Consider the following 82569-nt stretch of genomic DNA (forward strand, 5'->3'; position numbering starts at 1 on the left):
GCCAAGGCGCCCGCCAGACCCCAGCCGTTGGGGATTATTCCACCGGTTCACTGACCCATTTTGCTCCGGGATTGACAGCTATTCCTGCGCCCCCGTGAAAAAGGCCATCGCCGAACAGCTTGAACGCCTGCCCTATTACTCGATCTTCCGCGGCACCACGAATGACGCGGTGATCGAACTCAGCCTCATGCTGCGAGACTTCTTCGCGCCCGACGGGCTGACGCGCGCTTTCTTTACCTCGGGAGGATCGGACAGCGTGGAAATCGCGCTGCGGCTGGCGCGGCAATATCACAAGGTGCGCGGTCAGGCCGGGCGGGTGAAGTACCTCTCGTTGAAAAAGGGCTATCACGGCACGCACACCCTGGGCGCCAGCGTCAACGGCAACGCCAATTTCCGCACCCAGTACGAACCGATGATGCCGGGCTGCTATCATATCCCGGCGCCCTATCCCTATCGCAACCCGTTCAATGAAACCGACCCCGAGAAGCTGGCGCAGCTCTGCCTGGCCGCGCTGGAAGACGAGATCGCCTTTCAGGGCGCCGAGACCATCGCCGCCATGATCATGGAGCCGGTGCTGGGCGCGGGCGGGGTGATCCCGCCGCATGAAAGTTTCATGCCCGGCGTGCGCGAGATCTGCTCGAAACACGGCATCCTACTGATCGCGGACGAGGTCATCACCGCTTTCGGCCGCACCGGCGACTGGTCGGGCTCGCGCCACTGGGGGGTGCAACCGGACATGATGTGCACCGCCAAGGCGATCACCAACGGCTATTTTCCCTTCGGCGCGGTGATGATCTCGGACGCCGTGGCCGAGGTTTTCGAAGGCGACACCACAGGCAAGGCGGCCATCGGATCGGGCTATACCTATTCCGGCCACCCGGTCGGGGCGGCGGCGGCCATCGCCTGCCTGAAGGAAACCGAACGCCTGCAGGTCAAGGACAACGCCGCCGCCCGCGGTGCGCAGCTCTGGGAGGGTCTGAAGGCGCTGAAGGAGAAACACACTCTGGTGGGTGATGTGCGCGGCGGCCACGGGCTGATGTGCGCGGTGGAGCTGGTGTCGGACCGGGCCACCAAGGCGCCCATCGACAAGAAGACCATCGGCGCGGTGCATCGCGTGGCCTATGAAAACGGCGCCATGTTGCGCGTCTCTGGCCCGAACATAATCCTGTCGCCCCCGCTGGTCCTGACCGAGGCACATGTGGACACGATCCTGACCGCGATGGATGCGGGCCTCACGGCGCAGGGATGATCGGCAACGGGTGCGCGCCTTGCGCGCCCTATTACGCCACGCGATCCGGATGGGCGGTGGCAAAGGCCGGGTGGTCGGCCAGCGCCGCCTCCACCCGCCGGATCTTTGGCAGGTCGTTCAGGGCCACACCCCAGCGGTGGGCGTTGTAAAGCTGCGGGATCAGGCAGACGTCGGCCAGCGTGATGCCTTGGCCGAGGCAGGTCTCGCCGCCATCCAGCATCTCTTCCACCGCTGCCAGCCCCGGGCCGATAAAGGCCTGCATCCAGCTTTCCATCGTGATCCCGCCATCGGAATGGGCCACAGCATGTTTCACCACACGCAGGTTGCAGACCGCGTGAATTTCCATCGCGATGGCCTGGGCCAGCCCCCGAACCCGGGCGCGCCCTGCCGCGTCCTCGGGCAAGAGGCCAATGCCCCGCGTCTCGTCGAGGTATTCCACGATGGCCAGCGATTGCGTCAGCCGCAGCCCGTCGATCTCCAGCACCGGGACCAATCCTTGCGGGTTCCGGTCCAGGTGGTCTTTGGCACGCTGCGCCCCGTCGACAAGGTTGACCGGAACGCTCTCCCACTCCAGCCCGGCAAGGCCCAGCGCGATTCGCACCCGGTAGCTGGCGGTCGAGCGCCAGTAGTCGAACAGTCGGATCATGGGAAAACCTCCCTCATGGGTTCAGGGACCACGGCAAGGCTCTGCCGGATTGGTATCATTCGCAACGATTACCTTGACATCATTGCAGTTGCAACAAATATTGGCGGCAAGACCGAATCCGGCTCTCACCGCACCAGGGAGGTACGACATGACCCGTCACGAATTGCCGCAAGGCATGATCCGCGCCACCGGAACGACCGGCACGCACGAAGGTTACATGCCCGGCTGGGCCAACGACTTTGAGACAGAGGCGCTGCCCGACGCGCTGCCGCAGGGCATGAACAGCCCGCAGAAATGCAACTATGGCCTCTACGGCGAACAGCTCTCCGGCACCGCCTTTACCGCCAACCCGCCGGAACGCACCTGGACCTATCGCATCCGCCCCTCGGTCAAGCATTCGGCGCGATATACGAAAATCGACCTGCCCTACTGGAAGAGCGCGCCGAACGTCGATCCCGACGTCATCAGCCTGGGCCAGTACCGTTGGGACCCGGTGCCGACGCAGGAGGGGCTGACCTGGCTCACCGGCATGCGCACCATGACCACCGCCGGCGACGTGAACACCCAGGTGGGTATGGCCAGCCACATCTATCTGGTCACCGAGTCCATGCAGGACGCCTATTTCTTCTCCGCCGACAGCGAGTTGCTGGTGGTGCCGCAGGAAGGCAAGCTGCGCTTTGCGACCGAACTGGGCATCATCGACATCGAGCCCAAGGAAATCGCCATCATCCCGCGCGGGCTGGTCTATCGCGTCGAGGTGCTCGAAGGCCCCTGCCGCGGCTTTGTCTGCGAGAATTACGGCCAGAAATTCGAACTGCCGGGCCGCGGGCCCATCGGCGCCAACTGCATGGCCAACCCGCGCGACTTCAAGGCGCCGGTGGCGGCATTCGAGGACCGCGAGGTGCCTTCGACCCTGACGATCAAATGGTGCGGTCAGTTCCATGAGACGCAGATCGCGCAAAGCCCACTCGACGTGGTCGCCTGGCATGGCAACTATGCCCCTTACAAGTACGACCTGCGCACCTATTGCCCGGTCGGCGCCATCCTCTTCGACCACCCGGATCCGTCGATCTTTACGGTTCTGACAGCGCCTTCGGGCGTGCCGGGCACGGCCAACATCGACTTCGTGCTGTTCCGTGAACGCTGGATGGTGGCGGAAAACACCTTCCGCCCGCCCTGGTATCACAAGAACATCATGTCCGAGCTTATGGGCAACATCTATGGCCAGTACGACGCCAAGCCGCAGGGCTTTGTCCCCGGCGGCATGAGCCTGCACAACATGATGATCCCGCACGGGCCGGACCGGAACGCCTTCGAAGGCGCGTCGAATTCCAATCTCGGGCCGGAAAAGCTGGACAACACCATGTCCTTCATGTTCGAGACCCGCTTTCCGCAGCATCTGACAGAATTCGCCGGGAAAGAGGCGCCGCTGCAGGACGATTACATCGACTGCTGGGACAGCCTGGAAAAGAAATTCGACGGCACGCCGGGCAAGAAGTAAGGGTCGAAGGGGGCATCCACCCCCTGCTCTGCTGCGCACGCCACGACACCGGCGTAGGGCGGGGCTTGCACCGCCACACCTCGAACGAACAGGACGACACATGCCCCTGAAACGCTCCTGGGTGGAGTCAGCCAACTCCCCCGACACGGATTTTCCCCTGAACAACCTGCCCTGCGGCAGTTTCCGCGCCGAGGACGGCGAGGCGCATTGCGGCATCGCCATCGGCGACATGATCCTCGACATCACGGCGCTGGAGGCCGACGGTCTGCTGTCTCTGGATGCCGAGGAAGAGGTGTTCTTCTTCGGCGACTGGACCGAATTCATGGCCCTCGGTCCCGCCGCTTGGGCCGCCTTTCGCGAAGCTCTGACGGGGATGCTGGCCGAGGGCACCCCGGATGCCGAAGGGCTGGCGCGCTACCTGGTTCCGCAGGCCAGCGCAGAAATGCTGATGCCCTTCGCGGTGAGCGAATACACCGATTTCTATGCCTCCAAGAACCACGCCACCAACGTCGGCACCATGTTCCGAGGCGCGGAAAATGCTTTGCCGCCGAACTGGCTGTCGATCCCCATCGGCTATAACGGACGCGCCTCCTCGGTCGTCGTGTCGGGCACCGATGTGCGCCGCCCCTGGGGTCAGCTCAAAGCGCCCGACGCCGATCTGCCGGTCTTTGCCCCGTGCAAACGGTTTGACCTCGAGCTTGAGATGGGCGCCATCGTGGGGCAGGACTCCGACGGGCCTGTGACAGTAGGCGAAGCCGACGAGATGATCTTTGGCTATGTCCTGCTGAACGACTGGTCGGCGCGGGACATCCAAGCCTGGGAATACCAGCCGCTGGGCCCCTTCCAGGCCAAGGCGACGGCGACCACGATCAGCCCCTGGATCGTGCCCAAGGCGGCGCTGGACCCCTTCCGCACCACGACGCCGGATCGGGAACGCGACCTGCTGCCCTACCTGCGCGAACCTGGCCCCATGCTCTATGACATCCAACTGGAGGTGGGGCTTGCGCCCGAGGGCAAACCCGAGACGGTCATCGCCCGGACCAACTATCGCGAGATGTACTATTCCTCGGCGCAGCAACTGGCCCATCACACGACAAGCGGTTGCCCCATGTCGGTGGGTGACCTGTTGGGCTCCGGCACGATCTCAGGCCCGGACAAGGGCGCGCGCGGCGCGCTGCTGGAACTGGCCTGGGGCGGCAAGGAGCCGGTCACGCTGGACACCGGCGAAACGCGCAGTTTCCTCGAGGACGGCGATACGCTGACCCTGCGCGGCGCGGCGGTGGGTGACGGCTATCGGGTGGGTTTCGGGGAATGCACCGGCAAGGTGCTGCCCGCGCTCGACAATCCTTACGGGGGCCGGGGCTGATGTCAGCCGCCCTGCTGCCACTGGAGCACTGCCTCGGTGGGCCAGAACAGCATGATGATGTTCAAGGCAAGGCCATCGCGGATCAGCGCGATGGTCAGCGCCTCGAACCCCAGCGCCACGGCGACGCTGGCCCAGATCGGCAGGCGCCGCGCCATGTAGAAGCCCACAACCATCGCGATCACGTCGAAGACGGAGTTGATGATGCTGTCGCCGTTGTAGTCAAAGGACACCGTCACCGCGCGATAGCGTTCGATCACCATCGGGGTGTTTTCAAGGATCTCCCACCCCGCCTCGACCACCAGCGCGATGGCCAGCCGCAGGTTCAGGCTGAGGCGGCGGGCGACCAGCGCCAGGACACCGTAGAAGATCAATCCGTGGATCAGGTGGCTGGGCGAATACAGATCGAAAAGATGCTGGCTGCCCTCGCGCGGCGGGGCGCCCGGCCCGGTCCAGAGGGACACGTAACCACAGGGGCAGATCGGATCACGCCCCAAAAGGTACAGGGTGATCGCCATCAGGGCGGTCACCACCAGGAAGATAAGGACGGGTCGCTGGGCGTTGCTCATGACCCGCGATGGAATCACAAAGACGCAAGTGCGTCCAGAGACATAAGAGGGAACCAATGACCAAGGCCTTTGCATCCGCCGGTGACATGGAAGAGAAGAAGACGTCCTTTACCCAGGTCGGCGAGGGGCTGTACGCCTTCACCGCCGAGGGCGACCCCAACACCGGAGTCATCATCGGCGACGACAGCGTCATGATCGTCGAGGCTCAGGCGACACCGCGCCTGGCCCGCAAGGTGATCGAACATGTCCGCGAAGTCACCGACAAGCCGATTTCCCACCTTGTGCTGACCCACTACCACGCGGTGCGCGTGCTGGGTGCCTCGGCCTATGGTGCCGAACAGATCATCATGTCCGACGTGGCCCGCTCGATGGTGGCCGAACGCGGGCAAGAGGACTGGGACAGCGAGTTCGAACGCTTCCCCCGCCTCTTCCAGGGGCACGAGGAAATCCCCGGCCTGACATGGCCGACGACGACCTTCAGCGACTCGATGACGGTCTACCTGGGCAACCGCCGCGTGGACATCATGCACCTGGGCCGCGCCCATACCGCCGGTGACGCGGTGATCTGGGTGCCGGACCAGGAGGTCATGTTCACCGGCGACATCGTCGAGTACCACTCGGCCTGCTACTGCGGCGACGGCCACTTCAACGACTGGGGCGAGACGCTGGCCAATATCGCCGCGTTTGAGCCGCAGGCGATTGCACCGGGCCGGGGCGACGCGCTGGTCGGGCCGGACATGGTCGCCAAGGCCATCGCCGCGACCGAGGATTTCGTCCGCTCCACCTACAAGCCGGTGGAAAAGGTCGTGGGCCGGGGCGGTTCGCTGAAAGAAGCCTGGGACGCGGTGCGCGCCGAATGCGACCCCAAGTTCAAGGACTACGCGATCTACGAGCACTGCCTGCCGTTCAACGTCGCCCGCGCCTATGACGAAGCCCGCGGCATCGACACGCCCCGCGTCTGGACGGCGCAGCGGGACAAGGAAATGTGGGCGAGCTTGCAGGGGTAAACCCTGTCGGGGTGCGCACGAAATGCGCACCCTACGCGGGGTCGTAGGGTGCGCGCTCTGCGCCCAACTTCGCCCAGGACTGACGATGGGTCATTGACCCATCTCCCGTCGGACAAGGAGGAACCGACATGATCCACGACCGCTATCAACTCGCCTTCAAGCTTTACCCCTACGAACGCTCCGCGGACCAGGATGCGGAAACGCCGGTCCGGCACCCGGTCGTCATCATGGGCGGCGGGCCGATCGGTGTCGCCACGGCGCTGGACCTTGGCCTGCAAGGTATCCCGGTCGTCGTGCTGGACGATCACGAGGGCATCGGCATGGGCAGCCGCGCGATCTGTTTCGCCAAGCGCTGCCTTGAAATCGCAGACCGCTACGGCTGTGGCCAGCCGATGCTGGACAAGGGCGTGGTCTGGAACCTGGGCAAGGTCTTTCACGACGACCGCAAGGTGTTCGAGTTCAACCTTCTGCCGGAGCAGGGCCACAAGTTCCCGGCCTTCATCAACCTGCAACAGCCCTATTTCGAACGCTTCCTCGTCGAACGCGTCCGCGAAGCGCAGGCAGCGGGTGCCCCGATCGAGCTGCGCGGCAAGAACCGGGTCGACAGTGTCATCACGCATGACGACCACGTCACGCTGGAGATCACCACGCCCGACGGCCCCTATACCATCGAGGCCGACTGGCTGATCGGCTGCGACGGCGCCTCCTCACCGCTGCGCGGCATGATGGGGCTGGATTTCGAGGGCCGCGTCTTCGAGGACAGCTTTCTGATCGCCGACATCAAGATGATGAACGACGATTTCCCGACCGAACGCTGGTTCTGGTTCGAACCCTACTTCAAGTCCGGCGCCTCGACCCTGTTGCACAAGCAGCCCGATGGCGTCTGGCGGGTCGACTTCCAGATCGGCTGGGACGTGGACCGCAAGAAAGAGTTGCAAGAGGAAAACGTGCGCGCCCGGCTGGACGCCATGCTGGGGGATGTCGAATACGAGATCGTCTGGACCTCGATCTACACTTTCCAGTGCCGCCGGATGAAGCAATTCCGCCACGGGCGGGTGCTGTTCGCGGGTGACGCGGCGCACCAGGTTTCTCCCTTCGGGGCACGCGGTGCGAACTCCGGCATGCAGGACGTGGACAACCTCGGCTGGAAGCTGGGGCTGGTGATCGAGGGCCGCGCCCCCGAAAGCCTGCTGGACAGCTACAACGCCGAGCGTGTGCATGGCGCGGACGAAAACATCCTGAACTCGACCCGGTCGACCGATTTCATCACGCCCAAATCCAAGGTCAGCCATATGTTCCGCAACGCGGTACTGGACTTGGCAGAGCAGTATGAATTCGCCCGCCCGCTGGTAAACTCGGGCCGCCTGTCGGTGCCCTGCGTCTACGATGGCGGGCCGCTGAACGGCCCCGACGCGCTGCGCGGCGGACCAACCCGCACGCGCGTCGGCAGCCCCTGCCCCGATGCGCCGCTTGGCGAGGGGTTCCTGCTGGACCATCTCGGCGGTGCCTTCACCCTGCTGACCATCGACGCCGAGGCGCCGGATGCGCTGGAAGAATCCGGTGTGCCGATCACGCGCCTGGCCCTTTCTGCCAGCGACGACGCCAGCGGCGGCCTGGCAGAGCGCTATTTGGGCATGGCCACCTCGGGCGTCTACCTTGTCCGCCCCGACCAGCATGTCGCCGCGCGCTGGGACAGCTTTGACGAAACCGCCACCCGCGCCGCCCTGCGCCGCGCCATCGGACTGGAGTGAGACATGGCCGAGCTGACACTGACCCCCAACCTCGACCGCCCCGACGATTTCTATGCCGCGCTGATCGCCACGCATGACGGATTGTCGGATGATGAAAGCGCGGCGTTGAACGCGCGGCTGATCCTGATCCTGGCCAACCAGATCGGGGATACCGAGGTCCTGGCCGCAGCCCTGCAGACGGCGGCAAAGGCCCCGGAGGAGGTCACCGCATGACAGGCGCGGCGGCAGACCGGCAGAGCGTGGCAGAGAATGCCGCGCCCGAGCCGGGCACCGAGCTGGAGGGCTTTTTCCCCTATCGCCTCGCGGTCGCCGCCGAAGGGTTCTCTCGCAACCTGGTCGAGGTCTACGGACGCCGGTTTGGCCTCAGCCGCGAGGAATGGCGGCTCTTGTACCTGCTGGCCGGCGAAGTCGAGGTGACCTCGCTGGAGCTGGGCCGCCGGTCGACGCTGGACAAGGTCCAGGTCAGCCGTGCCTCGCAGCGGTTGGAGGAGAAGGGGCTGATTACCCGCGAAATTGCCCCGGACGACCGACGCCTGCGCCTTTATGCCTGCACCGAGCAGGGCCGCGCCCTGTTCGACGAGGTTCTGCCCCAGGTCGAGGCGCGGTCCGACGAGATCCTGCGCGCCATGTCCGCCGAGGACCGCGCCGCGCTGGAACGGGGCCTTGCGGCACTGACAGAAGCGATGGCGGACCGCATCCTTCCCACGTCCTGAGTCCGGTCAGGCTCTCGGCCGGCCGCACTACTCGCGGCTGAAAAGCTCCGGCGGTGGAATACGGGTCCAAAAGCATGTCTTTTCCCACGCAACGATAGCGGCTTGCCGCAAAGAGACATTTGCGCCAAGCGTCGAAAGCCGGTTTCCTGATCAAGACGGGCAGTTAATGGCCCGAAACGCCCGGCTTGCAAGGGGAGGCGCAGCCGTACGACGCGCGGTTCATAGTCAACGGACGACCACCTGCCGACCCTGCTGGACGAGGTCGAGGCCATCGCCGCCAGCGGTGCCTTTGTTCGTTCCGAGGAAGATATCGAAACCCTGCGCCAGCTGGCAGAGGCCGACGCTCAGCCGGCCCGGATCGCGGCCGAGAACAGGCAATCCAAGGCCGCGATTCCGCTGTAGATCGAACGTATCCGGCTGGCCCGACTGCCCGCGATGCAGAAGATCGGCGACCGGATCGGTGTCAACCTGGAGAGCGCCCTGCCGGAGGACAAGCAGGGCTGACCCGTTCAGTACGGGTTCTTCGCCCCGCGATCCCCGGACAGCGATTGCTGCCGCCGCTCGACCAGCAGTTCGATGGCATCGGCCAGATGCTCGCGGTCGATGTGGTGGTCGCCGCGCGCAACCCGGATGCGGTGCGCCTCGATCATCACGTCAGCATGGCGGCAGCCCTCGGGCGGCTCGAACCGGTAGCTGGCCAGTTCGATCAAAAGGCCCATCGGGTCGGTGAAATAGATCGAGTCCATGAAGCCGCGATCCTTGGGGCCGGAATGCTTGATCCCCCGCGCTTCCAGCCGCTTGGCCGCCTGCCAAAAGCTTGCCTGGCTGACGTTGAAAGCAATGTGATGCACGCATCCCGGATCGGTCGGCGTCCGCGCCGGATCGGGGCTGCGGGTCTCATTGGTGAAGATCGTGATGAGCCGCCCGTCGCCGGGATCGAAATACAGGTGCCCCTCGTCCGGATTGTCGAGGTTGGGCTGATCGAAGATAAAAGGCATGCCCAGCACGCCCTCCCAGAAATCGATCGAGGTTTGACGGTCGGCCCCGGTCAACGTGATGTGATGGACGCCCTGCGTCTGGATCTTGCGGATCTCGTCTGGCTGGCTCATGTTCCCTCCCCGCCGTGGAATGCCGGGGCCACGACTGCCGCCCCGCTCGACCCAAGGATGGGGCAAGAAGCGCCGGTTTCAAACCCTCCACCGGCGCACCAGATCTGTGCAGGATGTCAGCCCTTGCCCGCCTTCAGCGCCGCCTCGCGCATCTGCGACAGGCTGACCCGCGGGGTCAGCGCCTCGGGCGAGATGTTCAGATCCAGCACCGCCCCGGTCTTCGAGGCCAGCGCCCGCTCAAAAGCGGCGGCAAAATCCTCGGTCCGCTCCACCCGTTCGCCGTGGAACCCATAGGCCTGCGCCAGCGCGCTGAAATCCGGGTTCACCACCATATCCGTGCCCGAGACCCGGGTGGGATAGTGACGTTCCTGGTGGGCGCGGATCGTGCCGTAGATCCCGTTGTTCAGGATCAGGATGATCGGCTGGGCGCCGTATTGGGCGGCGGTGGCCAGTTCCTGGCAGGTCATCTGGAAATCGCCGTCTCCCGCGAAACAGACAACCGTGCGCGCGGGATCGTTCAGCTTGGCGGCGATGGCCGCAGGCACGCCGTACCCCATCGCGCCCGATTGCGGCGCCAGTAGCCGTGCATCGGGGCCAAACTTGTAGAACTTGTTGGGCCAGACCGCGAAATTCCCGGCGCCATTGGTCAGGATCGCGTCCCCGGGCAACAGATCGCGCAAATGCGCGCTGACCTTACCCATGTCCACCGGGCTGGGCAGGTCGCCCAGCTCGAACCCGGCCTCCCATGTGGCGCGGGCGTCGGCCCGCCACGCGGCCCAACCGCCGCTGACCGGCGCCTCTGCCATCGCCTCGACAAAGGCGTTGGGGCCGCATTGAATGCCCAACTCGGGTTGATAGATCTTGCCCAGCTCCAGATCCGAGCCATGCACATGGATCAGCCGCTGATGCGGCACCGGCACCTCCAGCAGGGTCCAGGCATCGGTGGAATTCTCGCCGAACCGGTTGTTCACCGCCAGGATCACATCCGCCTCGGAGATCAGCTTGCGCACGCCCGGCATCATGCCCACCCCGGCCTCGCCGCAGAAACAAGGTGAGAAATTGTCGAACATGTCCTGGTAGCGGAAGACGGACACCACCGGGATGTCCGAGTCTTCGGCAAAGCGCTGCAGGGCCTCTGCCCCCGCACGGGTCCAGTTGCAGCCGCCATAAAGGATCAGCGGCCGCTTTGCCTCGCCCAGGATCGCACGGACCTTCTGCACCGTCTGCGGCGCGGGCATCGGTTCGGGGTACTCGGCCGGTCCGGCCAGCGGCGCGGCCTTTGTCCGGCTGGTCAGCATGTCCTCTGGCAGAGCGATGACAACCGGGCCGGGGCGCCCGGTGGTGGCGGTTTTCCACGCGCGGGCGAGGATTTCGGGGATACGGTCGACGTTGTCGATCTCGACCGCCCATTTGACCATCGTGCCATAGACGGCGCGGTAATCGACCTCCTGAAAGGCCTCGCGCCCGCGCATGTCGGTGCCGATCTGGCCCACGAACATGATCATCGGCGAACTGTCCTGCATCGCGGTATGCACCCCGATCGAGGCATTGGTGGCGCCGGGTCCGCGCGTGACCATGCAGATGCCGGGCTGGCCTGTCAGCTTGCCCCAGGCCGCGGCCATGAAGGCGGCACCGCCTTCCTGGCGGCAGTTGACGAAATCCAGCCTGCCCGCGGTGTCATGCAACCCGTCCAGCACCGCCAAATAGCTTTCGCCCGGCACACCGAAGGCCCGCGTCGCACCCAGCGCCACCAGACTGTCCACCAGCAATTGTCCGCCATGTCGTGTCATCGTCCATCCCTCTTTCCCGGTGCCTTCACCCCGCCAAGGCGACACCCGTCTGGGTGCAAACACCTCTAGAACCGACCCCGGATGTCAATGCCCTGCGACTTTGGTCGGGGGTCCGGCGCGCCGCGCGGCGGGGAAAACGGGTGATCCAAGACCCGCGCATTGCTAGACTGCCCGGCAATCCTGGGGAGGAGAGACATGAGCGATCTGGAGCATGTGACAGAAATCGACAGGGTGTTGCGCGGCCAGGAGACGGGCCGTGACACGCTGGTGGCCGACAGCTGGCGCCGCTGCATCGAAACCTATGGTATGGACCCGACCCGGCCCGATCCGGCCCATATCGTGCCCGCCTCGCAGCTGCGCGAACACCGCGAACAGGCGGAACGGCTGGTGGCCACGGCCCGGTCGGGGCTGCGGGCACTGTTCCGGCAGGTGGCCGGGCAGAACTATGTCCTGCTGCTGGCGGACGCCAAGGGCGTCTGCGTCGACTTCTTCGGCGACCCCCGGTTCGAGGACGACCTGCGGCAGGCCGGGCTGACGCTGGGGTCGGACTGGTCCGAGGATCTGGCCGGCACCTGTGGCGTGGGCTCCTGCATCGTGACAGGTGAGGCGGTGACCATCCATCAGGGCGATCACTTTGGCCTGGCGCATACGCCACTGTCCTGCACCTCCGCGCCAATCTACGACACCTGCGGGCAGCTGACGGCGGTGCTGGACATTTCCCTGCTGCGCTCGCCCAGCCCGAAGACCAGCCAGAACCTTGCTATGAACCTGGTCCGCGCCTCGGCCCGGCGGATCGAGATGGCCAACCTGATGGCGATGACGCGCAGCGACTGGGTGCTGCGGTTCTCCACCTCGCCCGAATTCCTGGAGGTCGACCCGGAGGCCGCCGTGGCGCTGGACGGATCGGGGCGGATCGTGGGCATGACGCATGGCGCACAGGCCTGCCTGGCGCCCGAGGGCACGGACAGCCTGATCGGTCAACGCATCGACAGCTTGCTGCACCTTGGCGTCGACGACCTGCCGGACCTGATGCGCGGTCGCCCGACAGAGGACCGCGTGCTGCATCTGCGCGACGGGCGCGGGTTGTTCGGCCATGCCATCGCGCCGCAGACCGTGCGCCGCCCGATGCGCAGCGCCCCGCCGCAAACGCCGGAATGTTTTGCCGGACTGGCGGGACCGGACCCGGCGATGCAGGCGCTCTTGCAAAAATCCGCCCGGCTGGCGCCCAGCAAGGTGCCGGTGCTGCTGTTGGGCGAAACCGGCACCGGCAAGGAAACGCTGGCGCGCGCCATCCATGTCGCCGGTGGGCCGCCGCGCGGGTTCCACGCCCTGCGCTGCGCCGGGCTGCGCCCCGACACCGTCGCCGGGCTGGAAGAAGCCAAACCCGGGACGCTGTTCCTGAAAGGCGTCGAGGATCTGGACGAGGCGGCGCAGGGCGCGCTGCTGACGCTGCTGGATCGGCGCGAGGACCTGCGCGTGATCGCCTCGGCCCGCGACCGGCAGGTCACGGTGCCGGGCGCGACCGGGCTGCGCGAGGATCTGCATTTCCGCGCCGTCGGCGCGGTGCTGGACCTGCCGCCCCTGCGCCTGCGCAGCGATGTGGACTGGCTGATCGAACGCCTGTTGCGGCGGCGCACGGCGGGAGAGCTGCAGCTGTCCCCGGCGGCCCGCGCCGAACTGGCCGGGCGCGACTGGCCCGGCAACATCCGAGAGCTGCAATCGGCGCTGGATACGGCGGTCTCGCTTTGCGACGGGCGCGTTGTGGACCTGCCGGATCTGCCCGCCCGGATCACGGCAAAACCGCCCGAAGATGACCTCGAGGCGATTCTGGATGCCTGCGGCTGGAACATGGCACGTGCGGCGCGCCGGCTGGGCGTGAACCGTTCGACCGTGCTGCGCCGGGTGCGAAAGTCGGGATTGACCCCGCCGTCGTGACGGCCCGTTGCAACCCCGTCGTTGCGCGGCGTTGCGCGCGCAACGGACCGGGCCGAAATTTCGCCCCCAGACCCCGAAACCCCGTCCCCGCGCTGGATCGGCGGGGCCTCTCTCGCCCAGACTGCCGCCATCCAAGTTTGGGCAATGGGAGGAAATCATGCTCGACACGACAATCACGGACCAGACGCAGGCGTTTCTGGACGAATTCGGCGCAGCACTGGAAAAGGGCGACATCGAGGCGGCCACGGCCTTGTTCCAGGATGACTGTTACTGGCGGGACCTCGTCAGCTTTACCTGGAACCTGAAGACGGTCGAAGGCAAGGACGGGGTGGCCGACATGCTGCGTCACCAGCTGGCCACGACCAAACCTTCGGGCTGGAAACTGGCAGAGGGGGAGCTGCCGACCGAAGAGGGTGGCGTCACCACCGCCTGGATCGAGTTCGAGACCGAGGTGGCGCGGGGCTACGGCCTGCTGCGACTCAAGGACGGCAAGATCTGGACCCTGCTGACCACGATTGCCGAACTGAAGGGCCACGAGGAACCGAAGGGCTTTCAGCGTCCGATGGGGGCCAAACACGGCGCCGGCAAGAACCGCACGACCTGGAAGGAAGAGCGCGAGAAGGAAGAGGCGGAACTGGGTTACACGACCCAGCCCTATTGCCTGATCATCGGCGGCGGGCAGGGCGGCATCGCAATGGGCGCACGCCTGCGCCAACTGGGCGTGCCGACGATCATCGTAGAGCGCAACGACCGCCCCGGCGACAGCTGGCGCAAGCGGTACAAGTCGCTCTGCCTGCATGACCCGGTCTGGTACGACCACCTGCCCTACATCAAGTTCCCGGACAACTGGCCCGTCTTCAGCCCCAAGGACAAGATCGGCGACTGGCTGGAATTCTACACCAAGGTGATGGAGCTGAACTACTGGACCCGCACCACCGCCAAATCCGCGACCTGGGACGACGACGCCAAGGAATGGACCGTCACCGTGGACCGCGACGGCGAGGAAGTGGTGCTGAAGCCCAAACAGCTGATCATGGCCACCGGCATGTCGGGCAAGAAGCGGATGCCCGAGTTTCCCGGCATGGACAAGTTCAAGGGTGTGCAGCAGCACTCCTCGGAACATGCAGGCCCGGACCAGTGGACCGGAAAGAAAGTCGTCGTGGTGGGGTCGAACAACTCTGCCCATGACATCTGTGCCGCTCTCTGGGAGCATGACGCCGACGTGACGATGGTCCAGCGCTCTTCGACCCATATCGTGAAATCCGACACGCTGATGGATGTGGGGCTTGGCGCGCTCTACTCCGAAGAGGCGGTCGCCAACGGAGTCACCACCGAAAAGGCGGACCTGATCTTTGCCTCACTGCCCTACCGGATCATGCATGAATTCCAGATCCCGGCTTACGAGGAGATGAAGAAACGCGATGCCGAGTTCTACGAAGGGCTGGAAAAGGCGGGGTTCTGGCTGGACTGGGGAGACGACGGGTCTGGCCTGTTCATGAAGTACCTGCGCCGCGGATCGGGCTACTACATCGACATCGGCGCCAGCCAGCTGATCATCGACGGAGAGATCAAGCTGAAGCGCGGGCAGGTCGTGGAACTGGACGAGACCGGCGTGGTCCTTGACGACGGCACGCACCTGGACGCGGACCTGGTGGTCTATGCCACCGGCTACAACTCGATGAACGGCTGGGTGGCCGACCTGATGGGCCAGGAAAAGGCCGATCAACTGGGCAAGTGCTGGGGCCTTGGGTCGGACACGACCAAGGACCCGGGCCCCTGGGAGGGTGAGCAGCGCAACATGTGGAAGCCGACGCAGGTCGAGGGGCTGTGGATGCACGGCGGCAACCTGCACCAGTCGCGCCACTACTCGCAGTACCTTGCGCTGCAGATCAAGGCCCGGATGGAAGGCGTTCCGACACCGGTCTACGGCTTGCAGGAGGTCCATCACCTCAGCTGACGCGATGGCGGACCGGGCCTGCCCGGTCCGCCTTTTCCTTGTCTGACCGGTTCAGCCCACCAGCGGCGGCACCACGTCGTCCGGGATCGGGCAGACATAGGGCGTGCGTGCCAGTTGCTCGCGGTGCCGCGCCTTGGCCTGTTCGACGAGCTCGGGGTTTTCCACCAGACGACAGGCGGTTGCCGCCATGATCTTGGCCGCATGGATCATACCCTTGTGCGCCGCCGGGGTCTTGCCCTGGGCCACGGTCTGCCAGGTGTGGAACGGTGTGCCGATGGCGCAGGTGGCGACACGCGCCTGCACCGTCGGCACCGCCCAGCTGACATCGCCGACGTCGGTCGACCCCTCTCCGCCCTCGCGCTGCCGGTCAAGTGGCGCCACGAAGTCGCACAGCGCAAGGTCGGGATCCGGTGTGCGCCCGATCCGGCGGAAGGTCGCGGCGATATCGGCCTCTGTCAGGGTCTTCTGGATCTCGCGCGCGAACACCTCGTCCTCGGCATCGAAGGGCACCGGCCCCAGCCGGTCCAGTTCCGCCTGCATGGCCTCCTCCAGCGGGCGGTTGCCCAAGAGGTTCGACACGCCCGAGAACACCTTGGACTCGACCCGCGTTTCCGTCATCAGCGCCGCGCCGTCGGCGATCTTGCGCACCCGGGCCACCAGCTCGCGAAGGTCCGGCAGGCTGCTGGCGCGGATCAGCTGGCGCACCGTGGCGCGGGCCTGCACCACGTTGGGGGCCACGCCACCGGCATCGAGATAGGCATAGTGCACCCGCGCGCTGTCGGGCATGTGTTCGCGCATGTAGTTGACGCCGATGTTCATCAGCTCAACCGCGTCCAGCGCCGAACGGCCCAGCTCCGGCGCCCCCGCCGCATGGGCGGCCTTGCCGTGAAAGGTGAAGTCGATCCGCGTATTGGCCAGCGAAACCGCCTCGTTCACCGACGTGAAGGTCGCCGGGTGCCAGGAGATCGCCGCGTCCACGTCGTCGAACAGCCCTTCGCGCACCATGTAGGTCTTGGCCGCGCCGCCCTCTTCGGCCGGACAGCCATAGTAGCGGACGCGTGCCTTGATGTCCTGCGCCGCCAGCCAGTCCTTGACCGCCGTCGCCGCCAGAAGCGCCGCCGCCCCCAGCAGGTTGTGACCGCACCCATGCCCGTTGCCGCCCTGTTCCAGCGGCTGATGCTCGGCGACGCCAGGGGCCTGGCTGAGCGCGGGCAGCGCGTCGAACTCGCCCAGGATGGCGATCACCGGCCCCTCGTCCCCCGCCTCGCCGATCACGGCGGTGGGAATGCCCGCCGCATTCTCGGTCACGCGAAAACCCTGTTCCTCCAGCATCTTCTTGTGTTCGGCAACCGACCGGAACTCGGCATAGAGCGTTTCGGGCATGTCGAAGACGCGGTCGGACAGCCCGACAAAGGCCTCTCTGTGCTGGTCGACGTGATCCCAGATCGGGTTTGTGTTCTGCATTCTGTCTTCCCTTTCTCAAACTGCGTCAGCGCTGCCGGCATAGGCCGGGTCGGCGGCGGCCATGACCGTTCCATCCGCCCGCCGTCCGACGGCCTGTACGATTCCCAGGTGATCGACCGGCCCGCGCCCGGTAAAGCTGACCTCGGCCCCAGCCTCGGCCAGCCGCGTTTCCAGCCCCTCCGGCACGTCCAGGTGCAGGCGCGCGGTGGCGCCCACCCAGTTGGCCCGAGGCGCGGCCAGCGCATTGGCCAGAGAGGTCCCGTTCAGCAGGTGCCGGATCACGCCCGCCACCGCGCCGGGGATACGTTCGCTGCCCGCGCCGCCCAGCGCGTAGCAGGCGCCCGCGATATCCAGCAGGCAGGGGCATTGTTCGGTCACGTCCCGCGCGCCGGGCACCGGATCCTCTGCCATGCGGTAGGAATGCGCCAGCAGGATACCGGTTTCCGGATCGGCGACACGGGCGCCGAAATGCGGGCCGATGGACTGGGTCAGGGCCACGCGCATCCCATTCGCATCGACCACCGACAGATGCGTGGTATCCCGGTCGTCCGGCGGCGCGGGCATGCGGGCGCGGTCCAGCGCAGCGGCCAGCACCGCGCCATCGGCCCAGCCCTCTGGCAGGCCCTCGGCCAGCCGCGCACTCAATGCGTCCCAGGGCAGCGCATCGGTCTTTGGCTTGAGCGAACGCAACTCCTCGGGGCGTTCCTCGAAGGCGCGCAGGATCGCCAGCAGATGTGCAATTTCGATGTCCAGGACCGGCCCCGGCACAACCGAATTCACCAGCCCCACGATCCGCAACAACGTATGGCCCCAGCCCTGCCGCCCGATGCTTGTCAGGCGCCAGCCCTTTTCGCGCAACTCCACCGTTTCCCCCTCAAGCGGCACCGCGGCGCGCAGGTCCTCGGCCGTCCAGAAACCGCCCTTGGCGGCCAGTCTTTCGCAGAAAGCTCCGGCAAAGACAGGATCGGCAAACGGGTCCTGCCCCGTCGAGATCATTCGATCCAGGAAACCCGCCAGCCCGGGATTGCGAAACACCGCGCCCTCGGGCACGGGCTGTCCATCTGGCAGATAGTGCGCGCGCGCATCCGGATCGACAAGGTCCGGCGCCCGCCAGGCCCAGACGGCGGCCAGTTCACCCGGCACCGTGAAACCGTCCCGGGCCAGGTCGCGCGCCGGCGCTACAACCCGCGCCAGCGGCAGGCAGCCGCCCTCGGCGTGCAACCGCAGCAGTGCACGGACAATCCCCGGCAAGGGCAAGGCCTGCTGATCGGGCAACCGCCGTGCCCCTTCGGGCAGATGAGTCGGGGCACGGGTCGCCCCGTCGATGGCCCGCGGCGTCTCTCCGGCCGGGGCCCAAAGGATATGTCCACGCCCGGCGGGCGAGGCGTTGGGCGGATCGGCCACCATCATCGCCAGAGCCGCGGCGACGGCGGCATCCGCCGCCGTGCCGCCCTGCCGCAGGATGCCCATGCCGACGCGGGTCGCATGGGGTGAGCCGCTGGCCACGGCCCCCAGCGCGCCGACCGCCTCGGCGCTGCGGCCCTGCATCAACGCCTCCCGTTCCGCCCCCGCCGATCCGTCGCGCAGCCAGCGCGCCCGGCCCTCCGGCCCCGCGACCGCATCCGTCAGAAGGTCGGGCATCGTCATGCCAGGACCTCCTGTTCCAGGATGCAGGCGGTGCGGCGGCCGTCCCGGCCCTCGCGCAGCTCCGGCATGCCGGTCTTGCAGGCGGCGGTGGCCAGCGGACAACGCGGGTGAAAGGCACAGCCGGGCGGCGGGTTCAACGGTGAGGGGATTTCGCCCTTGATCGGGGTAAAGCTGTGTGCACGCCGGTCGAGACGCGGCGCCTCGGCCAGAAGCGCGCGGGTATAGGGATGGCGCGGATTCTCGAAAACCTCGTCGGCGGTTCCGGTTTCCACCAGCCGGCCCAGGTACATGATCGCCACGCGGTCTGCGATATGTTCGACCGCGCCCAGATCATGACTGATAAAGAGATAGGCAAAGCCGAACTCCTGCCGCAGGTCCTCGAAGAGGTTCAGAACCTGTGCCTGGATCGAGACATCCAACGCCGAGATCGCCTCGTCGCAGACGATCAGCCGGGGTTTCAGCGCCAGCGCCCGCGCGATCCCCACCCGCTGCCGCTGGCCGCCGGAAAACTGGTGCGGGTAACGCGTCATCACATCGGTATTCAGCCCGACGCGGGTCAGCAGATTGGCCACATAGTCGCGTCGTTCGGCGCGGCGGATCAAGCCGTGGATCACCGCTGCCTCTCCCACGATCTGTTCGACCCGCATGCGCGGGTTGAGCGATGCGAAGGGATCCTGAAAGATCATCTGGACCTCGAGCGCCCAGGCGCGGCGCTGCTGTGCGGTCATCTGCTCCAGCGCGACGCCGCGCCAGGACAGTGCCCCCCCAGAAGGGCTTTCGACCCCGACCACCATGCGCCCCAGCGTGGACTTGCCGCAACCGGATTCCCCGACGAGGCCCAGCACCTCGCCCTCGGCCACCTCAAGGCTGACTCCGTTGACCGCGCGCACGCGGGTCTCGTGGTAGCTGGCGCCGGCCAGGTTGGCGATGCGTTCGGCCAGGTCCGGCGAGGACACATAGGTCTGCGAGATGTCTTGCAACGACAGGAGCGCGGTCATCATGCCTCCTCCAGCGGGTGGAAACAGCGCAGGCCGCGGCCCGAGGCCAGGTCCTGTCGATCGGGGCGGGCCTTGCGGCAGATCTCGCTGGCCTGCGGGCAGCGCGGGGCAAAGGCACAGCCTTCGGGCAGGTTCATCAGGCTGGGCGTCATGCCCTTGATCGGCACCAGCCGCTCTCCGCGCGGCACCGACGAGGGGATCGAGGAGATCAGCCCGCGGGTGTAGGGATGCATCGGGTGATCCAGAAGGTCGTCCACCGACCCGGTTTCGACGATGCGGCCCGCGTACATGACCGCGACCCGATGGGCGAGGCCCGCGACCACGGTCAGGTCATGGGTGATCCAGATCAGCGCGGTGTTCCGCTCGGCCATCAGCTTCTGCATTTCCGACAGGATCTGCGACTGGATGGTGACGTCCAGCGCCGTGGTCGGTTCGTCGGCGATGATCAGGTCCGGTTCCAGCATCAGCGCGATGGCGATCACCACGCGCTGGCGCATCCCGCCCGACATCTCGTGCGGGTAGGTCCGCAGCCGTTCCACCGGCGAGGGGATACCCACCAGCGCCAGCGCCTCGGCCGCCATGTCGCGCGCGCGGGATCTGGACACGTCGCGATGCGCACGGATGGTCTCGATCATCTGCGTGTCGATGCGCAGGACCGGGTTCAGGGTCATCATCGGGTCCTGAAAGATCATCGCGATCCGGTCGCCGCGCAACCGCGCCATCGCCCGGTCGGATAGCTTGCGCAGGTCCTGCCCGTTCAGCAGGACCTCGCCACCGGCGATGCGGCCCGGCTTGTCGATCAGGCCAAGGATGGAAAACCCGGTGATCGTCTTGCCGGAGCCGCTTTCGCCGACAATCCCCAGCACCTCGCCCGGTCCCACCTCCAGAGAGACACCGTCGACGGCGGTGATCGTCCCGGCGCGGGTGTCGAACTGGGTGACAAGATTGCGGACGGAGAGAACAGGCGCGCTCATCGTTGCATCCTCGGGTTCAGGATGTCGCGGACGTGGTCGCCGACGACATTGATGCAGACCAGCGTGACCAGCAGCGCCACCCCCGGATAGAAACTGATCCAGTAACGCCCTGACAGCAGGTAGTCGAAACCGTTGGCGATCAGCAGGCCCAGCGACGGTTCGGTGATCGGTACGCCGACCCCGAGAAAGGACAGCGAGGCCTCGATGGCGATGGCATTGGCGATCTGCACCGTGGCGATAACCAGCACCGGCGGCATGACATTGGGCAGGACATGACCGAACAGGATGCGCCATTGCGGCAGGGCTGCGGCGCGGGCGGCGGTGACGTAATCCTTGCGGATCTCGACAAGGGCGGCGGCGCGGACCGTGCGCGCGAAATAGGCCCATTGCACCAGGATCAACGCGATGATGACCTTGTCCACCCCCTTGCCTAGCGAGGCCAGCAGCAGGAGCGCCACGAGCAGCGCGGGAAAGCTGAGCTGGATGTCCACGATGCGCATGATCAGCGTCTCGACCCAGCCACCCCGCGCGGCGGCCAGAAGACCCAGAACCATGCCGACGGTCACCGCAGAACTGACGGCGACGAAGCTGACCATCAGCGAAATCCGAAGCCCGTAGATCATGGCCGAGAGCATGTCGCGGCCCTGTTCGTCGCTGCCCAGCCAGTAGGTGAAGCCGCCGAACCCCTCGGTTCCCGGTGTCAGCGACCCGTCCATGATGTCGATCTGGGCCAGATCATAGGGGTTCTGCGGCGCGATGATCCCGGCAAAGAGCGCGGTCAGCGCGATGGCCAGCAGGCCCAGACCCGCGATCACAGCCAGAGGGCTGGCAAGGAAATCCACAACGAAGCGGCGCAGGGGCGTATCGGCGGTCATGACCGGCCTCCTTTCACCCGAACGCGCGGATCCAGCAGCGAATAACCGATGTCCACCACGAGGTTGATCATCACGAAGAGAAAGACGGTCAGCATCAGGTAGGCAACGACCACGGGCCGGTCCAGCAGACCGATGCTGTCGATCAGCAGCTTGCCGATGCCCGGCCAGGAAAAGACCGTTTCCGTTACCACGGCAAAGGCGATCACGTTGCCGGTTTCCAGGCCCAAAACAGTGACGACGGGGATCAGGATATTCTTGAGGACATGCACCCCAACCACCCGAAACGGCGACAGGCCGCGCGCGCGGGCGTATTTGACATAGTCCTGCAAGGCCACTTCGGCGGTCCCCGCGCGGGTCAGGCGGATCACCAGCGACATCTTGTAGATGGCCACGTTCAGCGCGGGCAGGATCAGGTGGCTCAGCCCGTCCCAGGTCAGGAAACTGACGGGAATGCCCAGCACGTCCACGGTATCCCCGCGCCCGCCTGCGGGCAGCCAGCCCAGGAAAACGGCAAAGAGCATGATCAGCATCAGCCCTTGCCAGAAATTCGGTGTCGAGAACCCCACGACCGACCCGGCCATGATGACCTTGCTGTAGGGGGCCTCTGGTTTCAGTCCTGCGATCATGCCCAGCGGGATACCCAGCACCACGGCGATCAGGATGCCCAGGAAAGCCAGCTCCAGCGTCGCGGGCAGCCGCGACAGGATCAACTCCAGTGCCGGGCGGTTGTGGACAAAGGAGGTGCCCAGGTCGCCCTGCGCCAGCCCTGCCAGGAAAAAGCCGAACTGCACATGCACCGGCTTGTCGAGCCCAAGACGGCGGATCGTTTCTTCCTGTTCGGCCAGATCGGCCTCGGGGTTGATCAGCAGATCGATCGGGTTGCCGACCGCGAAGAGGCCGAAAAAGACGATGGTCGCCATGACGGCCATGACCAGAAAGGCCTGACCCAGGCGACGGATGAGATAGGCAAGCATGCGGGTGGATTTCCGGACATCGGGGGGTGGCGCCGGTCCGCGGCGCCACCCCGGTTTTCAGATCACTCGGGGCGGACGGTGGTCAGGACCGTGTGCTGGTCCGCACGCGGATCCATCGTCAGCCCGGCGCGAAGTGCCCAGGGGGTCACCTCGAAGTGCAGCGGCAGGATGGCGACGTCGTCGACCACGATCCGCGAGGCCTGGCGCAGCAGGGCGTCATGCTTGGCCGGTTCCACCGTCGACAGCGCCTCTTCGATGATCGCGTCCAGGTCGGGGTTCGAATAACGGCCCCGGTTGGTGCCGCCCAGGCCCTTGTCCTTGTCCTGCGAGGCGACCAGCGCGCGCAGCGGCGAAGCCATGCCCGCGCCCGAGGCGCCCCAGCCCGCCAGGTAAAGCGAGAACTCGTAATTGTTGCGGCGCGAGAAGAAGACAGACGCCGTCATGGCGTCGACCTCAGTCTGGATGCCCGCGCGGGTCAGCATCTGGGCCACGGCCTGAGCAATCTTGCTGTCGTTGATATAGCGGTCGTTCGGCGTGCCGATCACCAGCTTGAAACCGTCCGGATAGCCGGCATCAGCCAACAGACGCTTGGCCTCTTCCAGATCCGGCTCTTCCAGCGCGATGTCCGGATCCGTACCGCGCATGAAATCGGGGACAAGCTGGCGTGCGGGCACGGCCAGACCACCCATGATACGGTCCACGATCAGCGGGCGGTTGATCGCCAGCGAGATCGCCTTGCGCACGCGCAGGTCCTTCATCGGGTTCTTGCCGTCAGCGCCCTCGATGCCCGGGCTGGGTTCGCCGACATGGTCGAAATGCAGGTAGATCACCCGGCTGGAGGGCCCCTGCACCACGTTCACCTTGGGATCGTTGCGCAGGCGTTCGAGATCCTGCACCGGCGGTTTTTCGATCACGTCCACGTCGCCCGCCAGCAGCGCGGCGACGCGCGCGCCCGCATTGGTGATCGGGCGGATGGTGATCTGTTCCCAGTAGGGCGCGTCTCCCCAGTAGTCATCGTTGCGCGCCACGACCACGCTTTCACCCGGCGTGAAGGACACGAACTTGTAGGGCCCTGTGCCAATGGTGGCGGTGCCGTCGTTGTAGGCGTTGGAATCAAGATAGCTGTCAATGCCCGGGCAACCGTCCTTGCTGTATTCGACCGGCCCATTATGCCCGTTGGCAGAGGCCGAAACGACGCCGAAACTGGCAAAATCGGTCAGCAGCAGCGGATAGGGAACGGCGGTCGTGACCTCGATGGTCATATCGTCCGGCGCGGTGATCGTCTCTGCCGACTTGATGAATCCCGACATCGACGAGGGCGAGTTCGGCACGTTGGGAATGCGGCAGGCGGTATAAAGGAAATCGCGGGCGGTGAAATCGCCGCCATCGTGGAACTTGACCCCTTCACGCAGGTTGAAGGTCCAGGTCAGCCCGTCGTCCGAGGTTTCCCAACTTTCGGCCAGTTTGGGCACGATGGCCAGGCTGGCATCCTCGCCCACCAGCGCCTCGAACATGTGCTTTCGCGTGGCGTTGTTGGGCCCGAGATTGTGATACAACGGATCGACGGAACTGGGTTCAGAGGCGAACCCGGCGGTCAGCACCTGTGCAAAGGCCGGTTGGGCCACCGTGCCCAGCGCCAGAACGCCAAAGGACAACGCAGTGGCTGTCAAAGTCGTTTTCGTCATTGTCAGAGAACTCCCCTTGGAATGCGGCAAGGAGAGGGCATGCGCAACGACCGCGCAATCTTATGAAGGTACGGAAAAAGGGTATTCCGGATCGGAATGGGTGGTGTCCGCCAGGATCTCCAGCGGCAGGCCCAGCGTCTGGAACTTGCCACGGACCTCGGACAACAGGCAGTCGACAAAGGTCTGGGTGTCGGGACTGCGCTCTCGCCCGGCGTGCTCTACCAGGGCGACGGTATGGTGTACACGCGGCTCGAACGGGCGGATCGCCAGTTCGGCGGTGGCCGCGTAGCCCGCCATCATCCCGTTGACGACGGCCACGCCCAGCCCCTCTGCCGCGCAACGGCAGGCGGTGGCGACGTTCGAGGTCTCGATCCGGATGTCCGGGGTCAGACCTTCGCGCGAAAAGGCGTCTTCGATCAACTGGCGGGTCGGCTGCCGCCGCAACAGAAAGATCATCTTTTCACCCGCCATGTCCGCTGGCCGCACCAGCGGTTTTCCTGCCAGCGGGTGGTCGTGCCGCATCACTGCGCAACTGACCGTCCGAAAGAGAGGCGTCACCTGCAGTGTCGGATGCGACACCGGCAGGGCGACCACGGCAAATTCGGCCTCGCGTCGGACCATGACGTCGATGGCCGCCTCTGTCGTGCGCACGTCAAACCCGAACCGCACCTCGGGCTTGCGCGCCGCGAAAGCGCGCAGAACAGAGGGCACCAGCCCGTAAGACAGCGAGGGCACGGTGACAAAGACAAGCTCTGGGCTGGGTGCGGCGGCACGGGTGGACATGACTTCCAGCCGCGAAACCGCCTCGAGGATACCGCGCGCCTGCGCCAGGACCGCGCTGGCTTGCCGGGTCGGCGTCAGCCGCCCGTTGGCCCGCGTGAAGAGGTCAAACCCAAGGCGGGATTCGAACCGGCCCAGGATACGGCTGACCGCGGACTGGGTGATACCCAGTTCCCGCGCCGCCGCCGAGACGGAGCCGGAGCGCATGATCGCGTCGAAGACTTCCAGGTGCCGAAGATCCAACCGGGTCCATCCGTTTGAAAACCAACCGTTCCCGGCACTATCGGCCGGAAACCTCCCCGGCGCAACGGAGGGCAGGCACCTCAGACGGCCTTGTCGTCGGCGTCAAAGAAATGCAGCCGTTCCGGCGGTGCGATCAAGCCGATCCGGTCGCCTTCCCTGGCGGAGGTGTCGCCATCGGTCCGCACCGTGACCTGGCCCAAAGGCCCGCAGTCCACGATCAGGAAGGTATCGGCCCCAAGGTATTCCAGAACGTCGACGGTGCCGTCCATCATACCCTCACCCTCGGCGCCAATCCGGATATGTTCGGGCCGGATGCCCACCTTGACCGCCGGGTGATCGCCTTCGTAGACCCCACCCCGCGCGCCCTCCAGCGTAAAGCGGCCGTTGCCGGTGATACAGTCAAGCACGTTCATCTTGGGTGAGCCGATGAATTGCGCGACGAAGAGGTTGGCGGGCTTTTCGTACAGCTCTCGCGGGCTGCCGACCTGGGCGATCACGCCGAATTCCAGCACCACGATCCGGTCGGCCAGCGTCATCGCCTCGACCTGGTCATGGGTGACATAGATCATCGTGCGGGCCAGCGCCTTATGCAGCTTTGCGATTTCATAGCGCATCTCGACCCGCAGCGCGGCATCGAGGTTCGACAGGGGCTCATCGAACAGGAAGGCCGTCGGATCGCGCACGATCGAGCGCCCGATGGCCACCCGCTGCCGCTGGCCGCCCGACAGCGCCTTGGGGCGCCGGTCAAGGTAGGGTTCCAGTTTCAGCACCCGCGCGGCCTCATCCACCTTGGCCTTGATCTCGGATTTGGGCGCGCCGGCGGTCTTGAGCGAAAAGCCCATGTTCTCGCCCACCGACATGTGGGGGTAAAGCGCGTAGGACTGGAACACCATCGTCAGGCCGCGCTTGGACGGCGGATCGGCGGTCTTGTCCTGCCCGTCGATCAACAGCTTGCCCCGGCTGATTTCCTCAAGCCCGCCAATCATCCGCAAAAGCGTGGACTTGCCACAGCCCGAGGGGCCGACAAAGACCACGAACTCGCCATCCGCGATGGTCAGGTCGATGCCCTTGATCACCTGCAGGTCGCCGAACCACTTCTCGACCTTGTCCAGAGTTATCGCCCCCATCACGTCCTCCTTGCGCTGTCCGACGCCCAGGCCAGCCAGATTGCCGCCGTCCAGGTAAAATTGCGCCCACCCGCCGCTGCGCCGTCGCGTGGGTCGAAATACTCGGCAAAACCGTTTTCCGCGATCATGTCGCGCGTATTGAAACGCAGCGCCTCGGCCCGGTCTTCATGGCCCGCCTCATGCAGGCCGGTGGCGATCAGCATGTTCATCATCGCCCAGACCGGCCCGCGCCAGTAGCGTTTCGGTTCATAGGACGGATGCGCCGGATCGGTGGAGGGGACGTAGTAACGGGTTGTCCCGGCAATCCGGTCGAAATGCCCCTGCATCCGGTCGCCGCCCACCCCGGCGTACCACGCCAGGAAAGAGGCGTTCGACACAACGCCCGTATGCTGCCCCGACCGGATGTCGAGACAATCATAGCTGCCAAGCTCGGCATTCCAGAGCCGCTCGCTGCCGCCCTCCATCTCACCGATCCAGCCGTCCAGCTCATCCGTGGGCAAGCCCATCCGCTCTGCCAGCACCCGCAGGTCACGGGTGGACCTGAGCAGGGTAAAGGTCATCGTCGGATCGGCGACGCGAAAGGGCGTGATCTCGCGCAGATGCGCCTCGTCCCAACCACATTCCGCCCCCAGTTTCACCAGGTAGAGATAGCGGTCATAGTCCCAGCGGCGCGGGCGTTCTTCTTCGACCACATGGGTCGTGTCGCGGCGATAATACTGCTCGATCCCTTCGGGTTCGATGGCGGCAAAGGGGCCGTCCCAGTCGGGGCAGTTGTCGCGGCCCGTCTCCCAAGGGTGGGTAACGACGATGGCCCCGCCCTCGTTGCGCCAGGTCATGAACCAGCGGTGCCAGTCGATCAGCCCGGGCACCAGCGCCCGCGCCCGATCCTCGAACGCGTTGTCCATGTCCAGCAGCCAGCGGGCAAAGGTCGCCGCGATGGGCGGCTGCGAGATGCCCGAGGACGGGATAGGCCCCACACCGCGCCAGATGTCAGGACCGGGGAAATAGCTGGGGTCGACCTTGTGAAACAGGATATGCGGGACCATGCCATTGGACCACTGCCCGCTCATCAGCGTCTCGATCTCTGTCCAGGCGCGATCCATGTCGTGTTCGGCAAAACCGATGGCGGCAAAGACGCTGTCCCAGTTCCACTGGTAGGGATACAGCCCTGCGGTGGGCACGGTATAGCCGCCCCGGTCATTGCCTTTGAGGATGGCACGGGCCTCTTCGTCTCGTGTCGTCATCCCTTGACGCTCCCGGCCGTCAGGCCCTTGGTCATGAACCGCTCCAGCCCCAGGAACAGCGCCATGATCGGCACGGTGGCCACCACCGCGCCCGCCATGAGGTGCTGTCGCGGGATCTCGGACGAGTTGAGCGAGGCGATGCCGCGCGTGAGGGTAAACTTCGACGGATCGTCCAGCAGCATGAAGGCCAGCAGAAACTCATTCCAGGCGATCATGAAGACATAGAGCGAGACGCTTGCCAGCGCCGGCAGCGACAGCGGCAGGGTGATCTTCCAGATCACCGCCAGCCGCGACAGCCCGTCCATCAGCCCGGCCTCTTCAACCTCGGCCGGAAGGCCACGGAAATAGCCCTGCAACATGTAAAGGGCGACCGGGATGGTGGTGACGGGATAGATCAGCACGATCCCGAAGATCGTGTTGCGCAGGCCGGTCATCGAAAAGGCGATGTAGATCGGCAAGGCCAGAACGATCATCGGGACCATGTAGATCAGCAGGATCGAGCGCGAAAAGGCCGCCCGCCCCCGGAACCGCAGCCGCGCCACCGCGTAGGCGCCGGGGATCGAAAAGGCCAGCGTTAACAGTACCGTCAGCACTGACACATAGAAGGAGGTCCAGAGGTAGCTGCCGAAGTTGAAGTCGGCGAAAAGCTCGACATAGCTGCGGAACAGGCCCCAGCCCTGCGACAGGTCGATGGTGAAATCCAGCGGGTTCTGGATCAGCTCCGACTGGTTCTTAAGGCTCGTCATCACCATCACGTAAAACGGGATGGCGACGATGGCGGTGAAGAAGATATAGCCAAACCCGGTCAGGAAGCGGATCACCGCCTCTTCGAACTCGTGCCGGGTCAGCGCGCCCATGCCGGGCAGACGCCCCAGGATCACATGCAGCGACCAGCCCGTCGCCAGCCCCAGCGCCCCGCTGCCGACCAGTTTCCACAGGGTCGAGGCCGACTCTCCCGACGCGACGGGGCCAATACCGATCACCGCCAGCAGGACAAAGGCCACACCCGCCGCCAGGGAGGCGATCCCCTGTCCCGGGCGCAGCGCAACAAGTCCCAGCCCCAGCGCCGCCCCCCAGAAAAGGGACCACAGGCCCGCCGGCCTGAACGGATCGCCGGTGGCAAAGGACATCAGCACCGCCAGTGTCGTCGCCAGAACGAACAGCCAGAGCGCGCCCAGGACCGGGCCAGTGACATAGCCGAAACGCAGCGCACTCATAGGCCTTCCTCCTGGCTGACATAGCGGAAGAACAGGATCGAAAAGAGCACGAGACAGCAAAAGACCACCACCGCGACCGCCGCCCCTGCCCCGATGTTCGAGATGGCAAAGGCCTGTTCGTAGACATTGACCGTCAGGGTCCGGGTGCCCGCGTTGCCCCCGGTCAGCAGGAAGATGTCGTCGAACTTGTTGAAGGTCCAGATGAAGCGCAGAAGGAACAGCACACTGAGAATGCCCAGCAGTTGCGGCAGCGACAGGTACCAGAACTTCTGGAAGGGCGACGCGCCGTCCATGTCGGCGGCCTCGTACATGTCGGTGTCGATCGACTGCATCCGCGCCAGGATGAACAGGAAGGACAGCGGGAAATAGCGCCAGATCTCAAAGACCGTGACCATGATCAGCGCCAAGGGCCTGTCGCCAAAGAAATTGATGCTGGAGCTGGTGACTCCCATCTGGATCAAAAGCGCGTTGGCCGAGCCGGAAAAGGGATCGAACAGGATGATCCAGGCAAAGGCCACGGCGATCACCGGGGCGACATAGGGAAACAGGTAGAGCCCACGCAGGATGCCCTGACCGCGAAATTCCTTGTTCAGCAACATGGCCGCGAACAGACCAAAGATCAGCGCCCCCAGCGTGCCGAAGACGGTGTAGAAGAGCGTCACCCCCAGCACGCCCCAGAACTCGTCCCCGCTAAAGATACGGTCGAAGTTTTCCAGCGTGAAATCGAAGTTCGTCAGGATGTTGGTGCTGCGCCCGGTCATACGGGGGTCGCTGCCCTCGGCGGCCTCTTCAGCGGTGTCCTCATCCCCTTGCAGCGCCACGAAGATCTCGACCTCGTCGCGTCCGCCGCCATCAAGATCGCCAAGATCACAGGTGAAATCGGCCCCGTCGAAGGTACAGCGCGGGTCGGCTGTCACGACGCTCAGGCTGTCGGGCAGACTGTCCGACAGCGTGACACCGGTGATCGGCTCCGATTGCGAGGAGTTGCGGACACGGTATTGCAGGCGCAGCTCGTCACCAGAGCCGCGCAGGCTCTCGCGGACCACGGGCGCGGGCGGACGCAGGTCCGCCAGGCCGATGGGTTTGAAGCTGATCCAGAAGATCGCCAGCAGTGGCAGGACAACCACCGCCGAGACGATGGCCAGCGTCGGCAACAAAAGCCCCCAGGCCAGCCGCGCCTCGCGTTTCAGGAGGGGGCCAGTGCCCCTTGGCGGCCCCGAGGCCGGTCCGGTGCTGTCGCTCATGTCGCAGTCCCCCCTATCGGACGCTGGCCTGGGGCCAGGTCCGCGCGGGCGGCGGACCCAAGGCCCGCCGCCCGAAGGTCCGGCATCACTCGATGTCGGCCAATTCCTCGTTCATCTTCTTGACCGCGTCGGGACCAGAGATGTTGCCGTCGATGTATTCGCGGACGACACGGTTGACCGTCTGGCTGTTGATGATCTTGGAGGCCAGCGCCAGCTGACCGTCCTTGACGCCCCAGCGCTGCGCCACGTCCAGCCCGCCGACGATCTCGTCGATCATCGCGTCGGCGTAAAGCTCGCTCAGCGGCGCCTTGCGGTCCACGCCCACGTCCAGCTTGGACCAGGCATCGACAAAGGCGGTCGGGTCGTCCTGGGTGCCGCGCCGGACCGGGAACTTGCCCTCGGGCGCGATGGACAGCGTCTGGGTATAGCCGGTGTCCATCGAATACTTGATAAATTCCTGGGCGTCGTCGAAATCCGCGTCGGCGGTGATGCCGAAATAGCGGATGTCGCCCCAGGCCGCGCCATCGGGGTTGGACGGACCGGCAAAGTTGGTCACGATCCCGGTCATCGAGGCCAGCGCCGAAGAGGTCGGGTCCTCGTTGATCGTCGGCGGCGCGCTGTCGCGCAGGCCGGCCAGTTCGTCCAGGATAAAGGGCGACCAGATGATCATCGCCGCGTCGCCTGCGAAATACAGGCTGCGCGACTGATCCCAGTACAGCTCACCGTCGGGCGAGGCATCGGCCAGCACCTTGTAGAACTCCAGCACCTCGATGGTCTTCTTCTCGTCGAAGCCGGTGAACCCCTCGGGACCCACGGGCGTCGCACCATTGGCGAGGAAGACATGCTCCAGCACCTGGCTCATGAAGTTTTCATCCACCTTGGTGGCGGCGACAAAGCCGAACATCTCGGGCGGGTTGTGCAGCGCCTCGATGGCGGCGGTCACGGCGGCATAGGTGGTGGGCGGCGCCAATCCCGCCTCGTCGAACAGGTCCTTGCGGTAGACGATCATCTGCGTCCAGCCATCCACCGGAACACTGGCCCATCCGTCATCAGTCTTGGCCATGTCCAGCGCGCCGGGGGCAAAAGTGCTGGTGCCCAGCGCGTCGATCACCTCGGTCGCGGCCTCGGCATCCAGAATACCCGCCTCGACCCAGGGCAGTGCGTATTGCAACGTATGATAGATCACGTCCGGCAGATCGCCGGCGGCAAAGGCCGCGGTGGCGCGCGTGCCCAGATCGGATTCGGACACAGGGATCACCTCGACCCCGATCCCGGTTTCCGCCTCGAAGGCCTCGGCCATCTCCTTCTGCTTGGCCAGCCGCTCGGGCTGTTCCTCGGTTGTCCAGAACCGGATATCCGCCGCAGCAGAGCCCGCGCCCAGCGCAAGGCCAAGCGCCGCAGTCGTCAGAAGACGGGATAAAGTGTTTGGTGATTTGATGGGCATTTCGCACCTCCCAATGCGCTTTGATTCTTATCGGTCGTTTTCCATGACCTACTCCAGTTGTAGCGATTTTTCTAGCGTGGCGTCGATTACTCGGGCAGCACATCAACCAGCAGCCCCTTAATATTGCTCGAAAATTAGGCAAACGCTTGCGGCGGGCAATGTCAGGCCCGCAAGGCTGCCGCGCTCTGCGGCGCAGCATTTCGTGCCGGAAAATGTCAGGTTTTCAGCCCCAATCGCCTCTCCGTTCGCGCAGGTTTTTTGCAGGGTTCCCAAAGCGCTTGCAGCCCCCACTCGGCGCGCCTCGCCCCATGACCGGCTTCATCCTGCAACCGCCCGGTGGGCCGCCTCTCCTTGCGTATTCCGGCCTGCGTATTACTCTGCCCGTCAAGGAGGCCAGAATGACACCCTCGCCCGCAGATGATCCGATGCATCCCGTCAGCGAAGACACCTGGCGGGACGTCATCGCCGCGATGGACCGCACCTATTCAGAGCTGGTCGACTACCAGGAGTTGCTGGAAAAGCAGAACCGCGAGCTGGACGAGATGCGCCAGTTCATGGCCTCGGTCCTGTCATCCATGTCCGACCTGCTGATCGTCGTGGACAAGAACCGCACCATCGAACGCACAGGCGGCGCCATCGAAAAGATCTTGGGCGCGACAGCTGCAAGCAGCGGGACCTCCCTTGGCGATCTGCTGGAGGATGGTGACAAGGACGGCCTGCTGGCCGCGGTCGACAAGGTGATGCTGAGCCGCGAACCCACGACGGTCGAGGCCCGCTTCCTGACCGGCGACGGCGCCACGCCGCTGGAAATCAGCGTCAGTCCCCGGCTCGACCAGCGCGGACGCAGCCGGGGCGTTGTCCTGGTCGGGCGCCCGCTGGGCGAATTGCGCAATGCCTACATGGAGCTGGAGGCCAGCCACGAGGCGCTGCAACAAGCGCAGACACAGCTTGTCCGCAACGAAAAGCTGGCATCGCTGGGCCGCCTTGTCGCCGGGGTGGCACATGAGCTGAACAACCCGATCAGCTTTGTCTATGCCAACACCCACGGTTTGGAAAAATACACCAAGCGGTTCGAAACCTATTTCGAGGCCGTCCAGGCCGGCAAGAGCCGCCCGGAGCTGGTCGCGCTGCGGGACGAACTCAAGCTGGAAAAGACCGTGCGTAACCTGCGCACCGCGATCGACGGCGCCAAGGACGGCGCCGAACGGGTCCGCGACATCGTCGACGACCTGCGTCGCCTCAGCGCGGACGGCACCGGCGAACGGTCGGCCTTCGACATGATGGCCACCACGCGGATTGCCGCGGATTGGGTGGTGCGCACCTCGCGGACCGCCGTCCAGATCACCTTTGACGACGATGCCCGGCGGCTGGCCTGGGGCAATCCCGGCCATGTCCAGCAAATCGTCATGAACCTGGTGCAGAACGCCATCGACGCCCTGTCCGACACCGGCACACCCACCCTGCGCCTGCACGTCCTGGAGCGAGACGATCAGGTGCTGTTGCGGGTGATCGACAATGGCCCGGGCATCCCCGAGGCGATCGCCGGGTCGATCTTCGACCCGTTCTTCACCACCAAACAGGTCGGCAAGGGCACCGGGCTAGGCCTGTCCATTTCGCACAAGATCGCCGAAGAACATGGCGGGGCGCTGACGCTGGCCTATACCGGCCCCGAGGGCAGCTGCTTTGAACTGGCCCTGCCGACAGAGGGACACGCATGAACATTTTGTGGCTGCAATCCGCGGGCTGTGGCGGCTGTACCATGTCGCTGCTTTGCGCGGAATCCCCCGGCGTGCTGGACCTTCTGCGCGACGCCGGTCTGTCGTTCCTCTGGCATCCTGCGCTGTCCGAACAGACCGGCGCCGAGGTGCGCGCCCTGCTGGCCGGGATCGAGGACGGCAGCCAGACGCTTGACATCCTCTGTGTCGAAGGGTCGATCCTGACCGGCCCCAAGGGTACGGGCCGGTTCCAGATGCTGTCGGGCACCGGGCGATCCATGCTGGACTGGGTCAGGTCATTGGCGCCCCTCGCCGAACAGGTGGTCGCCGTGGGAACCTGCGCGACCTACGGCGGCATGACCTCGGCAGGCGGCAATCCCGCCGGGGCCGTCGGCCTGCAATACGACGGCAGCTATCCCGGCGGCGCTCTGCCCGCCGACTTTCGCGCCCGTTCGGGCATGCCGGTCATCAACGTCGCGGGCTGCCCGACGCATCCCGACTGGGTGACGGAAACCCTGCTGCTGATCGCGGGCGGCGAAATGAGCCATGACGCGCTGGACGCGCTGGGGCGGCCGCTGTTTTATGCCGAACACCTTGTCCACCACGCCTGCCCGAAAAACGAGTTCTACGAATACAAGGCCAGCGCCGAGAAACCCGGTCAGCTGGGCTGCATGATGGAACACATGGGCTGTGTCGGCACGCAGGCGGTGGGCGATTGCAATATTCGCGGCTGGAACGGCGGCAGCTGCTGCACCCGGGCGGGCTATGCCTGTATCAACTGCACTGCGCCGGAATTCGAGGAACCGCACCACCCCTTCACCGAGACGCCCAAATTCGCGGGCATCCCCGTCGGCCTGCCCTCTGACATGCCCAAGGCCTGGTTCATGGCGCTCGCCTCACTGTCCAAGGCGGCCACGCCCAAGCGACTGGCCGAGAACGCTGTGGCCGACCGGATCGAAGTGCCACCCACTCTGCGGACGGGGCGCAAATGACAGAGCGTTCACTGCTGGTCGGGCCGTTCAACCGTGTCGAGGGCGATCTGGAAATCCGGCTGGAAATCAAGGACGGGCGCGTGGCGCAGGCCTATGCCAATTCGCCCATGTTCCGCGGGTTCGAGATCATGATGCTGGGCAAATCGCCGATGGACGCGCTGACGATCACGCCGCGCATCTGCGGGATCTGTTCGATCAGCCAGTCCTCTGCCGCCTCGGCGGCGCTTGGGTCGATGGCCGGCCTGCCGCCCGCGCCGCAGGGGGCGCTGGCCGCCGCGATCATGCACGGGGTCGAAAACCTCTGCGATCACCTGACCCATTTCAACCTGTTCTTCTGCGCCGACTTCGCCCGCGCCGCCTATGCCGGGAGGCCCTGGCATGACCGGGCCGTGACGCGCTTTACCGCGATGGAAGGCTCCGCCGTGCGCGCCTGCGTCGAGGCCCGCGCCCAGATCCTGCACATTGTCGGTCTGCTTGGGGGCAAGTGGCCGCATACGCTGGCGATCCAGCCCGGCGGCGTGACACGCGCGCCCACGCCCCGGGACCGCATCCGCATGACCAGCACCCTGGCCGCCTTTCGCCGCTACCTTGAGGGCACGCTGTTCGGCGCCCCGATCGAGGATTTCGCCGGGCTGACACGTGCCGCCGACCTGACCGGATGGACGCTGGGCGATGCGGGCCTGTTCATGGAAATCGCCGAGGATCTGGGCCTGGCCGACATGGGGCACGGGTCGGGGCGGTTCCTGTCCTTCGGCGCCTACCCGCAGCCAGAAGGCCGCGCCTTTGCTGCCGGGACCTGGGACAATGGCACGCTTGGCACTGTCGATACGGCCGAGATCCGCGAGGATCTCAGTCACGCCTGGATGCTGGGCGAGGCGCGCCACCCGACCGAGGGCCGGACCGACCCCGACGAAGACATGCAGGCCCCCGCCTACAGCTGGTGCAAGGCGCCGCGCCTTGCGGGCCGCACCGTCGAAACCGGCGCCCTGGCCCGGCAGGTGATCGACGGCCACCCCGCCGCGCGCGATCTTGCCGCCGGTGGTGCCAACGTCCGGGCTCGGGTCGCCGGGCGCCTTCTGGAAATCGCGCGCACGCAGATCCTGCTGGAAGGCTGGGTCTCGGCGCTGCAGACAGACGCTCCTTTCATCACCGATGTCGCCCTGCCGGACGCGGGCAGCGGCGAAGGCCTGGTCGAAGCGGCGCGCGGCGCGCTGGGTCACTGGATCAAGGTCGAGAAGGGACGGATTGCCGGTTACCAGATCGTCGCGCCGACAACCTGGAATTTCAGCCCTCGCGACGCCGCTGGCACTCCCGGCCCCGTCGAGGCCGCGCTGGAGGGCGCGCCGGTCGGACCGGGCGAGGAAACCCCATTGTCGGTGCAGCACATCGTGCGCAGTTTCGACCCCTGCATGGTCTGCACGGTCCATTGACCGGCACCCTGCGCATCCGCGTGCGCGGCCAGGTGCAGGGCGTCGGGTTCCGCCCCTTCATCTGGCAACTAGCGCACCGGTTGGGCATTCGGGGCGACGTGCTGAATGACCCTGAGGGCGTGCTGATCCATGCCGAAGGCCCGCATATCGACCGCTTTGTCGCCGCGATCACCGCCGAGGCGCCACCGCTTGCCCGTGTCGATGCAGTGGAAACGACGGCTTATGCCTTCGACACCCCGCCCACCGGTTTCGAGATTGCCGCCAGCCAGGGCAGCGGCGCAGAGACCCGTGTCACGCCGGATGCCGCGACCTGCCCCGATTGTCTTGCCGATATCCGGGGCGATGACCCGCGCCGAAGGGGATACGCCTTTACCAACTGCACCCATTGCGGCCCGCGTTTCACGATCCTGAACGGCCTGCCCTACGACCGGGCGCGCACGACGATGGCGGGTTTTGAGATGTGCGCACACTGCGCCGCCGAATATGCCGATCCCGGCGACCGCCGCTTTCACGCGCAACCCGTGGCCTGCGCCCTGTGTGGCCCGAAACTGGCCTTCGAAGATGCGGACGGTACGCACGTCGATGCCATCGCGGCGGCGGCCCGCGCTCTGCTGGACGGGGCGATTCTGGCGATCAAGGGGCTGGGCGGGTTCCACCTGTGCTGCGACGCCACAAATTCCGAAGCCATCGAACAGCTGCGCATCCGCAAACACCGCCCGGCCAAGCCGCTGGCGCTGATGGGCCGATGGGAAGACATAGACCGCCACGCCCGGCCTGACGCCGAAGAACGCGCGGTGCTGGGGTCTGCCGCGGCGCCCATCGTCCTGTTGGCCAAGGGCGATCCCCTGCCCCATGCCCTGGCCCCCGGCCAAAACCACCTTGGCTGGATGCTGCCCTATACGCCGCTGCACCACCTGCTTCTGGATGCCGTTTCCCGGCCGCTGGTCATGACCTCGGGCAACCTGTCCGGCGAGCCGCAGGTGATCGCCAACGCCGAGGCCCGGGACAAGCTGGGCGGGATTGCAGACGCGATCCTGGACCATGACCGCGACATCGCCCGCAGGCTGGACGACAGCGTGATGCGGCTCACGCCCGAGGGACCGATGATCCTGCGCCGGGCGCGCGGCATGGTGCCGGACACCCTGCCCCTTCCCGAAGGGTTCGACGACGCTCCGCAGGTCGTGGCCTATGGAGGCCAGATGAAATCCGCGCTCTGCCTGCTCAAGAACGGCCAGGCGCTGCTGGGCCACCACCTGGGCGAGCTGGACGAGGCGCTGACGCTGGAGGCTTTCCTGCAGGCCGATGCGGATTACGCGGCGCTGTTCAACCATCGCCCCGATGTAGTGGCCGTCGACCTGCACCCGGATTTCCAGGCCACACGACACGGCGAGGCCCGCGCACGTGACGAGGGCCTGGCGCTGGAACCGGTGCAGCATCACCACGCCCATCTGGCCGCCTGCATGGCCGAGAACGGGCACGCTCTGACCGGCGGACGGGTCGCGGGGATTGTGCTGGACGGGCTGGGGCTTGGCCCGGATGGCACGGTCTGGGGCGGGGAATTGCTGTTGGGCGACTACACGGGCTTTGACCGCCGCGCCTGGTTGACGCCCGCGCCGCTGATCGGCGGCGACCGCGCCCAGGCAGAGCCCTGGCGCAATGCGCTGGTCCGGCTGGACCAGGCAGGGCTGTCGGACTGGGCGGACCAGTTGTTCGGGGACAAGCCGCTGGAAATCGCCCGGATGGCCGCCAGCAAGGGGCTGAACGCCCCGCAAAGCTCCAGCGCCGGGCGGCTCTTCGATGCGGTGGCCGCGGTTCTGGGCATCTGCCCGGACGGCCAAAGCTACGAGGGTGAGGCCGCCATGCGGTTGGAGGCGCTGGCATCGGAGCATGAGTGTCCGCCGGTCCCATTGGATCACGGCGCCTCGGGGGTTGACCCGGCCCCCCTGTTCCACCGCCTGCGCGCCGACCTATCCGCAGGTGCCAGCAAGGCTGACTGCGCCGCGCTGTTCCACAACAGCCTCGCCCATGCCTTTGCCCGGGAGGCCCGCGCGCTGGTCGAGGCCGGAGAGGCAGACCATGTCGCGCTCAGCGGCGGATGCTTTCAGAACGCGCGCCTGCTGCGCGACACGCTGGAGGCGCTGGGGATGGACCGGACCCGCGTCTACCTGCACCACCGCACACCCGCCAATGACGGCGGGCTGGCGCTCGGACAGGCGGTGATCGCCGCCGCCCGCCACAGGCTCCGCCGGTAAGCCCGGTGCCACCCGGCGCCACGGGCCGGTAAAGACCTATCCGCCCGGCCCGCCTTCGACTGCAGGGAAAACTGCCCTAACCCCATAGCCGCAAAGCAGGAATCGCGCCGACCGCGATCCGGTGCTTTTTTGCAGCCTTTGCCCCCGCCCCTGCGCGATCAAGAGGATGGAGACATCCCATCGGCGGCACCCGCCGTCCGGATCAATGGCGGAGGAGACAGACTTGGCCGAGATAGAAACCTTTTACGACGTGATGCGCCGGCAGGGGATCACCCGCCGTAGCTTCATGAAATATTGCGCGCTGACGGCAAGCGCCCTGGGCCTTGGCCCTGCCTTCGTGCCGAAGATCGCCAATGCGATGGAAACCAAGCCACGCACCCCCGTGATCTGGGTGCACGGGTTGGAATGCACCTGCTGTTCCGAAAGCTTCATCCGCTCGGCCCACCCGCTGGCCAAGGATGTGGTGCTGTCGATGATCAGCCTAGATTACGACGACACGCTGATGGCGGCCGCAGGCCACGCCGCAGAGGCCGCCTTTGAGGAGACGATCGAGAAGTACAGGGGCAACTACATCCTCGCCGTCGAGGGCAACCCGCCCCTGAACGAGGACGGGATGTTCTGCATTTCCGGCGGCAAACCTTTCGTCGAAAAGCTGAAATACGCCGCCAAGGATGCCAAGGCGATCATCAGCTGGGGCGCCTGCGCCTCTTACGGTTGCGTGCAGGCGGCCAAGCCCAACCCGACGCAGGCGACCCCGGTGCACAAGGTCATCACCGACAAGCCGATCATCAAGGTGCCCGGCTGCCCGCCCATCGCCGAGGTCATGACCGGCGTCATCACCTACATGCTGACCTTCGACCGCCTGCCCGAGCTTGACCGGCAGGGGCGCCCGGCGATGTTCTACGGCCAGCGCATCCACGACAAATGCTATCGCCGTCCGCATTTCGACGCCGGCCAGTTCGTCGAGGAATGGGACGACGACGGCGCGCGCAAGGGCTATTGCCTTTACAAGATGGGCTGCAAGGGCCCGACCACCTACAACGCCTGTTCCACCGTGCGCTGGAACGAAGGCGTGAGTTTCCCCATCCAGTCCGGCCACGGCTGCATCGGCTGTTCCGAGGACGGGTTCTGGGACCAGGGCACCTTTTATGACCGGGTGACGGACCTGACCCAGTTTGGCGTGGAAAAGAACGCCGACCAGATCGGCCTTGCCGCAGCGGGCGTCGTCGGTGGCGGCATCGCCCTGCATGCCGCTGTCTCGGCGCTGAAATCCGCGCAGAGCAAGGCACAGAAATCCCCCAGCAAAACCAACGAGGAGGCCTGACGCATGGTCGTGCAGACACCCAACGGCTTCAGCCTTGACGACAGCGGCCAGCGCATCGTGGTCGACCCCGTCACCCGCATCGAGGGCCACATGCGCTGCGAGGTCAACGTCGACGACGAGGGCATCATCCGCAACGCGGTTTCCACCGGCACCATGTGGCGGGGGCTCGAGGTCATTCTCAAGGGCCGCGACCCGCGCGACGCATGGGCCTTTACCGAGCGGATCTGCGGCGTCTGCACCGGCACCCATGCGCTGACCTCGGTGCGCGCGGTGGAGGATGCGCTGGGGATCACCATCCCCGACAATGCCAATTCCATCCGCAACATCATGCAGCTGAACCTGCAGATTCACGATCACGTTGTGCATTTTTACCATCTGCACGCCCTGGACTGGGTCAACCCGGTGAACGCATTGCGCGCCGACCCCAAGGCCACGTCCGAGCTGCAGCAGGCGGTTTCTCCGTCGCACCCGCTTTCCTCCCCGGGGTACTTCCGCGACGTGCAGAACCGCCTGAAGCAATTCGTCGAAAGCGGCCAGCTGGGCCTGTTCAAGAACGGCTACTGGGACAACCCGGCCTACCTGCTGCCGCCAGAGGCGGACCTGATGGCCACCACCCACTACCTGGAGGCGCTGGACCTGCAAAAAGAGATCGTGAAGGTCCACACGATCTTTGGCGGCAAGAACCCGCATCCCAACTGGCTGGTGGGCGGCGTGCCCTGCCCGATCAACGTGCATTCCACAGGTGCTGTGGGCGCGATCAACATGGAACGCCTGAACCTTGTCAGCTCGATCATCGAGAAATGCATCGAGTTCAACAAGAACGTCTACCTGCCCGATGTTGTGGCCATCGGCGGGTTCTACAAGAACTGGCTGTACGGCGGCGGTTTGTCCTCGCAGGCTTGCCTGGCCTATGGCGACATCCCCGAACATCCCAACGATTTCTCGCCCGACCAGCTGCACCTTCCGCGCGGCGCCATCATCGGCGGCGACCTGTCGACCGTGCATGACGTCGACCCGCGCGACCCGGAGCAGATCCAGGAATACGTGGATCACTCGTGGTACGAATACGGCGAGGCGGGCAAGGGGCTGCACCCCTGGGACGGTGTCACCGAGGCCAAGTTCGAGCTGGGGCCGAACCTGAAGGGCACCCGCACCAATATCGAGCAGATCGACGAAGGCGCGAAATACAGCTGGATCAAGGCCCCGCGCTGGAAGGGCCACGCGATGGAGGTCGGGCCGCTGGCGCGTTACGTCGTGGGCTATGCCAAGGGCCACGAGGAGATCTCGGACCAGGTCAACGGGTTGCTGAGAACGATGGACCTGCCGGTCGAGGCGCTTTTCTCGACCCTGGGCCGCACGGCGGCGCGGGCGCTGGAATCCGAATATTGCGGGCGGCTGCAAAAGTACTTTTTCGACAAGCTGGTGACCAACATCAAGAACGGCGACGAAAGCACCGCGAACGTGGCCAAGTGGGATCCCTCGACCTGGCCGAAAGAGGCCAAGGGCGTGGGCATGACAGAGGCCCCGCGCGGCGCTCTGGGCCACTGGATCCGGATCAAGGACGGGCGCATCGAGAACTATCAATGCGTGGTGCCCACCACCTGGAACGGCTCTCCGCGCGACAGCAAAGGCAACATCGGGGCCTTCGAGGCCAGCCTGATGAACACCAAGATGGAACGCCCCGAAGAGCCGGTGGAAATCCTGCGCACCCTGCACAGCTTCGACCCCTGCCTGGCCTGTTCGACCCATGTCATGTCCGAAGACGGTGATGAGCTGACCACCGTCAAGGTTCGCTGAAGGAAGGAAAGACCCATGAAACGACTTGTGACCCTGCTGACCCTCCTTCCCGGTGCCGCGCTGGCCCACGGTGGCCATGCCCCGGTGCCGGAGGCAGCGCATGGAATGACGCATGCCGCGCCCCTGCTGGGCGCTGCGCTGATCGTGGTCGCGCTGGCGCTGCTGATCCACAAGCGGTGGACGTCATGAACTTTGAGGCCACGCAAAGGCCGGACCCGGCCGTCCCCCTGACGGGGGACGCGACCGAGGCGGATCTGGCCACGATCACGCGCAATACCTCGGTCTATGTCTACGAGGCGCCTGTGCGGCTCTGGCACTGGATCAACGCGGCGGCGATCCTTGTGCTCTGCGTCACCGGCTACTTGATCGGCTCGCCCCTGCCCAGCGTCGACATGGGCGAGGCCACACACCAGTTCCTGTTCGGCTACATCCGTTTTGCCCATTTCGCGGCGGCGATGATCATGACCGTGGGCTTCTTCGGGCGCATCTACTGGGCCTTCGTCGGCAACTCGCATTCGCGGCAACTGTTCCGCCTGCCGATCTGGAACCGCCACTGGTGGTCCGAGGTGGTGGACGAGGCCAAGTGGTACGCCTTTCTCAAGAAGCGACCCAAGAAATACGTCGGTCACAACCCGCTGGCCCAGATCGCCATGTTCCTTTTCATGACGCTTGGCATGAGCTTCATGATCCTCACCGGTTTCTCGATCTATGCCGAGGCCGAAGGATATGGCAGCCTGCTGGACACGATCTTCGGCCCCCTGCGCGATCTCGTGGGCGGCAGCCATGTCATGCACCAACTGCACCACCTGGGCATGTGGGCCATCGTCGTTTTCGTGATGATCCACATCTATGCCGCCGTCCGCGAAGACATCATGTCCCGGCAGTCGATGGTCTCGACCATCATCTCGGGGACACGCACCTTCAAGGACGACGATCCGACCTGATCCCGGCAGATCGTCAGTTCCTGGAAAGCGGGCGCCTGGCGCCCGCTTTTTTGATGGATGGCAGTCATCCAAAATCACCCCATACCGGAAACCGATCTTTCACCTCGACCTTTCAGCCCACCACGCGTGACAAGGAAACCCCCTTGTTTTCATGGCGTTCATAAATTGCACTGAAATTCATCTTTTTTGCAGCCCGCAGCCGCGATGGTAAGTTACCCTGCACCAAAGCCCCGGATGGAAAGCTGACTGGCATCCGGGTGAGGGAGGGACAGATGGCATCAAACGTGCTGGTCATGGGCATTGGCAACGTGCTCTGGGCGGACGAGGGCTTTGGCGTGCGCTGCGTCGAGCACCTGGCGCAGAACTGGGCACTGCCCGCAGAGATCACCCTGTTGGACGGGGGCACGCAGGGGCTTTACCTGCTGCCCTTCCTTGAACAGGCCGACACGTTGATCGTGTTCGACGCTGTGGACTACGGGCTGGCCCCCGGCACGCTCAAGATCGTCGAGGGCGACGCGGTTCCCCGCTTCATGGGGGCCAAGAAGATGTCCCTGCACCAGACCGGCTTTCAGGACGTGATCGCCACCGCACAGCTGATGGGCTACTGCCCGCCCTCGCTCCTGCTGATCGGCTGCCAGCCCGAAGAGCTCGAGGATTACGGCGGCGGGTTGCGCCTGATCGTGGCCGCCCAGATCGAACCGGCGGTGACGGTTGCGCTGGACCGGTTGGCCGACATGGGGATCACGGTCGTCCCGGGCCGGACCCAGAGCAACCTGCTGGCGGACCCCTCGATCATGCAGGACGCCTATGAGACCGGCCGCCCCACCGAGGAAGAGGCCTGCCGCATCGGCGACGACCGTTTCTTTCAGGCCGTGGACTAAGGTCATGTGCGTCGGCCTCCCCCTTTGTATCCGCGCCATCGACGGCATCGCCGCCACGGCCTCCAACGGCGAAGAGTCGGAACTGATCGACCTGTCCCTGACGCCAGAGGCGCGCCCCGGCGACTGGGTGCTGACCTTTCTCGGCGCCGCGCGCGAGGTCATTTCCGCCGATGAGGCACAAAAGATCACCGCAGCGCTGAACGGGCTGCGCGCGGTCATGCAGGGCGGCGGCCCGGGCGATGCCTTTGCCGACATCGAGGCCAAAGGCCCGCAATTGCCCCCCCACCTTCAGGCCGCGCTGGACGCGGGCCGCACAACCGGTTGAGGACCCAAGATGACCCATCCCCTTGTCACCCGCCTGACACAGGACTTCGGCTATCCCGCCCTGACGACAGAGGCCGAGATCGCCGCCTTTACCGAGGCGCCCGGCACGCATGTGATCTTTGTCCCCGGCGACGCGCGTCGCAACCTGGAAACCCCGGACGTGGCCGTGGTGCTGCCGGAACTGCGCCAGGCCTTTCAGGGCCGGTTCGATTGCGCCGTGGCCGCCGACAGCGTCGAGACCGGCCTGCGTGAATCCACCGGCGTGCTGAAGACCCCCAGCCTGATCTTCTTCCGCGACGGGCAGCTGCTGGGCGGCATCCCCAAGGTGCGCGACTGGTCGGACTACGTCGACCGGATCACGCAACTGCTCTCGCAGCCCCTCGCCGCCGAATAAGGACAGACGTGATGACCAATCCCTTCATGATGCCGCCCACAGGCTTCGGCCCAGGCTCGCAGCCGCTGGACAACCAGGACGAGGCGCTGGAATACATGCCCTTGCCGCAGGACATGCGCACCTATTCCCCCCGCATCCCCGAGGTCGAGGCGTTGGGAGAGGCCGATCTGTCGCTGGCGCTGGACCTCTTGCACGACGTGGCGCGCGCCGCCGCGCGCATCGGCACGGAAGGTGGCAGCGCCCGCTTCGATCTTGCCCCGCTGGACGAGGCGAACCGCGCCCTGGTCGCCGAAACACTGGGCAGCGGAGAGGTCGCCGCCAAGGTCCGCGCCATTCCCGCCATCGCCGTTCAGGAAAGCGTCTTTGCCGGGATCTGGATTCTGAAAAGCGCCAAGGCCCATGTGATCGAAGTGGCCGGCATTCCCACCTGCGTGACCGAGGCCCCCTTTGCGCCGCACCGCGCCGCGACGGGCGGCGCCGAACCGTTGGCGCCCGGGGTGGTCAACGCCCCGCCGCTGCTGGTCGAACTGACGGACAAGTCCGCCGCCTTCGACGCCGCCGCCCCCTTGCATGTCATCAACCTGACCCTCTTGCCCCACACCGAGGAAGACCTGGCCTGGCTGGACCGCGCCCTGGGCGAAGGCGCGGTCACGATCCTGTCGCGTGGCTATGGCAATTGCCGCGTGACCGCCACCGCGTTGACGCATGTCTGGCGGGTGCAGTTCTTCAACTCGCAGGACGCGCTGATCCTGGACACCTTCGAGGTCACGACCGTCCCCGAGGTTGCCTGCGCCGCGCCCGAGGACCTGACCGACAGCGCCGACCGCCTGTTCAAAGTGCTGGAGGTGATCCAATGAACGGCGGGTTCGAGGGCAGTTTTCTGGGCGCGACCGACAAGATCAGCCCGCTGGCCATCATGGAGTGCAAGATCTGCTGGACACCCTACCACCCGGCCGAGGGCGACGATTTCCGCCAGGTCGATCCCGGCACCGCCTTTTCCGACCTGCCAGAGGACTGGTCCTGCCCCAATTGCAGCGCGCCCAAGTCGCAGTTCATGGTGCTGGAGGACCCCGGCGCGCAATCGGTGGCAGAGGCCGCGAAACTGGACGATCTGACCGCAAAGCTGGTGGCCGAATTCCGCGAAATCTGGCACGCCAAGATGCGCGATGTCCCGATGGTCAACAAGCTGCTCAGCGTCGAGGCGGTGGGCTTTCGCATGATCGACGGGCGCCCCCTGGGGGTCCTGATCTCGCCCTGGTTCATGAACCTGGTGCAACTGCCCGGCGAGAATGAGGACTGGTCCGGGCTGAAGGCCGGGGCCAAGGAGGTGATTTCCTTCCCCTCTGGCGAGTATGAATTCATCCACAACACCCGTGACATGATCGGCGGCTACAAGGCCTGTTCGCTGTTTTCGCCGATGGGGGATTTCTCCTCGCAGATGCAGGCGCAAGAGGTGGCCCGCGCGGTCATGGTCGCCCTCTTTGACGAGGCGAACCGGGCCGAAACGGATCGCGCCGCCGACATCCGCGCCGCGCGCGAAGCTGAACTCGCCCCACCGACAGAGGCCGAAGACGCCGACAGCGCGCTGTCGGAAGCGCCGACGCGCCGCGCGGTGATTTCCGCCGGCATGGCCGGGACCGACTGACCCGATGCTGGCCGGGGCCGCATATCCCGCGCTGCGCGCCGTCCCGGCGCCCGCTTTTCCGGTGGCCCGACTGGTCATCGGCAAACCGGCGGCAGAGGCGGCGGACCTCTTGCCGCGCCTGTTCAACCTGTGCCGCGTGGCGCAGGGCGTCGCAGCCCGCGCGGCCTTTGGCCTGCCGCTGCCCTCGAATTGGCAAGACGAGCTGCGCGCAGAGATCCTGCGTGACCACGTGGCGAAACTCTGCCTTCGGTGGCCCGCCCTGGTCTCGCTGCCGCCGCTGGCGCTGCCACGCGACTGGCAGGCAGGCAATGCCGAGGCACGGCGCGTGATCTTTGGCCCCGCCGAGCATATGCCCGAAACGCCCGGAAAATTCCGCACCTTCCTGCAGGCAGAGCAAGGGTGCGCGCGCCTGCTGCGGGCGATCAGCCAGCTCTTTGCCCCGTTCGAGGCCTGCCGCGCCGCCTTGCCCGCGCCCGGGACCGGGAATTTCTTCGCGCGGGCCCTGGTCGAAAATTCCACGGCTGCCCGGCAGGCGGCACATCCCGTGCTGCAAGGCATCGAGACCGAATGGGGGCGCGGGCCGCTCTGGTCGGCAACGGCACTGGCCTATGACCTGCAGGCGGTGCTGGACGGCAGGCTGCCCGCCACCGTCTTTTCCCGGGGCTGCGCCATCGTGCCCGCCGCACGCGGGCTCTACGGCATCAGCGCGACCGTCGAAGGGGGCCGGGTCACGGCATTCACGCGGCAGACGCCGACCGATCACCTGCTGACCCCGGGTGGCGTGCTGGATCAATCGCTTGCATCCTTGCGCCCGGCGCGGGCACAGGCCCTGGGGCCGCTGGTCTTGTCATTGCTTGATCCCTGCACCCCCGTCAGGCTGGACCCCGCCGAACCGATGGAGGCAGACCATGCATGAAATGTCGCTGTGCGAGGGCATCCGTCGGGTGATCGAGGATCAGGCCCGCAAACACAACGTCGCGCGCATCCGCCGTGTCCGGGTCGAGATCGGGCGCTTTGCGGGGGTCGAGACCGGGGCGCTGCACTTTGCCTTTGACGTGGTGATGCGCGGATCGGTGGCCGAGGGCGCGGAACTGGTGACGCTGGAGCTGCCCGGACGGGCGATGTGCTACGACTGCATGAAAGAGGTGGAAATCATGGACCGCCTCGACCCCTGCCCCACCTGCGGCGGCGGCAAGCTGATGCCGCAAGGCGGGGACGAAATGAGAATCAAGGATTTGGAGGTGGCCTGAGATGTGTACGGTATGCGGATGCGGAGACGGCGAGACGAAGGTGCATGGACACGGTCATTCACACGACCATGACCACGGACATGGCCACCATCATGATCATCATCACGATCATGGCCATCACCATCATCACGATCACCACCACTACGGCCAGGGCCCTGCGGGCACCGAGGTGCCCGGCATGTCACAGGACCGGCTGATCGAGATCGAAACCGGCATCCTGGCCAAGAATGACCTGTACGCCCAGGCCAACCGCGCGCGCCTGGCAGAGCGCAGTATCCTGGCCGTCAACCTCGTCTCCTCGCCCGGGTCCGGCAAGACGACGCTGCTGTGCAAGACGATCGAGGCCCTGGGCGGTCAGCCTCTGGGTGTGATCGAAGGCGACCAGCAGACCCAGAACGACGCCGACCGCATCCGCGCCACCGGCGCCCGCGCCGTGCAGGTGAATACCGGCAAGGGCTGTCATCTTGACGGGCACATGGTCGGCCACGCGATGGATCACCTGGACCTCGCCCCCGGCAGCCTGCTGTTCATCGAGAATGTCGGCAACCTGGTCTGCCCCGCCGCCTTCGACCTGGGCGAGGACGGCAAGGTCGCGATCCTCTCGGTGACCGAGGGTGAGGACAAACCGTTGAAATACCCCGACATGTTCACCGCCGCCCGGCTGGCCATCCTCAACAAGATCGACCTGGCGCCGCATTGCGACGTGGATCTCGACCTCTATGAGGCCAATCTGCGCCGCGTGAACCCGGGGATAGAGATCCTGCGCCTTTCGGCCCGCACCGGCGAGGGCATGGCGGACTGGATCGACTGGCTGCGCGCGCAACTGGCCGACAAGTCCGCCCCCGAGGCGGCGGAATGACCGCCCTGCCCACCCTTCTGCTGGTCGATGACGAAGAGCATTCCCTGGCTGCCATGCGCATGGCACTGGAGGATGACTTTGACTGCCTGACCGCGCCGGACGCCGACGAGGCCATGCGCCTGATGGAGGAAAACTTCGTCCAGGCGATCTTTTGCGACCAGCGGATGCCCGGCAAGACCGGTGTGGAATTCCTGTCCGAGGCGCGCGAACGCTGGCCGGAAACGGTGCGGATCATCATCACCGGCTATACCGAGACCAACGACATGATCGCCGCCATCAACGAGGCGGGCATCTACCAGTTCCTGACCAAGCCCTGGCATCCCGACCAGCTGGTCATGGCGGCCAAGAACGCCGCGCAACTGTTCCAGCTCAGCCGCGAGCACGACCGGCTTTCGCTGGAAATGCGTTTCATGGGCAAGACCGCCGAGAACAAGCTGGAGGCGCGCCGCCGCACCCTGCGCGAAGGGTTCGGCTTTGAACGGGTCTTGCGGGCGCCCAATTCGCCGATGAATGCCACTGTCGAACTGGCCCGGCAGGTGGCCAGTTTCGACGTGCCGGTGCTGATCACCGGCGAGGCGGGCACCGGCAAGGACGTCATGGCGCGCGCGATGCACTATGCCTCGTTACGGTCCGACCAGTCCTTTTACGAGATCAACTGCGCCGGCCTGCCGGACGAGGTGCTGATGGCGGAACTGCTGGGCGCCAAGAAAGGCGCCCTGGGCGGCGCCCCCAGCAACCGCATCGGCCTGTTGCAAAAGGCCTCGCGCGGGACGCTGTTCCTGAACGGGGTCGATACGCTCAGCCCGCAGATGCAGTTGATCCTGTTGCGGATCGCCACCGAGGGCAGCTTTGAACCGTTGGGCGGGACAGAGACCCTGACCACCAACACGCGCCTGATGGCGGGCAGCCACAGCGACCTCGGCCCGGCGCTGGCCTCTGGCCGGTTCCGCAAGGATCTGTTCTATGCCCTGTCCACCACGGAACTGGCCCTGCCGCCGCTGCGCGCGCGCGTCGACGATCTGGACATCCTGACCCGCCACATCCTGGGTGACCTGGCCGCCCAGCACAGCAAGCCGGTCGAGGGGCTGACCAATCTGGCGCTGGAATTCCTGGGCAACTACGACTGGCCCGGCAACCTGCCCGAGCTGACCAACGAGCTGACCCGGATGCTGATCCTCAGCCAGGAACCGCGCCTTGGGCCAGAGCTGATCTCGCGCCACATCCTGCAGGCCGATCCGTCGGTTTCGGGCCGTCCCGACCCGTTCGAGGCGGGGCTGCTGGCCGCCGAGGGCACGCTGAAGGACCGGATCGAGGCGATGGAGGCCCGCATCCTGCGCGAGACTCTGACCCGCATGAAATGGAACAAGAGCCGCGCCGCCGAGGAACTGGGGCTCAGCCGGGTCGGCCTGCGCTCGAAACTCGATCGCTACGGCGTGCATCAACCGGGCAAGTACGACCCGGCCGAAGAGGAGGAGGACTAAGCCATGTGCCTGGGAATTCCCGGACAGATCGTCAAGATCACCGACGAGACCCGCCTGATGGCGCTGGCCGACGTGTCCGGCGTGCGCCGAGAGGTCTCGGTCGCCTGCGTCGCCACCCCGGACCTGTCTGCCCTGGTGGGCGAATGGGTGCTGATCCATGTGGGCTTTGCCATGAGCCTCATCGACGAGGACGAGGCCGCAAGGACGCTGGAGGCCCTGCGCGGACTGGGCGAGGCGCAGGAAACACTTGAGGCGATGGCCGAGGGCGCCGCCGCACTGGAGGGCAGCCAATGAGATATGTCGAGGAATTCCGCGACCCCGCCGCCGCCAGGGGCGTGCTGGCCGCCATCGGCAAGGTGGTCGACCAGATCGGCGCCACCGCCGAAAAACCCGTGCACATCATGGAAATCTGTGGCGGGCACACCCATGCGATCTTTCGCTACGGGCTGGACCGGCTGACGCCCCCGGGGATCGAGTTCATCCACGGCCCCGGCTGCCCGGTCTGCGTGCTGCCGATGAGCCGGATCGACGAATGCGTCGAGATCGCCGAACGCCCCGAGGTGATCTTTACCACCTTCGGCGACGCGATGCGGGTGCCCGGCAGCGCCAAGTCGCTGATGCAGGCCAAGGCCGACGGCGCCGACATCCGCATGGTCTATTCGCCGCTCGACGCGCTGGAAATTGCCCGCCGCAACCCCGGCCGCGAGGTGGTCTTCTTCGGGCTGGGGTTCGAGACGACGACGCCTTCGACCGCGCTGACGATCCAGCAGGCCGCGCGCGAAGGGCTGGGGAACTTCACTGTCTTCTGCAACCACATCACCGTGCCGCCCCCGATCGAGGCGCTGCTGGACGATCCTTACATGGTGCTGGACGGGTTCGTCGGGCCGGGCCATGTCAGCATGGTGATCGGCACACATCCTTATGATTTCATTGCGCGCGACTATGGCAAGCCCATCGTCGTCGCGGGGTTCGAGCCGCTGGACCTGCTGCAATCGGTGCTGATGGTGCTGGAACAGATCCGCGACGGGCGGGCCGAGGTCGAAAACCAGTATGCCCGCGTCGTGCCGGAACACGGCAACCCGGTATCGCTGGCCGCCATCGCGGATGTCTACGAGCCGCGCCCGACATTCGAATGGCGCGGGCTGGGAGAGATCGACGCCAGCGGGCTGCGCATCCGCCCCGCCTACGTGGCCTATGATGCCGAGGAAAAGTTCGGCGTGGGCTATGGCGCCGGTCCCCGGGTCGTGTCCGAACCCGAGGGCTGTGCTTGCGGCCAGGTGATGACGGGCCGCATCAAGCCCACGGGGTGCCCGCAATACGGCACCGGCTGCACGCCGGAAATGCCGCTGGGTGCGCTGATGGTCAGCTCGGAAGGGGCCTGTGCGGCCTATTACCAGTACGGCGCAACCGAAGAGACGGTGACGGAGGCCGCGCAATGACGATGGAACGCCCGATCACCCCCTCGCGCCTGCGGGGAGAGCGCGTGACGCTGGCCCACGGTGGCGGTGGCAAGGCCATGCGCGACCTCATCGAGGAGATCTTTACCGGTGTCTTCCAGCCCCCCGGAACAGAGGATCAGGCCCGGTTGTCGGCGCGGGCCCTGGCGGAACCGGGTGCGCAGCTTGCCTTCACCACCGACAGTTTCGTGGTCTCGCCGCCGGTCTTTCCCGGCGGCGACATCGGCAAGATCGCGGTCTGCGGCACGGTCAACGACCTAGCCGTGGGCGGGGCGAAACCCCTGTGGCTGTCAGCGGCCTTCATCATAGAGGAAGGGTGCGAGTTCGAGTTGCTGCGGCGCATCGTGGCCTCGATGCAGGCCGAGGCCGACAAGGCCGGGGTCCGCATCGTGACCGGCGACACCAAGGTCGTCGGGCGCGGCGCCGCGGACAAGGTCTTTGTCACCACCTCCGGCGTGGGTGTCATCCCTCCGGGACGCGACCTGCAGGCAGGCAACATCCGGCCCGGCGACGTGGCGCTGGTGAATGGCGTCCTGGGCGATCACGGCGCGACGATCCTCGCCGCGCGCGGGGACATGGCCCTGTCCACGGACATCCAGTCCGATTGCCAGAGCCTGAATGCCCTCATCGAGGCCGTGCTGGAGGCCGCCCCCAATGCCCGCGCCGCCCGCGACGCGACACGCGGCGGACTGGCCTCGGCCCTGAACGAGATGGCAGAAACCGCCGCAGTCAGCATCGAGATCGACGAAACCGCCCTGCCCCTGCGGCCAGAGGTCAAGGGCGTCTGCGAGGTGCTGGGGCTGGACCCGCTCTACCTGGCCAACGAGGGCACCCTGGTGATCTTTGTCCCCGAGGCAGAGGCAGAGGCCGCCCTGCAGGCCATGCGCGCGACAGGGGCCGGGCATGGCGCCGCGCGCATTGGCGTGGCGAAACCGGGTCCGGCGGGCCGGGTCACCATGCGCACCGCCTTTGGCGGCCAAAGACTGGTCGACACGCTGGTGGGCGAACAGCTGCCCCGGATCTGCTGATCCGGGTCAGGTAAAGTAGTCGCGGTTGGCGTCCATGATGTCCGGCAGCCGCCCGATGGTGCCCGACAGATGCGCCCGCATCGCGTCGGTCGCCCCCTGCCGGTCCTGGGCCTGGATGCAGTCCACCACCGCGCGATGCCCCGCGACAACCGAATGCAGCTTGTCACTACGCGGCAGGTCCAGCGTGCGCAGGCGGGCCATCTGGCTGGACTGTTCGATCACCAGCCGGTGCACTGCCTCGTGCCCGGCGGCGATGAACAGCGCCTCGTGGAAACTCTCGTCGAGCTCCCGGAACAGCTCGATCTGGTCCGGCTCGTCGACCAGCGCCTCCTGGATCTTGAGATAGCCCAGCGCCTTGGTCAGGTCCGCGTCCGGTGTCCGGCACAGCAGGTCCACCACCTCGCATTCCAGCCCCGTGCGCAGGAAATTCTCGTGCCGCAGGCGTTCGCAGTTGATGCGCGTGACCTCGGTTCGCGACTGCCGGTAGGACACCACCAAGTCGATCTCTTCCAGCCGCTGGATCGCCTCGCGGATCGGCGACTGGCTGACACCGAATGCCTCGGCCAGATCGGCCCGGCTGAGGATCGTTCCCGGTGGCAATTTCAGCGTCACGATACGCGCGCGCAATTCCTCGAAGACGCGGGTCGAGGCCGCGACATTGGCATTGACCGAGATCTTGTCCGATGCGCTGGCACCACGCAGGGCGGGACGTGTCATGGGCGCCTCCGGTCGATACGTGTCAGGCTCGGCAAGGTTGGTCTCCTCATCCCATGATCGCCTTGGGTAGTGCCAGCGACAACCAGGGAAAGGCAAGCAGCAAGACGAAGAAGACCACCACCGCCAGGAAGAAGGGCACCGCCGCCAGCGCATAGGCGCTGGTCTTGACGTTGAGGATCCCGCAGACGGTGAACATGATGACCCCCACCGGCGGCGTCAGCCCGCCAAAGTTGATCAGCAGCACGATAACGATCCCCATGTGCACCGGGTCGAACCCCGCATGCACCAGCACCGGCATCACGATGGGCGTCACCAGCAGGATATTCGCCGCCCCTTCCAGGAACATGCCCGTGACGACGAGGATCGCGCAGACGATCAACAGCAGACCGATGGGGTTCTGGGTGAGCGAGGTCATGAAGGCGGTGATTTCCTGCGGCGCGCGCTCGATCGTCATGGCATAGCCCAGCACCGCCGCCATCATGATCAGCAACATCACCATCCCCAGGTCCGACATCGTGGCGTGGCAGGCGGCGATGATCCGGGCGAATGTCAGTTCCCGGTAGACCAGCACGCCCACCGCGATGGCATAGATCACCAGGAAGACACCGGCCTCTGTCGCGGTGAAAAAGCCGAAGCGGAACCCGATCACCAGGAAGACCGGGAACATCAGCGCCCATATGCTGTCGAGAAAACTGCGCCCCAGCGCGCGCAGTCCGGGTCGTTCGGGCAGGTCCGGCGCATAGCCGCGTTTGCGGGCGACAAGGAAGGTCGCCACCATCAGCGTCACGGTCAGCAGCAGCCCGGGCAAGAGCCCGCCCACGAACAGCCGCCCGATCGAGACCTCGTTGATGTAGCCAAAGAGGATCAGCCCGATAGAGGGCGGGATCGTCGCGGTGATGATGGAGCCAAAGGCCAGAACCGCCGCGATGAAGGCCGGGGAATAGCCCTGTTCGCGCATCGACGGCCCCAAGAGCCGCGCCTCCATAGAGGCATCGGCCACCGCGGAGCCGGAAATGCCCCCCATCAGCATGGACAACACGATGGACACCTGCGCCAGCCCGCCCGCCAACCAACCGGTCAACAGGCGCGAGAAACGGACAAGGCGCTCTGTGATGCCGGCCTCGTTCATCAGGTTGCCCGCCAGGATGAAGAAAGGCACCGCCAGCAGCGGAAAGTTCTCCAGCGCCGTCACCATCTTCTGGATCGCGACGGTGGTGGGCATGGTGCCGGTCAGCACAAAGACCGGGATCGCCGCCAGCATCAGCGAGAAGGCGACCGGCAGGCCGATCAGCAGGAACAGGGCAAAGAGCCCCGCAATCAGAAGCAGCATCAGCTTTCCCTCCAGCGGGCCAGGAATTGCCCGCCCAGCGTCCGCAGCCAGAGGCACAGGCCCACCGGCATGGCGAGATGGATGAAGGACTTGGGGATCTGCAACGCGCCCAGCATCCGCTTGTGCATCAGCGGCACGTTGATCGCGGCATAGTAAAGAAGGTAGGCCAGCAGCCCCATCACCACCACGATGTTGACCAGCTCGATCCACCTGCGGGCGGGCGGCGCCACGTTGTCCAGCACCAGCGACAGGCCGAAATGGCGGTTCTGCTGCATCGCAATGTCGATGGCCAGCACCACCAGCCAGACAAAGAGCGCGGTCGAGACCTCCAGCGACCAGATGATCGGGCTGCCCATCTTGCGAGAGACCGCCGCCACGGCGACGAGCGCCACAATCGCGGCCAGCAGCACCGTCGCGAGAGTAAGTTCGAAACGTTGGAACATGGATTTCCTGCCAGCTGGGGCATGGACCGGACCGCCGCAGGGACGGCCCGGTCCATGCCTTGTGCCTGTCGGGTTACTTGGCCAGGACGTCCCGGACCAATTGCGCCTCGGCGGTCAGGTTCAGGTCGTCGTAGACCGATTGCACCGCCGCCTTGAAGGGCGCCAGGTCCACCTCGGAGATCGTGACCCCGCTGGCCGCGACATCTGCCAGCGCCTTGTCACCCAGCTCGATTGTCAGGTTCGAGGCATAGCGCCCGTTCTCGACCGCCAGGTCACGCACGATCTTCTTGTGCTTGTCCGACAGTTCGTTCCACGAGTCGGCAGAGATCACCAACGCCGTCACCAACTGGATGTGCCCGGTCTTGGTGACATGCTTGATGACCTCGTAAAGCTTGGCGCCCTTGATCGCGGTCGGCTGCGCCTCTGCCGCGTCGATGGTGCCCAGTTGCAGCGCGGAATAGACCTCGCCCCAGGCGATCGGCGTGGGCTCGGCCCCCATCGCGCGGATTGTCTCGATCCAGACCGGCGCGCCGATGGTCCGCATCCGCACGCCCGCCAGGTCCGCCGGTCTGCTGACCGGCTTCTGGGTCAGCGCGTGGCGCGCACCCTGGTACCAATTCGAGGCCAGCATCACGAGCCCCGCCTCCTCGGCCAGTTCGTCGCCCCAGCCCAGGTAGGCGTCCGACAGGGCGAACTTGTCCGCGTCCTCGTATGTGTCAAAGAGGAAAGGCGCCGACATGATGGCCAGCGATGGCACGAATTCCGACAGCCGGGCCACGTCGGTCACGGTGCCCACCCCGGCCCCGGCGCGCGCCTGGTCCAGCATCTCGGTGGTGTCGCCAAGCTGGCTGTTGTGAAAGACCTCGATGGTCACTTCGCCGCCTGTCGCCTCTGCGACCTCGGCGGCGAACTTGTCCAGCCCCTGCCCCATCGGGTCATCCGGTGCCAGCACCGTGCCGATGCGGATCGTGGTTTCTGCCAGCGCCGCGCCGGCAAGCCCCGCCGACAGGAATGCGGCCAGGCATGTTGCCTTGGTGAAAATGGTCATGTCGTCCTCCCTTGGTATTTTTACTTAACTGATATTTCAATTTGAGTCGACCATTAAACATTTGCGATTTTCAGTCAATGATCTTGCCGCCAGGGGCCGTCGATGCCGCGCCGTCCGACTTTTGGCCGGTCAGCGGTCCTGCCTGCAGGATGGCGGTTGGATGGGGCGGCAAGAGTTGCGCACGGTAGGGCCGCCAGAGCCCCCACTCACGAAACCGTGCGGTCGCGGGCGCCAAACCGGACAGGCGTCGATTGGCAACTATGTAAGCATGGGAACCCTGTGAAAGCCGTTCCGGACGTCTTTCTTTGCGAACGACTATACGAAAGGTCAAAGAGATGCGAAATGGTATCCAGCCGACATGGCTGCCCTGCTCGCAGCTCTTTAGAACGGATCGAACATGCGTTTCCTGAAACAAGTAATCCTGTCTGCCGCGATCCTGATCGTGACTGTCTTTCTTTGGGTGAACTACGTGCCCGGCGCTGCGTCCTTTCTGGACCGGACCGGCGTGACCGGCCTTTTGGGGATCGAAGCCGCGGCGGCGGATGCCTCGAACACCGGTCGGGGCTTTGGCCCGCGTGGCCCGGCAAAGGTCGTCGTGGCCGCGGTGACAGAGGCCACGACAAATGACCGCGTCGATGCCATCGGCGACGTCCGCGCCCTGCGCAGCGCGGCACTGCGGACAGAGGTCAGCGGCGAGGTCGTTCAGGTGGCCCTGGAAACCGGCGGATTTGTCGACAAGGATGCGGTGATCCTGCGGCTGGACGACGAGGCAGAGCGGATTGCCGTGGAACGCGCGCGCCTGCTGCTGGAAGACGCCCGCGATGCGGCCAGCCGGTTCTCGCGGCTCCAGGACGGCGGGTCCGTCACCGAGGTGCGCCAGCGCGAGGCGCAACTGCGCCTGCGAACCGCCGAGCTGGAACTGAGCGAGGCAGAGTTCGCCCTGTCTCTGCGCACCGTCCGCGCGCCCTTTTCCGGCTGGATCGGCCTGGTGGACGTGGCCATTGGCGAGAGACTGTCGCCCACGGATGTGATCGCCACCCTGACCGACCGGTCCGAGATCCTGGTGGATTTCCGCGTGCCCGAACGGGTTGTGAGCCAGGTCGAACCGGGTATGCCGATCGAGGCGCGCCTGCTCGGCGCCGAGGGGGCGGAACCGCTGACTGGCACCGTCCACGCCGTCGACAACGTCGTCGACCGCAACAGCCGGACCCTGCGGGTGCAGGGCCGACTTGCCAACGAGAACGACCACCTGCGCGCTGGCATGGCCTTTACCGTCACAATCCGCTTTCCCGGCGAGACGCTGGCCGCCGTCGACCCATTGTCGGTGCAGTGGTCCAGCGAAGGCTCATACGTCTGGGCGGTACGCGAGGACAAGGCGCAGCGCGTTCCCGTCACCATCCGTCAGCGCGACGCCGACCGCGTTCTGGTGGACGGCGATCTGGCCCCCGGTGACCTGGTCGTCACCGAGGGGGTCCAGACCCTGCGGCCCGGCGCCGAGGTGGCCATCGCCGGCCGCACCGAGGCCCGCGCCATGATCCCCGCCGCCCGTCCCGGGACCGCCAAGCCGAGTGTCACGCGATGAAGGAAACCTCTGAAGCCGTTTCCGCGTCCGGCACCGCGCTCTTTGTCCGCCGCCCGATCCTTGCGCTGGTCCTCTCGGCCCTGATCGTTCTGGCCGGGCTGGCCGCCGTCTTTGGCGTCGAGATCCGCGAACTGCCCAACGTCGACCGCCCCGTCGTCACCGTCACCACGCAATTCCCCGGCGCCTCCCCCGAAAGCGTCGACCAGGAGGTGACGGGCCGCATCGAGGGCGCCGTGGGCCGCGTGGCCGGCGTGCGCTCGATTTCCTCCAACTCGCGTTTCGGACGGTCGCGCGTGACGCTGGAATTCGAGGATGACGTCGACCTGGACGTCGCCGCAACCGACGTGCGCGACGCGGTGGCGCGGATCGCCAACCAGATGCCGGACGGCGCCGAGACGCCCGAGATCGTCAAGGCCGACGCCAATGCCCAGCCGGTCGTGCGCATCGCCGTCACTTCTGCCGGACGGTCTCCGCAGGACCTCACCCGGATCGTGCAAGAGCGGGTCGAGGACCGCTTGCTGTCGGTCAACGGCGTGGCCGACCTGCAGATCTACGGCGACCGCGACCCGATCTTTCGCATCGACATCGACCAGTCGGCGCTGGCCGCACGCGGCCTGACGCTGGCGGACGTCCGCCGGGCGCTGGCGGACGTGGCCTTTGACGCACCGGCGGGCGACCTGTCGGGCAACAGCCAGAGCATCGCGGTGCGGACCACCGCCACCGTCGCGACGACCACCGAGTTCGAGGATCTCGAAATCGCCGAGAATGTCCACATCCGCGACGTGGCCACCGTGACCCTGGGCCCTGCCCCGAACGAGACCGTGTTGCGCGCCAATGGCCAGACCGGCGTCGGCCTGGGCATCATCCGTCAGGCGACGTCGAACACGCTGGAAATCTCCTCGGCGGTGCGCGCGGTTGTGGCCGAGCTGGACCAGACCCTGCCCGATGACATCTCGATCTTTGTCACCTCCGACGACGCCGTCTTTATTCGCGGCTCGATCGAGGAAGTGCTCAAGACCCTTGGCCTTGCCACGGCGATCGTGGTGGCGGTGATCTTCCTGTTCCTGCGCGACGCGCGCGCCACGCTGATCCCCGGGCTGACCATGCCCGTGGCGCTGATCGGCACCGTGGCGGCCATCTACATGGTGGGATTTTCGGTCAACATCCTGACGCTGCTGGCGCTGGTGCTGGCCACCGGCATGGTGGTGGACGACGCGATCGTCGTTCTGGAAAATATCGTCCGACGCCGAAGCGAGGGCATGGGCGCCCGCGCCGCCGCCGTGCTGGGCACGCGGCAGGTCTTTTTCGCCGTGGTGACGACCACGGCCACGCTGGCCGCCGTCTTTGTGCCACTGTCCTTCCTGCCGGGCCAGGCAGGCGGGCTGTTCCGCGAATTCGGCTTTACCCTGGCAATGGCGGTGCTGCTGTCCTCGGTCGTGGCGCTGACGCTTTGCCCCGTTCTGGCCAGCCGCCTATTGACGGCAGAGCCGAACCCGAACCCGCGCGGCCCCTTCGTCTGGCTGGGCAACCGGCTGGGCGCGCTCTACAAATGGACGCTGGAATGGGCGCTGGCGATACCCTTCGTCGTGCTGCTGGTGGCGGTGCTCTTTTCGGCCACGGCGGTCTTTGTCGCCGGCGGCATCCGGCAGGAACTGACCCCGCGCGAGGATCGGGCGGTGGCCTTGCTGTCCGTCTCCGCACCGCAGGGCGTCTCTCTGCAATACACCACCTCCAAGATGGACGAGATCGAGGCCCTGATCGAACCGCTGCGCGACACCGGGGAAGTCACCAACATCTTTTCCATCACCGGCTTCGGGTCCGACAACCGGGGGTTCATGGTCTTCTCTCTCGCCCCCTGGGACGAGCGCGAGCGCAGTCAGGACGAGATCGTCGGAGAGATCAACGGCAAGCTCGGCGGCGTGATCGGCGTGCGGGCCTTTGCCATCCAGCCCAATTCGTTGGGCATCCGGGGCGCGGGTCGTGGCCTGTCCTTTGCCATCACCGGCGACAACTACGCGCAGCTTGCCGATGTTTCGCAGCGGCTGGTGGATCGGATGCAGGAGAACCCGGCCTTCGGGCAGGTCCGGTTGGAGTACGAGACCACGCAGCCGCAGCTCTTTATCGAGATCGACCGCGAGCGCGCCTCTGACCTCGGGATCGACATCGCGGGACTGGGCGACGCATTGCGCGCGGTCCTGGACGGGCGCACAGTGGGCTCGGTCTTTATCGACGACCGCAGCTATGACATCCAGATGCTGTCGACCTCGAACCCGGTCGACGATCCCAGCGACCTCAAGAACATCTTTGTCCAGACGGCGGACGGCCAGACCGTACCCATGTCCAGCTTTGTCCGGCTGGAAGAGCGCGCCATCGCGCCAGAGCTGGACCGCGAAGGCCAGAACCGCTCGGTCGAGATCTCGGCCGGGCTGACGCCGGCCCTGGCGCTTGGCGATGCGATGACCCAGGTGCAGGCGCTGGCGGACGAGATCCTGGCCGAGGAAAACCGTATCGTCCCGCTGGCAGAGGCCGCGACGCTGGATCAGACGGCCTCGGGGCTGGTGCTGGTCTTCGGCTTTGCCATCGCGGTGGTCCTGCTGGTGCTGGCAGCGCAGTTCGAAAGCTTCATCTCGGCCATCGTTGTCATGGTGACGGTGCCCATCGGGCTGGCCTGTGCCGCCTTCGCGCTGCTCTTCACCGGGCTGAGCCTGAACGTCTACAGCCAGATCGGGCTGGTGATGCTGATCGGGATCATGGCCAAGAACGGTATCCTGATCGTCGAATTCGCCAACCAGCTGCGTGACGGCGGCGCCGAGGTGCGCGACGCGATCCTCGACGCGTCGACCATCCGTCTGCGCCCGGTCATGATGACCATGACCTCGACCGTACTGGGCGGTGTGCCTCTGATCCTGTCGGCAGGCGCGGGCGCCGAGGCGCGCGAGGCACTGGGATGGGTCATCGTCGGCGGGCTGGGGCTGGCCACCTTCTCGACGCTCTTCCTGACGCCCGTGGCCTACCTGCTGCTGGCCCGCTTCTCACAGCCGCGCGTTCAGGCCATGCGCCAGCTCGAAACCGAACTGGAACAAGCGCTGACCTGACAGATCAGGCCAGCTGCGTCTTGCGTTGAAGATCCTCTGCGGCTCGGCCCCCAACAGGGCCAAGCTCGCTGCCGGCGGGGACAGTCGCCACATCATGATCAGCATCCGCTGTTCGTGATGTGGCTCATGCGCAGTGATCAGGTGTGAATCTGTGGCGAAGGCCTGACCGTTGGACTGCTCGTCACGGTGCTCTGCTGGCGGCTGGATCATTCCGGGCGACATCCAAATGAGCATCACCCCTTGGCCAAGGGGTTTTCCGGAAGGTGTGGCACCAGTTGATCAGCGCGGTTTCGCAGGCGTCCAACCGCACCTGCAGCCCGGCCGCGAACCGGTCAAATGCCTCTTGGTTCAGCGCATTCACGCAGGTGAGGACCGGCACGCCATATGTGATGGCATCGCCGATCAACACACGAAAACCTGCACCGCAGGCCTCTTGCTTGCCGAACTTGTTGACGATCAGCAGATCCGCATTTGGACCGAGTGACGCGCCAACGCTGGCGACGGCGGTCTCCAGGGCGCCGCTGTCCAACCGGCACCCGCGCGCGCCAAGGCCGAGACTTTGCGAAACGCGAATTTCCCGTCCCTCCGGCAGGATTCTGATGTCCATGTCGCACCGCTGCCCGTCGCTCCGGTCACGGTTGACCTGAATGGCGCCGTGAACCCGGACTCCCTGCGCGATCAACCGTTCGGCAACATTGCTCAGAACCATGTCGCCGACACCGCGATCATCAGACCGGATGTACCCCAGCAGCGGTCGCCTACCCTGGTGTGCCTCCGAGGTCGCGCGCCCCGACATTCGCGCATAGGCGCTCATTCAGCGTCGCGGAACAGGATCGTCCCGCCATCCCCCGCGGCGAAATACCGGCCCGCTCCATCCACAGCGACCGCCCGGAGGCCGGCGGTTGTTCCGGTCGGGTCCATATGCCAGCGATGACCGTCGAACCGGGCCGCAGCCCCTGCGGCACCAACGGCCACGACGTCGGTGTCGGTCCCGGTCAGCGCCAACAGGTCATTCCGCGCCCGCGCCGGGGTGATATGCCATCGCGCCCCGTCGAAATGGCCGATTGTCCCGGACAATCCGACGACGAAAATATCACTCAGGGACCGCCCCCAGACATCGAACAGGAAATGTTCGGTTCCGGCGTTGAACTCGTCCCAGCGCGTGCCGTTCCACCGCATCACCTGGCCAAAGTCCCCGACGGCCAGCAGATGCTCGGCATCCATGCCCCAGACGCCATAAAGCGCGCTCTTGGTGCCAGAGGGCATACGCTCCCAATTTGCGCCCGCCCAATGCAGGACAAGGCCTTCGTCACCGACGGCAAAGATCTGCCCGCAGCCATCGGACCACATCGACAGGATCGTGACATCCATGAACAGGTCGAAATGTTTGCTCCAGGTCGTGCCATCGAAATGGTGGATTTCGCCCAGCTGACCCGCCGCCAGCAATCCGCCATCCGGGGCGCGGGCGAGGTCGTGGATACCTAGCGCGCCGGCCGGGGGCAGCGCCTCCCATTTGCCGCGATCAAGGGCCAGCACGGTCCCTTCCTCGCCGCAGGCAAACAGCATGTCCTGCTTGGGATCGTGCCAGATGCCCCAAAGCTGGCGGTCGGTACCACTCTCCATCGCGGACCAGTTCGCCGGGTCTTCGCCGGGCTGGATGGCGGGCGCGAAACAGGTCAGCGCCGCGCTGTCGCCAACCAAAAGACTGCCATAATCGCCGACCGCCATGACCTCGCCCGAGGGCAGATCGACAAGGCCCAACAGGTCGTGCCCCGTGCCGCTTTGCAGGCGGTCGGCGCGGTCTTCGCGGATCAGGTGGATCTGCCCTGCATCCCCAAGCGCCAGAAGGCCCTTGCCGGTCTGGCCCAAGGCCCGGAAGCGGCTGAATTCCATGTCGGCGAAAAGCTTGTCGAAGCCCTCGCCATCCCACAGGACAAGATCGCCGCGAAACCCGTTTGCCTGAATGAAATAGCGCCCCCCGGCCAGCAGAGCGCGCCCCCTGGGCAAGGCAATCGCCGTGGTGAAATTGGAGACCACCGGGCAATCGAGCGCCTGCCAGCTGCCTTTGAGATCGCGGATCGCCACCGTGCCATCGCCGCCAGAGGCCATCACGCGTCCATCCTCCAGGACAATGACAGCGCGCAAATGGGCGCGCGTACCGGCGTCTTCGACCGACCAATCCGCCCCGTCGAAATGCAGGATCCTGCCGCGATCCCCCACCGCCCAGGCCTGCCCGTCCGCGTTACCGCAAATGGCGAAGAGCGGGGTATTCTCGTCGACCGACGCATATTTATCGCCCGCGTCGACAACGCAGCCGCGCACCTGCCGCCAGTCCTCTCCGTCATAGTGCAAGATCAGACCCATCCATCCAACGGCCCAGAGGTTTGTCCGATCCGTGCCCCATAGCGCATGGATCGGCACGGGCGCCGGACAGGACAGCCGAACCCAGTCTTCGCCATCGAAGTGGTTGATCGCGCCGTGATCGCCGACCACGAAGAGGCCGACCTCATCCGCCCAGCCGTCCCAGAACACGTCGTCGGCCCCGGCGGGCAGGCCGTCGACCGAATACCACCCCTGTGCCGCCTCGGGGCGTGCCCCAAAGTTGCCGCGGAACAACCCGCGACGCGAAACCGTTTCAACTGCTCCGTCCATTTATCCGCCACCCTTTGTTGGTTGCGAGGCCTGTTTCAATCTGGTCGCCTCCTGGTTCAGCAGCTCTGAAAGCCCGGCGCTCAGCGCATCGTTTTGTGGCAATGCCGCCAAAGCCTCCTGCAGGTCTGAATCGTCCAGATTCTCGGCAAACACGTCCTGCATCGTTGCGGCGATCGCCTGGTGAAACCCCTCACGGCCCAGCGCGGAGACCGCTTCGATCATCGGGTCAAAGGCGCGGGCCACCACACCGTCAGGCATCGCGGTCACAACTGGCTCGCCACGGTCCGATCCCAGCGCGAGATCGGGCGACAGGGGAATTTCGGCGATCTTTTCGATGTCGAATTTGGCCAAGGCCTCCGTGACGCCTGCGTCGGGATACAGATGGAAATCTTCGTGACAATTCGGGCACTGCACGCCTGCCATGTTCACCACAGCCCCGATCACAGGCAGGCCACGCTCGCGGCAGAACCGCCCGGCCTTGAGGCTGTCCATCTGGGCCACCGCCTGCGGCGAGGTCACCAGAACCGCCGAGACGTTGCTGCCTTCGAGCATGTCACACAGGGTGATCAGCTCATTCCCGGTGCCCGGGGGCATGTCGACCACCAGAAAGTCCAAAGATCCCCAATCGAAGCTGCCGATCAGATGGTGGATGAAATCATGCTTGTAGGCATCGCGCCAGACAATCGGGGTGGTGTCGTCTTCGAGCATGAAGGCCAGGGAGCCGACCTCGACCGGATGCGAGATACCTTCGGCCATAAAGCCATGAGTCTGCAATCCGGACTTGGTGGTGCGGATCTTGGCGCCGGCAAAGCCGAAAAACCGGCTTTGGTTGGGGCCGTGGATATCGGCATCCGCCACGCCGACGCGAAATCCGTTCCGCGCCAGCCCGGCGGCCAGATTGGCGCTGACCGTGCTTTTTCCGACACCGCCCTTGTTGGCCAGAACAACAATGATCTGGTCGATCTCCTGTAGCCGGCGTTCGATGAGAACCTTGTTGTGGTACGGCTTGTCGAGCGTGCAGCTGTCTTCTTTCGGGCAGAACTGGCAGGCGTGGCCCAATCCGCAATCGGTCTTGGGCACACTTGCCTTTTCTTCAGGGGTCAGGAAATCCATGGCTTACTCCGATGCCATGTCGAGCATGATCCAGCCTTCCGACACGCTTTTCAGCCCGTCGCGCTGTTTCTCGGCCCCCTGCCAGAGAGCGAAAGCCATCGGCACCACGTCGCGGTCCAGCGAAACATTGTGCGCGCCCTGAGCCTTGATCGGGCGCGACATCACGACCGTCCATTCGTTCGGATCGCCGTCTTTGTCGAAGTATTGGCTCTCACCGCTGACCGGCTGTTCCTCCAGCAGCGTCGTGCTGCCGGGACCGCCTGCCGCGAGGTTCTGCACCGCATCCTCGCCAGAGCGCCAATACCAGATATTCACCGCGCTGTCGGGGCCGTCTCCCATCATGTAGGATGTCTCGTCATCGCCGAGAGAAAACTGCACCGCGACGCCGTCACGGAACCGGTCAAAGGCAGTGGCCGTATCGCGCGTGTCATCCACCCAGCGCAGCCGCACATAGAACCGCTCTGACGTCTTGGCCAATGTCATGTTGAGATAGCTGACCTCGGCGTCGTAATTGACCCTCAGCTCTACCGATTCATGCACCGCCGGGGCCGGTGACATGGCAACGCGGTACTCGGGCAACCGCTCCCAGATGATATCGTCCGGGTCGTTGACGGTGCGCAGGTAAATGCCATCGGGAATGGTGGATACCTTTACGGTGTCATAGGCCTCGATCAGTTTGACATTCGCTTCGGCCATGGACTGGGCTGCAGACAGGGTCGGAGTCGAAAGCATGGCAAATGCGGTCAGGGTCGCGATCGTTCTTCGCATATTGGTTCTCCTTATCCCCAGAGGTTTTGTGCCGCCGAAGAGGTGGGGGCGCTGCTGGTTTTGGGCGCATCGGGGTCGTGAAACGGGCCGACCCTGACCTCTAATTCGTTGATCTGGACCTCTGCCCAGGCGCTCATGTCCTGTACAAGCTGGCCGATCGTCGGGTCCAGCAGGCTGACCGGATCGCGCCGCAGCAGACCGGCGACGGCCTCCAGCGTGGGGCCGAGATAGCGGCACAGGAAATCGCGCTGCGCACGGCGATAGCCCGAGGCATCCTTGCCCTTGGCAAGCGCGGTCGCCTCGAAGTGGCACAGCACCGCCATCAGTTCCAGCATGCTGGCCAGATGGTCGGGCTCGTCGTTCTTGCCTTCGTCGCCGGTGGCCGCCTTCAACCCGAAATGTTTGTAGAAGGCCGCGACATTCAGCATGAAGACCGGCCGAGTCAAACCGGCCAGAATGTGGTCATGGTCACCGGCCAGCAGGGCGGCGACAGGCTTGCCCCCACGGCCATGCAGGAAGGCGGTGATGTATCCCGCCTCGAAGCTGGCGAAATCCGGCGAGGCGGGCAGTCTGGGCCAGGGCGCGCCGGTCGCAGCAGCCCAGGCGTCGCTGAACGCCTCGTGAAACTGCCCCGAGGCGACGGCGTCGAAAAACTCCTCGGACGGATGCCCGAAGGCCAGCGCCGCCAGGCGCCAGATGCGTTCCTTGGCCCGTGCCCGCCCGGGGCTGTCGCCCATCGGAGGGCGTGATGTTACCGCGACCGACATCAGCTTAGCTTGAACATTTCGGCGTGACGGTAGCCGATCAGCGTGTCCATCAACTCGCTCTCGCCGCCCTCGGCCTTCTTGGCCCGCTCCGCGGTGATCGTGTCCAGCGCCGCGCTGACCCCGTCCCCGAACAGGCTTTCGAGATAGTCCAGCGGCACGCGGGACTCGGCCATCGCACCTCCGGCCTCGTCGATTTTCGGCGGCGACAGGGGCGGCACGTAGAAGACGTTGGGCTTGGTCCCCATCTCGGGATACAGCGGCAAGGCGACCTTGTATTTATCCACCAGCGTGTGGATCGGCCCGTCCTTGTCGTCGCGATAGCCAATCCAGCGGATCCGGCCGACGCATTGTTTCGCGCAGGCGGTGGGCAGGCCCTTCTCGATGCGCGGATAGCAAAAGATGCATTTCTCGGATTTCGAGATTTCCTCGTTGAAATAGACCTTCTTGTAAGGACAGGCGGACACGCAATAGCGATAGCCGCGACAGCGTTCCTGGTCGATCAGGACGATACCGTCTTCCTGACGCTTGTAGATCGCGTTGCGCGAACAGGCGGCAAGACAGGCCGGATTTTCGCAGTGATTGCAGAGCCTCGGCAAATAGAAATAGTACGAGTTCGGATAGTGGCCCTCACCCTCGTCCTCGTCCCAGTTCGCCCCCCATGTCGGTTTGACATTGGGGCGCAGCCAGGGGTCGGTGCCGGTCATCAGGGCTTCTTCGTAGTTGTACTCCCAGGGAACGCCGTAGTCTTCGGCGCTGGGTTCCTTTCCCAGGCGCAAAGCGCCATCCTGGTCGAACCCGCCGCCCATTTCGTGAAAGTTCTTCGGATACCCGGTGCCGGGCCTGGTCTCGACATTGTTCCAGTACATGTATTCCCGACCGTTGCGGTTGGTCCACTGCAGTTTGCAAGCGGATGTACAGGTGTGGCACCCGATGCATTTGTTCAGGTCCAGAACCATGCTGAGCTGACGTTTCACGGCCATATCTATTCCTCCCTCTCACGCGGCTCTTACGCCGGCTCCACGTCAACGCTGCTTTCATGCGCGAGCTGGTTTGCGTTCCATTTGAAGAGCTTGAAGCCAAGATGCCCCCATCCGCCCGCCAGTTCCAAAGGCTGGATCAGCGTGGCCATGGTGTTGTTCATCGGCTTCCACTGCTCGTATTGATGCGGCTCCCAGCCGTGCTCCATCATGATCGAGCCTTCGGGTATGCTGGGATAGAACTTGGCCTGGGCAAAGAACTCGCCCGCGCTGTTGAAGATCCGCACCTTCGAGCCGTCCGCGATGCCCTTTTGCGCCGCGAGTTTCGGATTGATGTAGATATTGGGCTCGCCCCGCTGCAGCCGCAGCATGAACTTGTTCGACCGCCAGTTGGAATGGATGCCCCATCGCGTGTGTGGCGAGTAGAAGGACAGTGGATAGTTCGAGGCCGCCGCACCGGCATGATGCCGCGCCGTGGGCACCACTGCGCCCAACTTCTCGAATGTCGGATGGTCGCAATAGAAGGTGACCCGCCCCGTGAGGGTGTCGTACGGTTTCTTGTCCTCGGTTTGCGCGACGAACGGGTTATAGGGCTCGTCCACCGGGATCGGCTGGTTGCTGCCCCCCTCGGCGGTCATCACGATAAAGCCCTGTTCGGCAGCGTCCTCCAGCGACACGCCTCCCATTTCGGGGCTGTTGTCCACGAGCCACTTGGTGGCGTCGTAGTCCGTCATGATCGTCTGCTTCATGGTGAAATCGTCATGGATGGTGTGGAGATCACGGCTCACATCACCATCGGGATACCCCTCGATCCCGCGCGCTATGGCCCGCTCCTGGATCTTGCGGGTCAGCAACTCCATGATGTCCCAGTCGGGCTTCGCCTCACCAATCGGATCGACCGGTTTGGAGAACACGTTGATGAAGCGGTGGTAGCCGACCCCACGCAGATCCCAGGCTTCATAGTGGCTCGCAGCGGGCAGCAGGTAATCCGCCCATTGCGCCGTGCTGTCCATGCGCACGTTGATGTCGACAAAAAGCTCTTCGACCTCGTGCAGGATACGTTCGCGGTACTTGTCGGCGAACTTGTTGCGCCGAAACTTGTTGTCCGCGATAGAGATCAGCCCCTTCATGTCGCCGTGATAGGGCATCCAGCCTTCCTGGATGCTCTCGTCGATCATCTCTTCCATCTCGTCGATGTTGAAGCCGACGCGCTCTTTCAGCTTGTCCGCGTCGAAGTATTCACGCGCGTGCCCGATCATCTGGCCACGCTGGAACTCGCCCAGACCGCCCGGCTCGAGCCGTGGGAGTTTTTCGAACCCGTAAAGCGCCAGTTGCAGCCAAGGGACATGGTTCCAATCGACCCATGACGTGTCCATCCCGCCGGTCTTGCCGCCATGCCCGGTCAGCGCCAGCATCAGCGTTTGCGCCCAACCGGTATAGAGCCCGTTGGAATAGCGCCCGACGTTGAAGCCGAGCATCAGGATCGCCTTCTTCGCCTTGGCAAAAAGACGCGCCTCGTTCCGCACGGTGTCGGCGGCGATGCCGGTGTCTGCCGCCGTGGCTTCGGGCGTGTATTTCGCCGCTTCGGCCCGGACTTTTTCAAAGACCGTCGTGACCCCGATCCCCTCAACCGTGAAGGTGCCCTCCAGCGCCGGGTCGACCCCGTCAAGCGCAATGGTCTTTTCCTCGGACGCCATCGTGCCCTTGAGCATCACGGCAGCACCGGTGTTCATGTCCCAGTGGTAAAAGTTCTGGTCCGAGCCGCCATCGACCAGGTCCGCCTCGCGCAGCATCTTGCCGGTATCGGTGCGCACCAGGACCGGCAGATCGGTCTGTTCCTTGACGAAATCCGCCTTGTAGAGGCCCTCTTCGATGATCACGTTGACCATCGACATCGCCAGGAACGGGTCGGCGCCCTGTTTGATCGGCATCCACAGATCGGCATGGATCGACGAGGGATTATAATCCGGCGCCACCGAGACCACGCGGGCGCCGTTATACTTGGCCTCCCACAGGTAATGCGCGTCCGGAATACGGGTCGCGTTGGGATTGAACAGCGACAACATGATATAGTCAGCGTCGAACCAGGCGTCCGAGGTGAAGCTTTCCAGCGGGTTGCCGTAGGCCAGATGCGCGCCGGTGTTCAGGTCGCCCACATCGGTAAAGATGTCGAGCTGCACCCCACCGACCAGGGAGGCAAACCGGTAGGGTGCAGCGAAACGGACCATCGACTGGTTGCCCGACCCGGTGTGGGTCATCAGCTTGCCGGGGCCGTATTTCTCGAAGATATCAATGACCTTGTCGGCGATCTCTTCGGTGATTTCGTCCCACTCCATGCGCTGCCATTTGCCCTCGCCGCGTTCGCCGACCCGTTTCATCGGGTAGCGCAGGCGATCGCCTTCATACATGGCTGCGGAATGGATCGCGCCCTTCTGACAGCCGCGTGGGTTGGCGTCCGGGACGTTGGGGTTGATCTGCGGATATTTCGCCAGCTGCTCTTCGCGGATGACGATGCCGTCCTTGACATAAACGTCGAAGGCGCAGTTGCCGACGCAATTGATGCAATGCGCGGCCTTTCCGATCTTGTCCCAGGTGAACTCGCGGCGATAGAGATCTTCCCAATCGCGATAGGGGTATTCCTCGGCCAGGGTGTCCCCGATGGGTTCAAGCCGGTTCAAGGACCACGCCTTGTTCGCGGCCAGAACGCCGGCACCGGCAAGTGATGACGTTTGCAGGAACTCACGACGCTTCATGCGCAGCATGTTCATCCTCCCTTTGACTATGCGCCCAGTTCTGTGGGTCGATCATTGACTCACAGGTTAGAGGAGGCGCGGCCGCCAAAGGCTGCAAAGTTGTTACCGGATGTAAACGAGTTGTAAACAAACGGCGTCCCGGGTTTGCGAAAACGGGATAAGGTGGTCTTATCGCGATCAAGCGTTGCTTCTCGGGGGAGGGCCTGACGGGCTGGGATGACGATGCCGACAGATATGCAAGCAGACACGCCGTCCGGTTTCGGACGCAACAGCAGTACAGAGGCGCTGACGGATTTCCTTGAACAGCGCCTCGACCGCTTGGTCGATCAATCCATCGAAATCGCCAAATCGAACGGCTACGCGCCCTTTACCACGACGATCCGCGCCGCATGGGTCGAAGCGGTCGTCAGCGTCACCGATGCCCTTGGGACGTATCTTGCCAGCAGCGAGGATGCGCCGAACGGTCCGCTCGCGACGCTTGACTATGCATCTGATCCGCGATTTTCCCGCATGCGCCTCATCGCCCGGGTGCATCGGTCGCAAGGGATCACGCTCCAGATGTACCTCGGCTTGTTCAAACATTTTCGAAATCTTTACATGTCCGAACTTGCCGGTTTGCCCGGCGGTGTGACCGCGCAGGAAGCGGCCCGGGTGCGCGACTTCTTCGACCACACCGAACTCAGTATCAGTGCGGACTGGCACGACCACAACGACAACCGGCGCCTTCGTGAACTGCAGGAGCGGTCCCGCGCGATCACGCTGGACAAGGACCGGTATTTCGCTGTTTTTGAGAGCCTGCGAAACGCGGCCTTTCTTCTGGATCACGGTGGCCATCTGGTGAATGCGAACCAGGCGGCGGCGGAATTGTTTCTGGGGCGCGACGCGCAGGCGGGCGACATCATCTATCTTCGCTCCATGCGGCTTCGCAAAAGATCGCTGCAAACGGTCGTCGACAAGATCATGCAAAGCGCCGAAGCGTCGGAAGACCCGGTCTGGCTGGACACGCTGGACGGGCCGCGCTGTTTCGACGTCCGCACCCGCGCCCTGCACGATGCGGCCGAGAACACGGCGCTTGGTCATGTGGTTCTTTTGAACGATGTCACCGCACATCGGCGCTGTGCAGAGGAAGCCCAGCAGTCAGAGCGCGGCATGTCGCGGTTTCTGGCCACGATGAGCCACGAAATACGTACCCCCCTGCACTCTGTTCTGGGCGCAGCCGAACTGTTGCGCACCGCGGATCCAGCCAGTTCGGAAATCTTTCTCGACGTGATCGAAGGGGCGGGAAAGGCCTTGCTGCAGACCCTCAGCAACGTGCTGAATTACTCGAAATTCGAAAATGACCCGCCCGTACCGCGCCCGACAGACACGGATCTGTTCGAAGAACTCCGGGTCTATAGCCGTATCGCCACCATCGGTCGCAAGGTCGCCCGGACACCGCTTGAATTCGACATTGGCGCAGATGTTCCGAAATCGGCGCATATCGATTGGGGCATGATCCAGCAGGTTCTCAGCAACCTGGTGTCGAATGCGCAAAAGGCGGACAACGGCGAAGGGGTTGCCGTTGCGATCCGGCGCGTTGCACCTGAGGCGGGCCGCGACGTTCTGCGTTTCGAGGTGCGCGATCATGGGCCGGGCCTGCCAGAGCATGCCGCGACCGCCCTGTTCCGACCGTTCGAGAACACCACCGCGCGCGACACCGGCAACGGCGGTTCGGGTCTGGGCTTGGCGATCTCGCACCATCTGATCGAGGCCATGGACGGGCGGATCGGGTATGAGAACCTCGAAAAGGGCGCATCGGTGTGGTTCGAGGTCCCCCTATTGCAATCCCAAACTCTGGATCCGACCCGCCCGCGATATCTGAGCCAGACCACCCGCAAATTGCCGCATGCGCAGTCCTGCATGCTGATCGATGACGACCCTATCGGCGCCAACGTGACGGCCCACCAATTGGAGCGTATCGGCCTCAAAGTCACCCGCGCCGCCTCCGTCGCGGAGGCAAAGCGGCATGCGTCTGAGGCCGAGTTTGACGTCTATGTGGTCGATTACCTTTTGCCTGATGGCGATGGTCCGACGCTGATTCAGTATTTGCAGAAACGGACAAGCAGCCGGGCCAAGTTCCTGGCGCTGACGGCCAATGTCGATGCGCTGGTCGGGCGGTCTACAGGGTTTGACGAGGTGCTCGCCAAACCGGCGGGTCAGGTCAGCCTGTCGTCGGCCATATTCGGATCGGGTGCGCGAAGCGTCCCACCCGCTCCGACAAGCCGCGAGGAACCCGAAAGCCTGCAGGGGCTCGCGCCGGGAACCGTCAAGGCGATGATCGACGTATTCGCATCGAACTGGCCGGAATTTCGTCGGCAGTTGCGGGCCGCCGATACCCCGCGGCATGTGCTGACGTTGTCCGCGCACCGTCTTGCAGGAAGTTGCGCGATCCTGGCGTTGTCCGAATTGGAAGCCGCGCTGCGCAATCTCGAAGCCGACTGCCTTGACGAAGGCAATCCCGTCAACCTGGCCGGACACCTGTCTGCGCTTGACCGGGACCTGGCGGAAATCCCGTCCTGGCAGCGGCTGAATGCGGCATCGGCCGCGGAATGACCGGCCGGATGCATCAGGCCCGCCCGCTGTCCGGCGCAAAAAGCGCCACCGTTCTATGCATCGATGACGACCCGATCGTGCAGTTGATGCTCGAGGATATCATCGCCGGTGCCGGTGCCGATTTTGTCATTGTCGGATCGGCGCGCGAAGCCGAAGAGGTGCTGGCCGACACGCATTTCGATCTGGTCCTTCTTGACCGGCGCCTGCCAGACAGTGACGGCCTGTTGCTGCTGCAATCGATCAAAAGCGAAAGCGACTGCCCGGTCATAATTCTCAGCACAATGGACAAATCGCGGGACAAGCTTCTGGGGATCGGGCTTGGCGCCACCGAATATGTGACCAAACCGTTCAATCCATTGGAGCTGAGCAGCCGGATCAGGCAATTGCTGAATGCACACTCCGATACGGCCAACCCGGCCGAGTACGGTATTATCGAGATCGCCGGTATGACCTTCGACCCGCGCAGCCGCAGGCTCGATACCGACGGCCACCATGTCATTCTGGCGCCTGCCGAAACGCGACTGCTGCATGCCCTTTTGTTGAACGAAGGACAGGTGCAGACACGGGACCAGCTGTCACAATTCACCTGCGGGCGCGAATGGTCCCCGGGCGACCGCACCGTTGATGTGCTCATCAACCGTCTTCGAGGCCGTATCCGTGCGTTCCCGGTTGAGATCGTGACGATCCATCGCGCGGGCTACCTCCTTGTTCCCGAAGTTGAAGAAGCCCAGAAGAAATAACCGGTCGGCACAGAGTGTGTGAAATCCTGGGCGCGTGGAAAACGTCAAAGCCGTCCCGCGGCTGCGCGGTATGGTGTCGTGGAAATCCTCGGTCCGCTTCGACGAACGCGGTACGAGGCCCCGTTCCATCCGGAGCAGGCGTTTCGGAAGGTGACCGCGATTGCGTTCGGCCGGTCTCTCTCTGCAGTACCTTGCCCTTTCAGGGCGCGTCGCGCCTTTTCCTGCGTTCGACAACTTCGAGCGGCAGGTAGAACTGCTTCGGATCGAGTCTTTCGGACTTTCGTCCGAACCTCTCTCGCCGCAATTCCCTGACGATGCTCCCCAGCCGTTTCTGGGCCTCAACCACATCCGCCAACGCCACCCCGGTCTCGGCGACGCAGGCCTTCGGAAGCGCGTTCCCTTTGGCCAGGGCGGCGCCAGTCATAGCTGCGATCAAGCATTCGGGCGGGATCACCACCACCAACAAGTGGCTTTGTTGCACAAATCGCGCCCGGGATTCACTGTTTGAATCCAGCATGATATCTGGGAGGCATGAGCCGTTGAACCCCTACGAAGTGCTAGAGCACGAACTGGTCGGCTTACATTGACGCGCTGAAGCGACGCGGATCGCTTGCGCTCTGGTTTGACCTGGAGATGGCCTGGATACCACCACCGAGCGGTAAACGCGGTCGGCAACAGCGGGTCAGCGATGCTGCAATCAAAACTGCCTCACTCTGAAAGTGCTGTTCGGGCGCGGCTTCGGCAAACGACGTGCTTTGTGCAAAGTCTTCTGCGGCTGGTTGGCTGGACTACGCAGCGCCGGGCCAGCTCAGCTCCAAGGGGGTCAATTTTGGGCGCCGATATGGGGTCACAGTTCAATGCCGATTGACACACCACCCTTGGGCGCCGGGATGGAACGGTAGTGATCCGGGAGGATGAGTGGCACTCGGGGCTCTATGGCGAGCAGTTGGGCTCCACCCATGACTACCTGCGTTGCATGACGCTCTTGCGTGGTGTCGTAGGACCGCATGTCGCTGAACTCCTCAACGCGGGCCTGTCTGTGGTGCTCGACTTCCAGGCAAACACGGTGGACGCCCGGTCCTGGATGCGCGGCACCCTCGGCGAAACGAAAGCAGCGCATGTCCTCCACCTGCTCGATGTGCCAGAGGAGGTTTGCCTCGCGCGGCTCAAGGCCCGGAACGCGACCGGAGAGCATCCCTTCACCGTCACCGAGGCGCAGTTTCAACAGATATCCCGCCACTTCGTGCCGCCGCGCCCCGAGGAGGGGTTCGATGTTCAGCTTCATCGGCCGGAAGCAACGCCCTGAGCGGCGAGATGCAGCGCCAATGCGTGGCAACGCGTCATTCCAGGCACTCTCGCGAGCGACGTGTCCGTGTCATGAACCGCCCCGGTTTGAAGGGCCTGTTCCCTACCCGTTGCCGCCACCGTCCATGACATCCGGCAATTCGCGGCGCAGAAAGGCGGCGAAGGCGTCGACCTGAGGCGGGTTACCTCGTCGCTCGTGCATCAGAAGGCTGATTTCCGGCAACCCAGCGGTCCAGTCCGGAAGCAGGCGGCTCAGCCGCCCTGCCGCGACATCCGCGGCGCAGACATAGGCCGGCAGGGCCACCACGCCGAGCCCTGCCGCGGCCGCCTCCTTCAAGGAGACCATGTCGTCACTGCGTATCCGGGCTGCGAACGGAACCGAGGCGGTGCTTTCGCCAGGCCCCTGCAACGACCAGGAGCCGCCCCCAGGCCGCCAGCCAAGCGCGAGTCCGGGCTGACCGTCGAGATCGGTCGGAGAGGCCCCGGCACCGATCTGTTGCGCAATGCCGGGTGAGCCGAACAGGTGCCACGGGACGTCGGTAATGCGCCGTTGGATCAGCCCGGAGTCCGGGAGCAACTTGACATGCCCCCGAATGGCGAGGTCGATGCCATCTCCGATCATGTCTGCGAAATCGTTGGAGGCCTGAAGGCGCAGGACGACGCGCGGGTTCTCGGCCAGGAAGCGCGGCAGGATCCGGCTCAGCGCGAACTGCGCGACCCCGACCGAACAGGACAGGGTGACGGCGCCCTCTAGCGCGTTCTTGTCTTTGCGCACCGCCGCTTCGGCGGCCACCATGCAGTCCAGCGCCATCTTGGCATGACGGTAGTAGGCCTCGCCGGCCTCGGTCAGCGACATGTGTCGTGAATCCCGGTTCAGGAGGCGCGTGCCAAGGGTCTCTTCGAGGGTCTTCACCTGCCGACTGATCCGCGATTTGGGAATGCCCAGCGTCCGAGCCGCCGCTGAGAACCCCTGCTTCTCAACGACATGCACCAGGTAGTAGGCGTGATTGAGGTCCATGGCGCCGCCGATCTCCGTTGCTTCTTTCGTTCCAAATACAGAACGAAGGGTTCCGGAATCAACGTGTTCTCCGCACCTCGTCTCATCAGTAGGTTCATATTCAGCACAGGAGGCGAATATGACCACGCAAAACGGACTTCGAACCCACGCTCCCCGCGCCGCGATCGCTGCGGTCCAACACGGGGAGACAATGACACGGGGCACGGGCTTCAAAGCGCTCAGCTTCATCCACCGCCAGCTCGACGGTCTGATGGACCCGCTGATCATGGTGGATCACTTCACCATGACCGAGCCGACCTTCGCACCCCACGCCCATGCCGGGATCTCTGCGGTCAGCGTGCTCTTCGAGGACAGCACCGGCAGCTTTCGCAACAGGGACTCGCTGGGCAATGACATCGACCTGGCGCCAGGCGATCTCTACTGGCTCAAGGCCGCGCGCGGCGCGGTGCATGACGAGGCTCCGACCCCTGGGTCGCGCACCCACGCCCTGCAGATCTTCGTGAACCTGCCGGCGGCCCAGAAGCTGGACGCACCCAGTGCACGCCATGTCGCCGCCACCGAGATGCCGGTGATCGAAGGCCCGGGCCATCGGGTGCGGGTGATGACCGGCCAAAGCAACGGTGTCATTGGCGCCAACTCGCCTGCATTGCCCTTCACCATTCTCGATATCGCCCTGCAAGCGGGCGGCCAGTTCACCCATCCTGCCGAGCCCAGAGACGCCACCTGGCTGCATCTCATCCGCGGTGAGGTAGAGGTCGAGCTCGACGGAACACGCCACCAGCTGAGCAGCGACGCAGCGCTGGCCACCCACGGTGCCGAGGAGATCCGCCTGCTGAGCGGCAAAGGCGGTCAGGCAGTCCTCCTTGGCGGCACGCCCTTGCGCGAACCCTTCGTGCAGAAGGGCCCGTTCGCGATGCGTGACGCGGATCAACTGGAGGCCGTCATCGCCGCTCACGCTGCCGGCAAATTGGGCTCCGTCGGCTGAGCGCCCCTTTCCCCCTGAACCGAAACCCCAACCAGCCCACTCAAATTAGCAAGGAGATCCAGATGACCTATATCAATCCCGAACCCATGACCCAGGACAACACCGCGCTCGTTCTGGTCGACCACCAGATCGGCCTGATGACTGGCGTGCGAGACTATCCGGTCGCCGAGCTCAAGCACAACGTCGTCGGGCTGGCCAAGGCCGCCAAGGCATTGGGTCTGCCGATCGTCACCACCACCACCTCTGCCGAGACGCTGTGGGGACCCGCCTTTCCCGAGCTGGTCGAAGCGCTTCCTGACAACGCGTTTATCGACCGCACCTCGGTCAACGCCTGGGATGATCCGCGCGTGGCCGCGGCGATCGAGGCGACGGACAAGCAGAACCTGATCTTCGCGGGTGTCTCGCTCGAGGTCTGCGCCGCCTTCCCGGCGATGACGGCGCAGCGTAAGGGCTACAACGCCTATGTGGCGATGGACGCATCGGGCACGTTCAACCAGACCAAGCGCGAAACCGGGCTTCTGCGCCTGTCGCAGGCCGGCGTTGTTGTCGCCGACGGTGCAAGCCTGATGGTCGAGATCCTGGCCGACAATGCCCGCCCGGTCGCCGGCGAGGTCTACGGTGCGCTCGACATGGATTGGGCGATGCTGGTGGGCCAGGTCCGGGCCAGCGCGGTACCCGCCAGCAAGGCGGCCTGATCACGGTCAAGGCGGCGTCCCCTCATGTGGAACGCATGGCGGGCGCCGCCTCGATCAGATCCAACCCTCGAAAGCCATTTCAGACAGACCGGACAAACCCCATGAAAATCCTGACATTCGGAGCAAGCAACAGCAAGGCATCCATCAACAAAGCCCTGGCGCAGTTTACCGCGACACTGGTCGCCGGGGCCGAGATCGAGGTCCTGGACCTGGGCGACTACGATCTGCCGATCTTCAGCGAAGATCTCGAGAAGGAGATTGGCCAACCGGCTGCGGCCAAGGCGTTCTTCAAGAAGATCGGTGCCGCCGACGCGGTGATTGTTTCCTTTGCGGAACACAACGGATCCTATTCCGCCGCCTACAAGAACCTCTTCGACTGGGCGAGCCGGATCGATCAGAAGGTGTTCCAGAACAAGCCGACGGTCTTCCTCGCGACCTCGCCGGGTCCCGGGGGCGCGGGCAGCGTGCTGGCGTCCGCTAAAGGCTCGGCTCGATTCTTCGGGGCGGACCTGAAGGCGGCGGTTTCCGTTGCCAACTTCTACGACGTCTTCGATGCCGAGACCGGGCGCATAACGGAGGCGAGCGCGCTGGCAGACTTGACCGAAGCGGCCACGGCTTTGGCCCTGCAAGAGGTCGCTTGACATGATACATCGCAAGCACGTGCAGCGGCTCTCAGGCTCTTTGGTGATGTCGTCCTTCATGTCCATGTCACTATCAGGCGTCTTCAGCTTCCTGGAGTTCGGACTCTCACTTCAGTGGCTGCAAGTCTGGGGGCATAGCATTCTGATCGCCCTGCCGATCGCGTTCTCGCTGGATATGGTCTTCGGAGACAAGCTCCGTCTTCTCTCGGGCAAACTGGCCGACAAGGCAGCAAGCGCCTGGCCATGATCGTTCAGGTTCGGAAAGGAGGCACAGCCTTTCCGAACTTGGTGCGGTTCAAGCCGCCGACGTTCTCAGAAACCTTGCCTGTCCGTCTCACAGAGCTGTGACAGCGAACCTTCATCCACTCGAGGCCGAAACCCGACGGTCAGCCCAATGAGAGTGCGCAGGTGGTGCAATAGGCGAACGATCCCGCCTTCCTCCGCGAAGCCCAGGCTATCGTCGTGGAGGCAGCACCCGGATCGCTGACAATAGGGGCCCCGCATCGGCCCAATCGGCCTGACAAAGGCCGAAAAAGGAAACCCGAACATGACATATTCCACACGATCCCCCGCCACCCCCCGCCTCGCCGGATTGCTCTACCTGGTGATTATCGCCTGCGGCATCAGTGCTGAAATCCTGCTCCGCGGCCCACTTGTCGAATTCGGCGACCCAACCGCCACCGCGAGCGCCATTCGGATTGCCGTTGGCACGTTCCGCCTGGCCATCGCGGCGGATATCGTCATGGCGGCAGCGGATGCGGCGCTGGCCATCCTGCTTTACGTCATCTTCCGCCCGGTCGCGCCGGTCTTGGCGCTCGCTGCGATGGTGTTCCGACTGATCCAGTCCGTGATGATCGCCATGAACCTGATGCACATGCAATCCGCGCTTCTCCTGATCACGGGCGCGCCCGGCCTTGCCACCCCGGAGGCAAAAGCGATGGCCCTTCACGCGTTGAACCTGCATGCCCATGGGTACGACCTCGGACTCATCTTCTTCGCGATCAACAGCCTGCTGACCGGCGTCCTGATCTGGGTCTCGGTCCTGTTCCCGCGCATCATCGGGGCCGGGATCGCCGCGGCGGGGATCGTCTACCTCGTGGGCAGTTCGCTGAGGTTCTTCGCGCCTGTCTTGTTCGACGCCTTCACGCCCGCCTATGGTGTGACCGTCCTGGCCGAAGGCGCGTTCTGCCTTGTCCTGCTCTCAGGTTGGACGCGGCATCCGCGGATACAGGGCGCCTGACGCAGACGGTTGGCCTGCCGATCGGCGCGCGGCTCGACGCGCCGCGGGCCTTGCTCCGAACTGAAGGGATCAACCTATGTCCGCCTTCGCCAAGCTCAGTGACTTTGACCTGCCACGGGATTTTTCCTCCACCGTCGATTAGAGTCTGCCCCAACTTGAGGACGGACAATGTAGCGAACGAGATTCACGGACGAACAGATCATCGGCATCCTGAAGGAGCACCAGGCGGGATTGGGCGCCAAGGAACTCTGCAGGAAGCACGGCATCCACTGCCCGGCAAGGCATTGCGCAGCAATGTCCCGAGTGGGAGCGATGGCACGTTTTACAAGTGGCGCTCAAAGTATGGCAGCATGGAAGTGTCCGAGGCCAATCAGCCTCCAGCAAACCCGGCGCGGTTCACAGTTCAGAAGGCCATGCAGGCAAGAAGGGCCGCAATTCCCAGACGGACTGCGGAAAGGCTCGTAGTACCTTGGTCTGACATCGATGCTTTTGGCGCTAATTACATATATTACAACACTTTTCTGCTTCATGCGACTTTGGTTTAGAGGCGCCACAGCGGCGCAATATAAACAGAAGACCGATTGAGAATACAACAGCATGCGCTCAACTTCACTGCATCAATCTCGGCTAGTCGGATTGATGCCAAACGCCGACGCTTGGGATCAAGTCACCGGCAGGCAGGACAAGATAGCCGCACTTGCTTCGGCGAAGGCGGCAGATACCCAAGAGAGGACAGATTGATGGGCCACAGATTGGCTTTCCGGCCTGGCATCCCTGGCCGCATTCCCGATGCTCTGGTCTTGGGAACTTACAAGGAAGGGATGCCGCCTCCGCTCCTAGTCGTTCATGGAATTGGGCGCGAGACAGACCAGATGGCCGAGGCCCTTGCGCCCGAGGCCGCAGCCACCGGCCGTTTGGTTGTGCTACCAGTTTTTGACGCAGTTCATTGGAAAACATTCCAACGGCCCACCCAGCGCTCACGGGCCGACTTGGCGCTTTTGCGCCTGCTGTCTGCTTTGCGCTTTGAAGGCACCTTGCCGGGGCACCGCTTCGACCTTGCCGGTTTTTCGGGCGGAGCGCAGTTCGCACACCGTTTCACTTGGCTATATCCTCATCTTGTTGACGGTCTGGCCGTAGCCTCTGCCGGCTGGTGGACATTCCCGGACTCGGCACCTTTTCCTTATGGAATGGGGGCCTCTGACCAAGCTCCGAAGGCTGCTCAAATCTGGTTGCTCAGTAATTTACGCGCGTTTCTCTCCCGCCGGATTGTTGTGCGCGTCGGTGAACAGGACAATGTGGTCGATCACAATACCCGTTCCGGTGAGCTCATAGATGCTCAGCAAGGGCTAAACCGACTGATGCGTGCACGTCGGTGGGTTAGCGCCCTTCGTGAGGCAGCACGGGCAGAGAATTTGCCGGACCAGATAGACTTCGACACGATCCCGAGCTGCGGACATGATTTCGTTGCATGTGCACAGGCGGGCTTGGCGCGGGATTTTCTACAGGCTCCGTCCATAGTGCACCCTTCCCAGTCCAAATTTGAAGGAGTCTCGGCGTGATCAAAACTGTCATCACCCCCACCCCAGACATGAGCCGCGCCAAATGGTGCCATGCCACGCGGCGCATTGCACAAGACCATGTCTTCGGGTTCGAGACGCATCCAGAACAGATCAACGCGGGTGATTTGCTTTTGGTAGAGGTCACGAAGATCAGTCAGCACAGGCGCATTCAACTGCGCGATGGGCGTTTCTCAAGGCTGTTCACCGGTGACATGATTGTTCTCGCTGCAGGCGCTCGCTTCGCAACCGACCAATTCATCGGTCATGTCGGGGTGCGGAGCGACCGGACATTGGACCTGCTGGCAGGCGGGGGTGTGGCAGGGGTGGAAGAAGCGCGGCACGGCGCAGTCAAGCCACCCACAACCCTATGCCTGCACGGCAGGCTCCTTGGGGCGGATGGCGCAGTTCTGAACCTGAAGGATGAGGCACTGGCTGGTGGCGCAACTGATCTGCCCGAAGCGGTTTTCACGGTATTGGGAACAGGAATGAACGCCGGAAAAACGGATGCGGTGGCGGGGTTGGTCAACGGACTAACTCGGCTCGGTCTGCGAGTTGGCGCCGTCAAGGCCACCGGCACGGCTGCGTTTGGCGACACGCATCTCTACGAGGCGGCCGGCGCGCAAACGGTGCTTGATTTCACTGACTGCGGGATGGCCTCCACTTACAAACAACCCATCGACCGGATCGAGACATCAATCACGCGCCTGCTCGCAGAAACTGCGCGGCAGGGGTGCGAAGTAGCCGTTGTCGAGATAGCCGATGGAATCTCACAGGTGGAGACGGCAGAGCTTCTGGCACGTCCAGCTTTGGCGCGGATGACTGATGGCTGGTTGCTGGCTGCCACAGATGAGTTGACTGCAGAAGTAGCCCTGGCGCGTCTTGCTTCGCGGGGGATTGCACCGTTGGCGCTCTCAGGCCTGATGACTCGCAGCCCCGTCGCTGATGGTCTCAGCTTTGGGCAACTACCGATCCTTGATCGGGGAGAGCTGGCAGATCCGGCGACGGCGTCCGCATTTCTCCAGATGTTGCGTCAGGAGACAGCGGCTTAATGAAACACATTCCACGCATCGCGCAGGGTGAGCGACGGCAGGCATTCATGCTCCTGGTGGCTGCTGCTCTCGGACAGGGCGCGATGCTGGTCGTCTCGGCCCTTGCCGTGCGCGAGGCGATCGGCGTGGCACGAACGGGCGGACAGATCATCCCATTCGGCGCGTTCGCGACACTGGCGGGCGCCGGGGTTGGATTGGCTGTGCTGCGATACGCGGAGAGGGTGCTGGCTGAACGCGTTGCACAGAATTACGTTAGCGAATTGCGCGAAATGCTCTTTTTGCGCTTCAGCAAAGCACCTGCATTGTGGCTGGCTCAACGACGTGCGGGGGCTCTCTCTCTTCGCTTTGTCGGCGACCTAACCGCAATAAGAAATTGGGTTGGCGTCGGGCTGGCACGTACCATTTCGGCGTCAACTATGCTGCCCATCGCTTTTGTTGTTCTATGTGCGATAGATTTACGCCTTGGGTTCGGAGCGGGAGTGCCGGTTGCGCTGACCTTGGCGATCATCCTTCGGCTCGGACCTCCCCTGCGGGAAGCGCAGGCTGAAGCACGCAAGCGCCGGGCTCGTCTGGCTGCGACGATGAGCGAACGACTGCAGCAGGCGACCGCTTTGCGCCGTTCGGGACGGATGTCCATTGAGAAACGCGCATTACGAGCCCAATCCGCAGAAATAATTGCCACGGCGATGAAAAGCGCGCGCCTGTCTGCCGCAATTCGCGCCATGCCAGATGCCGCCTCTGGGATAGCGGGCGCGGTGACGCTTCTGATCTGCTTTCAATACGAAGTGCCGATCGGCGAAACAGTAGCGGCTCTGCTGACGCTGTCCATGATCGTTCGCCCCATGCGCCATATAGCCGATATTCGTGATCGCCGATCCACTTGGCTGGTCGCAAGTGAAAAGCTTGAAAAGGCTCTCAACACGCCGCAGATCAAACGGCTGGGCCGCCAGTTGCGGGACCCGCGTGATGGGCGCGCGGCGCTTATGGTTCGTGGCTTGCCACTAGCTGACACTTGCATCGACCTGAAACTGTCGCGCGGTGCCATACGGTTGCTTACGCCTGAGGATTCAGCCAAATCCAGTCTCCTGCTGATGTTGGCGGGAGGTTTGGAAGAGCCCGAAGCCGGATATTTCCGTGTACTGGGCCGGCACCCCGCCGAACTTGCGCCACAGGCTCTGCTTTACCTGGGTGGCGCTTCGCCCACATTGCGCGGCTCGCTGCGGCGCGATGTTCTATTGGGTACCGGCCGCACTCTTGACGATGAGAAAATCATATCAGTGCTTGAAACGCTCGGCCTGCGCCCACTTCTGAACCGGATTGGTGGTCTAAATGGACGGATCGACGAAGGCCGCCGCAATCTCTCAGCAGCAGAGCAAAGGGGCGTTCTTCTGGCGCGCGGCCTACTGGCTCAGCCGAAATTGGCATTGATAGATGCTGATGAGATCGGGTTGGGGCCAAATGATATTTCCATGCTCATTTCTCACTTCCGCGACATTGGGAGCGCTGCACTGATCGCCACCTCAATGGGCGGAGGCTCCCTCGCGGATGAGGTGGCAATCACACTTGAACAAACCGTGCCTGCATCAACCGTTCAAAAGACCAAGACACACAATGACACTGAAAAAGAAAGAAAACCCCATGAACAGACGGACTCTTCTTGCACTTCTAGGTAGCATGGGGCTCGTCGCCGCTTGCTCCACCCCAGTTATGACGCTCAAATCGGAAGGCTATCAGCAGATGAGCGGCACCGACATCCGTACCGCCCTTGTCGGCAACACGCTCGACGGCGCGGATTCAGATGGTGACTACATCATCTATTACCCCAACTCTTCGCAGATGCGCATAGCCTATCAAGGCAGAGAGGAGAACGGTGTCTGGCGTATCGACGGTGACAGATACTGCCGTCGCTGGCAGACCTTTGGCAATGGCAAAGAGCGTTGCGTGACGATGTTCAGGAAAGGCGAACGCATTGACTGGGTTCAAAAGGGTGAAATTACAGACCGCTCAATTCTTCTCAAGGGCAATCCGAGAGGTCTCTGACCGCCTGTTTCGGGCCCCGCTAGTGTTCCGAGTCTGACGCTTGCTACCTGTTTCCACGGATTTCATCGAGGGTGTCCAGCGCGCGCCGTTCCCGGGTCAGGATATCCTCGGCGGTCTTGCTCCAGGTGAAGGGTTTCGGGCTGGCGTTGTGCTGGAGCAGGTAGTCATAGATGGCGGCCTC

The 82569-nt window shown here is 64.7% G+C and carries 71 protein-coding genes and 4 pseudogenes; 45 read left to right on the forward strand and 30 right to left on the reverse strand.

Annotated elements, in window-relative coordinates; genetic code table 11:
* Window positions 1-79 precede the first annotated feature (79 nt).
* Window positions 80-1249 (forward strand): annotated as a pseudogene (locus KZZ07_RS20490) (aminotransferase class III-fold pyridoxal phosphate-dependent enzyme); the annotation flags it as partial.
* 31 nt (window positions 1250-1280) lie between these two features.
* Here the strand turns inward: KZZ07_RS20490 and maiA are convergent.
* The gene (maiA, locus tag KZZ07_RS20495) at window positions 1281-1895 is read right to left on the reverse strand and encodes a maleylacetoacetate isomerase (RefSeq protein ID WP_219516812.1); all 615 of its coding nucleotides are present in this window, start codon (window positions 1893-1895) and stop codon (window positions 1281-1283) included.
* A gap of 148 nt (window positions 1896-2043) precedes the next feature.
* Between maiA and hmgA the strand changes: the two genes are divergently transcribed.
* Window positions 2044-3396, forward strand: a complete 1353-nt coding sequence (hmgA, locus tag KZZ07_RS20500) for a homogentisate 1,2-dioxygenase (protein ID WP_219516813.1) — start codon at window positions 2044-2046, stop codon at window positions 3394-3396.
* Window positions 3397-3496: 100 nt separating this feature from the next.
* The gene (gene fahA / locus KZZ07_RS20505; protein WP_219516814.1) at window positions 3497-4762 is read left to right on the forward strand and encodes a fumarylacetoacetase; all 1266 of its coding nucleotides are present in this window, start codon (window positions 3497-3499) and stop codon (window positions 4760-4762) included.
* A 2-nt stretch (window positions 4763-4764) separates the two neighbouring features.
* Here fahA and KZZ07_RS20510 read toward each other — a convergent pair whose 3' ends face one another.
* Window positions 4765-5328: a DUF2585 family protein gene (locus KZZ07_RS20510; RefSeq protein WP_219516816.1), complete on the reverse strand. Its 564-nt coding sequence runs from the start codon at window positions 5326-5328 to the stop codon at window positions 4765-4767.
* Window positions 5329-5384: 56 nt separating this feature from the next.
* On the opposite strand from KZZ07_RS20510, the gene KZZ07_RS20515 reads away from it, so the two are divergent.
* From KZZ07_RS20515 to KZZ07_RS20530, 4 genes are all read left to right on the forward strand, one after another.
* The gene (locus KZZ07_RS20515) at window positions 5385-6335 is read left to right on the forward strand and encodes an MBL fold metallo-hydrolase (protein WP_219516817.1); all 951 of its coding nucleotides are present in this window, start codon (window positions 5385-5387) and stop codon (window positions 6333-6335) included.
* Between the two features lie 128 nt (window positions 6336-6463).
* A complete protein-coding gene (locus tag KZZ07_RS20520; protein ID WP_219516818.1) occupies window positions 6464-8086 on the forward strand; it encodes an FAD-dependent oxidoreductase in 1623 nt (540 codons plus the stop codon).
* 3 nt (window positions 8087-8089) lie between these two features.
* Window positions 8090-8299 carry a DUF2783 domain-containing protein gene (locus KZZ07_RS20525; protein ID WP_219516819.1) on the forward strand — a complete coding sequence of 70 codons (210 nt, stop codon included), beginning with the start codon at window positions 8090-8092 and terminating at the stop codon, window positions 8297-8299.
* Window positions 8296-8799 carry a MarR family winged helix-turn-helix transcriptional regulator gene (locus KZZ07_RS20530; protein ID WP_219516820.1) on the forward strand — a complete coding sequence of 168 codons (504 nt, stop codon included), beginning with the start codon at window positions 8296-8298 and terminating at the stop codon, window positions 8797-8799. Before KZZ07_RS20525 ends, KZZ07_RS20530 begins: the two co-directional genes overlap by 4 nt.
* 509 nt (window positions 8800-9308) lie before the next feature.
* On the opposite strand, the gene KZZ07_RS20535 is transcribed toward KZZ07_RS20530, so the two are convergent.
* Both KZZ07_RS20535 and KZZ07_RS20540 read right to left on the reverse strand, forming a co-directional pair.
* The gene (locus KZZ07_RS20535; protein WP_219516891.1) at window positions 9309-9890 is read right to left on the reverse strand and encodes a VOC family protein; all 582 of its coding nucleotides are present in this window, start codon (window positions 9888-9890) and stop codon (window positions 9309-9311) included.
* A gap of 134 nt (window positions 9891-10024) precedes the next feature.
* A complete protein-coding gene (locus tag KZZ07_RS20540; RefSeq protein ID WP_219516821.1) occupies window positions 10025-11698 on the reverse strand; it encodes a thiamine pyrophosphate-binding protein in 1674 nt (557 codons plus the stop codon).
* 195 nt (window positions 11699-11893) lie between these two features.
* Here KZZ07_RS20540 and KZZ07_RS20545 point away from each other — a divergent pair, with 195 nt between their 5' ends.
* Window positions 11894-13633: a sigma-54-dependent Fis family transcriptional regulator gene (locus KZZ07_RS20545; RefSeq protein WP_219516822.1), complete on the forward strand. Its 1740-nt coding sequence runs from the start codon at window positions 11894-11896 to the stop codon at window positions 13631-13633.
* Between the two features lie 157 nt (window positions 13634-13790).
* Window positions 13791-15590, forward strand: coding sequence for an NAD(P)/FAD-dependent oxidoreductase (locus KZZ07_RS20550; protein WP_219516823.1), 1800 nt, complete (start codon window positions 13791-13793; stop codon window positions 15588-15590).
* A gap of 51 nt (window positions 15591-15641) precedes the next feature.
* Here the strand turns inward: KZZ07_RS20550 and KZZ07_RS20555 are convergent, their stop codons facing one another.
* The 13 genes from KZZ07_RS20555 to KZZ07_RS20615 all read right to left on the reverse strand — a co-directional run bounded on the left by KZZ07_RS20555 (window position 15642) and on the right by KZZ07_RS20615 (window position 31506).
* Entirely contained in the window at window positions 15642-17054 is a 1413-nt protein-coding gene (locus tag KZZ07_RS20555; RefSeq protein ID WP_219516824.1) for an amidohydrolase, read from the reverse strand.
* Window positions 17055-17069: 15 nt separating this feature from the next.
* Window positions 17070-18701, reverse strand: coding sequence for a gamma-glutamyltransferase (locus KZZ07_RS20560; protein WP_219516825.1), 1632 nt, complete (start codon window positions 18699-18701; stop codon window positions 17070-17072).
* Window positions 18698-19702, reverse strand: coding sequence for an ABC transporter ATP-binding protein (locus KZZ07_RS20565; protein ID WP_255564491.1), 1005 nt, complete (start codon window positions 19700-19702; stop codon window positions 18698-18700). The genes KZZ07_RS20560 and KZZ07_RS20565 overlap by 4 nt, the downstream gene beginning before the upstream one ends.
* The gene (locus KZZ07_RS20570; RefSeq protein WP_219516827.1) at window positions 19699-20673 is read right to left on the reverse strand and encodes an ABC transporter ATP-binding protein; all 975 of its coding nucleotides are present in this window, start codon (window positions 20671-20673) and stop codon (window positions 19699-19701) included. The genes KZZ07_RS20565 and KZZ07_RS20570 overlap by 4 nt, the downstream gene beginning before the upstream one ends.
* Complete coding sequence (locus tag KZZ07_RS20575; protein WP_219516829.1) at window positions 20670-21548, reverse strand: ABC transporter permease; 879 nt, start codon at window positions 21546-21548, stop codon at window positions 20670-20672. Before KZZ07_RS20575 ends, KZZ07_RS20570 begins: the two co-directional genes overlap by 4 nt.
* On the reverse strand, window positions 21545-22522 hold the full coding sequence (locus KZZ07_RS20580) for an ABC transporter permease (RefSeq protein ID WP_219516830.1): 978 nt from the start codon (window positions 22520-22522) through the stop codon (window positions 21545-21547). The genes KZZ07_RS20575 and KZZ07_RS20580 overlap by 4 nt, the downstream gene beginning before the upstream one ends.
* 62 nt (window positions 22523-22584) lie before the next feature.
* Complete coding sequence (locus tag KZZ07_RS20585; RefSeq protein ID WP_219516831.1) at window positions 22585-24207, reverse strand: ABC transporter substrate-binding protein; 1623 nt, start codon at window positions 24205-24207, stop codon at window positions 22585-22587.
* A gap of 60 nt (window positions 24208-24267) precedes the next feature.
* Window positions 24268-25230, reverse strand: a complete 963-nt coding sequence (locus KZZ07_RS20590; protein ID WP_219516832.1) for a LysR family transcriptional regulator — start codon at window positions 25228-25230, stop codon at window positions 24268-24270.
* Between the two features lie 80 nt (window positions 25231-25310).
* Window positions 25311-26357, reverse strand: a complete 1047-nt coding sequence (locus KZZ07_RS20595; RefSeq protein ID WP_219516833.1) for an ABC transporter ATP-binding protein — start codon at window positions 26355-26357, stop codon at window positions 25311-25313.
* Window positions 26357-27601: an MGH1-like glycoside hydrolase domain-containing protein gene (locus tag KZZ07_RS20600; protein ID WP_219516834.1), complete on the reverse strand. Its 1245-nt coding sequence runs from the start codon at window positions 27599-27601 to the stop codon at window positions 26357-26359. The genes KZZ07_RS20595 and KZZ07_RS20600 overlap by 1 nt, the downstream gene beginning before the upstream one ends.
* Window positions 27598-28818: a carbohydrate ABC transporter permease gene (locus KZZ07_RS20605; protein ID WP_219516835.1), complete on the reverse strand. Its 1221-nt coding sequence runs from the start codon at window positions 28816-28818 to the stop codon at window positions 27598-27600. The genes KZZ07_RS20600 and KZZ07_RS20605 overlap by 4 nt, the downstream gene beginning before the upstream one ends.
* Complete coding sequence (locus tag KZZ07_RS20610; RefSeq protein ID WP_219516837.1) at window positions 28815-30062, reverse strand: sugar ABC transporter permease; 1248 nt, start codon at window positions 30060-30062, stop codon at window positions 28815-28817. The genes KZZ07_RS20605 and KZZ07_RS20610 overlap by 4 nt, the downstream gene beginning before the upstream one ends.
* 85 nt (window positions 30063-30147) lie before the next feature.
* Complete coding sequence (locus tag KZZ07_RS20615; RefSeq protein WP_219516839.1) at window positions 30148-31506, reverse strand: ABC transporter substrate-binding protein; 1359 nt, start codon at window positions 31504-31506, stop codon at window positions 30148-30150.
* Between the two features lie 398 nt (window positions 31507-31904).
* On the opposite strand from KZZ07_RS20615, the gene KZZ07_RS20620 reads away from it, so the two are divergent.
* The 20 genes from KZZ07_RS20620 to hypE all read left to right on the forward strand — a co-directional run bounded on the left by KZZ07_RS20620 (window position 31905) and on the right by hypE (window position 51279).
* Window positions 31905-33224 (forward strand): sensor histidine kinase, encoded by a 1320-nt coding sequence (locus tag KZZ07_RS20620; RefSeq protein ID WP_219516842.1) that lies wholly within the window; start codon window positions 31905-31907, stop codon window positions 33222-33224.
* Window positions 33221-34213, forward strand: coding sequence for an NADH-quinone oxidoreductase subunit B family protein (locus KZZ07_RS20625; protein WP_219516844.1), 993 nt, complete (start codon window positions 33221-33223; stop codon window positions 34211-34213). The genes KZZ07_RS20620 and KZZ07_RS20625 overlap by 4 nt, the downstream gene beginning before the upstream one ends.
* Window positions 34210-35643, forward strand: a complete 1434-nt coding sequence (locus tag KZZ07_RS27810) for a nickel-dependent hydrogenase large subunit (protein ID WP_255564492.1) — start codon at window positions 34210-34212, stop codon at window positions 35641-35643. The genes KZZ07_RS20625 and KZZ07_RS27810 overlap by 4 nt, the downstream gene beginning before the upstream one ends.
* Window positions 35640-37895, forward strand: a complete 2256-nt coding sequence (hypF, locus tag KZZ07_RS20630) for a carbamoyltransferase HypF (RefSeq protein ID WP_255564493.1) — start codon at window positions 35640-35642, stop codon at window positions 37893-37895. Before KZZ07_RS27810 ends, hypF begins: the two co-directional genes overlap by 4 nt.
* A gap of 223 nt (window positions 37896-38118) precedes the next feature.
* Window positions 38119-39219 carry a hydrogenase small subunit gene (locus tag KZZ07_RS20635; RefSeq protein ID WP_219516846.1) on the forward strand — a complete coding sequence of 367 codons (1101 nt, stop codon included), beginning with the start codon at window positions 38119-38121 and terminating at the stop codon, window positions 39217-39219.
* 3 nt (window positions 39220-39222) lie between these two features.
* The gene (locus tag KZZ07_RS20640) at window positions 39223-41016 is read left to right on the forward strand and encodes a nickel-dependent hydrogenase large subunit (RefSeq protein WP_219516847.1); all 1794 of its coding nucleotides are present in this window, start codon (window positions 39223-39225) and stop codon (window positions 41014-41016) included.
* Between the two features lie 15 nt (window positions 41017-41031).
* Window positions 41032-41205 (forward strand): hypothetical protein, encoded by a 174-nt coding sequence (locus tag KZZ07_RS20645; protein WP_219516848.1) that lies wholly within the window; start codon window positions 41032-41034, stop codon window positions 41203-41205.
* Entirely contained in the window at window positions 41202-41960 is a 759-nt protein-coding gene (gene cybH, locus KZZ07_RS20650; protein ID WP_219516849.1) for a Ni/Fe-hydrogenase, b-type cytochrome subunit, read from the forward strand. The genes KZZ07_RS20645 and cybH overlap by 4 nt, the downstream gene beginning before the upstream one ends.
* A 272-nt stretch (window positions 41961-42232) precedes the next feature.
* The gene (locus tag KZZ07_RS20655) at window positions 42233-42841 is read left to right on the forward strand and encodes a HyaD/HybD family hydrogenase maturation endopeptidase (protein WP_219516850.1); all 609 of its coding nucleotides are present in this window, start codon (window positions 42233-42235) and stop codon (window positions 42839-42841) included.
* Window positions 42842-42845: 4 nt separating this feature from the next.
* Window positions 42846-43166 carry a HypC/HybG/HupF family hydrogenase formation chaperone gene (locus KZZ07_RS20660; protein WP_219516853.1) on the forward strand — a complete coding sequence of 107 codons (321 nt, stop codon included), beginning with the start codon at window positions 42846-42848 and terminating at the stop codon, window positions 43164-43166.
* Window positions 43167-43175: 9 nt separating this feature from the next.
* The gene (locus tag KZZ07_RS20665; protein WP_219516854.1) at window positions 43176-43559 is read left to right on the forward strand and encodes a thioredoxin domain-containing protein; all 384 of its coding nucleotides are present in this window, start codon (window positions 43176-43178) and stop codon (window positions 43557-43559) included.
* A gap of 11 nt (window positions 43560-43570) precedes the next feature.
* Window positions 43571-44416: a hydrogenase expression/formation protein gene (locus KZZ07_RS20670; RefSeq protein WP_219516855.1), complete on the forward strand. Its 846-nt coding sequence runs from the start codon at window positions 43571-43573 to the stop codon at window positions 44414-44416.
* Window positions 44413-45204: a [NiFe]-hydrogenase assembly chaperone HybE gene (locus KZZ07_RS20675; protein WP_219516856.1), complete on the forward strand. Its 792-nt coding sequence runs from the start codon at window positions 44413-44415 to the stop codon at window positions 45202-45204. Before KZZ07_RS20670 ends, KZZ07_RS20675 begins: the two co-directional genes overlap by 4 nt.
* Window positions 45205-45208: 4 nt before the next feature.
* A complete protein-coding gene (locus KZZ07_RS20680; RefSeq protein ID WP_219516857.1) occupies window positions 45209-46120 on the forward strand; it encodes a hydrogenase expression/formation protein HupK in 912 nt (303 codons plus the stop codon).
* Window positions 46113-46454, forward strand: a complete 342-nt coding sequence (hypA, locus tag KZZ07_RS20685; protein ID WP_219516858.1) for a hydrogenase maturation nickel metallochaperone HypA — start codon at window positions 46113-46115, stop codon at window positions 46452-46454. Before KZZ07_RS20680 ends, hypA begins: the two co-directional genes overlap by 8 nt.
* A 1-nt stretch (window position 46455) precedes the next feature.
* Window positions 46456-47313, forward strand: a complete 858-nt coding sequence (gene hypB, locus KZZ07_RS20690) for a hydrogenase nickel incorporation protein HypB (protein WP_219516859.1) — start codon at window positions 46456-46458, stop codon at window positions 47311-47313.
* Window positions 47310-48794 carry a sigma-54-dependent transcriptional regulator gene (locus tag KZZ07_RS20695; RefSeq protein WP_219516861.1) on the forward strand — a complete coding sequence of 495 codons (1485 nt, stop codon included), beginning with the start codon at window positions 47310-47312 and terminating at the stop codon, window positions 48792-48794. Before hypB ends, KZZ07_RS20695 begins: the two co-directional genes overlap by 4 nt.
* A 3-nt stretch (window positions 48795-48797) precedes the next feature.
* Window positions 48798-49088 (forward strand): HypC/HybG/HupF family hydrogenase formation chaperone, encoded by a 291-nt coding sequence (locus KZZ07_RS20700; RefSeq protein ID WP_219516862.1) that lies wholly within the window; start codon window positions 48798-48800, stop codon window positions 49086-49088.
* A complete protein-coding gene (gene hypD / locus KZZ07_RS20705; protein WP_219516863.1) occupies window positions 49085-50233 on the forward strand; it encodes a hydrogenase formation protein HypD in 1149 nt (382 codons plus the stop codon). The genes KZZ07_RS20700 and hypD overlap by 4 nt, the downstream gene beginning before the upstream one ends.
* 2 nt (window positions 50234-50235) lie before the next feature.
* Window positions 50236-51279, forward strand: a complete 1044-nt coding sequence (hypE, locus tag KZZ07_RS20710; protein WP_370631211.1) for a hydrogenase expression/formation protein HypE — start codon at window positions 50236-50238, stop codon at window positions 51277-51279.
* A gap of 6 nt (window positions 51280-51285) precedes the next feature.
* On the opposite strand, the gene KZZ07_RS20715 is transcribed toward hypE, so the two are convergent.
* The 4 genes from KZZ07_RS20715 to KZZ07_RS20730 all read right to left on the reverse strand — a co-directional run bounded on the left by KZZ07_RS20715 (window position 51286) and on the right by KZZ07_RS20730 (window position 54817).
* Window positions 51286-51996: a GntR family transcriptional regulator gene (locus KZZ07_RS20715; protein WP_219516865.1), complete on the reverse strand. Its 711-nt coding sequence runs from the start codon at window positions 51994-51996 to the stop codon at window positions 51286-51288.
* A 46-nt stretch (window positions 51997-52042) separates the two neighbouring features.
* Window positions 52043-53326: a TRAP transporter large permease gene (locus KZZ07_RS20720; RefSeq protein WP_255564494.1), complete on the reverse strand. Its 1284-nt coding sequence runs from the start codon at window positions 53324-53326 to the stop codon at window positions 52043-52045.
* Window positions 53326-53769 (reverse strand): TRAP transporter small permease, encoded by a 444-nt coding sequence (locus KZZ07_RS20725; protein ID WP_219516866.1) that lies wholly within the window; start codon window positions 53767-53769, stop codon window positions 53326-53328. Before KZZ07_RS20725 ends, KZZ07_RS20720 begins: the two co-directional genes overlap by 1 nt.
* Before the next feature lie 73 nt (window positions 53770-53842).
* Entirely contained in the window at window positions 53843-54817 is a 975-nt protein-coding gene (locus tag KZZ07_RS20730; protein ID WP_219516867.1) for a C4-dicarboxylate TRAP transporter substrate-binding protein, read from the reverse strand.
* Window positions 54818-55214: 397 nt separating this feature from the next.
* On the opposite strand from KZZ07_RS20730, the gene KZZ07_RS20735 reads away from it, so the two are divergent.
* Window positions 55215-56399, forward strand: a complete 1185-nt coding sequence (locus KZZ07_RS20735) for an efflux RND transporter periplasmic adaptor subunit (RefSeq protein WP_219516868.1) — start codon at window positions 55215-55217, stop codon at window positions 56397-56399.
* Entirely contained in the window at window positions 56396-59494 is a 3099-nt protein-coding gene (locus KZZ07_RS20740) for an efflux RND transporter permease subunit (RefSeq protein ID WP_219516869.1), read from the forward strand. The genes KZZ07_RS20735 and KZZ07_RS20740 overlap by 4 nt, the downstream gene beginning before the upstream one ends.
* A gap of 181 nt (window positions 59495-59675) precedes the next feature.
* On the opposite strand, the gene KZZ07_RS20745 is transcribed toward KZZ07_RS20740, so the two are convergent.
* From KZZ07_RS20745 to KZZ07_RS20775, 7 genes are read right to left on the reverse strand one after another with little or no spacing between them, the layout of a single operon-like run.
* Window positions 59676-60308, reverse strand: a complete 633-nt coding sequence (locus KZZ07_RS20745) for a DUF2478 domain-containing protein (RefSeq protein WP_219516871.1) — start codon at window positions 60306-60308, stop codon at window positions 59676-59678.
* Entirely contained in the window at window positions 60305-62146 is a 1842-nt protein-coding gene (locus tag KZZ07_RS20750) for a beta propeller repeat protein (RefSeq protein WP_255564495.1), read from the reverse strand. The genes KZZ07_RS20745 and KZZ07_RS20750 overlap by 4 nt, the downstream gene beginning before the upstream one ends.
* Window positions 62147-63259: a P-loop NTPase gene (locus KZZ07_RS20755; RefSeq protein WP_219516872.1), complete on the reverse strand. Its 1113-nt coding sequence runs from the start codon at window positions 63257-63259 to the stop codon at window positions 62147-62149.
* A gap of 3 nt (window positions 63260-63262) precedes the next feature.
* On the reverse strand, window positions 63263-64027 hold the full coding sequence (locus KZZ07_RS20760; protein ID WP_219516873.1) for an ethylbenzene dehydrogenase-related protein: 765 nt from the start codon (window positions 64025-64027) through the stop codon (window positions 63263-63265).
* 11 nt (window positions 64028-64038) lie between these two features.
* Window positions 64039-64794 (reverse strand): molecular chaperone TorD family protein, encoded by a 756-nt coding sequence (locus KZZ07_RS20765; protein ID WP_255564496.1) that lies wholly within the window; start codon window positions 64792-64794, stop codon window positions 64039-64041.
* The gene (clrB, locus tag KZZ07_RS20770; RefSeq protein WP_219516874.1) at window positions 64794-65774 is read right to left on the reverse strand and encodes a chlorate reductase subunit beta; all 981 of its coding nucleotides are present in this window, start codon (window positions 65772-65774) and stop codon (window positions 64794-64796) included. Before clrB ends, KZZ07_RS20765 begins: the two co-directional genes overlap by 1 nt.
* Before the next feature lie 26 nt (window positions 65775-65800).
* A complete protein-coding gene (locus KZZ07_RS20775; RefSeq protein WP_255564497.1) occupies window positions 65801-68533 on the reverse strand; it encodes a molybdopterin-dependent oxidoreductase in 2733 nt (910 codons plus the stop codon).
* Window positions 68534-68740: 207 nt separating this feature from the next.
* Between KZZ07_RS20775 and KZZ07_RS20780 the strand changes: the two genes are divergently transcribed.
* Both KZZ07_RS20780 and KZZ07_RS20785 read left to right on the forward strand, forming a co-directional pair.
* The gene (locus tag KZZ07_RS20780; RefSeq protein ID WP_219516876.1) at window positions 68741-71116 is read left to right on the forward strand and encodes an ATP-binding protein; all 2376 of its coding nucleotides are present in this window, start codon (window positions 68741-68743) and stop codon (window positions 71114-71116) included.
* Window positions 71113-71856 carry a response regulator transcription factor gene (locus KZZ07_RS20785; protein ID WP_255564498.1) on the forward strand — a complete coding sequence of 248 codons (744 nt, stop codon included), beginning with the start codon at window positions 71113-71115 and terminating at the stop codon, window positions 71854-71856. The genes KZZ07_RS20780 and KZZ07_RS20785 overlap by 4 nt, the downstream gene beginning before the upstream one ends.
* 199 nt (window positions 71857-72055) lie before the next feature.
* On the opposite strand, the gene KZZ07_RS20790 is transcribed toward KZZ07_RS20785, so the two are convergent.
* Window positions 72056-72373: an IS66 family transposase gene (locus tag KZZ07_RS20790; RefSeq protein WP_219516877.1), complete on the reverse strand. Its 318-nt coding sequence runs from the start codon at window positions 72371-72373 to the stop codon at window positions 72056-72058.
* Between the two features lie 65 nt (window positions 72374-72438).
* Here KZZ07_RS20790 and KZZ07_RS20795 point away from each other — a divergent pair.
* Window positions 72439-72640, forward strand: a pseudogene (locus KZZ07_RS20795) (transposase); the annotation flags it as partial.
* Window positions 72641-72745: 105 nt separating this feature from the next.
* A pseudogene (locus tag KZZ07_RS20800) lies at window positions 72746-73162 on the forward strand (P-loop nucleotide/nucleoside kinase family protein); the annotation flags it as partial.
* A gap of 102 nt (window positions 73163-73264) precedes the next feature.
* On the opposite strand, the gene KZZ07_RS20805 reads toward KZZ07_RS20800, so the two are convergent.
* A complete protein-coding gene (locus KZZ07_RS20805; RefSeq protein WP_219516879.1) occupies window positions 73265-74179 on the reverse strand; it encodes a LysR substrate-binding domain-containing protein in 915 nt (304 codons plus the stop codon).
* Window positions 74180-74297: 118 nt separating this feature from the next.
* Here KZZ07_RS20805 and KZZ07_RS20810 point away from each other — a divergent pair, with 118 nt between their 5' ends.
* From KZZ07_RS20810 to KZZ07_RS20855, 10 genes and pseudogenes are all read left to right on the forward strand, one after another.
* Window positions 74298-75164: a pirin family protein gene (locus KZZ07_RS20810; RefSeq protein ID WP_219516880.1), complete on the forward strand. Its 867-nt coding sequence runs from the start codon at window positions 74298-74300 to the stop codon at window positions 75162-75164.
* A 62-nt stretch (window positions 75165-75226) separates the two neighbouring features.
* A complete protein-coding gene (locus KZZ07_RS20815; protein WP_219516881.1) occupies window positions 75227-75859 on the forward strand; it encodes an isochorismatase family protein in 633 nt (210 codons plus the stop codon).
* Window positions 75860-75960: 101 nt separating this feature from the next.
* Window positions 75961-76500 carry an NADPH-dependent FMN reductase gene (locus KZZ07_RS20820; RefSeq protein WP_219516882.1) on the forward strand — a complete coding sequence of 180 codons (540 nt, stop codon included), beginning with the start codon at window positions 75961-75963 and terminating at the stop codon, window positions 76498-76500.
* Between the two features lies 1 nt (window position 76501).
* Complete coding sequence (locus KZZ07_RS20825; protein ID WP_219516883.1) at window positions 76502-76747, forward strand: DUF2798 domain-containing protein; 246 nt, start codon at window positions 76502-76504, stop codon at window positions 76745-76747.
* Between the two features lie 300 nt (window positions 76748-77047).
* Window positions 77048-77740: a DUF4386 domain-containing protein gene (locus KZZ07_RS20830; RefSeq protein WP_219516884.1), complete on the forward strand. Its 693-nt coding sequence runs from the start codon at window positions 77048-77050 to the stop codon at window positions 77738-77740.
* 198 nt (window positions 77741-77938) lie between these two features.
* Window positions 77939-78114, forward strand: a pseudogene (locus tag KZZ07_RS28120) (transposase); the annotation flags it as partial.
* A gap of 498 nt (window positions 78115-78612) precedes the next feature.
* Entirely contained in the window at window positions 78613-79299 is a 687-nt protein-coding gene (locus tag KZZ07_RS20840; RefSeq protein WP_219516886.1) for an alpha/beta hydrolase, read from the forward strand.
* Complete coding sequence (locus KZZ07_RS20845; protein WP_219516888.1) at window positions 79296-80348, forward strand: hypothetical protein; 1053 nt, start codon at window positions 79296-79298, stop codon at window positions 80346-80348. Before KZZ07_RS20840 ends, KZZ07_RS20845 begins: the two co-directional genes overlap by 4 nt.
* A complete protein-coding gene (locus KZZ07_RS20850; protein WP_219516889.1) occupies window positions 80348-82021 on the forward strand; it encodes an ABC transporter transmembrane domain-containing protein in 1674 nt (557 codons plus the stop codon). Before KZZ07_RS20845 ends, KZZ07_RS20850 begins: the two co-directional genes overlap by 1 nt.
* Window positions 81960-82388: a hypothetical protein gene (locus KZZ07_RS20855; RefSeq protein WP_219516890.1), complete on the forward strand. Its 429-nt coding sequence runs from the start codon at window positions 81960-81962 to the stop codon at window positions 82386-82388. The genes KZZ07_RS20850 and KZZ07_RS20855 overlap by 62 nt, the downstream gene beginning before the upstream one ends.
* Window positions 82389-82569 lie beyond the last annotated feature (181 nt).

The sequence above is a fragment of the Mameliella sp. CS4 genome (assembly GCF_019392335.1).
Taxonomy (GTDB): Bacteria; Pseudomonadota; Alphaproteobacteria; order Rhodobacterales; family Rhodobacteraceae; genus Antarctobacter.

Coding starts and splice junctions, on each gene's coding strand:
- fahA (WP_219516814.1), top strand. CDS start 3,497: ATGCCCCTGAAACGCTCCTGGGTGGAGTCAGCCAACTCCCCCGACACG.
- KZZ07_RS20735 (WP_219516868.1), top strand. CDS start 55,215: ATGCGTTTCCTGAAACAAGTAATCCTGTCTGCCGCGATCCTGATCGTG.
- KZZ07_RS20730 (WP_219516867.1), bottom strand. CDS start 54,817: ATGACCATTTTCACCAAGGCAACATGCCTGGCCGCATTCCTGTCGGCG.
- KZZ07_RS20775 (WP_255564497.1), bottom strand. CDS start 68,533: ATGCTGCGCATGAAGCGTCGTGAGTTCCTGCAAACGTCATCACTTGCC.
- KZZ07_RS20805 (WP_219516879.1), bottom strand. CDS start 74,179: ATGGACCTCAATCACGCCTACTACCTGGTGCATGTCGTTGAGAAGCAG.
- KZZ07_RS20655 (WP_219516850.1), top strand. CDS start 42,233: ATGGCATCAAACGTGCTGGTCATGGGCATTGGCAACGTGCTCTGGGCG.
- KZZ07_RS20645 (WP_219516848.1), top strand. CDS start 41,032: ATGAAACGACTTGTGACCCTGCTGACCCTCCTTCCCGGTGCCGCGCTG.
- KZZ07_RS20715 (WP_219516865.1), bottom strand. CDS start 51,996: ATGACACGTCCCGCCCTGCGTGGTGCCAGCGCATCGGACAAGATCTCG.
- hypA (WP_219516858.1), top strand. CDS start 46,113: ATGCATGAAATGTCGCTGTGCGAGGGCATCCGTCGGGTGATCGAGGAT.
- KZZ07_RS20570 (WP_219516827.1), bottom strand. CDS start 20,673: ATGAGCGCGCCTGTTCTCTCCGTCCGCAATCTTGTCACCCAGTTCGAC.
- KZZ07_RS20615 (WP_219516839.1), bottom strand. CDS start 31,506: ATGCCCATCAAATCACCAAACACTTTATCCCGTCTTCTGACGACTGCG.
- KZZ07_RS20670 (WP_219516855.1), top strand. CDS start 43,571: ATGACCAATCCCTTCATGATGCCGCCCACAGGCTTCGGCCCAGGCTCG.
- KZZ07_RS20565 (WP_255564491.1), bottom strand. CDS start 19,702: ATGATGACCGCGCTCCTGTCGTTGCAAGACATCTCGCAGACCTATGTG.
- KZZ07_RS20790 (WP_219516877.1), bottom strand. CDS start 72,373: ATGCTGGATTCAAACAGTGAATCCCGGGCGCGATTTGTGCAACAAAGC.
- maiA (WP_219516812.1), bottom strand. CDS start 1,895: ATGATCCGACTGTTCGACTACTGGCGCTCGACCGCCAGCTACCGGGTG.
- KZZ07_RS20640 (WP_219516847.1), top strand. CDS start 39,223: ATGGTCGTGCAGACACCCAACGGCTTCAGCCTTGACGACAGCGGCCAG.
- KZZ07_RS20600 (WP_219516834.1), bottom strand. CDS start 27,601: ATGACGACACGAGACGAAGAGGCCCGTGCCATCCTCAAAGGCAATGAC.
- KZZ07_RS20595 (WP_219516833.1), bottom strand. CDS start 26,357: ATGGGGGCGATAACTCTGGACAAGGTCGAGAAGTGGTTCGGCGACCTG.
- KZZ07_RS20555 (WP_219516824.1), bottom strand. CDS start 17,054: ATGCAGAACACAAACCCGATCTGGGATCACGTCGACCAGCACAGAGAG.
- KZZ07_RS20675 (WP_219516856.1), top strand. CDS start 44,413: ATGAACGGCGGGTTCGAGGGCAGTTTTCTGGGCGCGACCGACAAGATC.
- KZZ07_RS20740 (WP_219516869.1), top strand. CDS start 56,396: ATGAAGGAAACCTCTGAAGCCGTTTCCGCGTCCGGCACCGCGCTCTTT.
- KZZ07_RS20745 (WP_219516871.1), bottom strand. CDS start 60,308: ATGAGCGCCTATGCGCGAATGTCGGGGCGCGCGACCTCGGAGGCACAC.
- KZZ07_RS20785 (WP_255564498.1), top strand. CDS start 71,113: ATGACCGGCCGGATGCATCAGGCCCGCCCGCTGTCCGGCGCAAAAAGC.
- KZZ07_RS20545 (WP_219516822.1), top strand. CDS start 11,894: ATGAGCGATCTGGAGCATGTGACAGAAATCGACAGGGTGTTGCGCGGC.
- KZZ07_RS20530 (WP_219516820.1), top strand. CDS start 8,296: ATGACAGGCGCGGCGGCAGACCGGCAGAGCGTGGCAGAGAATGCCGCG.
- KZZ07_RS20725 (WP_219516866.1), bottom strand. CDS start 53,769: ATGTTCCAACGTTTCGAACTTACTCTCGCGACGGTGCTGCTGGCCGCG.
- KZZ07_RS20520 (WP_219516818.1), top strand. CDS start 6,464: ATGATCCACGACCGCTATCAACTCGCCTTCAAGCTTTACCCCTACGAA.
- KZZ07_RS27810 (WP_255564492.1), top strand. CDS start 34,210: ATGACAGAGCGTTCACTGCTGGTCGGGCCGTTCAACCGTGTCGAGGGC.
- KZZ07_RS20820 (WP_219516882.1), top strand. CDS start 75,961: ATGAAAATCCTGACATTCGGAGCAAGCAACAGCAAGGCATCCATCAAC.
- KZZ07_RS20840 (WP_219516886.1), top strand. CDS start 78,613: ATGGCCGAGGCCCTTGCGCCCGAGGCCGCAGCCACCGGCCGTTTGGTT.
- KZZ07_RS20720 (WP_255564494.1), bottom strand. CDS start 53,326: ATGCTGCTTCTGATTGCGGGGCTCTTTGCCCTGTTCCTGCTGATCGGC.
- KZZ07_RS20510 (WP_219516816.1), bottom strand. CDS start 5,328: ATGAGCAACGCCCAGCGACCCGTCCTTATCTTCCTGGTGGTGACCGCC.
- KZZ07_RS20540 (WP_219516821.1), bottom strand. CDS start 11,698: ATGACACGACATGGCGGACAATTGCTGGTGGACAGTCTGGTGGCGCTG.
- KZZ07_RS20575 (WP_219516829.1), bottom strand. CDS start 21,548: ATGACCGCCGATACGCCCCTGCGCCGCTTCGTTGTGGATTTCCTTGCC.
- KZZ07_RS20810 (WP_219516880.1), top strand. CDS start 74,298: ATGACCACGCAAAACGGACTTCGAACCCACGCTCCCCGCGCCGCGATC.
- KZZ07_RS20700 (WP_219516862.1), top strand. CDS start 48,798: ATGTGCCTGGGAATTCCCGGACAGATCGTCAAGATCACCGACGAGACC.
- KZZ07_RS20695 (WP_219516861.1), top strand. CDS start 47,310: ATGACCGCCCTGCCCACCCTTCTGCTGGTCGATGACGAAGAGCATTCC.
- clrB (WP_219516874.1), bottom strand. CDS start 65,774: ATGGCCGTGAAACGTCAGCTCAGCATGGTTCTGGACCTGAACAAATGC.
- KZZ07_RS20755 (WP_219516872.1), bottom strand. CDS start 63,259: ATGGATTTCCTGACCCCTGAAGAAAAGGCAAGTGTGCCCAAGACCGAT.
- KZZ07_RS20550 (WP_219516823.1), top strand. CDS start 13,791: ATGCTCGACACGACAATCACGGACCAGACGCAGGCGTTTCTGGACGAA.
- KZZ07_RS20850 (WP_219516889.1), top strand. CDS start 80,348: ATGAAACACATTCCACGCATCGCGCAGGGTGAGCGACGGCAGGCATTC.
- KZZ07_RS20825 (WP_219516883.1), top strand. CDS start 76,502: ATGATACATCGCAAGCACGTGCAGCGGCTCTCAGGCTCTTTGGTGATG.
- KZZ07_RS20765 (WP_255564496.1), bottom strand. CDS start 64,794: ATGTCGGTCGCGGTAACATCACGCCCTCCGATGGGCGACAGCCCCGGG.
- KZZ07_RS20515 (WP_219516817.1), top strand. CDS start 5,385: ATGACCAAGGCCTTTGCATCCGCCGGTGACATGGAAGAGAAGAAGACG.
- KZZ07_RS20760 (WP_219516873.1), bottom strand. CDS start 64,027: ATGCGAAGAACGATCGCGACCCTGACCGCATTTGCCATGCTTTCGACT.
- cybH (WP_219516849.1), top strand. CDS start 41,202: ATGAACTTTGAGGCCACGCAAAGGCCGGACCCGGCCGTCCCCCTGACG.
- KZZ07_RS20750 (WP_255564495.1), bottom strand. CDS start 62,146: ATGGACGGAGCAGTTGAAACGGTTTCGCGTCGCGGGTTGTTCCGCGGC.
- KZZ07_RS20680 (WP_219516857.1), top strand. CDS start 45,209: ATGCTGGCCGGGGCCGCATATCCCGCGCTGCGCGCCGTCCCGGCGCCC.
- hypD (WP_219516863.1), top strand. CDS start 49,085: ATGAGATATGTCGAGGAATTCCGCGACCCCGCCGCCGCCAGGGGCGTG.
- KZZ07_RS20660 (WP_219516853.1), top strand. CDS start 42,846: ATGTGCGTCGGCCTCCCCCTTTGTATCCGCGCCATCGACGGCATCGCC.
- KZZ07_RS20665 (WP_219516854.1), top strand. CDS start 43,176: ATGACCCATCCCCTTGTCACCCGCCTGACACAGGACTTCGGCTATCCC.
- KZZ07_RS20605 (WP_219516835.1), bottom strand. CDS start 28,818: ATGAGTGCGCTGCGTTTCGGCTATGTCACTGGCCCGGTCCTGGGCGCG.
- KZZ07_RS20855 (WP_219516890.1), top strand. CDS start 81,960: ATGACACTGAAAAAGAAAGAAAACCCCATGAACAGACGGACTCTTCTT.
- hypE (WP_370631211.1), top strand. CDS start 50,236: ATGGAACGCCCGATCACCCCCTCGCGCCTGCGGGGAGAGCGCGTGACG.
- hypB (WP_219516859.1), top strand. CDS start 46,456: ATGTGTACGGTATGCGGATGCGGAGACGGCGAGACGAAGGTGCATGGA.
- KZZ07_RS20830 (WP_219516884.1), top strand. CDS start 77,048: ATGACATATTCCACACGATCCCCCGCCACCCCCCGCCTCGCCGGATTG.
- KZZ07_RS20525 (WP_219516819.1), top strand. CDS start 8,090: ATGGCCGAGCTGACACTGACCCCCAACCTCGACCGCCCCGACGATTTC.
- KZZ07_RS20585 (WP_219516831.1), bottom strand. CDS start 24,207: ATGACGAAAACGACTTTGACAGCCACTGCGTTGTCCTTTGGCGTTCTG.
- KZZ07_RS20610 (WP_219516837.1), bottom strand. CDS start 30,062: ATGAGCGACAGCACCGGACCGGCCTCGGGGCCGCCAAGGGGCACTGGC.
- KZZ07_RS20815 (WP_219516881.1), top strand. CDS start 75,227: ATGACCTATATCAATCCCGAACCCATGACCCAGGACAACACCGCGCTC.
- KZZ07_RS20625 (WP_219516844.1), top strand. CDS start 33,221: ATGAACATTTTGTGGCTGCAATCCGCGGGCTGTGGCGGCTGTACCATG.
- KZZ07_RS20560 (WP_219516825.1), bottom strand. CDS start 18,701: ATGACGATGCCCGACCTTCTGACGGATGCGGTCGCGGGGCCGGAGGGC.
- KZZ07_RS20780 (WP_219516876.1), top strand. CDS start 68,741: ATGACGATGCCGACAGATATGCAAGCAGACACGCCGTCCGGTTTCGGA.
- KZZ07_RS20580 (WP_219516830.1), bottom strand. CDS start 22,522: ATGCTTGCCTATCTCATCCGTCGCCTGGGTCAGGCCTTTCTGGTCATG.
- KZZ07_RS20620 (WP_219516842.1), top strand. CDS start 31,905: ATGACACCCTCGCCCGCAGATGATCCGATGCATCCCGTCAGCGAAGAC.
- hmgA (WP_219516813.1), top strand. CDS start 2,044: ATGACCCGTCACGAATTGCCGCAAGGCATGATCCGCGCCACCGGAACG.